Origin of the sequence: Macrococcus brunensis (genome assembly GCF_004359615.1) — a bacterium.
Classification (GTDB): domain Bacteria; phylum Bacillota; class Bacilli; order Staphylococcales; family Staphylococcaceae; genus Macrococcus; species Macrococcus brunensis.
The window spans coordinates 1-106,682 of the sequence record NZ_SCWA01000006.1 but is presented as its reverse complement, the minus strand read 5'-3'; the positions used below and the strand labels follow the sequence as shown (position 1 = coordinate 106,682).

Annotated in this window: 118 protein-coding genes, 1 tRNA gene, 1 other RNA gene, 1 pseudogene and 1 other annotated feature; of the genes and pseudogenes, 106 read left to right on the top strand and 15 right to left on the bottom strand. The window is 42.3% G+C overall.

Annotated features, from left to right (window positions below; genetic code table 11):
• Nucleotides 1-120 (top strand): IS3 family transposase (locus tag ERX27_RS04825; protein ID WP_165983039.1); only part of this gene is annotated, 120 nt, incomplete at its 5' end.
• On the opposite strand, the gene ERX27_RS04820 is transcribed toward ERX27_RS04825, so the two are convergent.
• Together ERX27_RS04820 and ERX27_RS04815 are read right to left on the bottom strand one after the other, a co-directional pair.
• Nucleotides 112-372 carry a DCC1-like thiol-disulfide oxidoreductase family protein gene (locus tag ERX27_RS04820; protein WP_133431700.1) on the bottom strand — a complete coding sequence of 87 codons (261 nt, stop codon included), beginning with the start codon at nucleotides 370-372 and terminating at the stop codon, nucleotides 112-114. The genes ERX27_RS04825 and ERX27_RS04820 overlap by 9 nt on opposite strands.
• Before the next feature lie 6 nt (nucleotides 373-378).
• Nucleotides 379-963 carry an SMI1/KNR4 family protein gene (locus tag ERX27_RS04815; RefSeq protein ID WP_133431699.1) on the bottom strand — a complete coding sequence of 195 codons (585 nt, stop codon included), beginning with the start codon at nucleotides 961-963 and terminating at the stop codon, nucleotides 379-381.
• 323 nt (nucleotides 964-1,286) lie between these two features.
• Between ERX27_RS04815 and ERX27_RS04810 the strand changes: the two genes are divergently transcribed.
• The 30 genes from ERX27_RS04810 to ERX27_RS04665 all read left to right on the top strand — a co-directional run bounded on the left by ERX27_RS04810 (nucleotide 1,287) and on the right by ERX27_RS04665 (nucleotide 31,562).
• Complete coding sequence (locus ERX27_RS04810) at nucleotides 1,287-1,985, top strand: prepilin peptidase (protein ID WP_133431698.1); 699 nt, start codon at nucleotides 1,287-1,289, stop codon at nucleotides 1,983-1,985.
• Nucleotides 1,982-2,653 carry a RadC family protein gene (gene radC / locus ERX27_RS04805; protein WP_239034477.1) on the top strand — a complete coding sequence of 224 codons (672 nt, stop codon included), beginning with the start codon at nucleotides 1,982-1,984 and terminating at the stop codon, nucleotides 2,651-2,653. The genes ERX27_RS04810 and radC overlap by 4 nt, the downstream gene beginning before the upstream one ends.
• Before the next feature lie 270 nt (nucleotides 2,654-2,923).
• Nucleotides 2,924-4,663 (top strand): ABC transporter ATP-binding protein, encoded by a 1,740-nt coding sequence (locus ERX27_RS04800; protein WP_133431697.1) that lies wholly within the window; start codon nucleotides 2,924-2,926, stop codon nucleotides 4,661-4,663.
• Nucleotides 4,663-6,402, top strand: a complete 1,740-nt coding sequence (locus ERX27_RS04795; protein WP_133431696.1) for an ABC transporter ATP-binding protein — start codon at nucleotides 4,663-4,665, stop codon at nucleotides 6,400-6,402. The genes ERX27_RS04800 and ERX27_RS04795 overlap by 1 nt, the downstream gene beginning before the upstream one ends.
• Nucleotides 6,403-6,460: 58 nt before the next feature.
• Nucleotides 6,461-7,573: a glycoside hydrolase family 3 N-terminal domain-containing protein gene (locus ERX27_RS04790; protein ID WP_133431695.1), complete on the top strand. Its 1,113-nt coding sequence runs from the start codon at nucleotides 6,461-6,463 to the stop codon at nucleotides 7,571-7,573.
• 29 nt (nucleotides 7,574-7,602) lie between these two features.
• On the top strand, nucleotides 7,603-8,448 hold the full coding sequence (gene mreC / locus ERX27_RS04785; protein WP_133431694.1) for a rod shape-determining protein MreC: 846 nt from the start codon (nucleotides 7,603-7,605) through the stop codon (nucleotides 8,446-8,448).
• Nucleotides 8,448-8,939, top strand: coding sequence for a rod shape-determining protein MreD (gene mreD / locus ERX27_RS04780; RefSeq protein WP_133431693.1), 492 nt, complete (start codon nucleotides 8,448-8,450; stop codon nucleotides 8,937-8,939). Before mreC ends, mreD begins: the two co-directional genes overlap by 1 nt.
• Nucleotides 8,940-8,990: 51 nt before the next feature.
• Nucleotides 8,991-9,062 (top strand) — a sequence feature (ribosomal protein L21 leader region).
• Between the two features lie 14 nt (nucleotides 9,063-9,076).
• Complete coding sequence (gene rplU / locus ERX27_RS04775; protein WP_133431692.1) at nucleotides 9,077-9,385, top strand: 50S ribosomal protein L21; 309 nt, start codon at nucleotides 9,077-9,079, stop codon at nucleotides 9,383-9,385.
• Nucleotides 9,385-9,705, top strand: coding sequence for a ribosomal-processing cysteine protease Prp (locus ERX27_RS04770; protein ID WP_133431691.1), 321 nt, complete (start codon nucleotides 9,385-9,387; stop codon nucleotides 9,703-9,705). Before rplU ends, ERX27_RS04770 begins: the two co-directional genes overlap by 1 nt.
• A 10-nt stretch (nucleotides 9,706-9,715) precedes the next feature.
• A complete protein-coding gene (gene rpmA / locus ERX27_RS04765) occupies nucleotides 9,716-10,000 on the top strand; it encodes a 50S ribosomal protein L27 (protein ID WP_133431690.1) in 285 nt (94 codons plus the stop codon).
• Between the two features lie 99 nt (nucleotides 10,001-10,099).
• Nucleotides 10,100-10,501 carry a Spo0B domain-containing protein gene (locus tag ERX27_RS04760; RefSeq protein WP_133431689.1) on the top strand — a complete coding sequence of 134 codons (402 nt, stop codon included), beginning with the start codon at nucleotides 10,100-10,102 and terminating at the stop codon, nucleotides 10,499-10,501.
• A 13-nt stretch (nucleotides 10,502-10,514) separates the two neighbouring features.
• Complete coding sequence (obgE, locus tag ERX27_RS04755; RefSeq protein WP_133431688.1) at nucleotides 10,515-11,804, top strand: GTPase ObgE; 1,290 nt, start codon at nucleotides 10,515-10,517, stop codon at nucleotides 11,802-11,804.
• Between the two features lie 8 nt (nucleotides 11,805-11,812).
• Nucleotides 11,813-12,259: an ACT domain-containing protein gene (locus ERX27_RS04750; protein WP_133431687.1), complete on the top strand. Its 447-nt coding sequence runs from the start codon at nucleotides 11,813-11,815 to the stop codon at nucleotides 12,257-12,259.
• 8 nt (nucleotides 12,260-12,267) lie between these two features.
• Complete coding sequence (gene ruvA, locus ERX27_RS04745) at nucleotides 12,268-12,852, top strand: Holliday junction branch migration protein RuvA (RefSeq protein WP_133431686.1); 585 nt, start codon at nucleotides 12,268-12,270, stop codon at nucleotides 12,850-12,852.
• A 12-nt stretch (nucleotides 12,853-12,864) separates the two neighbouring features.
• The gene (gene ruvB, locus ERX27_RS04740) at nucleotides 12,865-13,878 is read left to right on the top strand and encodes a Holliday junction branch migration DNA helicase RuvB (RefSeq protein ID WP_133431685.1); all 1,014 of its coding nucleotides are present in this window, start codon (nucleotides 12,865-12,867) and stop codon (nucleotides 13,876-13,878) included.
• Nucleotide 13,879: 1 nt separating this feature from the next.
• Nucleotides 13,880-14,905 (top strand): tRNA preQ1(34) S-adenosylmethionine ribosyltransferase-isomerase QueA, encoded by a 1,026-nt coding sequence (gene queA, locus ERX27_RS04735; RefSeq protein WP_133431684.1) that lies wholly within the window; start codon nucleotides 13,880-13,882, stop codon nucleotides 14,903-14,905.
• An 11-nt stretch (nucleotides 14,906-14,916) separates the two neighbouring features.
• Nucleotides 14,917-16,056, top strand: coding sequence for a tRNA guanosine(34) transglycosylase Tgt (gene tgt / locus ERX27_RS04730; protein WP_133431683.1), 1,140 nt, complete (start codon nucleotides 14,917-14,919; stop codon nucleotides 16,054-16,056).
• A 10-nt stretch (nucleotides 16,057-16,066) separates the two neighbouring features.
• On the top strand, nucleotides 16,067-16,342 hold the full coding sequence (yajC, locus tag ERX27_RS04725) for a preprotein translocase subunit YajC (protein WP_239034468.1): 276 nt from the start codon (nucleotides 16,067-16,069) through the stop codon (nucleotides 16,340-16,342).
• A gap of 49 nt (nucleotides 16,343-16,391) precedes the next feature.
• Nucleotides 16,392-18,683, top strand: coding sequence for a protein translocase subunit SecDF (gene secDF / locus ERX27_RS04720; RefSeq protein WP_133431681.1), 2,292 nt, complete (start codon nucleotides 16,392-16,394; stop codon nucleotides 18,681-18,683).
• 96 nt (nucleotides 18,684-18,779) lie between these two features.
• The gene (recJ, locus tag ERX27_RS04715; RefSeq protein WP_133431680.1) at nucleotides 18,780-21,017 is read left to right on the top strand and encodes a single-stranded-DNA-specific exonuclease RecJ; all 2,238 of its coding nucleotides are present in this window, start codon (nucleotides 18,780-18,782) and stop codon (nucleotides 21,015-21,017) included.
• A 15-nt stretch (nucleotides 21,018-21,032) separates the two neighbouring features.
• Nucleotides 21,033-21,554, top strand: a complete 522-nt coding sequence (locus tag ERX27_RS04710; RefSeq protein ID WP_133431679.1) for an adenine phosphoribosyltransferase — start codon at nucleotides 21,033-21,035, stop codon at nucleotides 21,552-21,554.
• Between the two features lie 93 nt (nucleotides 21,555-21,647).
• Nucleotides 21,648-23,840, top strand: coding sequence for a RelA/SpoT family protein (locus tag ERX27_RS04705; RefSeq protein ID WP_133431678.1), 2,193 nt, complete (start codon nucleotides 21,648-21,650; stop codon nucleotides 23,838-23,840).
• 9 nt (nucleotides 23,841-23,849) lie between these two features.
• Nucleotides 23,850-24,302: a D-aminoacyl-tRNA deacylase gene (gene dtd / locus ERX27_RS04700; protein WP_133431677.1), complete on the top strand. Its 453-nt coding sequence runs from the start codon at nucleotides 23,850-23,852 to the stop codon at nucleotides 24,300-24,302.
• Nucleotides 24,299-25,132 carry an N-acetylmuramoyl-L-alanine amidase family protein gene (locus tag ERX27_RS04695; protein WP_133431676.1) on the top strand — a complete coding sequence of 278 codons (834 nt, stop codon included), beginning with the start codon at nucleotides 24,299-24,301 and terminating at the stop codon, nucleotides 25,130-25,132. Before dtd ends, ERX27_RS04695 begins: the two co-directional genes overlap by 4 nt.
• Nucleotides 25,133-25,423: 291 nt before the next feature.
• Complete coding sequence (gene hisS / locus ERX27_RS04690) at nucleotides 25,424-26,686, top strand: histidine--tRNA ligase (protein WP_133431675.1); 1,263 nt, start codon at nucleotides 25,424-25,426, stop codon at nucleotides 26,684-26,686.
• Entirely contained in the window at nucleotides 26,686-28,461 is a 1,776-nt protein-coding gene (gene aspS, locus ERX27_RS04685) for an aspartate--tRNA ligase (RefSeq protein ID WP_133431674.1), read from the top strand. Before hisS ends, aspS begins: the two co-directional genes overlap by 1 nt.
• A gap of 42 nt (nucleotides 28,462-28,503) precedes the next feature.
• Nucleotides 28,504-28,691: non-coding RNA, 6S RNA (gene ssrS, locus ERX27_RS04680), on the top strand.
• A 96-nt stretch (nucleotides 28,692-28,787) separates the two neighbouring features.
• Entirely contained in the window at nucleotides 28,788-29,561 is a 774-nt protein-coding gene (locus ERX27_RS04675) for a tRNA threonylcarbamoyladenosine dehydratase (protein WP_133431673.1), read from the top strand.
• A 107-nt stretch (nucleotides 29,562-29,668) separates the two neighbouring features.
• A complete protein-coding gene (locus tag ERX27_RS04670) occupies nucleotides 29,669-30,586 on the top strand; it encodes an ABC transporter ATP-binding protein (protein ID WP_133431672.1) in 918 nt (305 codons plus the stop codon).
• Nucleotides 30,579-31,562 carry an ABC transporter permease gene (locus ERX27_RS04665; protein WP_133431671.1) on the top strand — a complete coding sequence of 328 codons (984 nt, stop codon included), beginning with the start codon at nucleotides 30,579-30,581 and terminating at the stop codon, nucleotides 31,560-31,562. The genes ERX27_RS04670 and ERX27_RS04665 overlap by 8 nt, the downstream gene beginning before the upstream one ends.
• A 15-nt stretch (nucleotides 31,563-31,577) precedes the next feature.
• Here the strand turns inward: ERX27_RS04665 and ERX27_RS04660 are convergent, their stop codons facing one another.
• The gene (locus tag ERX27_RS04660; protein WP_133431670.1) at nucleotides 31,578-32,837 is read right to left on the bottom strand and encodes a replication-associated recombination protein A; all 1,260 of its coding nucleotides are present in this window, start codon (nucleotides 32,835-32,837) and stop codon (nucleotides 31,578-31,580) included.
• Nucleotides 32,838-32,922: 85 nt separating this feature from the next.
• On the opposite strand from ERX27_RS04660, the gene cymR reads away from it, so the two are divergent.
• Complete coding sequence (cymR, locus tag ERX27_RS04655; protein ID WP_133431669.1) at nucleotides 32,923-33,342, top strand: cysteine metabolism transcriptional regulator CymR; 420 nt, start codon at nucleotides 32,923-32,925, stop codon at nucleotides 33,340-33,342.
• 28 nt (nucleotides 33,343-33,370) lie between these two features.
• On the opposite strand, the gene ERX27_RS04650 is transcribed toward cymR, so the two are convergent.
• The gene (locus tag ERX27_RS04650) at nucleotides 33,371-34,366 is read right to left on the bottom strand and encodes an LLM class flavin-dependent oxidoreductase (protein WP_133431668.1); all 996 of its coding nucleotides are present in this window, start codon (nucleotides 34,364-34,366) and stop codon (nucleotides 33,371-33,373) included.
• Between the two features lie 217 nt (nucleotides 34,367-34,583).
• Nucleotides 34,584-35,471: a nuclease-related domain-containing protein gene (locus ERX27_RS04645; protein WP_133431667.1), complete on the bottom strand. Its 888-nt coding sequence runs from the start codon at nucleotides 35,469-35,471 to the stop codon at nucleotides 34,584-34,586.
• Between the two features lie 131 nt (nucleotides 35,472-35,602).
• Between ERX27_RS04645 and ERX27_RS04640 the strand changes: the two genes are divergently transcribed.
• The 19 genes from ERX27_RS04640 (at nucleotide 35,603) to ERX27_RS04550 (ending at nucleotide 53,280) form a co-directional block, all read left to right on the top strand.
• The gene (locus ERX27_RS04640; protein ID WP_133431666.1) at nucleotides 35,603-36,751 is read left to right on the top strand and encodes a cysteine desulfurase family protein; all 1,149 of its coding nucleotides are present in this window, start codon (nucleotides 35,603-35,605) and stop codon (nucleotides 36,749-36,751) included.
• Nucleotides 36,751-37,863, top strand: a complete 1,113-nt coding sequence (gene mnmA / locus ERX27_RS04635) for a tRNA 2-thiouridine(34) synthase MnmA (protein ID WP_133431665.1) — start codon at nucleotides 36,751-36,753, stop codon at nucleotides 37,861-37,863. The genes ERX27_RS04640 and mnmA overlap by 1 nt, the downstream gene beginning before the upstream one ends.
• A gap of 50 nt (nucleotides 37,864-37,913) precedes the next feature.
• Nucleotides 37,914-38,576 (top strand): tetratricopeptide repeat protein, encoded by a 663-nt coding sequence (locus ERX27_RS04630; protein ID WP_133431706.1) that lies wholly within the window; start codon nucleotides 37,914-37,916, stop codon nucleotides 38,574-38,576.
• 2 nt (nucleotides 38,577-38,578) lie between these two features.
• Nucleotides 38,579-40,948, top strand: coding sequence for an SF1B family DNA helicase RecD2 (recD2, locus tag ERX27_RS04625; protein WP_133431664.1), 2,370 nt, complete (start codon nucleotides 38,579-38,581; stop codon nucleotides 40,946-40,948).
• A 231-nt stretch (nucleotides 40,949-41,179) separates the two neighbouring features.
• The gene (alaS, locus tag ERX27_RS04620; RefSeq protein WP_133431663.1) at nucleotides 41,180-43,798 is read left to right on the top strand and encodes an alanine--tRNA ligase; all 2,619 of its coding nucleotides are present in this window, start codon (nucleotides 41,180-41,182) and stop codon (nucleotides 43,796-43,798) included.
• Nucleotides 43,799-43,860: 62 nt separating this feature from the next.
• Complete coding sequence (locus ERX27_RS04615; protein ID WP_133431662.1) at nucleotides 43,861-44,130, top strand: IreB family regulatory phosphoprotein; 270 nt, start codon at nucleotides 43,861-43,863, stop codon at nucleotides 44,128-44,130.
• Nucleotides 44,123-44,545: a Holliday junction resolvase RuvX gene (gene ruvX / locus ERX27_RS04610; RefSeq protein ID WP_133431661.1), complete on the top strand. Its 423-nt coding sequence runs from the start codon at nucleotides 44,123-44,125 to the stop codon at nucleotides 44,543-44,545. The genes ERX27_RS04615 and ruvX overlap by 8 nt, the downstream gene beginning before the upstream one ends.
• A gap of 12 nt (nucleotides 44,546-44,557) precedes the next feature.
• The gene (locus tag ERX27_RS04605) at nucleotides 44,558-44,887 is read left to right on the top strand and encodes a DUF1292 domain-containing protein (protein WP_133431660.1); all 330 of its coding nucleotides are present in this window, start codon (nucleotides 44,558-44,560) and stop codon (nucleotides 44,885-44,887) included.
• Nucleotides 44,888-44,902: 15 nt separating this feature from the next.
• Nucleotides 44,903-46,030 carry an endolytic transglycosylase MltG gene (gene mltG / locus ERX27_RS04600; RefSeq protein WP_133431659.1) on the top strand — a complete coding sequence of 376 codons (1,128 nt, stop codon included), beginning with the start codon at nucleotides 44,903-44,905 and terminating at the stop codon, nucleotides 46,028-46,030.
• A 105-nt stretch (nucleotides 46,031-46,135) separates the two neighbouring features.
• Entirely contained in the window at nucleotides 46,136-46,762 is a 627-nt protein-coding gene (locus ERX27_RS04595) for an O-methyltransferase (RefSeq protein WP_424960609.1), read from the top strand.
• Nucleotide 46,763: 1 nt separating this feature from the next.
• Nucleotides 46,764-47,687, top strand: coding sequence for a peptidase U32 family protein (locus ERX27_RS04590; RefSeq protein ID WP_133431658.1), 924 nt, complete (start codon nucleotides 46,764-46,766; stop codon nucleotides 47,685-47,687).
• An 11-nt stretch (nucleotides 47,688-47,698) separates the two neighbouring features.
• Nucleotides 47,699-48,937: a peptidase U32 family protein gene (locus ERX27_RS04585; RefSeq protein WP_133431657.1), complete on the top strand. Its 1,239-nt coding sequence runs from the start codon at nucleotides 47,699-47,701 to the stop codon at nucleotides 48,935-48,937.
• Entirely contained in the window at nucleotides 48,937-49,551 is a 615-nt protein-coding gene (udk, locus tag ERX27_RS04580; RefSeq protein WP_133431656.1) for a uridine kinase, read from the top strand. Before ERX27_RS04585 ends, udk begins: the two co-directional genes overlap by 1 nt.
• Before the next feature lie 23 nt (nucleotides 49,552-49,574).
• Complete coding sequence (greA, locus tag ERX27_RS04575) at nucleotides 49,575-50,051, top strand: transcription elongation factor GreA (protein WP_133431655.1); 477 nt, start codon at nucleotides 49,575-49,577, stop codon at nucleotides 50,049-50,051.
• Nucleotides 50,052-50,101: 50 nt separating this feature from the next.
• Nucleotides 50,102-50,800, top strand: a complete 699-nt coding sequence (gene mtnN / locus ERX27_RS04570) for a 5'-methylthioadenosine/S-adenosylhomocysteine nucleosidase (RefSeq protein ID WP_133431654.1) — start codon at nucleotides 50,102-50,104, stop codon at nucleotides 50,798-50,800.
• Between the two features lie 196 nt (nucleotides 50,801-50,996).
• Nucleotides 50,997-51,521, top strand: a complete 525-nt coding sequence (locus ERX27_RS04565; RefSeq protein WP_133431653.1) for a YqeG family HAD IIIA-type phosphatase — start codon at nucleotides 50,997-50,999, stop codon at nucleotides 51,519-51,521.
• 84 nt (nucleotides 51,522-51,605) lie between these two features.
• On the top strand, nucleotides 51,606-51,914 hold the full coding sequence (locus ERX27_RS04560; RefSeq protein WP_133431652.1) for a hypothetical protein: 309 nt from the start codon (nucleotides 51,606-51,608) through the stop codon (nucleotides 51,912-51,914).
• Nucleotides 51,877-52,725, top strand: a complete 849-nt coding sequence (locus ERX27_RS04555; RefSeq protein ID WP_133431651.1) for a prohibitin family protein — start codon at nucleotides 51,877-51,879, stop codon at nucleotides 52,723-52,725. Before ERX27_RS04560 ends, ERX27_RS04555 begins: the two co-directional genes overlap by 38 nt.
• 57 nt (nucleotides 52,726-52,782) lie before the next feature.
• Nucleotides 52,783-53,280 (top strand): GNAT family N-acetyltransferase, encoded by a 498-nt coding sequence (locus tag ERX27_RS04550; protein WP_133431650.1) that lies wholly within the window; start codon nucleotides 52,783-52,785, stop codon nucleotides 53,278-53,280.
• Here ERX27_RS04550 and ERX27_RS04545 read toward each other — a convergent pair.
• Nucleotides 53,271-53,690 (bottom strand): hypothetical protein, encoded by a 420-nt coding sequence (locus tag ERX27_RS04545; protein ID WP_133431649.1) that lies wholly within the window; start codon nucleotides 53,688-53,690, stop codon nucleotides 53,271-53,273. The genes ERX27_RS04550 and ERX27_RS04545 overlap by 10 nt on opposite strands.
• Nucleotides 53,691-53,847: 157 nt before the next feature.
• Between ERX27_RS04545 and ERX27_RS04540 the strand changes: the two genes are divergently transcribed.
• From ERX27_RS04540 to ERX27_RS04480, 13 genes are all read left to right on the top strand, one after another.
• Nucleotides 53,848-54,270: a cupin domain-containing protein gene (locus ERX27_RS04540; protein ID WP_133431648.1), complete on the top strand. Its 423-nt coding sequence runs from the start codon at nucleotides 53,848-53,850 to the stop codon at nucleotides 54,268-54,270.
• 99 nt (nucleotides 54,271-54,369) lie between these two features.
• Nucleotides 54,370-54,612 carry a hypothetical protein gene (locus ERX27_RS04535; protein WP_133431647.1) on the top strand — a complete coding sequence of 81 codons (243 nt, stop codon included), beginning with the start codon at nucleotides 54,370-54,372 and terminating at the stop codon, nucleotides 54,610-54,612.
• A 91-nt stretch (nucleotides 54,613-54,703) separates the two neighbouring features.
• Nucleotides 54,704-54,774, top strand: a tRNA-Gly gene (locus tag ERX27_RS04530).
• 103 nt (nucleotides 54,775-54,877) lie between these two features.
• Complete coding sequence (gene yqeH, locus ERX27_RS04525; protein WP_133431646.1) at nucleotides 54,878-55,975, top strand: ribosome biogenesis GTPase YqeH; 1,098 nt, start codon at nucleotides 54,878-54,880, stop codon at nucleotides 55,973-55,975.
• Nucleotides 55,976-55,983: 8 nt separating this feature from the next.
• Nucleotides 55,984-56,769, top strand: a complete 786-nt coding sequence (gene aroE, locus ERX27_RS04520) for a shikimate dehydrogenase (RefSeq protein WP_133431704.1) — start codon at nucleotides 55,984-55,986, stop codon at nucleotides 56,767-56,769.
• Between the two features lie 10 nt (nucleotides 56,770-56,779).
• Nucleotides 56,780-57,073: a ribosome assembly RNA-binding protein YhbY gene (gene yhbY, locus ERX27_RS04515; RefSeq protein ID WP_133431645.1), complete on the top strand. Its 294-nt coding sequence runs from the start codon at nucleotides 56,780-56,782 to the stop codon at nucleotides 57,071-57,073.
• Complete coding sequence (nadD, locus tag ERX27_RS04510; protein WP_133431644.1) at nucleotides 57,070-57,636, top strand: nicotinate-nucleotide adenylyltransferase; 567 nt, start codon at nucleotides 57,070-57,072, stop codon at nucleotides 57,634-57,636. Before yhbY ends, nadD begins: the two co-directional genes overlap by 4 nt.
• Nucleotides 57,614-58,180, top strand: coding sequence for a bis(5'-nucleosyl)-tetraphosphatase (symmetrical) YqeK (gene yqeK, locus ERX27_RS04505; protein WP_133431643.1), 567 nt, complete (start codon nucleotides 57,614-57,616; stop codon nucleotides 58,178-58,180). The genes nadD and yqeK overlap by 23 nt, the downstream gene beginning before the upstream one ends.
• Before the next feature lie 18 nt (nucleotides 58,181-58,198).
• Nucleotides 58,199-58,540, top strand: coding sequence for a ribosome silencing factor (gene rsfS, locus ERX27_RS04500; protein ID WP_133431642.1), 342 nt, complete (start codon nucleotides 58,199-58,201; stop codon nucleotides 58,538-58,540).
• On the top strand, nucleotides 58,540-59,268 hold the full coding sequence (locus ERX27_RS04495) for a class I SAM-dependent DNA methyltransferase (protein ID WP_243715865.1): 729 nt from the start codon (nucleotides 58,540-58,542) through the stop codon (nucleotides 59,266-59,268). The genes rsfS and ERX27_RS04495 overlap by 1 nt, the downstream gene beginning before the upstream one ends.
• A gap of 66 nt (nucleotides 59,269-59,334) precedes the next feature.
• Nucleotides 59,335-59,955, top strand: coding sequence for a helix-hairpin-helix domain-containing protein (locus tag ERX27_RS04490; protein ID WP_133431640.1), 621 nt, complete (start codon nucleotides 59,335-59,337; stop codon nucleotides 59,953-59,955).
• 50 nt (nucleotides 59,956-60,005) lie between these two features.
• Complete coding sequence (locus ERX27_RS04485) at nucleotides 60,006-60,470, top strand: ComE operon protein 2 (RefSeq protein ID WP_133431639.1); 465 nt, start codon at nucleotides 60,006-60,008, stop codon at nucleotides 60,468-60,470.
• 12 nt (nucleotides 60,471-60,482) lie between these two features.
• A complete protein-coding gene (locus ERX27_RS04480; protein ID WP_133431638.1) occupies nucleotides 60,483-62,735 on the top strand; it encodes a DNA internalization-related competence protein ComEC/Rec2 in 2,253 nt (750 codons plus the stop codon).
• 22 nt (nucleotides 62,736-62,757) lie between these two features.
• Here the strand turns inward: ERX27_RS04480 and ERX27_RS04475 are convergent, their stop codons facing one another.
• Nucleotides 62,758-62,892, bottom strand: coding sequence for a YqzM family protein (locus tag ERX27_RS04475; RefSeq protein WP_133431637.1), 135 nt, complete (start codon nucleotides 62,890-62,892; stop codon nucleotides 62,758-62,760).
• Nucleotides 62,893-62,979: 87 nt separating this feature from the next.
• Here ERX27_RS04475 and holA point away from each other — a divergent pair, with 87 nt between their 5' ends.
• Nucleotides 62,980-63,948: a DNA polymerase III subunit delta gene (gene holA / locus ERX27_RS04470; RefSeq protein ID WP_424960608.1), complete on the top strand. Its 969-nt coding sequence runs from the start codon at nucleotides 62,980-62,982 to the stop codon at nucleotides 63,946-63,948.
• A gap of 28 nt (nucleotides 63,949-63,976) precedes the next feature.
• On the opposite strand, the gene rpsT is transcribed toward holA, so the two are convergent.
• Entirely contained in the window at nucleotides 63,977-64,225 is a 249-nt protein-coding gene (gene rpsT / locus ERX27_RS04465) for a 30S ribosomal protein S20 (protein WP_133431635.1), read from the bottom strand.
• A gap of 166 nt (nucleotides 64,226-64,391) precedes the next feature.
• On the opposite strand from rpsT, the gene lepA reads away from it, so the two are divergent.
• The 20 genes from lepA (at nucleotide 64,392) to recO (ending at nucleotide 81,945) form a co-directional block, all read left to right on the top strand.
• Nucleotides 64,392-66,215: a translation elongation factor 4 gene (gene lepA / locus ERX27_RS04460; protein ID WP_133431634.1), complete on the top strand. Its 1,824-nt coding sequence runs from the start codon at nucleotides 64,392-64,394 to the stop codon at nucleotides 66,213-66,215.
• A 36-nt stretch (nucleotides 66,216-66,251) separates the two neighbouring features.
• A complete protein-coding gene (gene hemW, locus ERX27_RS04455) occupies nucleotides 66,252-67,367 on the top strand; it encodes a radical SAM family heme chaperone HemW (RefSeq protein WP_243715864.1) in 1,116 nt (371 codons plus the stop codon).
• Between the two features lie 111 nt (nucleotides 67,368-67,478).
• Nucleotides 67,479-68,366, top strand: a complete 888-nt coding sequence (locus ERX27_RS04450) for a hypothetical protein (RefSeq protein WP_133431632.1) — start codon at nucleotides 67,479-67,481, stop codon at nucleotides 68,364-68,366.
• Between the two features lie 13 nt (nucleotides 68,367-68,379).
• Nucleotides 68,380-68,925, top strand: coding sequence for a nucleotide exchange factor GrpE (grpE, locus tag ERX27_RS04445; protein WP_133431631.1), 546 nt, complete (start codon nucleotides 68,380-68,382; stop codon nucleotides 68,923-68,925).
• Between the two features lie 21 nt (nucleotides 68,926-68,946).
• Nucleotides 68,947-70,767 carry a molecular chaperone DnaK gene (dnaK, locus tag ERX27_RS04440; protein ID WP_133431630.1) on the top strand — a complete coding sequence of 607 codons (1,821 nt, stop codon included), beginning with the start codon at nucleotides 68,947-68,949 and terminating at the stop codon, nucleotides 70,765-70,767.
• Between the two features lie 75 nt (nucleotides 70,768-70,842).
• On the top strand, nucleotides 70,843-71,964 hold the full coding sequence (gene dnaJ / locus ERX27_RS04435) for a molecular chaperone DnaJ (RefSeq protein WP_133431629.1): 1,122 nt from the start codon (nucleotides 70,843-70,845) through the stop codon (nucleotides 71,962-71,964).
• 2 nt (nucleotides 71,965-71,966) lie between these two features.
• The gene (prmA, locus tag ERX27_RS04430; protein WP_133431628.1) at nucleotides 71,967-72,896 is read left to right on the top strand and encodes a 50S ribosomal protein L11 methyltransferase; all 930 of its coding nucleotides are present in this window, start codon (nucleotides 71,967-71,969) and stop codon (nucleotides 72,894-72,896) included.
• Between the two features lie 2 nt (nucleotides 72,897-72,898).
• Nucleotides 72,899-73,630: a 16S rRNA (uracil(1498)-N(3))-methyltransferase gene (locus tag ERX27_RS04425; protein ID WP_133431627.1), complete on the top strand. Its 732-nt coding sequence runs from the start codon at nucleotides 72,899-72,901 to the stop codon at nucleotides 73,628-73,630.
• A gap of 132 nt (nucleotides 73,631-73,762) precedes the next feature.
• Nucleotides 73,763-75,103 carry a tRNA (N(6)-L-threonylcarbamoyladenosine(37)-C(2))-methylthiotransferase MtaB gene (gene mtaB / locus ERX27_RS04420; protein WP_133431626.1) on the top strand — a complete coding sequence of 447 codons (1,341 nt, stop codon included), beginning with the start codon at nucleotides 73,763-73,765 and terminating at the stop codon, nucleotides 75,101-75,103.
• Between the two features lie 100 nt (nucleotides 75,104-75,203).
• Nucleotides 75,204-75,380, top strand: coding sequence for a 30S ribosomal protein S21 (gene rpsU, locus ERX27_RS04415; protein ID WP_133417242.1), 177 nt, complete (start codon nucleotides 75,204-75,206; stop codon nucleotides 75,378-75,380).
• Nucleotides 75,381-75,527: 147 nt separating this feature from the next.
• Nucleotides 75,528-76,157 (top strand): NfeD family protein, encoded by a 630-nt coding sequence (locus tag ERX27_RS04410; protein WP_243715863.1) that lies wholly within the window; start codon nucleotides 75,528-75,530, stop codon nucleotides 76,155-76,157.
• Nucleotides 76,158-76,174: 17 nt separating this feature from the next.
• Nucleotides 76,175-77,164: a flotillin-like protein FloA gene (floA, locus tag ERX27_RS04405; RefSeq protein ID WP_133431625.1), complete on the top strand. Its 990-nt coding sequence runs from the start codon at nucleotides 76,175-76,177 to the stop codon at nucleotides 77,162-77,164.
• 9 nt (nucleotides 77,165-77,173) lie between these two features.
• On the top strand, nucleotides 77,174-77,632 hold the full coding sequence (locus tag ERX27_RS04400) for a hypothetical protein (RefSeq protein ID WP_133431624.1): 459 nt from the start codon (nucleotides 77,174-77,176) through the stop codon (nucleotides 77,630-77,632).
• 52 nt (nucleotides 77,633-77,684) lie between these two features.
• Complete coding sequence (locus tag ERX27_RS04395) at nucleotides 77,685-78,092, top strand: PH domain-containing protein (RefSeq protein WP_165983087.1); 408 nt, start codon at nucleotides 77,685-77,687, stop codon at nucleotides 78,090-78,092.
• 47 nt (nucleotides 78,093-78,139) lie between these two features.
• Nucleotides 78,140-79,084, top strand: a complete 945-nt coding sequence (locus tag ERX27_RS04390; RefSeq protein WP_133431622.1) for a PhoH family protein — start codon at nucleotides 78,140-78,142, stop codon at nucleotides 79,082-79,084.
• Nucleotides 79,084-79,548, top strand: a complete 465-nt coding sequence (gene ybeY / locus ERX27_RS04385) for an rRNA maturation RNase YbeY (RefSeq protein WP_133431621.1) — start codon at nucleotides 79,084-79,086, stop codon at nucleotides 79,546-79,548. Before ERX27_RS04390 ends, ybeY begins: the two co-directional genes overlap by 1 nt.
• Nucleotides 79,548-79,895, top strand: a complete 348-nt coding sequence (locus tag ERX27_RS04380) for a diacylglycerol kinase family protein (RefSeq protein WP_133431620.1) — start codon at nucleotides 79,548-79,550, stop codon at nucleotides 79,893-79,895. The genes ybeY and ERX27_RS04380 overlap by 1 nt, the downstream gene beginning before the upstream one ends.
• A 12-nt stretch (nucleotides 79,896-79,907) precedes the next feature.
• The gene (gene cdd, locus ERX27_RS04375) at nucleotides 79,908-80,312 is read left to right on the top strand and encodes a cytidine deaminase (protein ID WP_133431619.1); all 405 of its coding nucleotides are present in this window, start codon (nucleotides 79,908-79,910) and stop codon (nucleotides 80,310-80,312) included.
• Nucleotides 80,312-81,211 (top strand): GTPase Era, encoded by a 900-nt coding sequence (gene era, locus ERX27_RS04370; RefSeq protein ID WP_133431618.1) that lies wholly within the window; start codon nucleotides 80,312-80,314, stop codon nucleotides 81,209-81,211. The genes cdd and era overlap by 1 nt, the downstream gene beginning before the upstream one ends.
• Nucleotides 81,211-81,945 carry a DNA repair protein RecO gene (gene recO, locus ERX27_RS04365; RefSeq protein ID WP_133431617.1) on the top strand — a complete coding sequence of 245 codons (735 nt, stop codon included), beginning with the start codon at nucleotides 81,211-81,213 and terminating at the stop codon, nucleotides 81,943-81,945. Before era ends, recO begins: the two co-directional genes overlap by 1 nt.
• 38 nt (nucleotides 81,946-81,983) lie before the next feature.
• Here the strand turns inward: recO and ERX27_RS04360 are convergent, their stop codons facing one another.
• Entirely contained in the window at nucleotides 81,984-83,372 is a 1,389-nt protein-coding gene (locus tag ERX27_RS04360; RefSeq protein ID WP_133431702.1) for a glycine--tRNA ligase, read from the bottom strand.
• Nucleotides 83,373-83,647: 275 nt separating this feature from the next.
• On the opposite strand from ERX27_RS04360, the gene ccpN reads away from it, so the two are divergent.
• The 7 genes from ccpN to ERX27_RS04325 all read left to right on the top strand — a co-directional run bounded on the left by ccpN (nucleotide 83,648) and on the right by ERX27_RS04325 (nucleotide 90,248).
• Nucleotides 83,648-84,280 carry a transcriptional regulator CcpN gene (gene ccpN / locus ERX27_RS04355; protein ID WP_165983086.1) on the top strand — a complete coding sequence of 211 codons (633 nt, stop codon included), beginning with the start codon at nucleotides 83,648-83,650 and terminating at the stop codon, nucleotides 84,278-84,280.
• Nucleotides 84,281-84,290: 10 nt separating this feature from the next.
• On the top strand, nucleotides 84,291-85,115 hold the full coding sequence (locus ERX27_RS04350) for a pyruvate, water dikinase regulatory protein (protein WP_133431615.1): 825 nt from the start codon (nucleotides 84,291-84,293) through the stop codon (nucleotides 85,113-85,115).
• A 12-nt stretch (nucleotides 85,116-85,127) separates the two neighbouring features.
• The gene (gene dnaG / locus ERX27_RS04345; RefSeq protein ID WP_133431614.1) at nucleotides 85,128-86,885 is read left to right on the top strand and encodes a DNA primase; all 1,758 of its coding nucleotides are present in this window, start codon (nucleotides 85,128-85,130) and stop codon (nucleotides 86,883-86,885) included.
• 18 nt (nucleotides 86,886-86,903) lie between these two features.
• Nucleotides 86,904-87,995 carry an RNA polymerase sigma factor RpoD gene (rpoD, locus tag ERX27_RS04340; protein ID WP_239034416.1) on the top strand — a complete coding sequence of 364 codons (1,092 nt, stop codon included), beginning with the start codon at nucleotides 86,904-86,906 and terminating at the stop codon, nucleotides 87,993-87,995.
• Between the two features lie 82 nt (nucleotides 87,996-88,077).
• Nucleotides 88,078-88,437 carry a c-type cytochrome gene (locus ERX27_RS04335; protein WP_133431612.1) on the top strand — a complete coding sequence of 120 codons (360 nt, stop codon included), beginning with the start codon at nucleotides 88,078-88,080 and terminating at the stop codon, nucleotides 88,435-88,437.
• A 55-nt stretch (nucleotides 88,438-88,492) separates the two neighbouring features.
• A complete protein-coding gene (locus ERX27_RS04330; protein WP_133431611.1) occupies nucleotides 88,493-89,170 on the top strand; it encodes a tRNA (adenine(22)-N(1))-methyltransferase in 678 nt (225 codons plus the stop codon).
• A complete protein-coding gene (locus ERX27_RS04325) occupies nucleotides 89,160-90,248 on the top strand; it encodes a Nif3-like dinuclear metal center hexameric protein (protein ID WP_165983085.1) in 1,089 nt (362 codons plus the stop codon). The genes ERX27_RS04330 and ERX27_RS04325 overlap by 11 nt, the downstream gene beginning before the upstream one ends.
• A gap of 33 nt (nucleotides 90,249-90,281) precedes the next feature.
• On the opposite strand, the gene ERX27_RS04320 is transcribed toward ERX27_RS04325, so the two are convergent.
• Nucleotides 90,282-91,247 carry a 4-hydroxy-3-methylbut-2-enyl diphosphate reductase gene (locus tag ERX27_RS04320; protein ID WP_133431609.1) on the bottom strand — a complete coding sequence of 322 codons (966 nt, stop codon included), beginning with the start codon at nucleotides 91,245-91,247 and terminating at the stop codon, nucleotides 90,282-90,284.
• A gap of 113 nt (nucleotides 91,248-91,360) precedes the next feature.
• On the opposite strand from ERX27_RS04320, the gene ERX27_RS04315 reads away from it, so the two are divergent.
• The 5 genes from ERX27_RS04315 to ERX27_RS04295 all read left to right on the top strand — a co-directional run bounded on the left by ERX27_RS04315 (nucleotide 91,361) and on the right by ERX27_RS04295 (nucleotide 95,687).
• On the top strand, nucleotides 91,361-92,689 hold the full coding sequence (locus ERX27_RS04315; protein WP_133431608.1) for a DEAD/DEAH box helicase: 1,329 nt from the start codon (nucleotides 91,361-91,363) through the stop codon (nucleotides 92,687-92,689).
• A gap of 11 nt (nucleotides 92,690-92,700) precedes the next feature.
• On the top strand, nucleotides 92,701-93,591 hold the full coding sequence (locus tag ERX27_RS04310; protein WP_133431607.1) for a deoxyribonuclease IV: 891 nt from the start codon (nucleotides 92,701-92,703) through the stop codon (nucleotides 93,589-93,591).
• Between the two features lie 89 nt (nucleotides 93,592-93,680).
• On the top strand, nucleotides 93,681-94,445 hold the full coding sequence (locus ERX27_RS04305) for a metal ABC transporter ATP-binding protein (RefSeq protein ID WP_133431606.1): 765 nt from the start codon (nucleotides 93,681-93,683) through the stop codon (nucleotides 94,443-94,445).
• Nucleotides 94,442-95,290 (top strand): metal ABC transporter permease, encoded by an 849-nt coding sequence (locus ERX27_RS04300; RefSeq protein ID WP_133431605.1) that lies wholly within the window; start codon nucleotides 94,442-94,444, stop codon nucleotides 95,288-95,290. Before ERX27_RS04305 ends, ERX27_RS04300 begins: the two co-directional genes overlap by 4 nt.
• The gene (locus ERX27_RS04295) at nucleotides 95,280-95,687 is read left to right on the top strand and encodes a Fur family transcriptional regulator (protein WP_133431604.1); all 408 of its coding nucleotides are present in this window, start codon (nucleotides 95,280-95,282) and stop codon (nucleotides 95,685-95,687) included. The genes ERX27_RS04300 and ERX27_RS04295 overlap by 11 nt, the downstream gene beginning before the upstream one ends.
• A 32-nt stretch (nucleotides 95,688-95,719) precedes the next feature.
• Here ERX27_RS04295 and ERX27_RS04290 read toward each other — a convergent pair whose 3' ends face one another.
• Genes ERX27_RS04290 through ERX27_RS04280 form a run of 3 tightly spaced genes read right to left on the bottom strand, consistent with a single transcriptional unit; the run spans nucleotide 95,720 to nucleotide 98,131 of the window.
• On the bottom strand, nucleotides 95,720-96,283 hold the full coding sequence (locus tag ERX27_RS04290) for an LNS2 domain-containing protein (protein WP_133431603.1): 564 nt from the start codon (nucleotides 96,281-96,283) through the stop codon (nucleotides 95,720-95,722).
• Entirely contained in the window at nucleotides 96,270-97,367 is a 1,098-nt protein-coding gene (ispG, locus tag ERX27_RS04285; protein WP_208001754.1) for a flavodoxin-dependent (E)-4-hydroxy-3-methylbut-2-enyl-diphosphate synthase, read from the bottom strand. The genes ERX27_RS04290 and ispG overlap by 14 nt, the downstream gene beginning before the upstream one ends.
• A gap of 23 nt (nucleotides 97,368-97,390) precedes the next feature.
• Complete coding sequence (locus tag ERX27_RS04280) at nucleotides 97,391-98,131, bottom strand: DUF1189 family protein (protein ID WP_165983084.1); 741 nt, start codon at nucleotides 98,129-98,131, stop codon at nucleotides 97,391-97,393.
• A gap of 133 nt (nucleotides 98,132-98,264) precedes the next feature.
• Here ERX27_RS04280 and ERX27_RS04275 point away from each other — a divergent pair, with 133 nt between their 5' ends.
• The 8 genes and pseudogenes from ERX27_RS04275 to rpmG all read left to right on the top strand — a co-directional run bounded on the left by ERX27_RS04275 (nucleotide 98,265) and on the right by rpmG (nucleotide 105,792).
• Nucleotides 98,265-98,867, top strand: coding sequence for a superoxide dismutase (locus tag ERX27_RS04275; protein WP_133431600.1), 603 nt, complete (start codon nucleotides 98,265-98,267; stop codon nucleotides 98,865-98,867).
• Nucleotides 98,868-98,962: 95 nt separating this feature from the next.
• On the top strand, nucleotides 98,963-101,002 hold the full coding sequence (locus ERX27_RS04270; RefSeq protein WP_133431599.1) for a peptidoglycan D,D-transpeptidase FtsI family protein: 2,040 nt from the start codon (nucleotides 98,963-98,965) through the stop codon (nucleotides 101,000-101,002).
• Nucleotides 101,003-101,168: 166 nt separating this feature from the next.
• Nucleotides 101,169-102,152, top strand: a pseudogene (locus ERX27_RS04265) (phosphate ABC transporter substrate-binding protein PstS family protein); the annotation flags it as partial.
• Between the two features lie 69 nt (nucleotides 102,153-102,221).
• Nucleotides 102,222-103,151 (top strand): phosphate ABC transporter permease subunit PstC, encoded by a 930-nt coding sequence (gene pstC / locus ERX27_RS04260; protein WP_133431598.1) that lies wholly within the window; start codon nucleotides 102,222-102,224, stop codon nucleotides 103,149-103,151.
• 1 nt (nucleotide 103,152) lies between these two features.
• Nucleotides 103,153-104,046: a phosphate ABC transporter permease PstA gene (gene pstA / locus ERX27_RS04255; protein WP_133431597.1), complete on the top strand. Its 894-nt coding sequence runs from the start codon at nucleotides 103,153-103,155 to the stop codon at nucleotides 104,044-104,046.
• A 21-nt stretch (nucleotides 104,047-104,067) separates the two neighbouring features.
• The gene (gene pstB, locus ERX27_RS04250; protein WP_279434100.1) at nucleotides 104,068-104,928 is read left to right on the top strand and encodes a phosphate ABC transporter ATP-binding protein PstB; all 861 of its coding nucleotides are present in this window, start codon (nucleotides 104,068-104,070) and stop codon (nucleotides 104,926-104,928) included.
• Entirely contained in the window at nucleotides 104,921-105,571 is a 651-nt protein-coding gene (phoU, locus tag ERX27_RS04245; RefSeq protein WP_165983083.1) for a phosphate signaling complex protein PhoU, read from the top strand. Before pstB ends, phoU begins: the two co-directional genes overlap by 8 nt.
• Nucleotides 105,572-105,642: 71 nt before the next feature.
• Nucleotides 105,643-105,792 (top strand): 50S ribosomal protein L33, encoded by a 150-nt coding sequence (gene rpmG / locus ERX27_RS04240; protein ID WP_133428994.1) that lies wholly within the window; start codon nucleotides 105,643-105,645, stop codon nucleotides 105,790-105,792.
• Nucleotides 105,793-105,814: 22 nt separating this feature from the next.
• Here rpmG and ERX27_RS11635 read toward each other — a convergent pair whose 3' ends face one another.
• The gene (locus ERX27_RS11635; RefSeq protein WP_424960611.1) at nucleotides 105,815-106,063 is read right to left on the bottom strand and encodes a transposase; all 249 of its coding nucleotides are present in this window, start codon (nucleotides 106,061-106,063) and stop codon (nucleotides 105,815-105,817) included.
• 29 nt (nucleotides 106,064-106,092) lie between these two features.
• Nucleotides 106,093-106,377, bottom strand: a complete 285-nt coding sequence (locus ERX27_RS11685; protein WP_133431595.1) for a transposase — start codon at nucleotides 106,375-106,377, stop codon at nucleotides 106,093-106,095.
• A 173-nt stretch (nucleotides 106,378-106,550) separates the two neighbouring features.
• On the opposite strand from ERX27_RS11685, the gene ERX27_RS04225 reads away from it, so the two are divergent.
• Nucleotides 106,551-106,682: transposase (locus ERX27_RS04225; protein ID WP_165983082.1), on the top strand; the 132-nt coding region annotated here is incomplete at its 3' end.

The window sequence follows — 106,682 nt, the reverse complement described above, 5'->3', positions numbered from 1 at the left end:
ATTGAACTTTTTGATTATGTGAACTGGTATAACAATGTCAGGCCGCACGGCGCATTAAATTATCTAACACCAAGGGAATATAAAGAAATATTCTATAAAAACTGTCCAATATTATGTTGACAGACCAAGAAGCGTGACATTTATATGAAGGTCTTTCAGGATTGCTATGACGGCATCGCTGTAGATGTAGACCTCTCTGTCTCTTAAATAAATAACACTGTCAACTGCATAAAATCTGTGAGCCAGTTTCTGGTCGGCTATTTTAGAATGAAGAGCAGCAAAGTGAAGTTTGTCTTCAACGTCTAGAGTTGATATGATTTTAACAAAGCGATTGCAGATGAGACATTGGTCATCAAAATATATAATGTTCATCGTCTGCTATTTAACTGGCCGATTTAAGTCGCCAATCTGACCAAGGAACAGTTTGCCTTCGTGACCGTAAGTGAATCTGTCTTCTGTGGATTCATAGTTGCCTTCTTCTATTGTCCTGGCGATGAAAGATAACAAGTCACTCAGCGACTCTGCTACGACATAAAATGTGTCTTCGTCACTGCCATAGCTGATGATCTGTCCTTTTTTGCCGTTCTCACCTGGGTCCATATCGACTGCAAGGAAATTACCGAAACCATCTGCCGCAAATGGCAGCCATTTCGCGTGGTAATAAATCGGTTTAATGGCGCCTGCAGGTTCAATCTCGTAAGGGAACTCATCAAACTCTTCTTCTTCGTCCTGATTGAATTCAACTTCGTTCATCACTTCATCAAGTGACAGCCATTCCAGTCCGAAGAAAAGACCCGGACTATCAAATGATTCACCATTATGGGCTTGATAGAGCGTTTTGAAATCAGGGTCAAGCGGTTCACCGAATACTTCTTCTAATTCCTGCAGTTCTTCGTCAGTGGCACCTGGGTTTACATGATCTTTGAAGGGGACATGAGACTGATTGAGTACATGTTCAAGCATAGAATAACCTCCTTTTGTCAGATAGTATTCTATTGCCTGTTTTATTGAATAAAAACGTAGTTATATCATCTTAGATGAATAATCACCTGTACAGTCTTATACATGATTAGCTAGCTATGATGATTACTCATTGTTACGAAGGTCATAAAATGTAGACTGATTTCTGCTGTTTTTCTTTAAAATCAATGACTTTACTGCAGAATGTCATCAAATTAGAAATTTTGATGAAAAACTGCGTCTGTATAAGCCCCTTTTTATCTTTTTCTGCTTTTTTACAAGTGGATGGCTATCCATTAAAGTGAAATTAAGAAAAGGGGTGACATATGTTTGTAGCAGTGATAGGTAGTTTTATCGGCTCTTTTATGCTCTGCCTCACCTATCAGGAAGGCTCATTTTTCAGGCGTTCGCAGTGTGACAGCTGTCATTCTGATTTAGCATGGTATGAACTGATTCCGATTGTCAGCTTTATCGTTCAAAAGGGAAGATGTCGTAAATGTGGCGACCCGATTCCAGTCCATGTTTTCATAACGGAGTTGCTTTTTTTCGTGCTCTTTCTCCTGTTTGTTTCAGAGAACAGCACAACACTTTATGCCGCCTGTATTTCGTTTCTAGTCCCATTGGCGATTTATGATCTTTACCATTTTAAAGTGCCTAATCATATGCTGATGCTCTTCGCATGCATTCTTCTATTGATTCGTTTTCCTCTCTTGTTTGATATTCAGCATCTAATCTATTCTTTTATGCTGATTATACTGCTGCATTTATTTTACTTGCTGACAGGCAGCATCGGCTACGGTGATATCAAGCTGCTGTCCTTGTTCGCACTTTTTTTTCCGCTTACTTATTTTCTGCTCATCTTCATGCTGACTTATTTTATCGGCGGCATCGCTGTCATCTGTTTCTTGTTTTACAAACATAATCTGAAGAAAATACCGCTTATTCCTTTTATCACAGCTAGCACACTGCTCGTGTTTAAATTTTACGATGAACTTTATACTATTTATTTTGGAGGATTTTTATGATGCTAGCGATGTTAAAACAAGATCAGCCTCGTGAACGGCTCATGACTTATGGACCTGAGCAGCTGACCAATCAGGAGCTTCTGGCCATCATCATTAACACAGGCAGTAAGGATGAATCCGTTTTAGAGGTCGCTAATAAACTGCTGATGTCTATGGGTAATATTCGTGACATGCGTTACCTGACATTGCAGGAGTTACGGGAAATCAAGGGTATCGGCGAGAAGAAAGCTGTGACAATGCTCGCTATGATAGAGCTCGCTGTCAGGATGCACACCCATTCTCTCGAAGACCGCGTGAAGATTAAGTCGCCGCAGTGCGTAGCTGATCTTTTGATGGAGCGTATGCGCTATTTTACACAGGAACACTTCATCGCTCTTTATTTAAATACGAAGAATGTCGTGATTCATGAACAGGTCATCTTTAAAGGTTCTTTAAATGCTTCCATCGTTCATCCGCGCGAAGTATTCAGAGAAGCGGTGAGACGATCTGCTGCCAATATTATTGTCTGTCACAATCATCCATCTGGAGATCCGACACCTTCTGTAGAAGATATTGAGGCCACGAAACGTCTGATCAACTGTGGTACGTTATTTGGGATAGAACTCCTGGACCATATCATTATCGGGGACGGCGTCTTCGTCAGTATTAAAGAGAAGGGACTCTTGTAAATTTTTTGTAAAGTATTTCGGAAATCGAAAAAAAGTGTTGTCAGTTCAAATTATTTGAATTATGATAATATTGAAAATAAGAAAAGGAGGAGATTAATATGCGCAACGAATATCTGCGTCTTTCATTACAAATTAATTTATCCTCCTCATATTTGTCACACTAATTAAGACATAGGAGGAGTCTCTCTTCCGGTCGTAAAGCACATGCTTTCCATTAGGGGAGGTATGTGCTTTTTGTGTTTCTATGAGGAGTTAATAAGGAGGATTTACATGTTTAATGTTTTGTTTAAACTAAGCTGGTTTTTTAAGCAGGAAAAGAAGCGGTATTTAATCGCTGTCCTTTTGTTATTGATAGCGAATGTCGTGGAAATTCTCCCACCATGGCTGATCGGTAAGACGATTGATGCCATTACTCTGGGCACTCTCACCACGAGACGTTTTTACGAGATTATCGCCGCATTTGTTGCACTGATTATCATCGGCTATCTGATTAATTATGCCTGGAGATTCCTGCTTTTCAACGGTTCTCAGATTCTGGAGAGCTTAATGAGAAGAAAACTGATGGCGAAATTTCTGTCCATGAGTCCCGGTTATTATGAAAAGAACCGGACCGGCGACCTGATGGCCCGTGCAACAAATGATCTGAGTGCCATCCGTCAAACTGTCGGTTTTGGTATCCTGACGCTGATTGACAGTACGACTTATCTGGTTACCATTATTTTGATGATGGGTTTTGCCATCTCGTGGAAGCTGACTCTTTTTGCAATGCTGCCTTTACCGCTGCTCGCGATTATTGAACAGCGACTGGGTAAGATGATTCATAAACGTTATACCATCAGCCAGGATGCATTCGGTGATATGAATGATGATGTTCTGGAATCAATTGAAGGGATACGTGTGACGCGTGCTTTCGCACAGGAAGATAACCTGAATAGACGGTTTAACAGAATGACGACAGACGTCGTCGATAAATTTATGGCAGTTGAAAAACTGGATGCCTTGTTTAAACCGTTGACAATCATCGTGACGATGGTCAGTTTTATCATTGCCCTTGGTTACGGCAGTGTACTTGTCAATCGTGGCGAAATCTCAATCGGAGACTTAATTGCTTTTAATGTCTACCTCAATATGATGGTGTGGCCGATGTTTGCCATTGGACTGCTCTTCAATATCATGCAGCGTGGCAATGCCTCACTCGACCGTGTGATGGAAGTACTGGATACAGACGATATCATGGCGGACTCAGTAGACTCACTTGTCGCACCGGATCATCATGTATCATTTGATACTGTTAACTTTAAATATCCATCAAGTGAAAAGACCAATCTAAAGGCGGTCAATATCGAACTCGGTGTCGGTGAAACGCTGGGGATTGTCGGCCCGACAGGCAGCGGTAAGACGACACTCATCCGTCAGATCTTGAAAGAATACCCAGTGGGTGAAGGGCATATCACACTCGGTGGCATCAATATCGGACAACTGACTAAACGTCAGGTCCGTGAAAAAATCGGTTACGTCTCCCAGGAAAATATTTTGTTTTCACGTTCTGTCAGAGAAAATATCTTGTTCGGAAAGCCAGATGCCAGTGAAGTGGAAATTGCACGTGCTATAGAGCTCGCGAGTTTCACTGAAGACGTTAAACGTCTGCCGCAGGGACTGGATACACTGGTCGGTGAAAAAGGTATCGCTATATCCGGTGGTCAGAAACAGCGTATCTCTATCGCACGTGCCATGATCAAAAATCCGGATATACTGATTCTTGATGATTCACTATCAGCAGTCGATGCTAAAACAGAGACAGCGATCATCGGACATATCCAGCAGTCACGTCAAGGTAAGACTACTATTATCTCCACTCACCGACTGTCTGCTGTCCAGCATGCTGACCTTATCGTAGTGCTTGCTAACGGAGAAATTATTCAGCAGGGGACACACGCATCACTTATTAGTCAGCAAGGCTGGTACCTGGAGCAGTTTAATCGTCAGCAGTTAAGAGAGGAGGAGAGATAATGTCTAATTCAAAACGATTGTTACGGGAAGCACTTAAGTTCAAAAAACTCTTTTTAATCGGTTTTCTCTTCCTGGCAGGTGCTGTTGTCGCTGAACTCATCGGTCCTGTGATCGCGATGAAGATAATTGATGATCATGTAAGGGAAGCAGCGGATACGATTAATCTTACGCCCATTATGCAGCTTCTTGGTATCTATGCAGTCATCGCTGTCTTTAATGCGGTCTTCAGCTACTATCAGACGCTCTATTTCCAGAATGCAGGCTCAAATGTCATTATGAACTTGAGAAACGAACTCTTTAAGCATATGCAGAAGCTGCCGATCAAATACTTTGATACTTTGCCGGCCGGTAAGGTAGTGGCAAGAATCACGAATGATACGCAGACAATCCTGGAGTTGTTTACTGTCCTGCTGCCGACTTATCTGTCAGGTTTCGTTAATATCATAGCCATTATTATTGCGATTTTCTTCTTCAACTGGAAAGTTGGACTTGCCGCTTTTCTTGTCGTACCGTTACTGATAGGCTGGCTGGTGGTCTACCGCAAGCTGTCTGATGAATACAATCAGGTGACACGCGAAAAAAACAGTGATATGAATGCGATGCTCAATGAATCGATCAACGGCATGACGATTATTCAGGCCTTTAACCAGGAAGAGAAGATTCAGCAGGAATTCAATGAATTAAATGACGACTACTTACGGAATTACTCGCGTATTATTCAGCTGGATTCCCTCACCAGCCATAACTTGATGGGAACCATCCGTTCAGTGATTTTTGCGGTGATGATTTATATTTTCGGTTCTACGTTTCTGAGCGGTGAGACTGCTCTGACTGCGGGTATGATGTATGTCATTGTGGAATATCTGACGAGACTATTTAATCCGATGTATAATCTGGTCAATAATCTAAGCGTCCTTGAACAGGCCCGTGTTTCGGCGGATCGTGTTTACGAGATGCTGGATGAACCTGCAGAAATCACGGAAAATAAATCAATCGCTCGTTTAGAGGGTGACGTCCTGTTTGAGGATGTGTCATTTGCCTACAAGGAAGAAGAGTATGTCTTAAAAGACATCAATATTCATGCAAGACGCGGTGAAACCGTTGCACTGGTCGGTCATACGGGATCTGGTAAAAGCTCCATTATGAATCTGCTCTTCAGATTCTATGATCCGACAATGGGTCGTATTCTGATGGACGGTGTTGATTCCAAGTCAGTGACGAAAACCTCACTTCGCGAGCATATGGGTATTGTTCTGCAGGATCCTTATTTGTACAGCGGAACGATCCTCAGCAACATCACGCTGGGTGATGAACGCATTTCACGCGCACGAGCAGTAGCAGCGCTTGAAGCAGTCGGTGGATCACGGGTTCTCGATACGCTAGACAATGGCATCGATTCACCTGTAGTTGAAAAAGGAAATACGTTATCCAGTGGTCAGCGTCAGCTGATTTCATTTGCCCGTGCTCTCGCTTTTGATCCGGCTATCCTGATTCTGGACGAAGCGACTGCAAGTATTGACTCTGAAACGGAATCGGTTATCCAGCAGGCGATGGATGTCCTAAAAGAAGGCAGAACAACATTTATTATTGCGCATAGACTGTCTACCATCAAAAATGCTGATCAGATCATTGTTCTTGATAAAGGAAGAATTATTGAACGAGGTAACCACCGGACCCTTATTCAGTCAGATGGTCAATATTCCAAGATGTATCAGCTTCAATCTGCCAATAGCCAGTAAATCATGTTATATTAGAAGTAATTGCCGAACGGCAATTACTTTTTTTTGAGGAGACTATATGAAAAAACTTCTGTTACTGACTATTCTGCTGCTCGCAGGGTGTCAGCAGACATATAAAAATACAGTGAAATATGAGCCGTTTGATTATCAGAAATTAGGTGCGCTTGACCTGACAGGTTTAACAGTCAGTCAGATGTCGCTTGAAGAGAAAATTTATCAGTCGCTCATCCTCGGTTTCGACGGGACAGCAATGACGCCTGAATTAAATGACCGTCTTCAGAAGAAACTAGGCGGCGTGATTCTATTCAGTCGTAATATTGAATCTGTTACTCAGACACAAGGCTTGAACCATTCGATTGCGGGCGCTCAGACAGAAATTCCGCCTTTTATAGGAGTGGACCAGGAAGGTGGGAGAGTGAACAGATTACCTCGTGAACTGGGAAATACCGCAGATGCTTATACGCTCGCTCAGTCAGGTGCTGAAGCTGTTCATTCTGCAGGTAAGTGGAACGGTCAGATGCTGAAACTGCTTGGATTTAATCTTGATTTTTCTACAGTACTTGATATTTGGACAAACCCGGCTAACACGGTCATCGGTAACCGCAGCTTCGGCACAACTGCAGAGGCAGTCACTAAGAATGCGAGTGCTTTCAATAAAGGCCTGCACTCTGAAGGGATTGTGACGGTCGGTAAACATTTTCCGGGACATGGAGATACATTCCTTGATTCACATCTTGCGCTGCCGGTGAGCGAGGCAGATATGAACCGTTTGAAAAAGGTAGAATTAGTACCCTTTAACAACCTGCAGGATGAAATCGATATGATGATGGTTTCTCACATCGTGGTATCGAAGCTTGATGCACTGCCAAGTTCATTATCAGCTGTTGTCACAAAAGATGTGCTGCAGAAAGAGTTAGGTTTTGATGGTGTGGTCATAACAGATGATCTTGCGATGGGCGCTATAGCTGACCGTTACACAAAAGGTGAAGCAGCAGCTATGGCCATTCAGGCAGGTAATACAATGGTGCTGATCGGTTCTGATGTCGGCGATGTAGATGTACTCGTTCAAACTATTGCAGATAAAGTGAGGAACGGTGAAATCAGTGAGACAGTGATCGATGAAAATGTCCAAAAAATTCTTCGGTTAAAAACAAAATATGATATTCTGTAACTATTAGCTAAAGTAGTGAGGTGTTCAGGTTGCCCGATTTTTATAAACGCAACAAGCTTGTATTCATTTTATTCGGTATTATTGTCTTCATCATGCTGGTCGGTTTATCTCTCAGAGAGCGTGAAACGGCTGTACCGGAACAGATTGTAGGAGATTCAACCGCAGTTGGACAGCGTATTGTCAGCTATCCGATGCTCTTTATCGGACAGAATCTCAGCAATGTAGTGCATATGTGGGATGCTGCTGAAGAAAACAAGGAGCTGCGAGCGAAGATACGAGGATTTAACCAGCTGGAAGCGGATAACTACCGTCTTGAAAAAGAGAATGCAGAACTGAGAAGTATGATGAAAACAGAAAGTATTGCGAGCTATGATCCTGAAATTGCCACTATTATTTCTCGCAATATCGATGACTGGATGAATACGTTCGTGATTAATAAAGGGCAGACGTCCGGCGTTAAAGAGAACATGGCAGTCATCACCAATGAAGGACTGATCGGTCGCATTAAGAAAGCCAATGCTTATTCCAGTCAGGTAGAGCTGATTTCTTCCAGCGCGAAAGCAAGTAAAATTAGTGTAACGCTGCAGAACAGCGGCAGTGAAGTCTTCGGAATGATCGATCAATATGATGACAGCAAGAATCTGCTCGTCATCGATGATATCGAGAATAATATCAAGCTGAAGGTTGGTACTAATGTCGTGACAAGTGGACTCGGCGGACAGTTTCCAAAGGGAATCGTTATCGGGAAAGTCAAAAAAATTGAAAATGATGAATTTGGTCTTAGCCAGATTGCATATGTAGAGACAGCAGCCAGTCTAAAAGATCTTACGCATGTTTATATAGCGATGAAAAGTCAGGCAGCAGGTGGCGAGTAATGCAGTATCTAATTATTTCAGGTATTGCAGTGGTTCTGTTTTATCTGGATACACTGATCAATAGTCTCATGCCCGTGGGCTCGTTTTTCTTCACCAGTCATTTATTGTTTATTTACTTGCTGATACTCTCTGTCTATAAACATTCTTCTGTTGCTATGACGATGGGGATTGTTTTCGGAATTATCTCCGATGTCTATTTATCTACTATTTATGGTATCTACACGTTCGGTTATATTGCCTGTATTATGCTGATGAGCAGGCTGTTCAATGTCTTCTATAAAGATACTGCCGTGATGATCAGCCTGCTGATTGGTTTTGTGCTGTTTTTTGAAGTGGTGTTCTATGCCATCTATCGCATACTTTATTCTACTTCACATGGCTTGATCTATTTTATTTTCCATCATGGTCTGCCATCAGCACTGATTAATTTTGTCCTGATTTTTGTGCTGTTTCCGACCGTGCTGAAAATATTGAACCGCAGTGATTATTAGTATTGACTTCAAATGTGTAAGGTGTTACTATAATCAAGTTGAGTAGTTTATAGCTACATACAACCGCTCGGATAGAGGTTGAAGTGCTTCGGCCACCTGTATACGGCGTGACTTAAAATTTATTAGGAGGTGCAAGTATGTTTGCTATTATCGAAACTGGTGGAAAACAATTAAAAGTAGAACAAGGTCAAGAAATCTGGGTTGAAAAATTAAACGCAGAAGAAGGCGCTACATTTACTTTTGATAAAGTTCTTATGGTTGGTGGCGAATCTGTTAAAGTTGGTTCACCTGTAGTTGAAGGCGCTACTGTTACTGCTAAAGTTGAAAAACACGGCCGCGGTAAAAAAGTAACTGTATTCAAATACAAACCTAAAAAGAACTACAAACGTAAACAAGGTCATCGTCAGCCTTACACTAAATTAACAATCGAAGCGATCAACGCTTAATGATTAATGTCACGATTGCTGTAAATGATGATGGTAGAGTCACTGACTTTGAAATGACAGGTCATGCAGACTCAGCCCCACATGGACAGGATTTAGTTTGCGCAGGTGCTTCAGCTGTCGTTTTCGGCAGTATGAATGCAGTGCTTGGACTGACAGATGAAAGACCCGATATTGATTACGCACACGATGGTGGCTTTTTCAAAGCCCGTGTGGTAGATTTGAATAACAATGAAGCGCAACTGATCCTGCAGGCGATGATTGTCTCACTTGAAACAATTGAAGCTGAATACGGTCAGTTCATCAAACTAAATTATAAGTGAGGTGTAACTCATGTTAAAATTAAACTTACAGTTCTTCGCATCGAAAAAAGGGGTAGGTTCTACACGTAACGGTCGTGACTCTGAATCAAAACGTTTAGGTGCTAAACGTGCTGATGGTCAATACGTAACAGGTGGTTCAATTTTATACCGTCAACGCGGTACTAAAATCTTCCCTGGTGAAAACGTAGGTCGTGGTGGCGATGATACTTTATTCGCTAAAATCGACGGCGTTGTTAAGTTCGAACGTTTCGGACGTGACAAAAAGAAAGTTTCAGTATACGCTGAAGCAAAATAATCAAGATTCAAGCACTAGACACTGTTCTAGTGCTTTTCTTTTTTGTGATACTGTTCGTCCCATATAGACAGACGTGTTATAATGGGATGAGGTGGTTAGATGAAAGAACTCGATTTATATTTAAGAGCTAAACATGATATCAGTAACCAATTGCAGCTTCTCAGTATTTACTGTGAACTCGAAGATTACAGCAAAGTGCAGTCACTCATTGAAAACTGGAGTGATAAGTTACAGCGTGAGCAGCAGTTCATTCAGCTTGCCTGGCCACAGTTTGTCGAAACGGTGATTCACTATAAACTGACCACTGATTTCAAGTTTGATTTTCAGATTGAGACAAAAGGTAGTGGTGTAAATGATGCAGAGCTGTCGGGTCATTTTATAGACTGGTTAGAAAAAGCTGCGGGTCAGCAGATCATCATAACGATTAAAGAAGAAACAGAGCGGTATCATTTTATATTTAGTATGGATGGTACGGCGACTGACTATTATATAGGGAAATAAAAGAGGTGTTTAAATGTTTGTCGATCAGGTCAAAATTAATTTAAAAGCGGGGGACGGCGGTAATGGTATCGTCGCTTATCGTCGCGAGAAATATGTACCCCTCGGAGGACCGTCAGGTGGAGACGGCGGTAAAGGGGCATCTGTCGTATTTGAAGTGGATGAGGGCTTAAGAACGTTACTTGACTTCCGTTTTCAACGTATGTTCAAAGCGGAAAAAGGGGAAAACGGTCAATCCAGCAATATGCATGGCCGTGGTGCGAAGGATTTAATCCTGAAAGTTCCACCAGGCACAATTATCAAAAATGCCGAAAACGGAGAAGTCATTGCTGACCTCGTCATGCATGAACAGCAGGCCGTAGTCGCTAAAGGTGGCCGTGGTGGACGTGGTAACTCGCGTTTCGCCAGTGCATCAAACCCGGCGCCTGAGTTTAGTGAGAATGGAGAGCCGGGCGAAGAGCTTGATGTTATTCTCGAACTGAAATTGATGGCAGATGTCGGTTTGGTCGGTTTCCCGAGCGTGGGTAAATCAACTTTACTATCCATCGTCTCAAAAGCGAAACCCAAAATCGGTGCTTATCATTTCACGACGATTAAACCGAACCTCGGTGTCGTTCAGACGAAAGATAACCGCAGTTTTGTCATGGCAGATTTACCAGGACTGATTGAAGGCGCTTCTGAAGGCGTGGGTCTTGGTCATCAGTTCCTGCGCCACGTTGAACGGACACGCGTCATTATTCATATGATTGATATGGGTCGAACAGACGGCCGTGATCCTTACGAAGACTATGTGACGATCAACAAAGAGCTGAAGAACTATAATGAGAAGCTGGCGAAGCGACCACAGATTGTTGTAGCGAATAAAATGGATATGCTCGGAGCTGAGGACAATCTTGAACTCTTCAAAGAAGAAGTCGGTGAGGAGCTTGAAATCATCGAACTGAGTGCTGCTACTTATCAGAATATCGATCAACTGCTCTACCGAGTAGCAGATATATTAGATGAGACAGCCGATATGGACTTTGACGCAGATGAAGAAGAGACAGGTGTTCACCGTGTTCTTTACAAACATGAGAAGTCAGTGGACCACTTTGAGATTACGCGTGATGATGATGGTGCGTATGTAGTCAGCGGTAACTCTATCGAGCGTACCTTCAAGATGACGGACTTTAACCGTGATGCAGCTGTCAGACGTTTTGCACGTCAGATGCGTTCGATGGGTATTGATGATGCACTGCGTGAACGTGGCGCTAAAAATGGAGACATCGTCCGCATTCTCGGCGGCGAATTCGAATTCGTTGAGTAGGTGAAGAGATGAGCGATGGACAGAAGTATTATTTGATCAGAGAAGATGTCCTGCCAGAATCAGTCAAAAAAACGCTTAAAGTCAAAAAGTTACTGGAACGTGAACCGCAGATTTCTATATTCGAGGCCGTTAAGCGTTATGATCTCTCACGGAGTGCATACTATAAGTTCAAAGATACGATATTTCCTGTAGAAGATCAGACGAGAGAACGCAATATTACGCTCCTTGTCCATGTAGATGATAATGTAGGTCTGCTTTACCGCATACTGGAAAGTATTGCAGCAGAGAAAGGTTCTGTGCTGACGATTCACCAGAGTCTGCCGATTATGGAGAAAGCAACGATCACGATTTCACTGAATGCGAGAGAGATGAGACTGACGATCAACGAACTGCTTGATAAGCTGAAACAGATTGATGGTGTAAATCAGGTTCAGCTTCTCGGCATGAATATGTAGGAGGCACTATGTACGCTTATTTACAAGGTCAACTGACACAGATTTCACCTACGCATGTCGTTATGGATATCGGGGGGATCGGCTACGAGTGTCACACCCCAAATCCATATCGTCTGCAGAAATTCCTGAATAAAGAAACAAAGCTTTTTACACAGCTGATTGTACGTGAAGATGCACATACGTTATACGGCTTTATCAGTGCTGAAGAGAAAAGTCTTTTCCTATCACTCAACAAAGTGACGGGTATCGGACCAAAGTCAGCACTCGCCATTCTTGCGACGAGCACACCTGACGAAATCAGACGAGCGATTGAAGAAGAAAACGAGGCCTATCTTATTAAGTTTCCAGGCATCGGTAAAAAAACAGCACGTCAGATTATTCTTGACCTGAAAGGGAAGCTCGTCATTACAGATGAGTCTGCACTCTTTGAGGAATTCACTGATTCTGGTGCAGTGGCAGAAGCCTTACTTGCACTGGAGGCTCTTGGATACTCTAAACGGGAACTGACGAAAGTCGAGAAAATACTGAAAGCTGAAAAAATAGAGCAAGTAGATGACAACATCAAACGAGGATTACAGATTTTAGTTTCTTAAGGAAGTGGCTATATGGATGAACGTATGATGGATGACCACTTGATGAATGATTTTGAAGCGGAGACCGAACTGAGTCTAAGACCGCTTTATCTAAATCAATATATTGGTCAGCCGAAGCTGAAGAACAATCTGGAGATTTTTATACAGGCGGCGAAATTACGCGAGGAAGCGTTAGATCACGTCCTATTATATGGACCACCTGGTCTCGGTAAGACAACACTCGCTAATATTATCGCCAATGAGATGGATGTCAATATCCGAACGACTTCCGGTCCTTCTATTGAACGCCCCGGCGACCTTGCTGCCATCCTTTCTTCACTGAACGCGGGTGACGTGCTGTTTATTGATGAGATTCATAGATTGTCACGCGTCGTTGAAGAAATCCTTTATCCGGCGATGGAAGACTTCTGTCTGGATATCGTTGTTGGTAAAGGAGAGGAGGCGCGCAGTATCCGTATTGACCTGCCACCTTTTACGCTTGTGGGAGCCACGACTCGTGCCGGTAGTCTCTCTGCGCCGCTTCGAGACCGTTTCGGTGTTCATCTGAGACTGGACTACTATGATGAAGAAAACCTGAAGGAGATCATCACGCGTACGGCCGCTGTCTTTGATACAGAGATAGATGATGAATCAGCTGGAGAAATCGCCAGTCGCAGCCGTGGTACGCCGCGGATAGCCAATCGTCTGCTTAGACGTGTGCGGGACTTTGCACAGGTAAAAGGCTCAGAAATGATTCATATTGAGACGACGAAACAGTCACTTGATATGCTGCAGGTTGATAAACATGGTCTTGATCATATCGACCATAAAATTATGACGGCTATTATCGAACGCTATAACGGCGGGCCGGTCGGACTTGATACAATCGCTGTCAGTATCGGTGAAGAACGCGTGACAGTAGAAGATGTCTATGAACCTTTCCTTATTCAAAAGGGATTTCTGGAACGGACAACGCGTGGTCGTGCGGCGACACCATTCGCCTATGAACATTTTAACTACCCGTATCGCAACGAAAAGAGGAAATAAAGTGAATGTAAATGATTTTGATTTTGAATTACCGGAAGAATTAATCGCTCAGACACCGCTTCTTGACCGCACGTCCAGTCGACTGATGACGTTAAATAAGGACACGGGAGCAGTCAGCCATGAACATTTTTCTGATATCGTCAGTCACCTGAATGCGGGTGACACGTTAGTACTGAACGACACTAAAGTCATGCCTGCCAGACTCTACGGCATTAAAGAAGAAACAGGCGCTAAAGTTGAAATGCTGCTGTTAAAACAGATGGCAGACAATGACTGGGAAGTACTGATTAAACCAGCTAAACGAGTGACAGTCGGCACAGTTGTGAGTTTTGGTGAAGGAAAACTGAAGGCAGTGTGTAAAGAACTGCTGCCACAAGGGGGTCGTATCATGACCTTACAATTTTCAGGAATTCTGCAGGAACGGCTAGAAGAACTGGGTGAAATGCCTCTGCCGCCATACATCAAAGAACAGCTGGAAGATCAGTCCCGTTATCAGACGGTCTATGCGAAAGCTGTGGGCTCCGCTGCTGCACCGACAGCAGGACTGCATTTTACAGAAGCCCTGCTCGAAGAAATCGCTGCAAAAGGTGTCAATATCGCCTATATCACTTTACACGTCGGACTAGGTACATTCAGACCTGTCAGTGTTGAAGAGATAGAAGAACATGATATGCACAGTGAGTATTACGAGATGTCACAGGCGACAGCAGACATCCTGAACAGAACAAGACAACAGGGCGGCCGCATTATTACAGTCGGCACGACTTCTACGCGTACGCTTGAAACGATTGCATCAATGCATCCTGAATTCACTGAGACTTCAGGGTGGACTGATATCTTTATTTATCCAGGCTATGAATTCAAAGGAATCGATGCCATGATTACGAACTTCCATCTGCCGAAGTCGACTCTCATGATGCTGATTTCCAGTCTTACCACTCGTGAGCACGTGCTGAACGCCTATGCACAAGCTGTCAAAGAAAAGTATCGCTTCTTCAGTTTTGGCGATGCGATGTTTATTTATTAAAGGAGAATACTATGCCAGCAGTAACTTATGAACACATTAAAACTTGTAAACAATCAGGTGCACGTCTAGGCATCGTCCATACCCCTCACGGTTCTTTTGAGACACCAATGTTTATGCCGGTCGGTACACAGGCGACTGTCAAAACAGTAAGCCCTGAAGAACTGCATGCGATGAACGCGAAAATCATTTTAAGTAACACTTACCATCTCTGGCTGCGTCCAGGTAATGATGTGATTCGCGAAGCAGGTGGACTGCACAAATTTATGAACTGGGACGGTCCGATATTAACGGATTCCGGTGGCTTCCAGGTCTTCAGTTTAAGCGATATGCGTAAGATTGAAGAAGAGGGTGTCCATTTCAGGCATCACTTGAATGGCTCTAAACTCTTCCTGAGCCCTGAGAAAGCGATGCATATCCAGAACGATCTCGGTTCTGATATCATGATGGCTTTTGACGAATGTCCACCGATGCCTGCTGAATATAAATACGTCAAAGATTCAATTGAAAGAACTTCTCGCTGGGCAGAACGCTGTCTTAAGGCTCATAACCGCCCTGAAGATCAGGCACTGTTCGGCATCATCCAGGGCGGCGAATACGAAGACTTACGTACGCAAAGTGCGAAAGACCTCGTATCACTTGACTTCCCGGGCTATGCGATTGGCGGACTCTCAGTTGGCGAGCCGAAACCGATTATGTACCGCATGCTAGAACACACGACACCGCTTATGCCTTTTAATAAACCTCGTTATCTGATGGGCGTCGGTTCACCTGACGCGTTGATAGAAGGAGCGATACGCGGTATTGACATGTTTGACTGTGTACTGCCGACCCGTATTGCGCGTAACGGAACTTGTATGACGTCAAAAGGTCGTGTCGTCGTCAAAAATGCGAAATACGAACGTGATTTCACACCGCTTGACGAGAACTGCGACTGCTACACTTGTAAGAATTATACGAAAGCGTATATCAGACATTTAATCAAAGCTGATGAAACGTTCGGTATCCGTCTGACTTCTATTCATAACCTGCACTTCCTCTTAAATATGATGGAGCAGGTACGTGAAGCGATTCGTAACGACAGATTACTGGATTTCAAAGAAGAGTTTTTTGAAAGCTATGGTCTGAACGTCGAAAACCCAAAAAATTTCTAGGAGAGTAATGATGAACGAAAATTTACAGATGATTTTAGTTAACATTCTGCCGCTGCTTGCGATTATCGTCATCGGTTATTTTGCGATGGTGCGCCCGCAACAAAAACGTAATCAAAAGCAGACTATGCTGATCAACGGACTCACAAAAGGAGACCGGGTGGTGACGATCGGCGGCATCCACGGTACTGTCAAGTCAACAGATGCGCAGACAGTGACATTACTTGTCGGTCGTAACCAGGAACTGACTTTTGACAAGCAGGCAATCAAAGATAAACGTCCTTCTTAAACTATGATATGATGATGTCAGTATTGATTCATTTTAATGAGGTGAAATTGTGAAAAAGAGAAGTAGAATTGTTGCTTTTCTGCTGATTGCTATTCTTTTATTCAGTTTAATTGGTGGCACAGTACAGAAAGTGATGAAAGACGTCAATCTTGGGCTTGATCTTCAGGGTGGATTTGAAGTCCTGTATCAGGTCAAGCCGCTTGAAAAAGGTGACAAGATTGATGAAGAAGCTGTTAAAGCAACCAGTAAGACTTTAGAATCCCGTGTCAATGTGCTCGGAGTGTCGGAGCCGAAGATTCAGATTGAGGAAGGCAACCGTATCCGTGTTCAACTGGCGGGTGTCAAAAATCAGAATGAAGCCCGAAAAATCTTATCGACAAGTGCGAACTTAACGATTCGTGATGCGAATGATAAGCTTCTCCTGTCGGGTAAAGATTTAGTGCAGGGCGGTGCAAAGCAAGGCTTTAAGCAGGATACAAATGAAGCTGCTGTTTCACTTAAGCTGAAGTCTGCCAGCAAGTTTAAGGAAGTCACTGAAAAAGTCTCTAAAATGACGCCGAATGTCATGGTTATATGGATGGACTTTGAAGAAGGTAAAGACAGCTACGAAAAAGAAGTGAAACGAGAGCAGGAAGGCAAGCAGCCGAAATATGTCAGCGCTGCCTCAGTCGACCAGCCGATTAACTCTGAAAATGTTGAAATTTCAGGTGGTTTCGCAGGTCAGGACGGCTTACTTCGTGCCAAACAGATCGCGGACTTATTAAACTCAGGTTCACTTCCTGTGAAACTTGATGAAGTCTATTCTACTTCTGTCGGTGCGCAGTTCGGTCAGGATGCTTTGCAGAAGACGTTATTTGCGTCAGCTGTCGGTGTCGGTCTGATATTCTTGTTCATGCTTTTCTACTACAGACTGCCAGGCTTGATCGCTGTCATCACTTTGTCAGCTTATATTTACTTGACGATGCTGGCGTTTAATATGATTAATGGTGTTCTGACGCTGCCTGGTATTGCGGCACTCGTTCTCGGTGTCGGGATGGCGGTTGATGCCAACATCATCATGTACGAACGGATTAAAGATGAGCTGAGGATTGGTCGCAGTCTGAAACAGGCGTACCATAAAGGTTCACAGTCATCATTCCTGACTATTTTTGATGCTAATATTACTACAGTTCTTGCGGCACTTGTGCTCTTCTTCTTTGGTGTCAGCAGTGTCAAAGGTTTCGCGACGATGCTTCTGCTCGCTATCTTGATGAGTTTCATCACATCAGTATTCTTTACTCGACTGCTGATGTCTCTCATTGTGAATTCTAATTTCTTTAACAAGAACTTCAATCTATTCGGTGTAAATGCTAAACATCGTCACGACTTATCTGAAGGTTATGATATTCACGATTTAAGAACAGTGTGGGACCGCATTGATTTCGTAAAGCTTGCAAAACCGCTTATTATGTTATCGCTAGCTTCTATTATTCTGGGAGTCATCGCGTTATCAGTCTTCAAGCTTAATCTGGGTATCGACTTCACTCAAGGCTCTCGTGTCGATGTGAAGAGTGCACAGACTATCAATGTAGATACACTTGAAAAAGATTTAAAAACTGTTGATTTAGAAGAGGGTACGATTACATTGTCCGGATCTGATAAAAAATCAGCAGTTGTACAGTACAAAGAACCTTTAACGAAAACACAGATTGATGATCTTAAAAATATGATTGATGACAAGTATGGTTTTGAACCGAACGTCAACACAGTTTCACCGGTTATCGGCAAGGAACTTGCTAAAAATGCGATGCTTGCAACTCTTATTGCATCGATTGGTATCATTATTTATGTCACGTTACGTTTCGAATGGCGTATGGGTCTGACTTCAGTCCTCGCACTGCTGCATGATGCGTTTCTGATTATTGCTGTATTCAGTTTGATCAGACTGGAAGTAGATATGACCTTCATCGCGGCTGTCCTGACCATAATCGGTTATTCAATCAACGATACCATCGTTACATTTGACCGTGTTCGTGAGAACCTGCATAAGATTAAAGTCATCACTGCACCAGAACAGATCGATAACATCGTCAACAGTTCTATCAGACAGACGATGACACGTTCCATCAATACGGTACTGACAGTTATCATCGTTGTAGTTGCACTGATTTTCCTCGGCGCGCCGAGCATCTTTAACTTCTCAGTTGCACTATTGATCGGCTTAGTGTCAGGGGTATTCAGTTCTATCTTTATCGCTGTTCCGTTATGGGGCATCCTGAAGAAACGTCAGCTTAAAGCAAACGGTGGACGTCTGACTGTTTACACAGAAAAGCCTAAAAATGATGAAAAGATTTATGTTTAATCTTTGGAAGCAGACCTTCATGAGGTCTGCTTTTTCTATTGAATTTCATTTTTAAAATGAAAAAGGTATAATAAAACGGTTGGGAGGATGACGTGGATGGCAAAACAATGGCTCTTAAAAGAAAAAAGCGCAGAACTGGATTCTGCACTCGCTAAAGAATTCAAAATACCTCCTCTTGTTAAGGAGATACTCGAGGCTCGTAATATTACTACGCGAGATGAACTGACTGCATGGTTTAATGAGGAAGCCTTGGAAGACCCTTTTCAGATGTATGATATGGAGAAGGCGGTTTCAAGAATTCAGCAGGCCGTAGAAGAAATGGAACCGATTATCGTCTACGGTGATTATGATGCAGATGGTGTAACGAGTGTAACGATTCTCATGGCAGCACTTGAGGAAATCGGTGCCATGGCTGCCTTTTACATTCCGAACCGCTTTACAGAAGGATATGGACCGAACGAAGAGGCATTTCGCTCTTTTGCAGATGACGGCGTTGGTCTCATCATCACTGTTGATAATGGCGTGAAAGGCCATCATGAAGTGGAAGTGGCGAAATCTCTAGGTATAGATGTTATTATTACAGACCACCATGAAATAGGAGAGACTCTACCTGATGCCTATGCAGTTATTCACCCTGCTCATCCAGATGGTCATTATCCTTGTCCGCATCTAGCCGGTGCGGGCGTGAGTCTGAAACTTGCCACTGCTCTGATGGGCAGAGTTGAGCCTAGCCTGATCGGTTTTGCGGCAATCGGCACGGTGAGTGACCTTGTGCCGCTGACAGGAGAGAATCGCTGGCTTGTTAAAAAAGGGCTGGATGCACTCAATCAGTCATTGCCTGCAGGTGTTCGTGCGCTTCTTACGCAGGCATCTCACCAGGGGGAAGTGACAGAAGAGACGATCGGCTTTATCATTGGTCCCAGGCTGAATGCAGTCGGCCGGCTGGAAGACGCCCGACCTGCTGCAGAACTCTTAATGGAACAGGACCCGGAATACGCAGCGGAGCTCGCAAAAAGTGTTGATGCCTATAATATTAAGCGTAAGGCTGTTGTCCAGGATATGACAGAAGCGGCACTTGCACAGGCAGCAGATAAAGTCGCACAAGGACTTAATTTCCTGATTATTACTGGCGAGAACTGGAATGAAGGTGTACTGGGTATCGTTGCGTCCCGTATTGTGGAGCAGTATTACAGACCGACTATCGTACTGAACCTCGGCTTTGATTATGCCAAGGGCTCTGCTAGAAGTATCGTCCAGGTGTCGATGTTTGATTATCTGACGGCAAATGAAGCCTTACTATCTAAGTTCGGGGGACATCATATGGCAGCTGGTCTGACGATGCCACTCGAGAATGTTGAGAAATTAGAACAGGCGTTGAATGACCTGATCGAAGAAGAAGGTGAACTGCAGCCAGTACTTGAAGTTGATGCTGAAGTAGATATGAGCCACGTGACAGTTGATGCAATCAGACAGCTCGATAAATTAAGACCGTTTGGTACGGGTAATCCGCAGCCTGTCTTTAAGCTGAATGACCTGACCATCACACAGAACAAAGCGATCGGTCAGCAGGGTGCTCATATGAAGATGATGCTCAATGACTCGCTGACGGCCTTAAAATGGTCAGGCGGTCAGCTTGTTCACGATTACCCAGCTGAAACCGTAGTAGATGTCTGCGGAAAATTTCAGCTGAACGAGTGGAATGGCCATGTGACGCCTCAGATGATTCTTGAAGATGTCAGAACAGACAGTGTGCGGTATATTGATTATCGTAATCAGCATGCCAGCCGTTTCGCTTTTCTGAAGGATGAAGATGTCATCTATCTCATCAATCCGGACCGTCCTAGACAGAATGAACATTATTTTTATTATGGCGATAATCTGTCTGGCCATGATAAAATTGTTCTGAGAGATCTGCCTGAAGATTTAACGGCTTTTAGTGAATCGATGAAATCGTCGACAGCTAAGCAGATTTATGTGATCTTTCATTCAGCAGTACAAGTTTATTTCGACGGCATGCCAAGTCTGGATAAGTTCAGACAACTTTATAAAATCTTGTTCAAAGAGCCGGTCAATCTTGTTCAGCAGGGCCTCTCTATCTGCCAGACGCTCGGCGTATCGCCTGATGCGCTGAAGTTTATGATTGAAGTCCTGAAGGAACGAGGCCTGGTCCATGACGAAGGTAGTCTGCTTGTCGTTAATAAGGAAGCAGGAAAAGTAGATATGCAGGCTTCACCCGTCTATGCTGCACGTCATGCACAGCTTGAACGTGAACAACAGCTGCTCTATTCTTCGTTTGACAGTATTAAAAATCTCATCAATGACAAAATGTTCTAGTCACAGGAGGCTACTATGGATTTAAAACAGTATATTTCAGAAGTACAGGATTGGCCGATTCCAGGCGTCAGTTTTAAAGATATCACGACTATCATGGACAACGGAGAAGCTTATCGCTATGCGACAGATCAGATTGTTGCCTATGCAAAAGACAAGCAGGTTGACCTCGTGGTAGGACCTGAAGCGCGTGGTTTCATCATCGGCTGTCCCGTCAGCTACGCAATGGGGATTGGTTTTGCACCGGTCAGAAAAGAAGGCAAACTGCCACGTGAAGTGATTCGCTATGAATATGACCTGGAGTACGGCTCAAATGTTCTGACGATGCACCGTGATGCCATCAAACCAGGACAGCGCGTCTTAATCACAGATGATCTGCTGGCGACAGGCGGCACGATTGAAGCCACAATCAAGCTCGTTGAAGAGCTCGGCGGTATTGTGGCGGGTATTGCTTTTATCATAGACCTGAAGTATTTGAACGGGATGGAGAAATTAAAAGGATATGATGTCCTTTCTCTAGTCTCTTATGACGAAGAATAATGCGGCGTCAGCTGCTTTATTCTTTTTTGTTTATATTTATTTCTAATATATTTTATAGTATGATAAAAACATTATAAAAAGTGAGGTGATAGCATGAATAACGAATATCCGTATACAGCTGATAATGTGCTTGCGATGACGCGCAGCTATCTGTCTGAAGAAGATTATCAGTTTGTTGTCAAAAGCTATCAACTTGCAGAAAAAGCGCATGAAGGCCAGTTCCGTAAAAATGGACTGCCGTATATCATGCATCCCATTCAAGTCGCAGGTATTCTCGCTGAAATGAAGCTTGATGCTCCTACTATCGTGGCAGGTTTTCTGCATGATGTTGTAGAGGATACGCCTTATACATATGAAGATCTGCAGTCGATGTTTAACATGGAAGTCGCAACAATAGTGGATGGTGTGACAAAGCTTGAGAAAGTTAAATACCGTTCAAAAGCTGAGCAGCAGGCTGAAAATCACCGGAAATTATTCATTGCCATCGCTAAAGATGTCCGCGTCATTTTAGTCAAGCTTGCAGACCGACTGCATAATATGCGGACACTGAAGGCAATGCCACATGAGAAGCAGGTCAGAATTGCTAAAGAAACGCTCGAGATTTATGCCCCGCTTGCACACCGTCTCGGGATCAGCACGATTAAATGGGAACTGGAAGATATCTCACTTCGCTATATCGACAGTATCCAGTATTTCCGCATCGTTCATCTGATGAAGAAAAAACGCAGCGAACGTGAGGAATATATACATAATGCAATCGAGAATATTCAGCATGAGATGGAGATCACAGATATCCATGGTGAAATCACGGGTCGTCCAAAACATATTTACAGTATCTATCGCAAAATGGTCAAGCAGAAGAAGCAGTTTGATCAGATTTTTGATTTACTCGCTATTCGTGTCATTGTGGACTCCATCAAAGACTGTTATGCCGTGTTAGGACTCGTTCATACGCTCTGGAAACCGATGCCTGGTCGCTTTAAGGACTACATCGCAATGCCAAAACCGAACATGTATCAATCGCTGCATACGACGGTTGTCGGGCCCAACGGGGATCCGCTTGAAATACAGATCCGCACGAAAGAGATGCATGAGATTGCAGAGCACGGTGTCGCTGCACACTGGGCCTACAAAGAAGGGAAACAGCTGGTCAATCCTGATGAAGCGAAGTCACTCAGCAAGATGGGCTGGATAGAAGAGATTGAAGAAGCGGATTCGACGTCACTTGATGCCGAAGCCTTTATGGAATCACTGAAGTATGATCTTCAAAGCGATAAAGTATACGTCTTCACCCCGGAAAGCGATGTCGTTGAATTACCGATTGGGGCTGTTCCCATTGATTTTGCCTATGCTGTCCATAGTGAAGTGGGTAACAAGATGATCGGTGCCAAAGTGAACGGTAAAATTGTACCGATTGATTATGAGCTCCATACAGGTGATATCATCGAAATACGGACATCCAAGCATTCTTATGGCCCGAGCCGGGACTGGCTGAAGATCGTTAAATCATCGAGTGCTAAAAGTAAGATTCGCAGTTTCTTCAAGAAGCAGGACCGATCAAGCAATATTGAAAAAGGGAAGTTCATAATTGAAGCAGAAATCAAGGAACAGAATTTCCGACTGGATGAAGTCCTGACTGAAGAGAATTTAAATATGCTGAAAAACAAATATAATTTCAGCCACACAGATGATATGTATGCTGCAGTTGGTTTTGGCGGTCTCACTGCTTCAAATGTGGTTGCTAAGTTAACTGAAAAGATTCGTATTAAACGAAAAGAACTCGCACTTAATCAGGTACAGGAAGTCAGTAAGTCCTTATCGACAAAACCGCCTATTCAGACTGAATCCGGTGTGTACGTGGAAGGCATGGACAATATGCTCATCAAACTATCAAAATGCTGTAACCCAATTCCAGGCGATGAAATTGTGGGGTATATCACGAAAGGACATGGTGTCAAAGTGCACCGCACAGAGTGTCCGAATATTAAGGATGAGACAGAACGCCTGATTGACGTAAACTGGGTCGCGGCTCTCAACCAGAACCAGACTTATCAGGTCGATCTGGAAGTGACGGCCTACGACCATAACGGCTTACTGAATGAAGTGCTGCATGCTGTGAATTCGACAAATGTCTCTCTTGTCCATGTCCATGGTCGTGCAGACATCGATAAGAATGTAAGAATCAATATTGGTATTATGGTTAAAAATGTAGCGGAACTTCAGAAAGTAGTGGACCGCATTAAACAGTTGAGCGATATTTATACGGTCAGCCGAATCTGGAATTAGAGGTGGCTTATGAAAGTAGTATTACAACGAGTGAGTCGTGCGTCTGTCAAGACTGACGAACATTTTGAGGCAATAGAACAAGGTTTTCTTCTCCTGATTGGAATAGGGGAGGAAACAGTTGAAGCTGATTTGACAGCAATGGCAAAAAAAATCAGTTCAGCCCGTCTTTTTGAAGATGAGGACGGTAAGATGAACCGTTCAATACAGGACGTCGAAGGCAGTATCCTGTCTATCTCGCAGTTCACGCTATATGCAGATGTCCGTAAAGGAAACCGGCCGAGTTTTACCAAGGCAAGAAAGCCGGCCGAAGCTAGCAAGATGTATGACCGGTTCAATGAACTGCTTCGCCACGAGAACTTGACAGTTAAAACTGGCATGTTTGGCGCGGATATGGCGATAGAGCTCATTAATGATGGTCCTGTTACGATTATCTACGAGAGCCAGGATGGCAAGATTCAATGAAACGCAACCGTTTAATTCTTTTGGCTGCGCTATTAGCAGGCATACTTATCGCCCTTCTGATTTTTTTGATGTTAACAGGCGGTTCAAGTAATCGCACATCGCTCAAAATGATTGAGGACGGCGAGCTGCGTACAGGTCCCCAGGCCTCATATCCCGTCGTGTTTGATGTAGAAAAAGGTGACAGACTTAAAATCATCAAGCATGAAGGCAAATGGTATTATGTGTCTGATAAGAAGAAGAAGGGCTGGATTGCCGGCTGGCATACAGATCTTAATATCTCGCCCGATAAAGTGGCGGCAGACGATCCATTTAAAAATAAAACGATTATTCTGGATCCTGGGCATGGGGGTTCTGACCAAGGTGCGAGCAGTAAAACAGGTACGCTTGAGAAAGAGGTAACACTTAAAACGGCACTGATGCTAAGAGATAAGCTGAAAAAAGAAGGTGCCAAAGTCATCATGACGAGGTCAACCGATGAATTCGTCAGTCTGGATGACCGCAAAGGGACAGGCGATATTTTTGTCAGCCTGCATAGCGACGCACTGGATGACAAAGCCCCGCACGGGCTGACGGTCTATTACAGTCATGAATCACAGAAGGTGCTTGCAGATACGCTGCATTTTTCCATCAAGAAAAAAGCTCTGCTGTCAGACCGCGGTGTCCGACAGGAGAACTTCCAGGTCATCGAACAGACGAAGATGCCGGCAGTACTCCTCGAACTGGGCTATATCAGCAATCCGACAGATGAAAAGATGATGAATGATCAAGTCTATCGTCAAATTGTCACGACATCGATTGTCGATGGGCTGCGCAATTACTTTATCTATTAACTTGACTTTAGTGCGGTGACGAAGTACTATGAATTTAACTGAAGATAAGACCGTATGAATCTATCAAGGTTTTTCCGTTTATTTCTAGAGACATCTATGCTGCTGAAATTAGATGATTAAACGACTGACTATGAACAATAGATGAGGTCGTTCTACGAAAGTAGAGCCGTCAGACAAACGATACTTGTCCTGAGAGTGGATACTTCGGTATCAATTAGGGTGGCAACACGGTCGATTCGTCCCTTATGCATAATGCATAAGGGGCTTTTTTATATTTTAAGGAGGATTATGATGATAAACATTCCTAGAGGCACACAGGATATTCTGCCTGAAGAAACACCGAAGTGGCAGTATATTGAACGTCAATTAATTGAAATTGCTAAAAGCTATAATTATAAAGAAATTCGTACGCCAATATTTGAATCTACTGATCTTTTTGCACGTGGAGTAGGTGATTCGACAGATATCGTTCAGAAAGAAATGTATACGTTCATGGATAAAGGTGACCGCAGTATGACACTTCGTCCAGAAGGCACAGCGGCAGTGGTCAGAAGCTATATAGAGAACAAGATGCACGGCAATGCTAATCAGCCGCTCAAACTTTTCTATAACGGGCCGATGTTCCGCTATGAACGCAAACAGAAAGGACGCTACCGTCAGTTCGTCCAGTTTGGTGTCGAAGTCATCGGTGCAGAGAATCCAGCTGTTGATGCAGAAGTGCTGCACATGCTCTACCATATTTATTCCTCATTCGGACTGAAGTCACTGAAGCTTGTCATCAATTCAATCGGTGATATGGAATCCCGTCAGGAATACAAGGAAGCGCTCGTTGAACATTTCACACCGCACATTGGTGACTTCTGTCAGGACTGTCAGAACCGTCTACATACGAATCCGATGCGCATACTGGACTGTAAAGTAGACTGCGAGCAGCCTGCTGTAAAGTCAGCGCCGAAGATCACGGATTACCTCAATGACTATTCAAAAGAGTATTACGAAGCTGTAAAAGGCCATCTGGACCGCCTCGGCATCCCTTATGTCGAAGATGCGAATTTAGTCCGCGGGCTTGACTACTATACGCATACCGCTTTTGAAATGATGAGTGAAGCTGAAGGCTTTGGTGCAATCACAACACTGTCTGGCGGCGGCCGCTACAACGGACTGCTCGAGATGCTGGACGGACCGAGCGAAACAGGTATCGGTTTTGCTTTAAGTATTGAGCGTCTGCTACTGGCCCTTGAAGCAGAAGGAATAGAGCTCGAGGTCGATGAGCAGCTGGATCTGTTTATCGTGACGATGCCGGAGACATTAAACGAAGCGGTCAAGCTGATTGCTGATTTACGCATGAGTGGTATCCGTGCAGATATGGATTATCTTGAGCGCAAGATGAAGGCCCAGATGAAGCAGGCTGACCGTCTGAACGCGAAATATACATTCGTGCTGGGTGGCAACGAGCTGGAATCAGGTATTGTTAAACTGAAAGAGATGTCATCTGGCGAAGTAACAGATGTTAAAATTGAGGAAATGGCCTCTTACTTGAAGGAGAGAAAATAATGGAGAAACGTACAACATACTGTGGACTTGTAACAGAGGAATATATTGGACAGGAAATTGTTTTAAAAGGATGGGTACAAAAACGCCGAGACCTCGGTGGACTTATTTTCATCGATTTACGGGATCGTGAAGGTATCGTACAGATTGTGTTCAATCCGGATTTCTCAAAAGAAGCCCTTGAAGTCGCTGAAACACTACGTTCAGAATATGTTGTAGAAGTACGTGGACAAGTGACGGCGCGCGATGCGGCGGTTATCAATCCGAAGATCAAGACCGGTAAAATTGAAGTACAGGTGGCTGAGATCAATATCATTAATAAAGCGGTGACACCACCGTTCCAGATTGAATCAGAAGTAGATGTTGCTGAAGACGTTCGTCTGAAGTATCGTTATCTTGACTTACGACGTGCACCACTTGCTGAAACATTCCGTATGCGTCATCAGATTACACGTGCGGTCAGAAATTATCTGGATGAATCAGGTTTCTATGAAGTTGAAACACCGGTCCTGACTAAATCGACGCCGGAAGGTGCTCGTGACTATCTGGTCCCTTCTCGTGTCCATGATGGTGAGTTCTATGCATTACCGCAGTCACCGCAGATTTTTAAGCAGCTCCTGATGATTGGTGGATTTGACAAATACTACCAAATCGTTAAGTGTTTCCGTGATGAAGATTTACGTGCTGACCGTCAGCCTGAGTTCACACAGATAGACGTGGAGATGAGTTTCGTCGATCAGGAAGATGTGATTGCGATGAACGAAGGCATGATGGCTCGTATCATGAAAGATGTGAAAGGAATCGACGTTCAGCTGCCTTTCCCGCGTATGACATACGAGGAAGCGATGCGTGATTATGGTATTGATAAACCAGATACACGTTTTGACATGAAGCTGAAGACATTGAATGACTTAGCGGGTCATATAGACTTTAAAGTCTTTAAAGAAGCTGTAGAGAATGGCGGAGCTGTTAAAGCGCTTGTCGTGAAAGAAGAAGCAGACAAGTACTCACGTAAAGATATCGATGCATTGCAGGACTTTGCTAAGATCTACGGTGCAAAAGGTCTTGCCTGGGTTAAAGTGACGGCTGAAGGACTGAACGGTCCAATCGCTAAATTCTTTGACGACAGCACAACTGCTGAACTGCTGGAAGCAACAGAGGCTGCGGCCGGTGATTTAGTGTTATTCGTCGCTGACAAACTGGATGTTGTCAATGCCGCGCTTGCGAACTTACGTAATAAGCTCGGTAAAGAGCTGGGTCTGATTGATGACAATCAGTTCAACTTCCTCTGGGTAACAGACTGGCCGCTGTTTGAATATGACGAAGAAGCAGGCCGCTATTTCGCAGCGCACCATCCGTTTACTGCACCGAAAAAAGAACATGTCGATATGCTGATGACAGATAAAGACAAAGTTCAGGCGAATGCCTATGACATCGTCTTAAACGGTTATGAGTTGGGTGGCGGTTCTATCCGTATCCATGACCAGGAAATGCAGGCAAAAATGTTCGAAGCACTCGGGTTCACAAAAGAAGAAGCAGAAGAACAGTTCGGCTTCCTGATGAATGCATTTAAATACGGTGCACCCCCACACGGCGGTATTGCACTTGGTCTTGACAGAATGGTCATGCTGCTTGCTGGTCGTACAAATCTGCGTGATGTCATCGCATTCCCGAAAACGGCTTCAGCGACATGCTTACTGACAGATGCACCGAGTCCTGTTGACAATGCACAGCTCGAAGAACTCAGTCTGAAATTAAATATTCAGGAAGATAAATAAGTTGCAATCCTGAATAAAAGTGCTATTATATAGTCATAAGATGAATATCTGAAGAGTTCGACATTAGTTTTTCTATTTTGACCTAACACTTTTGATTAGGGAGCCGGATAGGTTTTCATGCTGAGCACACGCCTCTACTGGAGGACGTGCAAGGTAAGAAACGAGGCACCCACCTGTTTATAGCAGGCCAAAATAATCAACTTAATAATGACGGCTCAGTTGGATATTATCGATTTACAGGACTTCGGTCCTGTATTTTTTTATGTATAAATATGAGTGATATGGTAGGATATAGAGACGAAAAACTATTGAAAGAGTGGGATAGCATGAAACATCAGTTTTCCAGAAATGAACTGGCCTATGGCACAGAAGGCCTTGATCTCTTAAAAAGTAAGACTGTTGCAATACTAGGTGTAGGCGGTGTCGGTTCTTTTGCCGCTGAAGCTCTCGCAAGAACCAACATCGGTCATATCATCCTGATTGATAAAGATGATGTGGATATTACGAACGTCAATCGACAGTTGCATGCCTTAACGACAACTGTCGGTCAGTCGAAAGTGACCTTAATGGAAGAACGAATCAAATTGATCAATCCGGACTGTCAAGTGACACCGATGCATATGTTCTATACTGAAGAGACATATGAAGAACTTTTCAGCTATGATATTGATTACATCGTTGACGCCTCTGATACGATTGTCTATAAGATTCATCTGATGAAAGAGTGTCTGAAACGCGGCATTAAAATCATCTCAAGTATGGGTGCCGCGAATAAAACCGATCCGACACGATTTAAGATTGCAGATATTTCTAAAACTCATACAGACCCAATGGCGAAAGTCATCCGTACACGTCTGAAGAAAGAACGCATCACTAAAGGCATTCCGGTTGTTTTTTCTGATGAAAGTCCGATTGTTATCCGTGAAGATGTGAAAAGTTATGTGGGTAATCCGGATGCAGCAAATCGTAAGGCGCAGATGCCACCTTCATCCAATGCATTTGTACCAAGTGTCGTCGGTCTGATCTGTGCAAGCTACGTGGTCAATGATATTTTGAAAGACATTCCAGTGACACGTGTTAAAGATAAAGGACAAAAATAAGCCTGAGGGCTTATTTTTTTTTACCTTAAAGTTTCCTTAAAGATGAATGAGAAAGGTTACCTCAGGCGAGTCATTCATGTAAAGTGGTAAAAAAAGGAGGTTATATTGTGGAAGAGCAGATAAGTCTTGAAGTATCGGGACTGAAGAAAACAATAGGTAATAAAACGCTGATAGAAGATGTCAGCTTCAAGGTCAGAACAGGGGAAGTATTTGGTTTCCTGGGACCGAACGGTGCAGGGAAGACGACGACCATCAGAATGATTGTTGGTTTAACAACACCAACTGCCGGCAGTATCAGGATTCTTGGCCATGATGTCCGGACAGCTCGCAGCGAGGCGATGCAGCATGTTGGGGCCATCGTAGAAAATCCTGAGCTTTATCCATTTTTGTCCGGCCTGGAAAACTTGAAGCAGTATGCCCGCATGCAGAAGCATATTGATCCGTCAGATATTGACCGTGTCATTAGACTGGTAGGACTGGAAGAGCGTATTACAGAAAAAGTGAAGAAGTACTCGCTTGGTATGCGTCAGCGTCTGGGGTTAGCTCAAGCGCTATTGCACCGCCCGTCCGTTCTTATCCTGGATGAACCGACAAATGGACTGGATCCGCAAGGGATACGTGAAATCAGAGATTATATCAGACAGCTGGCACGAGAAGAAAACCTTTCTGTTATTGTCTCAAGTCACCTTCTCGGCGAGATGGAAATGATGTGTGACCGTATCGGTATTATCCAGCATGGCAGAATGCTTAGTATAGAAGATGTGAATCAGGTGAAGACAGAGGAGGATATTCTGACTTACCGTCTGGATGTTCATCCGGCGCGTTTAGCTCATGAAATACTGAATGCGAAAGGTATCACCACTGAAGCTGGGGAAACACTGGTTATCCATGCTCGCAGAAAAGAGATGCCGATGATCATACAGGCACTCGTCACAAAACAGGTGGATATTTTTAGTGTGACAGCAGATAAGGAATCACTGGAAGAACGGTTCCTGAAACTGACAGGAGGACAGGACCATGTTTAATCTTGTAAAAAATGAATGGATCAAAAATATACTTCGCCCTGGCACTTATATCATGCTGGCGCTTATAATTCTCCTTTTTATTGCAAGTGCCGTCCTCTCTCACTTTACGACAACAGATTCGATGACGAAAAGCTACGGCAGTGACTGGAAGTCAGAGGTGCAGACTGATATCAAAGATTATAGTGTGAAGCTTGAAAAACTAGGTAAAAAGGATCCTGAGAAACTGAGCTTTGAAGAAATAATGGAGCAGGCGAATATGCAGCAGGAACTTGCACGCCTGCAGTTTTATTTAGATAAAAATGTCCAGCCACCTGCAGCTGCCAGCGTCTATAGTTCTTTGCTTGAAATATCACCTATCATTACTTTTATAGCATTAATGGTTGTTGTCATCACGGGTAGTCTGATGAGCCGTGAACATCAGCTCGGCACAATCAAGCTGTTAATGATCCGTCCAGCATCCAGATTGAAGATTTTCTTCTCCAAATATATCCTGGCCTTAATAACAGCTGTCCTTTTTACGGGCTTTACGTATATTGTGGCAGCAATATTTGCCTTTGCCACAAAAGTTCATAATCCAACTGGCAAACTGGCTCTTTTAAATAGCGCTGGTGAATATCGCATGATAGATTTCTGGCCGTTCTTCTGGAAAATAGTCGGCAATGATCTGATATTCGTTGTTATTTTTGCGACAATTGCATACGCGATGTCTGTCATCTGCCGTAATACGGCTGCTGCTCAAGGCATTACGCTTGGCCTTCTCTTCTTAAGCGGACTGGTGATTTCACTGCTTTCCAGTCGTACTGAGCTCGTTAAATATCTCTGGCCGGCTAACTGGTCATTGAACCAGTATTTGACGGGCACGTCTCCGGTAAAAGGCATGACTTACGCTTTTTCTTTCGGCTATAATGTGGTCGCAGTGGTGCTGTTAATCGGTCTTGCAGCCTACATCTTTAAAAAGCGGGATATTGCAAATTAAAAAAAGTGACGTTCGTCACTTTTTTTTCTGTCTTAAAATATTGTCGTAAATCTGTTTGAACTGCTGTTCAGATTTACTCGTATTTTTAGGCTGATAGTAAGTTTTATTTTTCAGATTATCAGGCAAGTACTGCTGTTGAACATAGCCGCCATCGTAGTTATGAGGATACAGATAGCCAATCGCATTGCCGAGGTCTTTTGCACCTTTATAATGGCCGTCTTTCAGATGCTTCGGAATATCGCCTGACTGTCCTTTTCGAACGTCTGAAAGTGCACTATCGATGGCCGTGATAGAAGAATTGGACTTCGGACTCAGACAGAGTTCGATAACGGCCTGAGAGAGGGGAATACGCGCTTCCGGAAAACCGAGCCGTTCTGCTGCTTCTATCGCTGTTAATGTTCTGGAGGCGGCCTGCGGAGAGGCGAGTCCGATATCTTCAAAACTGATGACGAGCAGTCGTCTCGCAATAGTCGGCAGGTCACCGCCTTCAATAAGCCGCGCGAGATAGTGAAGGGCTGCATCGACGTCGCTGCCTCGAATAGATTTCTGAAAAGCACTCATGACGTCATAATGGAAATCGCCGTCTTTATCGAAGTTGAAAGAAGACTTCTGCAGGCAGTCTTCAGCATCCTGACGCGTAATATGAATCGGTTTATCAGCAGAGAGAACAGCCAGCTCAAGCGCATTGAGACTGGACCTGACGTCACCGCCTGATGCCTGAACAAAATGGTCAACAGCTGCATCGTCTATCTTGATGTCTTTATTGCCGAAGCCATTTTCTTTATCGGTCAGTGCACGATTGATGGCCATCCTGATATCGTCTGGTGTTAATGGTTCCAGTTCAAATATCTGCGTCCGTGAGCGAATCGCCGGATTAATAGCATGATAAGGGTTGGAAGTCGTTGCACCGATTAAGATGATACGGCCGTTTTCCAGGTGAGGGAGGAGGAAATCCTGCTTGGCTTTATCAAGTCTGTGAATCTCATCCAGCAGTAAGATGACCTGCCCTGACATCTTCGCTTCTTCTGCAACTATCTGCATATCTTTCTTTGTGTCTGTGACCGCATTCAACTGACGGAATTTGACATCAGTTGAACCAGCTATTGCACGCGCGATACTGGTCTTACCGATACCAGGTGGTCCGTAAAGAATCATAGAAGAAAGTCTTCTGGCGTCAACCATTCTTCTGATGATACCTTTATCGCCGACCAGATGTTTCTGACCGATGACGTCATCGATGTTGTGCGGTCTCATTCTATAGGCTAATGGTTCCATATCGAGCCTCCTTTATATAAATATTACCTTATTTTCAGGTAAGATGTGTTAAAATTGATTGTGATGAGAAAAGGAGCAAAAATGCATGAAAATTTCTACAAAAGGTCGATACGGCCTGACATTGATAATCAGCCTGGCCAAGCGATATGGCGAAGGCGCAGTTTCATTAAAGACAATCGCAGAAGAAAATGATTTGAGTGATCTTTATCTGGAGCAGCTGGTCGGCCCGCTTAGAAATGCGGGGCTTATCCGCAGTATTCGGGGCGCAAAAGGAGGCTACCAGCTGATGAAAGCACCTTCTGAAATCACAGCAGGAGATGTCATCAGACTTTTAGAAGGTCCGATTACCCTTGTTGAGGCGCTGGAAGATGAACCACCTGCACAGCAGCAGTTGTGGATTAAGATTCGTGATGCGGTAAAAGACGTACTGGATAGTACGACACTTGAAGATTTAATGAATCATCGCGCTGATGAAGTGATTGATGGCTATATGTATTATATTTAAAAAAACGGCTCAAACTGAGCCGTTTTTATTATGAAGTAATTTCCTTGAGAATCTGGAAGCTGCGTTTCAGTTTGTCTGTGTCATAGATGTATGACACTGCGATGATTTCATCAACATGAAATTCATTCTGGAAGTCCTCGAGTTGCTGCTTTACTGTTTCTTTTGAACCAATGAGGCTTGTTGATGTGCGTGACAGCGCCATCAGTTTTTCCTGTGGACTCCAGATAGCATCGAGATTATCAGTCGGCGGCTGTAACGGCTGTTGAGAATTTCTGGTGATACCGAGGAACATCATATGCAGGCTTGAAGAAAGAAATTCTGCTTCCTCGTCTGTTTCAGCTGCAATAACATTCATGCCGACCATTACATAAGGCTCAGCCAGATATTCTGACGGTGTGAAGAGGTTGCGGTAAATGGCGATAGCTTCACGCATCTGCTGCGGGGCAAAATGTGAAGCAAATACGTAAGGAAGTCCCATACGTGCAGCAAGATGGGCAGAGTCTGTTGATGAACCGAGAATGAAAATCGGGACATTTGTATCAACGCCAGGATAAGCTTTCACATATCCTTGTGTCTGTTCAGGACCGAAATACTGAAGTAGAGCAGCAACATCATCCGGGAAAGTATGGACAGAATCATGCTGGCTGCGACGAAGTGCGCTTGCTGTCAGCATATCAGTACCAGGCGCACGACCGAGGCTGAGGTTTAAGCGGTTCGGGAACATCGTCTCCATTGTGCCGAACTGTTCAGCGACTACAAGAGGTGCGTGATTGGGCAGCATGATACCGCCTGCACCTACTTGAATAGATTTTGTATGATTGAGTACCTGATTGATTAAAATTGCAGTCGCAGAGCTTGCGAGGTATTGTGAGTTATGATGCTCAGCAATCCATAAACGGTTATAACCGATATCTTCGACATACTGCGCCAGGTCAACAACATTTTCAATCGCTTGCTTAGCATCTTCACCTGCTCTAATAGGTGCGAGGTTAAGAACTGAAACGGGGATATTGATAGAAGTCATAATTTATACCTTCTTTCTGGGAAATGGTAAGACAAGTTTAGCACTTAGAGGGTTGTAGACGTTATAGATATGCTTATGGGTTACTGTGGGCGAGCTGTCGCGCTTAATGAACGTGCGGTTTGGCGCGAGAACAGAATCTCGCGCATATTGAAATCAGATTTAGCGCGAGAACAGCCTCACACGCCTGATGAATTTTCATTCAGCGCGAGACCCGCCTTCAATCCTTCATTTCCCTGATCAGTTCATTAATGTGCAGCAATTGAAACTCTGTACGATGGATTCTACGTAAAATCTCAGCTTCGACCATCTGACTGATACATGTCTGCATTGTGCGCAAGCTGATCAAGCCACCGGTAAATATCATTATGTCTTTTATCTGAAAAGACTCTCTATCATATAACAGGCAGTAAAAAACTAAATGCGCCTTGACCGCTTCTAGCGTACAGACGGAACACTGACACTTCGTACACAAAACAGTTTTCCTTGTCCTTTTCACATCTAGGGAAAAACACTTCAGACAATGAAGACCAGGCGCTAGTCCTGCAGCGTCCAGTTCTATTTTGTCAAAAGGAGACACCAAAATCCTGTCTCTCTCAATCATCTCTCTTAATTCTAAATTTGCTCTAAACGGATTCTCACGCATATAGCGCACCAGTTTACCGGGCGTCATAAACGGGTCATCCTGCTTAAGTCCAAATACATGACTTTCTGAATTTGTCCAGACGATAAATCCCCAGACAGGCACTCTGAACCCGCGTTGCCTCAAGTACTTTTCCATCAGCCCGCGAGCACGCTCGAGCTGATAAAATGGATTTGAAGCTTTCTGACCATCATTAAAATACCAGCTATTCTCGCGAATCACATAATCCTTTGAATGATGTTTCACCTCCAGAACAGTCACTCTCCCTTCAGCAATAACCACGAAATCCAGCTGAATAATCGATCCGTCAATCTCTAAAGTCACGTCCTCTAGCACCATCTTTTCATCGACCAGCTCTCTCACCATCTTTTCGCCTGACACACCTTTACGTTCTCTTTCAAGTGATTTTACATCTATCCCAGCACGTCTATGCAAAAGCTCCATGATTAAATGTTTTCTTTTCAAAAAAACACCTCCATTAAATAATCGTTATCAATCCACGAAATTATTTATTAATTTTTGTAAAGTTTCATAATGTGGTAATTTCGTTCAATCGGTGCTAATATAGAGTATTGAAAAAAAGGAGGTCTTCTGAGATGGAAGTTTATGCGGATTATTCAGCGACAACGCCTGTAGCACCTGAAGTGAGTGCAGCGATGATGGAGGTGTACGAGAACACGTACGGCAATCCGTCATCCATTCATAAGACAGGTCGGGCAGCGCGTCACATCGTTGACAGTGCACGACGCGACATTGCAGGATTTCTGAACGCGAACCCGAAGGAAATCATGTTCACAAGCGGCGCAACAGAATCGAATAACACTGCGATTAAAGGCGCTGCCTATAAACGTCAGCATCTCGGCAGACACCTGATTACGACACAGATTGAACACCATTCTGTTCTCCATGTCTTCGAATATCTCGAAAAAAAGGGATTCGAAGTAACTTATCTGCCTGTGAACGAATACGGTGAAATAAGTCTCGAGACATTCAAACAGTCACTGAGACCTGATACGATTCTTGTCTCCGTCATGTTCGGCAATAACGAAGTAGGTGCTATCCAGCAGATTGATGACATCGCTATACTTTTAAAAGACCATCAGGCACTCTTCCATACTGATGCAGTTCAGACAGCGGGGCACCTGCCACTTGATGTCAAAGAACTAGGCGTCGACCTTCTCAGTCTGACCGCTCATAAATTCTACGGCCCTAAAGGCATCGGCCTTCTGTATGTTAAGCAAGGTACGGAACTTGAATACCAGCAGCTCGGCGGCTCACAGGAGACGAAGCGCCGTGCAGGGACGGAGAATGTACCGATGATTAAAGGGATGGCGACAGCACTCGCACTCGCAACTGAAGAAATGGATGCACGGAACATCAGACTCATGCAGCTGAAGGAATATTTCCTGAACGCGCTGCAGGAACGCAGTATTCCATTTGAAATGAACGGTAACAAAAACATGCAGCTGCCGCATATCACTAATCTGTACTTTCCATTCAGTGACGTTGAAATCATGCTGACACTCCTTGATATGGCAGGCGTCTATGTATCCAGCGGTTCTGCTTGTACAGCAGGCTCGATTGAACCCTCACATGTACTGACCGCTATGTTTAGTGAAGATAAACGGACGAAACAGTCCATCCGTTTCAGTTTCAGCTATACGATGAATGAAGAAGAAATCGATTATATCGCTGACCAGCTCCTGAAAATATACGAAATGAATAAAGAAAGAAGCGAATATTAATGTCAAATGAAAACACAAAAGTCGTCGTCGGTATGTCCGGCGGGGTCGACAGCTCCGTAACTGCGTTGCTATTGAAACAGCAGGGCTACGACGTTATCGGTATTTTTATGAAGAACTGGGATGACACGGACGAAAATGGTGTCTGCACCGCAACAGAGGACTATGAAGATGTTATCGCAGTGTGCAACCAGATCGGAATCCCGTACTACGCCGTCAACTTCGAAAAAGAATACTGGGATAAAGTCTTCACTTATTTCCTGGATGAATATAAGAAAGGCCGTACACCTAATCCGGACGTCATGTGCAACAAGGAAATTAAGTTCAAAGCTTTCCTGGATCATGCATTGAAGCTCGGTGCAGATTATGTGGCGACAGGTCATTATGCTCAAATTCGACGTCATGATGACGGCCATGTGGAAATGCTGCGTGGCAATGACACGAACAAAGATCAGACTTATTTCCTGAATCAGTTATCACAGGATCAGCTGAAACACGTTATGTTCCCGCTCGGTCATCTGGAGAAGCCGGAAGTACGCCGTATTGCTGAAGAAAACAATCTGGCGACAGCGAAGAAAAAAGATTCAACAGGCATCTGTTTTATCGGTGAACGTAATTTTAAGAATTTCCTCAGTCAGTATCTGCCTGCACAAAGCGGCCGTATGTTGACGTTAAGCGGTGAACCAATGGGTGAACACGCGGGACTGATGTACTATACAATCGGTCAGAGACACGGTCTTGGTATCGGTGGCGACGGGGACCCGTGGTTTGTAGCAGGTAAAAATCTGGAAGAAAATGTGCTTTATGTTGAACAGGGATTTCATCACGATTCTCTGTACAGCGACTATCTGATCGCTTCTGATTTCAGCTTCGTCAATGAAGTGAATTTTAATACACCACTTGAATGTACTGCGAAATTCAGATACCGTCAGAAAGACACAAAAGTCACCGTTGAAAAAATTTCTGAGACACAGCTGAAAGTTACGTTTGCAGAACCCGTACGTGCGATTACGCCTGGCCAGGCAGTTGTCTTCTATCAAAATGAAGTCTGCCTCGGTGGCGCAACAATCGATGAGGTCTATAAAACTTCAGGACAGCTCACATATGTCGTATAAAGAAGACGCAAGTCTTCTTTTTTTGGTATAATGGCAGGAAAATGGAGGGTATTATGAACGACGAATTATTAGTAGAATTTATAAAAAATAAACAGTACGATAAAGCGCTGGAACTGCTCTTTAAGGCGATAGAAGAAGAACCGGCAGAAGCGAATCATTATATCAATGCAGGTACGATTCTAGCAGATGCAAACAAACTGGAAGAAGCGGAGCGCTTTTTCCAGAAGGCGCTGACGGTGGACGAGACGCATGGCGGTGCATACTATGGTCTCGCTAATATCTACTTTAACCATGAACGTTATCAGGAAGCGGCGACACTGTACCAGAAAGCAGTGACTAATGGTCTGGAAGATGCCGATACGTTCTATATGCTCGGCATGTCATTTGTCAATCTGGGTGACTTTAAGACAGCGATGCCTTATTTGATGCGCAGCTATGAGATGAATGCGGGTGATACTGAAGTCGGATTTCAGTACGGTCTCGTCCTTTGTCAGCTCGAAATGTTCAGTGAGGCGGTGACTGTTCTGAATGAAGTTCTGGTTAAGGAACCTCATCACACAGATGCACGTTACAACTTGGCACTCGCCCAGTATATGCAGAATGAAGATGTCGACCAGGCACTGGAAAGTTTCCGTCAGATAATTGAACTGCAGCCAGATCATCTTTTAGCGGGTCATGCCATTAAGATGTTTGAGCAATTGAAGGAGGAATAAGGTTGGAGAACATGTCTTTATTCGAACAGTCCTATATTAAAGGCACAGTCACTCGTCTTCTTTTTCAGAATGCTGACAACTACTATACCGTGCTGAAAGTAGAAGTGCTGGAATCGAATGAAGACTTTGATGACGAAGCCACGGTAATCGGCTATTTACCACAGATAGCTGAAGGAGATACCTATACTTTCACAGGCAAGATCGTCACGCACGCCAAATATGGCAAGCAGTTATCTGCTGAAAAGTTTGAGAAAGATATGCCGCAGACAAGAGACGGGATCATCCATTATTTATCGAGCGATCTGTTTAAAGGCATCGGAAAGAAACTCGCACAGCAGATTGTTGATACGCTCGGGGAAGATGCGCTGACTAAGATCATGCATGATAAAGAAGTGCTGAAGCAGGTGCCGAAACTATCAACAGATAAGCAGGAAATGATTTATCAGACGGTCAGTGAAAACCAGGCGATTGAGAAGACGATGATTCAATTGAACGAGTGGGGCTTCGGTCCGCAGCTTGCGATGAAAATCTTTCAGTTCTATAAAGAAGAAACGCTGAAAGTCATTGAAAAATCTCCTTATCAGCTTGTAATGGATATACAGGGTATCGGTTTCACGAAGGCAGATGAACTGGCGAAGAAACTGGGCATTGCAGGCAGTCACCCTGAACGGCTGCGTGCCGCACTTGTCTATACGCTTGAGCAGGCATGTCTGCAGAATGGACACACTTACGTAGAGGATCAGGCACTCTTAGAAGCAGCGTACAATATACTGACTGCATCAGGAGAAGACGTTGATTCCGGCTTACTCGTCAATAAGTTAACAGAGCTCAGTGAAGAGAAAATAGTCGTGAGTGACGACAATCGCATCTATATGCCGAGTCTTTTCTTTGCGGAAGTGAAGACCGTACAGGTGCTGCATCGTCTGCAGCAGACTGAAGATAAGATCAAACAGTTTGAAAAATCAGAAGTGCTGCTCGCGATCGGTGAATTAGAAGAGCAGTTCGATGTGACTTATGCAGAAAAGCAGCGCGAGGCACTGGAGACGGCGATGAGTCACAAGATGATGATACTTTCTGGCGGCCCTGGTACAGGAAAAACGACTGTCATACGCGGTATCGTCAATTTATATGCCGAATTGCACGGCCTTAGTCTCGATTATAAGGACTATGAGGGGACAGACTTCCCTGTCGCTGTTGCAGCGCCGACAGGACGTGCATCTAAACGACTGTCAGAATCCACCGGACTTGAAGCAACGACTATTCACCGGCTGATCGGCTGGACGCGTGAAAATAAACCGGATGATATCCTGGAAAATGACATCTCAGCGAAGCTGGTCATTATTGATGAGATGTCTATGGTTGATACGTGGCTGATGTTTCAGCTGATGCGCGCTGTACCGAATGACTGTCAGATCATCTTTGTCGGCGACCAGGACCAGCTGCCGTCAGTAGGACCGGGCCAGGTTTTTCGTGACTTGATTGATTCTAAAATCATGCCGCAGGTTGAACTTGCAGAAGTCTATCGTCAGCAGGAAGGCTCATCTATTATAGAACTGGCGCATCAGATCAAAAAGAATCAGACTTTTGATATTTCAGCGCGTTATAATGACCGTTCTTTTATACCTTGTACTACAGACCAGATTCCCTCTGTCATCAACCAGGTAGTATCAAGAGCGGTGGATAAAGGCTATGACATGCGGGATATACAAGTGCTGGCACCGATTTACAAAGGAAAAGCTGGTATCAAATTTTTAAATAAAGAACTGCAGCAGATTTTAAACCCGAAAGAAGGTGACAAACGGGAACTGGAGTTCGGCGATGTTATCTACCGTGACGGTGATAAAGTACTGCAGCTGGTCAACCGGCCGGAAGACAATGTCTTTAATGGTGATATCGGCGAAGTAGTGGGGATTTTTATGGCGGCAGAAAATGCGCTGAACAAAGATGTGATCATTGTAGACTATGACGGCAACGAAGTGACCTACACGAAGCAGGACCTGACTGAGCTGACACACGCATACTGCTGTTCCATCCACAAGGCGCAGGGTTCAGAATTTCCGATTGTGATCATGCCGGTCGTCAAAGCCTATTACCGCATGCTGCAGAAAAATATCCTTTATACAGGACTGACGCGTGCGAAACAATCCCTTATTCTTTGCGGGGAACGGCAGGCTTTTGATGACGGGATAAAGCGCATGGGTCTCGAACGCATGACCTCCTTCGCTCAGCATTTGCGTGATTACTTCGGCGATGAGGAGGAGACCGCCGATATACCGGTCGGTGAACTGACAGAAGAGAATATGCATCTGATTTCACCGATGATCAATATGGACGGGATTTCTCCTTATGACTATGAAACAGTTGACGCGTGACGCTGAAATTCATATAATTTAATTATTCAGTATAGGATGAGTAGGAGTGACGCTGAACAAGAGAGACATGCCGGCTGGTGAGAGGCATGCAGCTAGCTCTGAACGCTGCTTATACAGTGCAAACGAATAGAACTATGAGTGATGACTTGGTCATAACTAGGGTGGTACCGCGAACACGTTCGTCCCTTTTTGAGGGATGGGCGTGTATTTTTATTTTAAGGGAGAGATTGGATGAAACGTTTAACAGCAGCAGAAATCAGACAGATGTATTTAGACTTTTTTGTAGAAAAAGGACATATGATAGAACCTTCAGCACCACTAGTACCGATTGATGACGATACACTTCTCTGGATCAACTCGGGCGTAGCGACACTGAAGAAATATTTTGACGGCAGGGTGATTCCGGCAAACCCTAGAATCACGAATGCACAGAAATCAATCCGTACTAACGATATTGAAAACGTCGGCTTCACAGCCCGTCATCATACTTTCTTTGAAATGCTCGGTAACTTCTCTATCGGCGACTATTTCAAAAAAGAAGCAGTGGCATTCGCATGGGAATTTCTGACGAGTGAAAAATGGATGGCGATCGAACCGGAAAAACTGTATGTGACGATTCATCCGGAAGATACAGAAGCTTATGATATCTGGGTCAACGATATCGGACTGACAGACGACCGTATCACACGTATAGAGGGTAACTTCTGGGACATCGGTGAAGGGCCATCTGGACCGAACACAGAGATTTTCTATGACCGCGGCGAAGCCTACGGTCAGGATGATCCTGCTGAAGAGATGTATCCAGGCGGTGAGAATGAACGATACTTGGAAATCTGGAACTTAGTATTCTCAGAATTCAATCATAATCCAGACCATACTTATTCACCGCTGCCTAAGCAGAATATTGATACAGGTATGGGACTTGAACGTATGGCCAGTGTATCGCAGAACGTTCGTACTAACTTTGATACAGATTTATTCCTGCCGATCATTCAGGAAACAGAGCGCATGTCAGGGCAGACATATGGTGCAGATAAAGATCAGGACGTTGCTTTCAAAGTAATCGCTGACCATATCCGTACAGTCGCTTTTGCAATTGGTGACGGGGCGCTGCCATCGAATGAAGGACGCGGCTATGTCCTTCGTCGTCTCCTTCGCCGTGCCGTTCGTTTTGCTCAGAAACTGAACATCAATGAGCCGTTTATGTACAAACTTGTGGATATTGTAGCTGCAATTATGAAAGCTTACTATCCATCAGTTGAAGAACAGAAAGACTTTATCAAACGTGTCATTAAATCTGAAGAAGACCGTTTCCATGAAACATTAGAAGAAGGTTTAGTCCATTTCAACCGCCTGAAAGAGACAGCGGATGGTGAACTGAAAGGGGAAGATGTCTTCAAATTGTACGATACATTCGGTTTCCCGGTCGAACTGACAGAAGAACTTGCTGAAGAGAATGGTCTGAAAGTAGACCATGCAGGTTTTGAAAAATCAATGGAAGAACAGCGTACACGTGCACGTGAATCCCGTCAGAAAACACAGAGTATGCAGGTGCAGAATGAAACACTTTCTAACATCAAGACGCCAAGCACATTTGTTGGCTACGATACACTGGAAACGACGACTGAGATAGAAGATATGCTTGTTGACGGTGTGCTTGTCGATACAGCAGAGAGCGGTGACGTTGTTCAGTTTGTCTTACGTGAGACACCTTTTTATGCAGTGAGTGGTGGACAGATTGCAGATACTGGACTTGTCAGCCATGACGACTTTGAAATCGCAGTGACAGAAGTCATCAAAGCGCCGAATGGTCAGAATCTGCATACAGGAACAGTGAAATTTGGACGTGTCCACCGCGGCGCGACAGTCCTGGCGAATGTGAATCCTGAATTCCGTAACCATATCATTAAAAACCATAGTGCGACCCACTTAATGCATGCAGCTCTGAAACAGGTACTCGGTACACATGTCAACCAGGCAGGTTCTTTAGTAACACCAGAACGATTGCGTTTTGACTTCTCGCACTTCGGCCCTGTGACACAGGACGAACTGAAGCAGGTAGAGGCAATCGTCAACCAGAAAATCTGGGCGAATATCCAAGTTGTCATTGAACAGATGCCGATTGCACAGGCAAAAGAAAAAGGGGCGATGGCCCTGTTCGGTGAGAAATACGGTGACGTTGTACGTGTCGTCGAAATGAGTGAATTCTCTATCGAGCTGTGCGGGGGTGTTCACGTCCGTAACACTTCTGAAATCGGCTTATTCAAGATTGTTTCTGAGTCAGGAACGGGTGCAGGTGTCAGACGTATAGAAGCGGTGACAGGTCAGGCGGCATTTGAATTCTTGTCTAACTTTGAAGAAATGGCTGATCAGCTCGTCGCGACATTGAAAGTGAAGAATGCTGGACAGCTTGAAGCGAAAGTAGAAGAACTCGTTCAGACAGAGAAACAGCTGACGAAGGAACTTGCAGATACGAAACGTGAACTGTCTAACTTAAAAGTCGGTGATATCACAGCGCTTACTGAAGACTTAAATGGCATTCAGGCTTTAGCGATGGAAGTTGATGCAGCAGATGCGAAAGAATTACGTGATATGATGGATGACTATAAATCTAAGTTACCGGATACAGTGATCTTCCTGATTGCGAAGTCTGATAAACTCAGCTATATGGCGACTGTGTCCAAGTCTTTAACTGACCGCGTCAAAGCAGGTGACCTGATTAAAGGCGTTGCAGGTGTAACAGGCGGTAAAGGCGGCGGACGCCCTGATTCTGCTCAAGGTGGGTCAAATGATCTATCTAAAGTGACAGAAGCATTACAGTTTGTTAAAGAACACATTAAATCGCTATAATTTATCAAGCGTTTGATATATGATACAATGTGTACAAATGTAATGTTAAGGGGTGTAACTCAGTGGAAAACTTTGATAAGACGATGAAATTCGACATTGAAGAACTACCGAAAGAAGAAGTACGTACCGTCCTTCTGAATGTCTATCATACATTGGAAGAAAGAGGATACAGCCCGATCAATCAAATTGTCGGCTACCTCTTATCAGGTGATCCAGCCTATATTCCAAGACATAATGAGGCGCGTAACCAAATCAGAAGACTAGATAGAGATGACATCATGGAGCAGTTAGTGAAGCATTATATCGAGTCAGAAACAGAGTCACATGAATAAGGCGATAGGTCTCGATGTAGGTTCCAAAACGGTCGGTATTGCATTAAGTGATGCTATGGGATGGACAGCACAGGGACTGGAAACATTACGTATCAATGAAGATGAAGGTATTTTTGGTATCGATAGACTGAAAGAAATTATTGAAGAGCATCAAGTATCAGTGGCAGTCGTCGGTTTACCGAAGAATATGAATAATTCAATTGGACCCCGTGGTGAAGCTTCTATTCAGTATAGTGAGTTGCTGAAAGAAGCTTGTCCACATCTTGAAATAGTGATGTGGGACGAACGATTGTCGACAGTTGGCGCTGAACGTACTTTACTTGAAGCAGATGTGTCCCGTAAGAAGCGAAAAGCTGTTATTGACAAGATGGCAGCAGTCTTTATCCTGCAAGGCTATCTTAATTCTAAATCATAAAGGAGAATGACCATGACTGAATTTAATAAAGAAAACGAAGAAGTACAAGAAACATTAGATATCAACAACGAGGAAGAGCTTTTAACTTTATACGATGAAGACAACAATGAAGTTCTTTACCGTAAAGTTTTAGAATTCTACAATCCTCAGTTTGATAAGAACTATGTCATTTTAGCTGAAGAAGGCGCTTCAGACGATGATGAAGAAATCGAACTGATTCCAATGATTAACGTGCCGAATGAAGATGGAGATGGCGGCCGTTTCTTACCAGTGGAGACAGATGAAGAGTGGGACATGATTGAAGAAATCGTCAACACTGAAATCGATGAGGAAAATTTCTAAGGATAAGGTGACCCTATGAGTAAGCGAAATAAAGAGATACGTGATACGGCATCCGTATCCAGATTCGCTTCAGCGATCATCATTGGACTTTTCCTTTTAGGAATTATTATTGCTGGTATTGCTGGACTGTTTTATTTTACATCCAGCCAGAAACCGTTAGATCCAGATAACAAAGCAGTGACTAAAGTAGAAATACTGCCTGGCGAATCCGCAACAGCAATTGGTGAGAAACTAGAAGCAAATCATATTATCAAGAACAGCACAATGTTTAAATATTATCTGAAATTCAATAACATCTCTGACTTTAAAGCAGGGAAATATGAACTCTCTCCTTCTATGACGTTTGAACAGATTTCTAAAAGTCTGCAAAAAGGTGAGGTCTATCTGCCTGTCTTATTCAAGATCAGTTTTCCAGAAGGTATTACATTAGATGAAATCGGTAAAATTGTTGAGAAAAATACTTCAATTAAAGCAGCTGATTTCACTAAACAGATTGACGATCCTGCATTCGTCAAAAAAATGCAGAAGAAACACCCTAAATTGATTACAAAAGACGTCTTTAATAAAGAGATTAAGCATCCACTTGAAGGCTACCTTTTCCCGGCGACATATGATTTCACTGAAAAGAATCCGACAGTAGAGCAGATTGTAGACAAAATGCTGACTGCAACGCAAGATAATGCACTTCCGTTATGGGATAAATACGGTGGTGTCTTAATCAATGAAGCAGGTCAGGAAAAGCGCATGAGTTTCCATGAGTTCCTGACATTCAGTTCATTGATTGAACGTGAAGCTTCGGGGCTGACAGACCGTGCGAAAATTGCGTCAGTATTCATCAACCGTATGGAAGAGAATCCTGAAATGCCACTTCAGACTGATCCGACTGTTCTATATGCTCTCGGTCGTCATAAAGATGTGACATATGAGCAGGATACAAAAGTAGATGACCCTTATAACACTTATCAGAATGTCGGTCTGCCGCCAGGACCTATCGCGGCAAGCGGAACTGAGTCAATGGAAAGTGCGTTGAATCCAGCTAAAACGGATTACTTGTATTTCCTTGCTGATAAGAACGGTAAAAACTACTTTGCTAAGACACTTGAAGAACATAATGCGAATAAAGCGAAATACATTGGTTTTTAATTTTTAACTTAATAAAACCACTGAAATGTGCTACAATAATTTGAATGACTTATGAACTCTACCAGCCTTCGGGTTGGTAGTTTTTCTGTTAAAGGATTGAATATAATGAACAATAGAGAATACATCACAGAGCTGAACACGTTGAGCCCATTAGATACACTTCGCGAATATGCTGAAGAGAACGCTGTGCCAATTATGGATAAGGTCGCGCTTGAAATGGTCAAGCAGCTGATCAGAATTCATCAGTCAGAAAGTATACTGGAAATCGGTACGGCCATCGGATACAGCGGAATGCATTTCGCTTCGATCCATGACCATATGCATGTGACGACAATAGAACGTAATCCTGAGATGTATGACTTAGCTGTCCAGAACGTTAGACGCTTTAACTATGAGGAGCAAATCAGACTGATCTTTGCAGACGCTGCTGAAGCATTTGAAAAAGTAAACGACCGGGAATATGATATATTGTTTATCGATGCAGCGAAAGCCCAGTCGAAGAAGTTCTTTGAGCTCTATAGCCCGCTCGTTAAAAAAGGCGGACTGATTATTACAGACAATATTCTTTATCACGATTTTGTCGGTAACATTGAAATTGTCCGCAGCCGTAATGTCAAACAGATGGTCAGAAAAATAGAGAAATACAATGACTGGCTAAAAGAACAATCAGACTATACGACGAATTTTATAGATTTAGGAGATGGCATGAGCATCTCTATAAAGGAGAGGTAATATGACTGAATTATTAGTAACACCGACGTCGCTTGATCATATAGAAGAACTGATCGAAGCAGGAGCCGATGCTTTTGTGATTGGTGAGGCACAGTTTGGGCTCCGTTTAGCAGGAGAATTTAATCGCGATGCCCTCGTACAGGCCATCGATATGCTTCATGCGGCAGATAAAAAAGCTTATGTTGCAGTAAACGGACTTTTTCATAATGAGCATCTAGATGCTGTAGAAGACTATATCAACTGGCTGCATGAAGTAAGACCGGATCGCATCATCTTTGGTGATCCTGCTGTTGTCATGTATGTGAAAGAACAGGAAAATCCGATTCCCCTGCACTGGAACCAAGAAACACTTGTAACGAATCAGTTTCAATGTAATTACTGGGGAGAGCGCGGCGCAGCACGTGCCGTCCTTGCCCGTGAGCTCAGTATGGAGGAAGTCATCGAAATCAAGGAAAATACAGATGTTGAGATAGAGGTACAGGTTCATGGTATGACATGTATGTTCCAGTCGAAACGTCAGCTGCTCGGCAATTATTTCCTTTACATGGATAAAGCGATGAAAATTGAGAATCGTCAGGATGCCAAAAATATGCTGCTCTATGACGAAGAACGTAACAATAAATATCCAATTTATGAAGATTACAATGGGACACATATTATGAGTCCAAATGATATCTGTGTGATCGAGGAGATGGAGGAACTGTTTGAAGCAGAGATTGACAGCTTTAAAATAGATGGTGTCCTGCATTCAGCTGATTACATCACAGAAGTGACAAGACAATACCGTAAAGCCATTGACCTATTTCTTGAAGACCCGGATCTGTATGACGACGAAAAATTCGATATGATGGAAGCGATTGAAGATATCCAGCCGGAACACCGACCACTTGATCAAGGCTTCCTCTATAAACAAACTGTATATTAAGGGATGATAGTATGACTAAAACAATATTAAAAAAACCGGAACTTTTAGCGCCTGCCGGCAATCTTGAAAAACTGAAGATTGCTGTTCATTACGGTGCTGATGCTGTTTTTCTGGGTGGTCAGGAATACGGTCTCCGTTCAAATGCTGACAATTTTACTATGGAAGAGATTAAAGAAGGTGTCGAATTTGCAAATAAATACGGCGCTAAAATCTATGTGACAACAAACATCATTGCGCATGATGAAAATATAGACGGACTGGATGACTATCTGCGTCAGCTTGAAGCAACAGGTGCAACGGGTATCATAGTAGCAGATCCGCTTATCATTGAAACGTGTAAACGAGTAGCACCGAAGCTTGAAATTCATTTAAGTACACAGCAGTCACTTTCAAACTGGAAGGCCGTCGAGTACTGGAAGAATGAAGGATTAGAACGTGTCGTTCTCGCACGTGAGACGGGCGCAGAAGAAATGCGTCTGATGAAAGAGAAAGTCGATATTGAAATTGAGGCATTCGTACACGGTGCAATGTGTATCGCTTATTCAGGACGTTGTACATTAAGTAACCATATGACTGCGCGTGACTCTAACCGCGGAGGCTGCTGTCAGAGCTGCCGCTGGGATTATGACTTACTTTCTGTAGACAACGATGAACTGGATGTGGTCTATGAAGGCGAAGACGTGACACCATTTGCGATGAGTCCGAAAGACTTGAAACTGATTGAATCAATTCCAAGCATGATTGATATCGGCATTGACTCACTGAAGATTGAAGGACGTATGAAATCAATCCATTATATTGCGACTGTTGTTTCTGTCTATCGTAAAGTCATCGATGCTTACTGTGCAGATCCAGAAAACTTCAAAATCGACCCTGAGTGGATTGTTGAACTTGGTAAGTGTGCCAACCGTGATACAGCACCTGCGTTCTTCGAAGGCGTACCTGGGTACGAGGAGCAGATGTTCGGCCATGAGCAATCCAAGAAAACACCTTTTGATTTCTGTGGATTAGTGTTAGACTATGATGAAAAGACCCAGATGGCAACGATTCAGCAGCGTAATAATTTCAAACCGGGAATGGAAATCGAATTCTTTGGTCCTGAAATCGGCACCTTTAAGCAGGAGATTTCAGCTATCTACGATGAAGAAGGGACTTCTCTTGATGCTGCGCGTCATCCACTGCAACTCGTACAGATTAAAGTGGACCATCCGGTATACAAAAACAATATGATGCGGAAGGAAATGGCTTGATGACTACTATCATTGGAATTGCAGGTGGTTCGGGGTCGGGTAAGACCTCTGTAACCTCTAAAATATTAAAGAACCTGGAAGGCTTCAGCGTTGCTTTAATAGAACAGGATTACTATTATAAAGATCAGTCTCACCTCAGTTTTGACGAGAGACTGACAACCAATTATGATCATCCATTTGCTTTTGATAATGATTTACTCATTCAGAACTTGACTGATCTTCGAGACGGTAAGATTGTCAAAGTGCCGACATATGATTATACAATTCATACAAGAAGCGAGAAAACGATTACATTTGAACCAAAAGATGTTATTATAGTAGAAGGAATTTTCGCACTGGAAAATGAACAGCTGCGTGATTTGATGGACGTTAAAATATTTGTAGATACCGATGCAGATCTTCGCATTCTGCGAAGAATGATGAGAGATATAGAAGAGCGTGGCCGGACGATGGAATCTGTTATCGAACAGTATTTGACAGTCGTACGTCCGATGCACAATCAGTTTATAGAACCTACAAAGAAATATGCCGATATCATTATTCCGGAAGGTGGCAGCAATCATGTTGCCATTGATATCATGACGACAAAAATTCAATCATTGATTAGAAACTAAGAACGTAGAAAGAAGGAACAGCAATGGAAATCCAAAAAGAATATCCAATGACTCAAGAAGGTTATAACAAGCTTGAAGAAGAACTCGAACACTTAAAGACGGTTAAACGTCCTGAAGTCGTAGAAAAAATTAAAGTCGCACGCAGCTTCGGTGACTTATCAGAGAACTCTGAGTACGATGCAGCGAAAGACGAGCAGGGCTTTGTAGAGCAGGAAATCGTTAAAATTGAAATGATGCTGCGTCATGCTAAAATCATTTCAGGTGACGGTTCTAAATCAGAAGTACAGATCGGCCGTACAGTGAAATTCGTTGAAGTACCAGACGGCGACGAAGAATCTTATATGATTGTCGGTTCTGCTGAAGCAGACCCGTTCGAAGGTAAGATTTCAAATGAATCACCGATCGCTAAGTCACTGATCGGTAAAAAAGTGAATGACGAAGTAAACGTACCTTTACCAAACGGTAATGAAATGCGTGTTAAAATCGTCGAAATCAGCTAAAATTCAAGTAGATTCTTTAGGAATCTACTTTTTATTTGAGGAGGAAAAACATGCTTGGAATTATAGGTGCAATGCAGGAAGAAGTCGAAATCCTGAAAAATGATATAGAGAATCTCGAAGTGAAAAAACATGCGCATGTCGAAGTCTATACAGGCAACCTGTATGGCTATGACGTTGTACTCATGCAGAGTGGCATCGGTAAAGTGAATGCCGCTTTAACGACAGTACTTCTGATTGAACATTACCAGCCGGAAGCGATTATCAATACAGGTTCTGCAGGAGGACTCGGTCAAGGTCTCAGCGTCGGTGACATCGTTATCAGCCGTGAAGTTCTGCATCACGATGTAGATGCAACAGAATTTGGTTACGTACTCGGTCAGGTCCCAGGCATGCCGAAGACTTATCAGGCAGACGACAAGCTGATGGCATTAACAGAAGAAGCGATACAAAAGAATGACCTGCAGGCTCACATCGGTCTGATTGTTTCAGGGGATAGCTTCATCGGTTCATTAGAAAAGAAAGAGAAAATCATTGAGAACTTCCCTCAAGTACTCGCAGTTGAAATGGAAGCAGCTGCAGTAGCACAGGTCGCATATCAGTACCAGACACCATTTATCATCACGCGTGCCGTCTCGGATTTAGCGAACGGAGAAGCGGGAATGACATTTGAGGAGTTCCTGAAAGTCGCTTGCGTATCGTCCAGTAAAATTGTAAAATCATTAATAGAGACATTTGCTGCTACAAAGTAGTTAGGAGGCGTTGACATGATCTTCATCATGGCATTATCAGTGATTGCAACTGCAATCATCGGCTTCATCATTTACAGTGAAACAGAAGTCGAGTACGGCGACAAAGAAATCATCGAATAGCATAGACCCCAGTTCCAAGTGAATTGGGGTTTTATTATGGTAAAAACAAGGTATGAACTATAATGAGGTGAAAACAGTGAGTATACTGAAAAAATATTTAATGCCAAGTCAATATGTCAAAAGTGTATTTGAAATCAAGGCGGAAGATTTAAAAGCCCGGGGCGTTAAAGCGATTATCACAGACCTGGATAATACATTAGTCGGCTGGGATGTGGAACTCGCGACAGAAGAAGTGAGCGCATGGTTCAATCAGATGGCAGAAGCCGGTGTTAAAATCACGATTGTCTCCAATAATAATGAAACACGTGTTGCTGCTTTTGCGACACCCTTAAAAGTAGACTATATTTTCAATGCCAGAAAACCGATGGGGCAGGCGTTCAAGAAAGCGACAAAAGCGATGGCAGTGACGCCTGATGAAACAGTGGTGATCGGCGACCAGATGATGACAGATGTGCTGGCAGCGAATTCAAATGGATTTTATTCTATTATGGTGGTGCCGGTCAAATCGAATGATGAATGGAAGACGAGAGTCAATCGTATGATGGAGAGACGTTTCCTCGCTTATTTTAAACGAAAAGGATATATCAACTGGCAAGAATAGACCATGACAAAGTCATGGTCTTTTTGCATTTATTTACATATTGTTCATGCTATAATAGAAGTAAGCATGGAATGGAGGGATTTTATGCGTTATTTCTTAATCGGGCTTATCATCCTGATTATACTTGCAGTGATTCTCTACATTGTTTTATCTCGTTTCTATGATTATTTCTCATTCAAAAGTGAAGTGAACGATGAAAAGCGTATGACGAGGCGCCGGCAGTATGAAGAAGAACTGGAGCTCATCAGACTCGAAGAAGAGCGTGATCGTCTTATTCATGCCATTCACATTAGAAGCAGACATTTTCAGTCACAGCAGGAAATCAGGCAGCTGACCGAAGAATTGGAGGAAGTTAATGAACTCATCAAGCACATCGAAAGTGAAGACCGTTAGACCAGCAAAAAAGCCCGTCAACCGTAAATCATTACTTTTGACGACTATTATTGGTATGTTAGTGCTTTTAGGTGCCATCATTCTATTTATGTGTATCGAAAAAGTGCCCCAAGGTTATCAGGCCGTCATCTACTCTGTAACGGGTGTTAAAGATCAGACTAAACCAGCCGGCTGGCATATTATTTCGCCGCTGGACAAGGCTGTACATTATCCAATTCGTACACAGACGAAGGAATATCAAAATCTGAACGTGGCAACGTCAGATGGTAAGAATCTGGATATGGATATCAGCATTAACTATCATGTTGATCCGACTAAAGTTGTTAAGATTTTCAATAAGTTTGGTAATGCAGATATAGAAGGGCTGGAAAACGGCTTCCTGCGTACCCGTGTTCTCGATGGTCTTCGCCAATCTGTCGCAAAATACTCTGTTATAGAGACATTTGGTGTTAAAACGAGTGAGATCAAGAAGTCGACTTTAGAAGAACTGCAGAATAAACTGACCGATCAAGGCTTTATCATTGAGGATATCGCTATCTCAAGTCCGAAAGCAGATGCGGCGACCCAGGCTGCGATTGATGAACGTGTGAAAGCGAACCAGGAACTGGAACGTGCGAAGACTGACCGCGCGATTGCAGAGCAGAATGCGGCGAAGAAGAAGATTGAAGCAAAAGGTCAGGCAGAAGCCAATGAAATCCTGGATAAATCGCTGACAGATAAAATTATTAAAAAACAGATGATTGATAAATGGGATGGTAAGCAGCCAATTACAGTTGGCGGCGAAGGTGTCATTGTAGATGTCAACAAATAGGACTGCATGTGCAGTCCTATTTTTATGTTAATATAAGAAAAAAAGGAGAGGAGCTTTATGAAAGCAAGGCAGGCAGAACTGAAAGATCTGGATAAAATAGTTGAAATATATAACTCAACAATAGCAAGCCGCATGGTGACAGCGGATATCGAGCCTGTGACAGTAAACAGCCGGCTGGACTGGTTTCATGCCCATCATGACGGCAAACCATTGCTCGTCATTGAACATGAGAACAATCTAGTTGGCTGGATGAGCTTCAGTACATTTTACGCGCGGCCAGCTTATAATCAGACTGTAGAAATAAGCATCTATATAGATGAGAATTACCGTGGTCAGGGAATCGGCCGGTACGCGTTGGATGAATTGAAAAGACAAGCAGCAGAGCTGGATTATAAAACACTGCTCGCATTTATCTTCAGTCATAATACGCCGTCTATAAGACTATTCGAGAAAAATGGTTTCACGACATACGGTCAGCTGCCGGATGTCGCATGGATGGATGATAAAGCTTACTCTCTGACCATACTCGGTTATCAAATAAACCTTTATTCATAAATGCGCGTTTTAACGTATTGTCTTCTCTTATATTCGCGCCAAATCGTGAGAATGGATAGAATGATAGCTAATAAGATAGTAAGAGGCCAAAAAATTGAAAAGTTGAAATAAAGGATAAATACCGCAGTCATAACATATATAACGATGGCACCGATATGATAGTAAGTACTTATCCATGTCCATTTAATGATTGTTTCAGCCGGATAAGTTCGATAAGGATTTTCTTCATTTTGTGAATTGGTGTAGAGCTGTGTTATAGAATCCACTAAAATAGTCAAAGCCATAATCGATAACGGGATAAAGAAAAAGTTATCAGCGCTTAAACCGTCAGTCAATGATTTAACAGCAACTGACATCATAAACAAAGTGTAAATAACTAAAATAATTAATCTGATAAAATGTCTTGTCATCTCATCACCTCTATAGCTTTTATTTCTATTATAATCTCTTGTCAATAAGAAGCAATCTGTAATATTTTAGAAGTCACTATTTTGTCATTTAGTCAAGTTATCATCTTTTATTTAAGGGTACTGATAACTGTATGTTATTTTATAGGAGGTTTTAAATATGGTATATGATTTTAAAGACCACGGCAAACAACCTGTAGTTGAAAATATTGAGGGTATGACACTTGAAAATGAAAATTTCCGTACGACTATCTGGACAGGAGATAAACTCCAGGTCACATTAATGACGATTCAACCTGGCGATGATATCGGTCTTGAAGTTCATCATGGTATTGAACAGTTTTTAAGAGTTGAGCAGGGTCAAGGTTTATGTCAGATGGGTCCTAGCGAAGACAACCTGAACTTTGAGCGTGAAGTGAAGGCAGATGATGTCATTATCGTTCCAGCTGATACTTGGCATAATGTAACGAATAAAGGTGACGAACCGATTAAACTTTATTCTATTTATGCAGGACCTGACCATGAACCGGGCACTGTCCACAAAACACATGAAGATGCTGAAAACGATCCAAATGAACAGTAATTTCTAGACAGACTTAAAAGTCTGTCTTTTTATTTTATATTTGAGGTTATATTGCCAAAGTCTGGGTATTGATTAAGAAAACAAAAAGGAGCTGTGGATATGACTATTGATAATAATGTACTCTACAAATATTTAGACAGTATTTCCAAAGAAGGACGCTTTGATTCTGTAAATAACGATTATGATGAAGCAGAACTGGATTATTTATTCGACGAAGGTTTAGTGGAAGGTAATAAAGCCGACTTCCAGTTAAATGGGGCTTATAGTATTGAAGAGATGAAAGATCTTAAACTGACGCAGCAAGGCCAGGCGATGCTTGAAAAACTTGAGAACAGATGGTAATTTTTCGGACTTTAAAAAAAGTCCGTTTTTTGTTGCATTTATTTTTTGATTGTGCTATTATAGATAAAGTGTTCTTCAGAATTATATATATGCGGATGTAGTTAAATGTTATAATACCAGCCTTCCTGGTTGGAGTCATTGGTTCAATTCCAGTCATCCGCTTACCGTCCCGGGTTCCTGGGACTTTTTTTATGTCATTTTTTTGATTCAAATAGAAATGTGCTAAAATAGGGATGGATAAACATAACTTTAGGAGGAAACATATTTGTCTAATGAATTAAGATGTATCGGCTGTGGGGCTGTTCTTCAGAGTGAAGATCCGAATCAGGCTGGTTATGTTCCGAAATCTAGTTTAAATAAAGAAGATGTCATCTGTAAGCGTTGCTTCAGATTGAAACATTATAATGAAATACAAGATGTCAATATGTCGAGTGACGACTTTCTGACGATGCTGAATGCGTTAAGTGATCGCGAAGGTATTATTGTCAATGTCATTGATGTGTTTGACTTTCAGGGATCGTGGATCAGTGGTTTAAAACGAATTGTCGGGCAAAAGAAAGTCATTCTGGCAGCGAACAAGATTGACTTACTGCCTAAGCTGATCAATAAAAACCGTGTAGAGAACTGGATTAAGCATCTGGCGAAAGAACTCGGGATGAAGCCGGAAGCGGTGGTTTTGATTTCTGCAGAGAAGAACCTGGGCATTGATGAACTGCTTGAAGTGATTGAAACAGAACGCAGTGGTCAGGACGTCTATATTGTTGGTACGACCAATGTCGGTAAATCAACGCTCATCAATAAGCTGATTGAACGCAGTATCGGTGAGAAAAATGTCATCACCACTTCGCATTTTCCGGGTACGACGCTTGATTTAATCGATATTCCTTTAGGTGATGGAACGTTTATGTACGACACACCAGGTATTATACAGTCTCATCAGATGACGCATTATGTCACTGAAGACGAACTGAAGGTTATCATGCCGAAAGAAGAAATCAAGCCACGTAACTTCCAGCTGAACGAAGGACAGACACTATTCCTCGGCGGATTAGTCCGAGTCGATTATATCTCGGGGGGAAGACGCAGCTTGAACTGTTTTGTTTCCAACCGTCTGAATATTCACCGTACGAAGACTATAAATGCTGTAGACTTGTGGCACCGTCAGATTGGTGAGCTACTGACACCGCCAGGAAATAAGGAATTTGATTTTAGTACGCTTAAAAGACATACATTATCAGTCAAAGGGCAGAAGCAGGATATCATTATATCAGGACTCGGTTTTATCACTGTAGAAGAAGGCGCAGTTATTGAAGTCTATGCCCCTAAACAAGTGGATGTTTATTTAAGACCGAGCATTCTTTAGACATGACGATGAATTTTGCCGTCATCGGTCACCCAATCAGCCATTCATTATCACCAGCCATGCATCATGCTAATTTCAAGTCTCTTGGACTTGATTATTCCTATATTGCACTGGATATCAATCCGAACCATTTTCATCATATCCGTGATATTATGGCAGAGCGAGAAATTGACGGCTTCAATGTGACGATTCCTTTTAAGACAGCTATTATCGACTATCTGGATGAAGTAGATGACCTTGCTTTGAAGATGGGGGCAGTCAACACTGTCAAGATAGTTGAAGGTAAGTGGACAGGCTACAATACAGACGCAACTGGGTTTATTGAAAGTCTGCCGCCTAAGGAATACAGCCATGTGCTGTTAATCGGCGCAGGAGGTGCCAGTAGGGCGATTGCACAAGGGTTCGCCGCTAAAGGTGCTGATGTGACAGTCGCTAATCGCAGCCCTGAACGTCTGGCTGACTGGCCATTTGAAGTTCATAAGATTACGCTCGATGACATTGAGCGTTTTGCGGATAGAGCGGATTTACTGATCAATACAACACCGGTCGGCATGACGGGATTTGAGGATGAGATGCTTTATGACTTCAAATCGGTTCATCCGGATGCGGTTGTTGCAGATATCATCTATACACCGAGCATGACCCCTTTTCTAAAGCTTGCTGACCGTCTGGGGCTGACCACTGTTAATGGTCTTGGTATGTTTATCAACCAGGGTGCGCAAAGTTTTGAAATCTGGACAGGTCTAAAAGCAGATAGAACTGCTATGACCGAATGTGTTAAAAATTATTTATAGGAGGAACGATATGTTAACAGGCAAACAAAAACGTTATTTACGCGGAGAAGCACATCATCTTGATCCGATCTTCCAGATCGGTAAAGGCGGCGTCAATGAAAATTTAATTGAACAACTGAATGAGGTACTTGAGAAGAGAGAATTGATTAAAGTCAGTATTCTTCAGAACAATGATGATGAAAAAGATGAACTGGCTGAAGAGGTTGCACGTCGCGTGCACGGTGACCTTGTGCAGTTAATCGGTTCGACGATTATTCTCTATAAGCCTTCTAAAAATCATAAGAAAATTGAACTGCCTCGATGATTATTCTGTATGGCGGAACGTTTGATCCTCTGCATGTCGGTCATTTAGTTGTAGCGAATGAAGTATACGATGCCTTCAGACCAGACCGTTTTATTTTCATGCCGGCAGCGCAGAGCCCGCTAAAATCACGCCATGCTGTAGCAACAGATAAAGAGAGAGTGAAGATGCTGGAACTAGGTATCGCTGAACTGGGGTTTGGCGAAGTGTCAACATTTGAGCTGGAGCGTAAAGGCCAGAGCTACACTTATGATACCGTTAAATATCTGTTTGAAACCGACCTTGATATCTATGTCGTTATCGGTAGTGACCAGTATGAACAGTTGAACAACTGGTACCGCATAGATGAACTGCATCAAATGTGCAGGTTTTTAATCGTCAATCGCTCAGTCGAGTATCAGCAGGTTGAACAGGCCATGAGCTTCCATATTCCGCGGATTGATGTCAGCTCTACAGAGATCAGAACACGTCTTGCTGCGGGTAAGACAGTGAAATTCTGGCTCACTGAAGACATTGAAACGTATGTGCGAAAGGAACGTATTTATGAAGAAGAAAAAAGCGATTAAAATTGTTGAAGAGAAACTGCCTAAAAAACGTTTCGAACATTCACTACGAGTGGCAGAGACGGCAGTTAAAATGGCTGAAATTTTTGGCGGTGATGCTGAACGTGTTGAAATTGCAGGCATTCTACATGACTATGCTAAATACGATGGACTTTCAAAGCTTTATCAGAAAGTGACAAAGTATGAGCTTGATAATGCACTTTTAGCTTATAACTCTGAGATTTTGCATGGACCGGTCGGTGCAGCGATTATGAAACATGAATTCGGTGTGGATGATGAAGAGATTTATCTGGCTATCTATCATCACACGACTGGTCGCAACCAGATGACACTCAGTGAAAAAATTATTTTTGTTGCGGATTATATAGAACCGGGACGAACACAACCAGGCGTTGAGGAGATCAGAACGATCGTTTTTGAGGAACAGAAACTTGATAAAGCCATCTATGAAATCTCTAAACGGACGGTCTTATACTTAGTAGAGCAGGATCATGTGATCTATCCGCTGACGATAGACTGTCTGAATTACTATAACCTTGAAAAATAATATTAAAGGATGGATTGAATGAATTCAAAACAATTACTTGAACTCGCGTTTAAAGCGTGTGACGATAAAAAAGCTGAAGAAATTATCGGTATAGATGTCAAAGAAATCAGCGGGATTACTGATTACTATGTCATCTGCCATGCCAATTCTGACCGTCAGGTGCAGGCAATCGCTAGAGAAGTGAAGCAGCAGGCAGAAGAAGCAGGAATTGATGTGGGCAAACTTGAAGGGTTTAATGAAGCACAGTGGGTACTCGTTGACTTAGATGATGTTGTCGTCCACATTTTCCACCGCGATGAGCGGAGCTACTATAACTTAGAGCGTCTGTATCGTGATGCAGAGTTCATCACTTACGAATAATGACTTACGAGGCATTTGCAGTTCTTTATGATGAACTGATGTATGATCAGCCGTATGATAAGTGGCTCGAACTGACTGTACCTTATCTGAATGGTAAGCAGTCTATACTGGATCTTGCGTGTGGCACGGGTTCATTCACGGCACTTCTGCCAAAACAGCTGGATCGTGTCGGTGTAGATCTGAGTGAGGACATGCTGACAGTGGCACAGACAAAAGACCCCTCTATTCAGTGGCTGGTGCAGGATATGACGGCACTTGAATTGGACATGACCTTTGATGTCATCACTTGTTTCTGTGACAGCATGAACTACGTGACAACAGAAGAAGACCTGAACAAACTGTTCAGCCATGTCTATATGCACCTTGAAGAAGACGGTGTTTTTCTTTTTGATGTGCATTCTGTCTGGAAGATGACGAATCTCTTTGACGGACAGACATATAGTGACGAGACAGAACATGTGACTTACCTTTGGCAGACAGAGCCCGGAGAAGAAGAGAACAGTGTCTATCACGATATGAGTTTCTTTACGCTTGAAGAAGATGGCAGATATCGTCGTTTTGATGAATCGCATTATCAGCGCACTTTTCCATTGGAATTTTATATCGAGCTGTTAGAGACGAATCAGTTTACAGTTGAAAAAGTTTTTGCGGATTTTAATACTGATAGACCGATAGAAGAAGACGCTGAAAGAATCTTTTATGTTGCACGTAAAAAATGTAAAAGATAATTTTTATTGTGACAGAAAAAATAAAATCGCAACATCTCTCCGATTATTAAGGGGAGGTGTTTTTTTGTGGAAAAAATTCAGGAACTGATTCAGACGCATAAAATGAAAATTGGAATCTGCGTTGTTGTGCTGATGGCTGTCTTATTTATTTATCAGTCGTCCTTCAAAAAATCAGTAGAGCCGCTGGAAACTCTGGCAACTGAAAAGCAGACGGTCGAAAAAGTAGTGACAACTGAAGCCCCTCAAAAAGAACTGATGGTTGACATTAAAGGGGCTGTCAAGCATCCGGGTGTCTATCCTACGCAGGAAAGTCAGCGTGTCAATGATGTCATCATGCTTGCAGTGCCGAGAGAAAATGCTGATCTTGAAGCGGTCAATCTGTCTATGCAGTTGACTGATCAGATGGTGATTTATGTCCCGTTCAAAGGAGAGGTGAAAGAAGAGAAGTTTACCATGTATCAGAATAAATCATCAACGAAAACTGATCCAGAGACCAAAGTGGTCAATATCAATACTGCAACAGAATCAGAGCTGCAGGAAATACCGGGCATAGGTCCTAAGAAAGCGGCAGACATTTTGCATTACCGTGAACAGCATGGTGGTTTTAAATCAAAAGAAGAGATGAAAGAGATAAAAGGCATCGGCGATAAAACTTATACGTCTCTTGAGCCGTTTATTGAATTGTAATTGCCAGAGACGGATTCATTCCTTACAATGAGACTATTGGAGGGATCATTGTGGAAAGAATTAAATGGCAGGATTATTTTATGGCACAGAGCCAGCTACTCGCATTACGTTCAACATGTAACAGATTAAGTGTAGGTGCGACCATCGTTAAGGATAATAGAATTATTGCGGGCGGCTACAACGGTTCTGTAGCAGGTGAAGCACACTGTACAGACGTCGGCTGTTATTTGGAAGAGGGACATTGCATCAGAACCGTCCATGCAGAGATGAACGCACTCCTGCAATGTGCAAAACTAGGTGTTTCGACGACAGGCGCTGAAATCTACGTCACACATTTTCCTTGTATTCATTGTACGAAATCCCTGATTCAAGCAGGAATCAGCAAGGTCTCCTATGCAATAGATTATAAGAATCACTCGTATGCAGTTGAGTTACTGCAAAAAGCAGGTATTCAAGTAGAGAAGATACCTTTTGATGCGAGTAAAGTAGCGGAATATTTTAAAATGATTGAATAAAAAGGAGGATACATGTGGTTTAATCTGGCTGTCGCTGCATTCTGCGGAACATTGTTTCGGTTCGCCCCGTTAAGTGCATGTATCTTATTTCTCTTAATCATCATTCACTGTTATCAAAAGCAAAGGTTAATCTATATTTTAGGTTTCACTGCCATGGGACTCTTTTTCTATTTTTATTCATACAGTGAACCTGTAGCAGATTTTGACTGGACAGACACTAAAAGAGGGACTTTGACATCGTTCCTCGTATTTACTGATGAGCAGAATATTGATGGTGATTATTTTTCCGGTGTTGCGCTCATACAAAATCAGCCGGTAAGATTCAGTTATTATATTAAGACGGAGAATGAGCAGAAGAAGCTGGTCAGCAGTATGCCTTATTTCAGGACGTGTTCAGCTTCTGTTGAACTGAGGCAGCCGCTCCCGAACACAAATGGGCTGAAGTTCGACTACGCCGAGTATTTAAAGCGGCAGAATATCCATTACCAGGCGACTGTGAAAAATATCGACTGGTCGTCCTGCAGGAAAGTAGAACTTAATATAATTGATCAGCTGAAGCTGTATCGTGTCCAGCTTGCTGATCAGATGATGATAAGCGACCGTTTTAACATGCGTTATGTGGTTGCCCTGACGCTCGGTGATACAAGGTATCTGTCAACAGATGAACTCGATAAACTGAAGGTACTAGGTATTTATCATCTTTATGCCATCAGCGGTTCTCATGTTGCTTTAATCAGTGTGCAGCTCTTCTTTCTGCTGAAACGGTTCTATATACCTCTTTACTGGTGTACAGCTGCTATGTTTTTAATTATTCCAATATATACCATACTGACCGGACTATCACCATCTGTCATCAGGTCTTCACTTTTTATACTAATTTATATGGCATTAAAAAGATATGGTATCAACCTTCTCGATGCGCTTTCTTTATCTTTTCTGCTTTTTCTTCTGGTTGAACCGACGGCTATTTTTGATATCGGTTTTCAGCTGTCCTACTTCATCTCTTTTATTTTAATTTTTACGAGCAATCTTTATCAGGACAGACGGCCTATCTCTCTGCTCGTCATAACCTGTTTGGTTTCTCAGCTCGCAAGTATTCCCATTTTGCTTATCAACTTCAACAGTTTTCAAGTCATCGGACTTCTTACCAATCTTCTTTTTATTCCTTTTTTTACAGTTGTCATGTTTCCGCTTTGTACGATTATTTTGCTATGGGTGATTCTGCTGCATACGTTGCCTGGCTGGTTTGATTATTTATTAAAAGCTGCTTTTTTCCTGAATGACTTAATGATTGATATTTACAGTCTTGTCCATCTTCCGGATATTCATATGGCGAATACGGGAGCTGAACTCTATCTTATCCTGACATTGATTATTTTCTATATTTTATTAAGACTTAAGTTTTCAGTAATCCAGTTTGTCAGCTATACAATGGCCCTGTTTTTACTCCTGTATTGTTTAAGTGTCATACAGTCGCATGAAGAAGGTGTAACTTTTATAGATGTCGGCCAGGGAGATAGTTCAATAGTGGAAAGCGGCGGGCAGATACTTGTGACAGACACAGGTGGACAGATGGAACTGCCGAAAGAGGAGTGGCAGAAACGGCGGAAAGAGAATGACGCAGTCGCATTTCATTTACATGGTGTGCTAAAAGAGAAAGGGTATCAGAAAATTGATTATCTACTGATCACACATCCTGATGCTGATCATTTTGGTGAAGCAGTGCATTTACTCCGCTTGATACATGTGGACTATTTGATACTAAATAAAGAGGCACCGGGCCATGATAAATATGACGAGCTGCTTGCTCTGGCGAAAGCAGGAGATACTGAGATTATCGATTCGAAACAGATTGATAAGATGAGAGTTGGACATGCAGTAGTTGAATTCTTTAATACAAGGGGTTCGTTCAGTGAGGAGAATGACAGCAGTATTATTTCGAGGATAACACTTGGCCGCCGTTACTTGCTGATGGCAGACGCGCCGACGGACATAGAGACTTCGTTAATAGCACAGCTATGCAGCGCCGAGATTGATGTTCTTAAAGTGGGGCACCATGGCAGTAAGACGAGTACTTCAGATGAACTGCTGGACTGTGTTCAGCCTAAATATGCCGTGATTTCAGCTGGTAGAAATAATCGTTTTGGTCATCCTCATGAGGAAGTAGTGAATAAGTTAACGGCGAGAAAAATTCATATTTTAAATACGCAGTCAGACGGAAAAATAGAATTTCTAAATACGGTCAGGACAGCGAAAAGACCATAAAAAAAAGACCGCGAGCGGTCTTTTATTTTGCTAAAAGATTAAAGATTTGAGCGATGATATAGATAGCAGCAAACGCGCCGAAACCTGTACCCATTGCAAGGAGTGAATCTTTCACGTCATTGTTTTTAGATTGCACATCATGTTCAAAATGATTCATGTTATCAACCTCCATTTAGGTTAAGTATATGATATTTATGTGAAAAAAGCTATAATGAAATTAAGATTTATCAAGGGAGTTCTTAATTTGAATGCTATTATCATCAATCATGGTGTCGTTCCGGAACTAGTGGCAGAACGAACAACTAAAATCGTCAGTGATTTACTGCCTGAACAGGATGACTTTAATTTTTCAAGATACGATCTGCTGGAGACACCTATCCAGAATATTATAGAAGACGCGATGACAATCCCATTTCTCAGTGAGCAGAAGGTCATTGTCGTCAAAAACAGTTATCTTTTTACAGGGGAGAAACCACGTGTAGCAGTCGAACATCAGCTTGATGCGCTCGCGCAATTTGTAGAACAGTTCACGGGACCGAATGTCGTCATTTTTGAAGTGAACAGCGACAAGCTGGATGAACGTAAAAAAATAGTCAAAAACATGAAAAAGCTGCATCAAGTCAATAAAATAGATGCTTTGGACGAAATGGCACTGAAGAAATGGGTCAAGCAGGAGATGAATAATCAATTTAAAGACATCAAGCAAGATGCGCTTGATGAACTGATTCAGCTGACAGGTGCCGATTATAAACTGGTATCAAATGAGATGCATAAACTGCTTCTGTATTTAGGTGATGATTCCATCATTACAAAGTCGCATGTTGAAATGATTGTCTCCCGTAGTCTGGAGCAGAATGTCTTCCTGCTGACAGATTATATTACGACTCATCGTAAGAAAGAAGCAATCGTGCTGCTGAAAGACTTGATCAGTATGAAAGAAGAACCGATTAAACTATTAGCGCTCATCAGTGGTCAGTACCGCCTTTTCTATCAGACTAAGATACTGAGTCAGAAAGGTTTCAGTGAGGCTCAGATCGCTAAGCAGCTCAAGATTCATCCATATAGAGTGAAGCTCGCCCTACGAAAAGTATCACGTCTTAACTTGAGCGATATCCTTAAAGTGATCGATAGCTGTGCTAAAACAGATTATCAGCTTAAATCGTCTTATATGGATAAGGTCTTAATTTTAGAATTATTTATTTTAGGCATATAAAAAAGCCCGCTTTCGCGGGCTTTCATTATTAGTTAGAACGCATAACTTGTGATTTTAAACGGTCAGCTTTGTTAGAGTGGATTAAGTTGCTTTTCGCAGCTTTATCAATCTTTTTAACAGCTGTGTTTACTAAATCCTGTTTGTTATCAGCGTTGTTTTCGATAGCAGCTTTCGCAGTTTTGATAGCAGAACGCATCTCATTCTTTTGAGAGATATTAGCATCTTGAGCTTTTTGACTAGTCGTCACGCGTTTAATAGCAGATTTGATGTTTGGCATGATGTCACCTCCTAAAAATATTACACCTGTGTGTTTTCATTGCAACAAGAAATATTTTATCAAAATACAGGAGGCATTGCAATCGTTATTTTAAAACTGATTGAAGTAGCCTTCTATACTTGATATAATCATAATTATTGAATAGAAAAGAAAGTTGGTTCTCTGAATGAACAATGAAGAACGTTTAAATAGACAGAATAAAATCAGGAATTTCTCGATTATTGCGCATATCGACCATGGGAAGTCGACACTTGCTGACCGTATTCTTGAAAACACGAAGACAGTAGCCTCTCGTGAGATGAAGTCACAGCTGCTGGATTCAATGGATTTAGAACGTGAGCGCGGTATCACGATTAAGCTGAACGCGGTTCAACTGAACTATACCGCTAAAGACGGTGAAACTTACATCTTTCACCTTATTGATACGCCGGGTCACGTCGATTTCACATATGAAGTTTCAAGAAGTTTAGCTGCCTGTGAAGGTGCGATTCTTGTAGTGGATGCAGCGCAGGGGATTGAAGCACAGACGTTAGCCAATGTCTACCTTGCACTGGATAATGACCTTGAACTGATTCCGGTGATCAATAAAATCGATTTACCGGCAGCAGAACCTGAACGCGTCAAGCAGGAGATAGAAGATGTCATCGGTTTAGATGCGTCTGATGCGGTACTCGCTTCAGCTAAAGCCAATATCGGTATCGATGAGATTTTAGAGCAGATTGTAGAACTTGTACCGCCGCCGACAGGTGACCCTGAAGCACCGCTGAAAGCATTGATCTTTGACAGTGCATTTGATGCATACCGTGGTGTCATCTCATCTATCCGTATCATCGACGGCACAGTTAAAGCTGGCGATAAAATCCGTATGATGGCGACCGGCAAAGATTTTGAAGTAGTTGAAGTAGGCATCAACACACCGAAACAGATGCCAGTCAGTGAACTGACAGTCGGGGACGTAGGCTATATCACAGCATCTATTAAAAATGTCGGTGATTCACGTGTGGGTGATACGATTACCCTTGCGAACAACCCTGCTGCAGAACCCCTGCAAGGTTATAAAAAGATGAATCCGATGGTCTTCTGTGGTATCTATCCAATCGATACGAGTAAATACAACGATTTACGAGAAGCACTTGAAAAACTACAGCTTAACGATGCTTCCCTTGAATTTGAGGCAGAAACGTCACAGGCACTTGGTTTTGGTTTCCGTGTCGGCTTCCTTGGACTTCTTCACATGGAGATTATTCAGGAACGGATTGAACGTGAATTCGGTATTGAACTGATTGCAACAGCCCCTTCTGTTATTTATAAATGTATGATGACGGATGGCAGCGAAGTGATTGTTGACAATCCTTCTAAAATGCCTGACCCTCAGAAGATTGAGCACATTTATGAACCTTATGTAAAAGCGAGTATCATGGTGCCTAATGACTATGTCGGCGCAGTAATGGAGCTCTGTCAGAAGAAGCGGGGTAACTTTAAGACGATGGATTACCTCGATGACATTCGTGTCAATATCATCTATGAACTGCCGTTATCTGAAATTGTCTTTGATTTCTTCGATCAGCTGAAATCTAATACAAAAGGCTATGCCTCGTTTGACTATGAACTGATCGGCTATCAGGAAAGCCGCCTTGTTAAGATGGATATTTTATTGAATGGTGATACAGTCGATGCGCTGAGCTTTATTGTTCACCGTGATTTCGCTTATGACCGTGGTAAAGTCATCGTAGAGAAATTGAAGACCCTTATTCCACGTCAGCAGTTCGAAGTACCGGTACAGGCTGCAATCGGCCAGAAAATTATTGCACGTACGAACATTAAATCAATCGGTAAGAATGTCCTCGCTAAATGTTATGGTGGTGACATCAGCCGTAAGCGTAAATTGCTGGAAAAACAAAAAGCAGGTAAAGCGAAGATGAAATCTGTCGGTTCTGTTGAAATCCCGCAGGAAGCATTCCTTGCTGTACTGAAAATGGACGAAGAATAAAAGTGGCGATAGCCACTTTTTTTCGTGAAAGGAGCTATGATGACCAGTCTTTATATCCACATCCCGTTCTGTAACCGCATCTGTACATATTGTGACTTTAATAAGTTTCTGATTAAGAATCAGCCGGTGGACCAGTATATCGATTGTCTGATCAAAGAACTTAAAGAAATATCCAAAGATATCGATACTTTATTTATCGGAGGGGGTACGCCGACTGCACTGAATGAAGAACAGCTGGAACGACTGCTCGGCTTCATCTCTCGGCATTTTAAGATTAAGCGTGAGTTCTCGATGGAAGCAAATCCTGATGAACTTACAAGAGAGAAGATTCTGATCATGAAACGTTATCATGTTAATCGACTCAGTCTCGGTGTTCAGACATTTGATAATGAACTACTGAAGCTGCTCGGACGGACACACGTTGAGAGTGACATCAAAAAAGCAGTCGATACTGCTAAATCAGCCGGTATCGAGTCTGTCAGCATCGATCTGATGTATCATCTGCCGACACAGACACTTCAGCAGGTAAAGGATGATTTAGAGCATGCCCTTGCACTTGATATCGATCATATCTCGAGTTATTCACTGATACTTGAACCGAAGACCCAGTTTTATAACCAGTATCGTAAAGGCATGCTGCAGCTGCCGGACGAAACACTTGCTGCTGAAATGTACGATTATACGATTGAACGGCTAGCCCAGTCTGACTTTAAACAATATGAGATTTCAAACTTTGCAAAAGAAGGTCATGAGTCTGAACACAATAAAGTTTACTGGCAGAACAAAGAGTATTATGGTGCCGGTGCTGGCAGTCATGGTTATGTCAACGGCAGTCGTTACTATAACGTTGCGCCTGTCCCGCATTACATTAAAGCGATGCAAAAAGGAGATGCGGTTAAAGAGACGCATCAAGTGACACAGGAAGAATCCATGGAAGAATTCATGTTCCTCGGGCTCCGGATGAACGAAGGGGTATCAAGAGCTGACTTCTTTAAGCGTTACGGTATCCAGATTGATGATATATTTGGTGATGCGCTGGCGCAGCTGGAAAGAAGCGGTCACCTTAAGCTGCAGGATGACAAAATCATGATGACACCTGAAGGACGCATGGTCGGCAATGATGTATTTGAACAGTTTCTACTTTCTATTTAGAAAGTAGATTTTTTTCATATCTTAGCTGAAGGGTTTTACATTGACATACTTTGACCAATTTGATAAATTATTATTAGCACTTCAGATACAAGAGTGCTAAAGAGGTGAAACATGCTCACGAATAGACAAAAGACTTTATTGAACACATTAGTTGAAGATTTTGTTGAAAGTGGTGTGCCTGTAGGTTCACATACACTGATGAATAAGCACCAGCTCGCTATCAGTTCAGCGACTATCCGTGCTGAAATGAAGAAGCTGGAAGAGCAGGGATTCATTGAGAAGACCCATATCTCTTCTGGTCGTATCCCTTCAATAGAAGGATATAAACATTACATCAGCACATTACAGACTGAACATGATGCAAGTGCAGTCAGTCATGAAAATTTTGATGAACTCGCAGATAAACTGGCTGCTGATACGCATTATTTTTCTGTTGTGACCGGCTACTATAAAGCCAGGAAAATAGAAGCCATACACCTGGCTACTGTCGCGCATTCTTTACTTATCATATTCATTTACAGTGATGGTGAAGTTGAGCATGAACAGCTTGGATGGCAGAGCCCTTTATCAATGGAAGAACTGCTTGAACTCAATCAGTATTTTAATGCCATGATTCATCATGAGAATACTACTTATACACCACTTAACAAGCAGCTTGTATCGATGATTAATCATTATGTCAACAGAAGACTTAAAAAGCCTGACCCGGTTATATATAAGGCAGGACAGGAGTTTCTGTTTGATGCGGTTCCACAGGACTTGGACGGCGTACGGGACTTACTGTCTTACATTGAATCGGATACGTTCATCTACAAGCTTATTAGTATGAATGACGATTTGATTAATGTTAAGATAGGACAGGAAATCGATGATAGTCTCAATCATGTCTCACTTGTCACTAAACCTGTTCAGACAGAAGACATAGATGGACGGGTTGCTGTAGTCGGACCTATTATGATGAGCTATCGCAAAGTTTTTGAGGGACTTAGCGCACTCTAAGGAGGATATTTGAATGACGGAAGAGAAAAACGTCCAGGAAGAAACAGTTCCTGAAGAAGAAGTAACTGCTGAAGCGCCTGTCGACACGACGCCCATCGATGTTGACGGTGATGGTCTGGAGCAAAAGGTAGCAGATCTGGAAGAAGCACTCGCAGCCAGTGAAGAAAAATATTTAAGATTATACGCTGAGTTTGAAAATTATAAAAAACGCACGCGTACTGAATTAGAAACAGAAAAAACGTATCGTTCTCAGGCCGTGCTGCGTGATGTCATTCCGACGCTCGATAATATTGAGCGTGCACTCGGTCAGAAGAGTGAAGATGAAACACTGATCAAAGGTGTGCAGATGGTTTATGACAACTTAGTCAGTGCGTTGAAAGAGCACGGACTTGAATTAATTGAAGCTCAGGATCAGCCATTTGACCCGAACTTCCATCAGGCAGTCATGCAGGAGAAAGATGATACTAAAGAATCAGGCATCGTGCTTGATGAATTACAAAAAGGCTATAAATTAAAAGAACGTGTCTTAAGACCCTCAATGGTTAAAGTCAACGAATAATATAAACTGGAGGAATTCTAAATGAGTAAAGTAATTGGTATTGACTTAGGAACAACAAATTCATGTGTAGCTGTACTTGAAGGCGGAGAACCAAAAGTAATCGCTAACCCAGAAGGTAACCGTACAACACCATCTGTTGTCGCATTCAAAAACGGTGAAACTCAGATCGGTGAAGTAGCGAAACGTCAGGCGATCACTAATCCTAATACAATCATCTCTATTAAACGTGAGATGGGTACAGATCATAAAGTTGAAGTAGAAGGTAAACAGTATTCACCACAGGAAATTTCAGCTATGATTCTTCAGAACTTAAAAGCAACAGCTGAAGCATACCTCGGTGAAACAGTTTCTAAAGCGGTTATTACAGTACCTGCATACTTCAACGACGCTGAGCGTCAAGCAACTAAAGACGCTGGTAAAATTGCTGGTTTAGAAGTAGAACGTATTATCAATGAACCTACAGCAGCAGCACTTGCCTACGGTTTAGATAAAACAGATAAAGACCAGAAAATCCTTGTCTTTGACTTAGGTGGCGGTACTTTTGACGTTTCTATTCTTGAACTCGGTGATGGCGTATTCGAAGTACTTTCTACAGCGGGTGATAACAGACTCGGGGGGGATGACTTTGACCAGGTGATCATTGACTTCTTAGTAGAAGAGTTCAAAAAAGAGAACGGCTTAGATTTATCAAAAGATAAAATGGCTATGCAACGTCTGAAAGACGCAGCTGAAAAAGCGAAAAAAGACTTATCAGGTGTATCTTCTACACAGATTTCATTACCGTTCATCTCAGCAGGAGAAGCAGGTCCACTTCACTTAGAAGTGACATTATCTCGTGCTAAATTTGAAGACTTATCTCGTAACTTAGTAGAAAAAACAATGGGACCTACTCGTCAGGCATTAAAAGATGCTTCATTATCAGCGTCTGATATCGACGAAGTCATCCTTGTCGGTGGTTCTACACGTATTCCAGCTGTTCAGGAAGCAATTAAAAAAGAATTAAATAAAGAACCTAATAAAGGTGTTAACCCGGATGAAGTAGTAGCAATGGGTGCTGCTATTCAAGGCGGCGTCATCACTGGTGACGTTAAAGATATCGTGCTTCTTGACGTAACACCGTTATCACTCGGTATCGAAACAATGGGCGGTGTGTCTACTGTTCTGATTGAACGTAACACAACAATCCCGACTTCAAAATCACAAGTATTCTCTACAGCTGCTGACAACCAGCCGGCAGTAGATGTACACGTTCTGCAAGGTGAACGTCAGATGGCTGCGGACAATAAAACTTTAGGACGCTTCCAGTTAACAGACATTCCACCAGCACCACGCGGCGTACCTCAAATCCAAGTTACATTTGATATCGACAAAAACGGTATCGTTAATGTTACAGCTAAAGATTTAGGTACTCAAAAAGAACAAAAAATCACGATTCAGTCTTCTTCAGCATTATCAGATGAAGAAATCGATCGTATGGTGAAAGATGCAGAAGCTAATGCAGAAGCAGATAAAAAACGCCGTGAAGAAATTGATACTCGTAACGAAGCAGACCAATTAGTCTTCACTGTAGAAAAAACATTAAAAGACCTTGAAGGAAAAGTAGACGATGCTGAGAAAGAAAAAGCAGAAGCTGCGAAAGAAGAACTCAAAAAAGCCCTTGAAGGTAATGATATCGAAGACATCAAAACGAAAAAAGATGTACTGAATGAAATCGTTCAAGCTTTATCTATGAAGCTTTACGAACAAATGGCACAGGAACAGCAGGCAGAGGGCGGAGCAGCACCTCAGGATGATGTTGTAGATGCTGATTTCACAGAAGTTAAAGACGACGATAAAAAATAATAGCTGTTTCTAAAAAGTCAAAGTCAATTTATTGGCTTTGACTTTTTCTTTGACGGCAGAAAAGGAGAATGGCGAGTGGCAAAAAGAGATTATTACGAAGTGCTGGGATTATCAAAAGGCGCTTCAAAAGACGAAATTAAAAAAGCATACCGAAAACTTTCTAAAAAATATCATCCGGATATCAATAAAGAAGAAGGCGCAGATGAAAAGTTCAAGGAACTATCAGAAGCTTATGAAGTATTAAGTGATGATCAGAAAAAAGCGCAGTATGACCAGTTCGGTCATGCAGGCATGGGTCAAGGCGCCGGTTTCGGTGGCGCGGACTTCGGTGGCGGCTTTGGCGGATTTGAAGATATTTTCAGTTCATTTTTCGGCGGCGGCGCAAGACGTGATCCAAACGCTCCAAGAAAAGGGAATGACCTGCAGTATCAGATGGATATTGATTTTGAGGATGCTGTTTTCGGTGCAAACAAAGAAATTAAGGTTCGTAAAGAAGTTGAATGTGATACGTGTGACGGTACCGGTGCGAAACCAGGCACTGAAGTTAAACGCTGTTCGACTTGTCACGGACGTGGACAGGTCGGCGTAGAACAGGAGACACCATTTGGCCGTATTCGTACAGAACGCCCTTGTCCGGACTGTAACGGTACAGGTAAAGAGTTTGAAGAAAAATGTTCGGACTGCCGCGGTACAGGTGTAAAAGTAAAAGACGTCACTATAGATGTCACTGTTCCGGCAGGTGTTGATAATGGTCAGCAGATTCGTATAGCTGGACATGGTGAACCGGGTGTCAACGGTGGACCAGCGGGTGATCTCTATATGGTCTTCCGCGTATCTGACCATCCTGATTTTGAACGTGACGGCGATGATATCTTCTATAATCTTAAACTGTCATTCGCACAGGCGGCACTCGGTGATGAAATAGAAGTACCGACATTAGATAGCCGTGTCAAGCTGACAATTCCTTCTGGCACACAGACAGGTAAACGATTCCGTCTGAAAGATAAAGGCGTTCAAAATGTTCACGGATATGGTAAAGGTGATCTTTACGTCACAGTGACCGTTGTCACACCAACTAAAATGACAGACCATCAGATTGAATTACTGCGTGAATTCGCTGAAATTGATGGTGAAGAACTGAATGAACAAAATGATAATTTCTTCGAAAAAACACGACGCTTCTTTAGAGGAGAGTAAAAATGGATTACAAAGAAATCACATTGATGATCAATCATGAAGTAGAACCTTTTATAGCAGAAATTCTAAATGAATTAGGTGCAAATGGTGTCGTCATTGAGGATAGCCTTGAATTGCAAAAGGGACGTATCGAAACGTTTGGTGAAATCTATGAGCTGAATCCAGCAGACTATCCGGAAAAAGATGTCCGCGTCAAGTGCTATTACAGTGAATATGATTACAAAGATGAACTACTGAGTGATATTGAAGAAGCTGTGAAGTCCTTACAGGATGTTGAAGTGACACGTTTTGAAATAGAGACTGCCGATATTAAGGACGAGGACTGGGAAAATGAATGGAAGAACCATTTTCACGCGTTCAAGGCGTCTGAACGTTTTACTGTGGTGCCAAGCTGGGAAGACTACCAGCCGGAAAGTGATGAAGAAGTCATTCATTTAGATCCGGGTATGGCATTTGGTACAGGTGATCATGCAACGACTTCCATGTGTCTGCGTCTGGTTGAAGAATATGTGAAACCGGGTATGTCTGTCATCGATGTCGGTACAGGTTCAGGAATTTTAAGTATTGCGGCACATCGTATGGGTGCTGCGCCTATCCGTGCAGTCGATCTCGATAAAGTTGCAGTGAGAGTCGCTGAGGAGAACTTTGCAATCAATCATTGTGCCGAAGCGATTGAGACAGATACAGGCAATCTTCTGGTCGGTGAAACAGAAAAACGTGATGTGGTTATCGCCAACATCCTCGCGCATATCGTGGATTTAATGGTTGATGACGCCTTTTATCTTTTAAATGATAAAGGACTGTTTATCGCTTCAGGCATCATCGATGAAAAAGAACAGATGATTACAGATCACATGCTTGAAGCAGGGTTTACAATTAAAACGATTACGCGCGAAAAAGGCTGGGTAGCCATCCTGGCTGAGAAGGTCTAGTCATGCAGCGTTATTTTCTTAATGAATCAGCTGAAATAGGTAGCACGGCCGTAATTGACACAAAAGAAGATGTTCACCATATTAAAAATGTCATGAGACAGCAGCCGGGTGACGCACTGATTATTAATTTCACCAATGGAACTTATCAGGTGACGATTGATGAGATGTCCGACAAAGTGCTTGTCCGTGTAACAGAAGCGCTTGAACTGAATACAGAGCTCCCTGTTCATATCACGATAGCGAGTGGTCTGCTGAAGAATGATAAATATGAATGGATGCTGCAAAAAGCGACAGAACTAGGCGCTAGTCAGTTTATGCCGTTTCAAGGCGAATTTTCTGTCGTTAAATGGGATAACAAAAAAGCGGATAAAAAGCTTGAACGTTTCCGTAAAATCATCAAAGAAGCGGCAGAGCAGAGCTATCGGCAGCAGCTGCCCGTTATTAAATTCACTAATCATCTAAGAGAGTTAAACGGTCAGTTTGATCACGTCATCATCGCATACGAGGAAAGTGCGAAGAATCAAGAACAGCGGGCGTTTCAGCAGGCTATCAAAAATTTTAATAAAGGCGATCGTGTGCTTCTGGTCTTTGGTCCTGAGGGTGGACTCAGCACAAAAGAAATTGAGATGGTTGACGGAATTACCGCAGGACTCGGACCGCGTATTCTGCGGGCTGAAACAGCACCGCTTTACGCATTATCCGCAATCAGTTATCATATGGAATTGCTGGGCTAAAGACAGGATTCAGTTGAATCCTGTCTTTTATCGTATCAGCCACTTGATTTTAAGATAAGAAAAATAGTAAAATGTTAAGGTTATCGAAAAGCCGAGTGATAGATAGAAATAAGAAATAAAGAGGTGGACGCTATGTCAACAGTTGCATTCCATACATTGGGCTGTAAAGTTAATCATTACGAAACAGAAGCCATCTGGCAGCTCTTCAAAGACGACGGTTATGACCGTGTCGAGTTTGAAACAAATGCCGATGTCTATGTCATCAACACTTGTACTGTAACTAATACAGGTGATAAAAAAAGTCGTCAGGTCATCCGTCGTGCGATACGACGTAACCCGGACGCAGTGATCTGTGTGACAGGTTGCTATGCGCAGACTTCATCTGCAGAAATTATGGATATCCCTGGTGTCGATATAGTAGTAGGAACACAGGACCGTCATAAAATGCTCCCTTATATCGAAGAGTTTAAGTCAGCACGCCAGCCAATCAATGGTGTGACCAATATTATGAAGAATCGGACATATGAAGAACTGGATGTTCCTTATTTCACAGACAGAACGCGTGCATCGCTCAAGATTCAGGAAGGCTGCAATAACTTCTGTACATTCTGTATTATCCCGTGGGCTCGTGGGCTTATGCGTTCTCGTAATCCGAAGGAAGTCGTTAAACAGGCAAGTCAGTTAGTAAGTGCCGGCTACCAGGAGATTGTTTTAACAGGTATTCATACTGGTGGCTACGGGGAAGACCTGAAGAATTACAATCTTGCACAGCTCCTGCGTGACCTGGAAGAGATTGATGGACTGAAACGAATTCGTATTTCTTCTATTGAAGCAAGTCAGCTGACAGATGAAGTCATTGATGTCATCGACCAAAGTGAAAAAGTGGTGCGTCACCTGCATATTCCGCTTCAGTCAGGCAGCGATACAGTTCTGAAACGGATGCGTCGTAAATATACGATGGCACACTTCTCTGAACGTCTGCAGAAGCTTCATGCGATTATGCCGGGGCTTGCTGTTACAAGTGATGTCATTGTCGGTTTCCCAGGTGAAACAGAAGAAGAGTTTATGGAAACTTATCACTTCATTGAATCTCATAAGTTTTCTGAACTGCATGTCTTCCCTTATTCCATGCGTACAGGAACACCTGCAGCCCGCATGACAGATCAGATTGATGAAGAAGTTAAAAATGAACGTGTTCATAAACTGATCAGTTTATCCGATCAGCTTGCAAAAGAATATGCGAGCAAGTTTGAGGGAAAAGTGCTGGAAGTGATTCCTGAGGAAAAAGGATCAGTTGACGGTCAGCTCGTCGGCTACACAGATAATTATCTTAAAGTTCAGTTCGAAGGCAGTGAATCACTGATCGGGGAACTGGTAAAAGTGAAGATCACTGAAGCAGGTTATCCTATGAACCATGGTCAGTTTGTCAAGGTGATGCCTAAGCATCAGACTGTCGCAATAGCCGGTAAATAAATTCACTATTGACCAGATAAATCGAGTATATTATAATATTTGAGTACATAGTTTACTATGTTTAATTAGTTCCGTTGATATTTGGAGGGAGGGAAATTTAATGTCTAAAACAGTTGTTCGTAAAAACGAATCTATTGAAGATGCTTTACGTCGTTTCAAACGTACAGTTTCTAAAAGTGGTACGATTCAAGATGCTCGTAAACACGAATTCTACGAAAAACCAAGTGTTAAACGTAAAAAGAAATCAGAAGCTGCACGTAAACGTAAATTCAAATAATATTTGATCTCCCTCAAATATTATCTATAGATAAGCACAGGCGCATGCCCGTGCTTTTTTTTGTTACCTTAAAGTTTTCTTAATTTTTTGTGTAATTGATATAAGATATTTCCACTTCATGTATAATAAGGATAAGGAGGTGGCTTTTTGACGTTGACATCATATGAAATGATTTTATTGGTATTAATGATTATCATCTTTTTATCAGCTGTTGCTCAGCTATTTTCATCCAGACTATCTGCAGCAGGTATTATTCTGATTCTGGCCTGTGCTGGTTTTGTCATTATGACAGGAATGACCGGCGAACTGGAAATGATTTCAGTGATTCTTTTTGTAGCAGGTGTCATTTTAATGATACTGGAATTATTTGTTGTAGGTGCTGTTCTGGGTATTATAGGTGCGTTAATGGTCTTCAGCAGTTTCCTCCTCATCGGTGAAGATATTTCAAAGATGGCAGTTTTCCTGGCAATAAGTCTGGCATTAGCATTAATGGAGTGGATAGTGATGGTCAAATTTTTTGGAAAATCTATTCCGCTTTTCAAAAATGTAATACTGACGGATTCTACGTCAAAGGAAGCGGGCTATTCCTCGCATGATGACAGAAGTCATCTTGTCGGGAAAATTGCGCTGACAATGACTCCTCTTAGACCGTCTGGCATTATAACTTTTGAAGGTAAGCGGATAGATGCGGTCAGTGAAGGGGCCTTCATCGACAAAGACCGCGAAGTCAGTATTATTTTAGTTGAAGGAACCCGAGTCGTCGTCAGAGCATTATAACAAAAGGAGTGGATAGAATGGAATGGATAGCATTGCTTATTATTTTAGGGATCATCTTAGTATTCCTGATGGTCTTATTTACGTTTGTGCCGGTAGGTCTGTGGATTTCAGCCCTCGCTGCAGGCGTTAAAGTGGGTATCGGCACTCTGGTCGGTATGCGATTACGTCGTGTATCACCGCGCCGTGTCATTGACCCGCTGATTAAAGCCCATAAAGCCGGTCTGCATTTAACGACCAATCAGCTTGAATCACATTATTTAGCGGGTGGTAACGTTGACCGCGTAGTTGATGCGATTATCGCAGCACAGCGTGCAGATATCAACCTGCCATTTGAAAGAGGAGCGGCAATTGACCTTGCTGGACGTGACGTACTGGAAGCGGTCCAGATGTCAGTTAACCCGAAAGTGATTGAGACACCGTTTATCGCTGGTGTAGCAATGAATGGTATCGAAGTGAAAGCAAAAGCAAGAATCACTGTACGTGCGAACATTGAACGACTCGTCGGTGGTGCAGGTGAAGAAACCATTGTCGCCCGTGTCGGCGAAGGGATTGTCTCTACAATCGGTTCAAGCCAGTCACATACTTCAGTACTTGAGAATCCGGATATGATCTCTCAGACTGTACTCGGTAAAGGTCTGGATTCTGGTACAGCATTTGAAATTCTGTCGATTGATATCGCGGATGTAGATATCGGTAAGAATATCGGTGCCGACCTGCAGACAGAACAGGCGATGGCAGATAAGAACATCGCTCAGGCGAAAGCGGAAGAACGCCGTGCAATGGCCGTTGCTCAGGAGCAGGAGATGAAAGCCCGCGTTCAGGAAATGAGAGCGAAAGTAGTTGAATCTGAAGCAGAAGTACCGCTTGCAATGGCTAGAGCTCTGCAAGAAGGTAATATCGGTGTGATGGATTACCATAACCTGAAGAACATTGAGTCAGATACAGGGATGCGTAATGCCATCAACAAGCTGACAGATCAAGGTGAGCAGACGCCGCCTAGAAAGTAGGTGGAATCCATGTCAATAGGAACGATTATATTCATTATCGGGATTATTATTACAATCGGTCAGTCGGTTGTTGAGAAGATGGGTAAGAAAGAGGACGCAAAACCTATTGTTCGTAAACTGCAGAACTTTGAAAAACGAGTTCAGCAGAATATCGATAAAATAGAGCAGACATCAGAGTCGTATAAGCCTGCTCAGCGGAAAGCACGAGAGGTTGTAAAAGAAGCTTCTCCAAGGCTTGTTCAGGAACAGAAAAAAGCTCGTCCTGAACGGATGAAAGCCATTGACCCAGTCGAAAAAGTGCTGACCGATAAGCATCTGACGCAGCAACAGAAAGCCCACCGTTTAGAAGCCATTAAAAGTCAGGACCTGACAGAGACAGACGGATTCAAGTTCGAAATTACAAATGAAAATCTGGTTCACAGTCTGATTATGGCAGAATTATTGGGACCACCTAAATCTAAAAGATAAGAGAGCATTGGCTCTCTTTTTTTGTGCTAAAATGGAGAAAAGAGGTGAGCATATGAAATTTCAGAGCCAGGGCAATCCGTTGTTTTATGGTATCACTGTGATACTGATCTCTATGCTTGTATTCTACTACTTTATCAGTTCTTTTCTCATGTTCATTTTTACATTTCTTTTGACGACCTTGTTAATTGTGATGCTTCTAAGGGAATACTATATTATCAGTCGTTTACTGACCGTTCATAGGGGGATCAGCCGTATTCAGATCGATATCATGCAGATCGAGGTGTTGAATATTGCCGTCTACGGCAGCCGGATAGGCGTTGAAATCTGCTCGAAAGAAACAGATCAGATAGTGGTTTTTCCGGTTGAAACAGAACGATTTGTTAAATTGCTGCTCAAGCGGAATCCTAAAATCTATTTACAGAATCAGCAGAACATGGATGCGGTAAGATGCAACTTGTAGTCTGCTGTGGTAAATTTAAATTAATTAATCATAAAAGGAGTTTTTGAATGCCACAGACAATCGGTATAGAAGATGTTAATGAAGCACAGGCACTTTTAGGTAACCACGATGAACATATCAATTACCTGGAAGAAGCGTTCAATGTTGAGATTCATACACGAGGTGGACAGGTGACTGTCAACGGTGATGAAGAGAATGTTGAAAAAGCAGAGGCTGTTATCATTAACTTATTGAAGGTGATTCAAAAAGGGATGAACATCTCCTTAAAAGATGTCCAGGCAGCTGCCCAGATGGCTGATAAGGGGACTGTGCACTACTTGACAGACCTCTACGATGAAGAAATAACGAAAGATGCTTTTGGTAAATCCATCCGAGCGAAAACAATGGGTCAGCGTCTTTATGTGCATCAGATCAAGAAAAATGACCTGGTCTTTGGAATTGGACCAGCTGGGACAGGTAAGACATTTCTTGCGGTTGTAATGGCGGCTAAAAGTCTCCGTGCCGGTAAAGTCAAACGCATCGTACTGACACGACCAGCTGTAGAAGCAGGTGAATCGCTCGGCTTTCTGCCTGGTGATTTAAAGGAGAAAGTCGACCCTTACCTCCGTCCGCTTTATGATGGCCTTCATCACGTCCTTGGTGCTGAACATACAGCACGCCTTATTGAGCGCGGTGTCATTGAAGTAGCACCACTCGCTTATATGCGTGGCCGTACACTTGATGATGCCTTCATTATTCTTGATGAAGCACAGAATACGACGCATGCACAGATGAAGATGTTCCTGACTCGTCTTGGATTCGGCTCTAAAATGGTCATTACAGGAGACAAGACACAGATTGACTTACCGAAAAATACGAAAAGTGGACTGGTTGAAGCGGAAGCGCGGCTCAGCAGTGTACCAGGCATCGCTATCCAGGAATTTGAATCAGCGGATGTTGTCCGCCATCCGCTTGTCGGAAAAATAATTAAAGCATATGAGGGTGATGAATAATGCTGACAGTTGAATTTATAGATGAACATCAGACAATAGACCCGGCCTTTCTGCCGGAAGTAGAGGCATTACTGCAGTTCGCGGCAGAAGAAGAAGGGATTACCGACGAGGCAGAAGTTGCTGTGTCATTTGTGACGAGTGAAGAGATCCAGGAGATTAACCGTCAGTACCGCGATAAAGACAGTGTCACAGATGTGATCAGCTTCGCGCTTGAAGAGGGTGAGGATGATTTTGAAGATCCTTCAGAAATAAGAGTGCTGGGTGATATTATCATCTGTATTGAGCGTGCTAAAGAACAGGCACAGGATTATGGACATTCTTTTGAACGTGAACTCGGTTTTCTTTCGCTTCATGGCTTACTCCACTTGCTGGGCTATGATCATATGACCGAAGAAGAAGAGAAAGTCATGTTCGACCGCCAGGACAATATTTTATCTGCATACGGACTGACACGAGATCAATGATGAAACGATTTATCTATCCGCTGCAGGGTTTTTTTACTCTGCTGAAAAAAGATCGTAATTTTATTCTGCATTTAATTGCTGGATTTCTCGTTGTGCTGGCAGGTCTGTTTTTTAGACTGACGACTTTGGAATGGCTTTTTGTCATCATTGCCATATTCACGGTGCTCGTCGCTGAAGTCCTGAATACATCTGTTGAGTATGTAGTGGATCTGGTCACAGAGGACTACCACGAGCTTGCGAAGCATGCGAAAGATACTGCGGCATTTGCTGTCGTTTTAGCCAGCTTGATGAGTGCAGTGATAGGTCTTATCATTTTTATCCCTTATATTTTAATGCTGGTAGATTAAGGAGGAAACAACATGGAATTCAAACAGGAATGGTACGAAGAAGTCAGAAATGCGCAGAAAAATGCCTATACACCTTATTCAAAGTTTAACGTCGGTGCCTATCTCGTCGCTAAAGACGGAACTACTTTTCATGGCTGTAATGTAGAAAATGCGGCATACGGCGAAGCAATCTGTGCAGAACGGACAGCGCTTGTATCAGCGATTGCCAAAGGCTACCGTCCCGGTGATTTTGCAGCGATAGTGGTGACAACAGATACAGAAAAACCTTCTTCTCCTTGCGGTGCATGCCGCCAGGTGATTAATGAATTGTGTGACGATGACATGCCAGTCTTTATGACTAATCATACAGGTGATGTCATTGAGAGAACAGTAGCAGATTTACTGCCTCTTGGTTTCTCAGGAAAGGATTTGAATTAATGACAGCTTTTAAATCAGGGTTTGTTGCGATTATCGGACGCCCGAATGTAGGAAAATCGACTTTTATGAACCGAGTGCTGGGTCAGAAAGTCGCTATCATGTCAGACAAGGCACAGACGACTCGTAACAAAGTCCAGGGTGTTCTGACGACAGATGACGCACAGATCATTTTTATTGATACGCCGGGTATTCATAAACCGAAGCACGTCCTCGGTGATTATATGATGAAAGTCGCGAAGAACACACTCCGTGAAGTCGATGCGATTCTGTTTATGGTCAATGTCGAAGAAAGTATCGGCCGTGGCGATGAATTTATTATTGAGATGCTCAAAAACAGTAAGACACCCGTATTCCTGGTACTGAATAAAATAGACCTTATCCATCCGGACGAGCTGATTTCAGAGATTGAGAAGTACAAGGATTTACTGCCTTTCGCTGAAATTGTACCGATTTCTGCCTTACAGGGCAATAATGTGGAGACATTAGTGAACGTGATCAGCGGTTATCTGCCAGAAGGACCAATGTACTATCCAAAAGATCAGATTTCTGATCACCCGGAACACTTCATCGTTGCAGAGCTGATTCGTGAAAAAGCACTGCACTTAACGAGCCAGGAAATTCCGCACGCTATCGGTGTCAATGTTGAGAAGATGCTGCGCGAAGACGATGACAAAGTAAAAGTTGAAGCGACTATCTACGTTGAACGTGATTCTCAAAAAGGGATTGTCATCGGTAAGCAGGGTAAAATGCTTAAGGAAATCGGTATCCGGGCACGTCAGGATATCGAGCGTCTATTAGGTTCTAAAGTCTATCTTGAGTTGTGGGTGAAAGTACAGAAAGACTGGCGAAACAAGCCGAATTTCATTAGACAGATCGGCTATCGTGAAGACGAGTATTAATGCTGAATAAAGTGAATGGCATCGTCTTAAGACGTGTCCCTTATGGTGATTCACATTTAATCATCACTTTTCTTGCCGAACATGGTCGCAAAATCGCAGTCATGGCCAGAAATGCTCGTAAATCAAAGAAATTTGGTTCATCACTTGATCTGTTTTATGAGAATTTATTCATATTCTCACAGTTCAAAGGAATGGGCACACTGACTTCTGTAGATACATTTAATAGTCACTATGCACTCAGAAGTGATCTTTATCAATTGACCTATGCTCAGTATATGGCAGAGCTGATTGATCGGTCGCTTGAAGAAGACGAAGAGAATAAGTTCTGCTATACGCTCCTCAAGTTTGGTCTTGATAAGATTTCTGAAGGGCATGACCCTGCTGTTATCGCACTGATTGTCGGCCTGAAAATGATGCAGCTGTACGGGTATCAGCCTAACTTCTACATGAGTGAAGTTGATCAATCGACAGACGCACGAGAATTCACTGCTTATTCTTTTAAGTATAACAGCGTGTTGACAGCGAGACAGCTTGAGCAGGATCCGCATGCGATACGGATCTCAAACCGTGCGCTTTATCTACTCAACTTGCTTACTAATCTCCCGCTAGAACAGTTCAGTCAGATCAATATCAGCGGGGATACGATTAAAGAGATGGAACAGTTGGTCTTCAAGATGTATGATGAGTATACAGGGGTCTATCTTAAATCTCGTAAAATACTTGAACAACTATAAAAAACCGTCAGACTTTTAAAGTCTGACGGTTTTTCAGCTTAAAACTTAATTTTTTCATTCAGGAAGTTTTTCACTTCTGAGATTGGCATACGAATCTGTTCCATTGTATCGCGGTCACGAACAGTAACTTGATTGTCTTCAAGAGAATCGAAGTCGAATGTGATACAGAACGGTGTACCGATTTCATCTTGTCGACGGTAACGTTTACCGATTGACTGGCTTTCATCAAAATCAATATTGAAATCTGCACTCAGTTCTTCAAACACTTTTAATGCATCCTGCGATAACTTTTTGCTGAGTGGTAAAATCGCTGCTTTATAAGGTGCAAGCGCAGGGTGGAAACGCATAACAGTACGTGTATCGTCACCTTCAAGCTGTTCTTCAGTGTAGGCATCACATAAAAATGCAAGTGTCACACGGTCAGCACCAAGAGAAGGTTCGATGACGTACGGTAAATATTTTTCGTTTGTTTCAGGATCGTGGTAAGTGAAATCATCGCCTGAGTGTTCCATATGTTTTCTCAGGTCGAAGTCTGTACGGCTGGCAATACCCCATAGTTCACCCCAGCCGAACGGGAATTTATATTCGATGTCTGTTGTCGCATTTGAGTAGTGAGACAGTTCATCTTCATCATGATCACGAAGTTTCGTGTTTTCTTCTTTGATGCCGAGAGTTTTCAGCCAGTTGGCAGCGAAATCTTTCCAGTAATTCTGCCATTCGATTTCAGTACCTGGCTTACAGAAGAACTCAAGTTCCATCTGTTCAAATTCTCGTGTACGGAATGTGAAGTTACCTGGTGTAATTTCATTACGGAATGATTTACCGATCTGACCGATACCGAAAGGCAATTTTTTACGCATTGAACGTTGTACGTTTTTATAGTTGACGAAGATACCTTGTGCCGTCTCAGGACGTAAAAAGATTTCATTCGTTGAATTCTCAGTCACGCCCTGGAACGTCTTGAACATTAAGTTGAACTGACGGATATCTGTCCAGTTAGCTGTACCTGATTCGGCACAGACGATACCTTTATCATCGATGAACTGTTTCATTTCGTCAAAGCTCATACCATCAGCGATGAAATGTTCATCACCTTCAACGTCATGCATATAGTCTTCGATCAGTTTATCAGCACGATAACGGATTTTTGAATCCTTGTTGTCGATCATCGGATCATTAAAGTTCGATAAATGACCACTTGCCTCCCAAGTCTTAGGGTTCATCAGAATAGCGGCATCCAGACCGACATTATAAGGGGACTGCTGGATAAATTTCTGCCACCATGCTTTTTTCACATTGTTCTTCAGTTCGATACCAAGCGGGCCATAGTCCCAAGTGTTTGCAAGACCGCCGTAGATTTCACTACCCGGAAATACAAAGCCGCGATGTTTGGCTAAAGCTACGATTGTTTCCATGTTTGTCATAATCAAAACCTCCTATAATTTTAGCGAATAAAAAAAGTCCCAAGGCATATATGCCTTGGGACGAGTATATTTTACCCGCGGTTCCACCCAAATTAGTGTTTCCACTCATCTTTAATATTCAACTCATCAGGCCAATTCATTGTTAAGCTTGCACCATCCTTAACTCGCTTACAAAGAATATATCATGTTTTTGTATGGAGGACAATATTTATGTCGATTCATTGTTTTTAGCCCATTTAAGTCGTATAATATATTTATCTAATTATGTCTTAATAGGGGTGCTGACTATCGAACTGAACAAAAGGCAGAATAAAATACTGCAAATCGTGAAAAACAATGGCCCCATTACCGGTGAAAAGATAGCTGAACAGCTCAATTTAACTCGCGCGACTTTAAGACCGGATCTTGCGATTCTGACGATGGCAGGATATCTGGATGCGAGACCTCGTGTAGGCTATTTCTATACGGGCAAATCCAGTACACAGTTGTTATCTGAATCGATCAAGAAATTTTATGTCAAGGACTTCCAATCACTGCCTTCCTTAATTAAGGAAGACGTTTCTGTTTATGAGGCCATCACTAAGATGTTCCTCGATGATGTCGGGACTTTATTTATTATGAACCAGGCAAATGAACTGGTCGGAGTCTGCTCAAGAAAAGACTTACTTAGAGCAACCATGGGCGGTCAGGATGTGCATGCGACCCCTGTCAATATCATCATGACACGGATGCCGAATATTGCAGTGGTCTTTCCGGACGATTTGCTCTTATATGCAGCCAATCTGCTTATCGACCGGGAAATAGACTCGCTGCCTGTCGTCACTCAGAAAGGTTCTGCTTTTGAAGTCACTGGCCGTATTACAAAAACAACCATCACACGTGCTTTTGTAGCACTGATAGAAGATGAATAGGAGACTCATTATGGATGAAATCAGATTGATTATTGCATCAGACTCTGTCGGTGAAACAGCTGAACTTGTCACGAAAGCCTGTACTTCACAGTTTAACCAGTTTGGCAAAGCGCTTGATACTGTCAGATTGCCTTACATTGAAACACATGAAAATGTGGATGAAGTGATATCTATAGCGAAAGAACAGCAGTCAATTGTAATCTATACACTTGTTAAGCCTGCAATCCGTAAGTATATGAAAGAACAGTTAGAAGAAAATCAATTGAAACACGTGGACATCATGGGTCCGCTCATGACGATTCTGACAGAAGAGTTGAATGAACAGCCGCTTAATGAACCGGGCATGGTACATAAACTGGATGAAGACTACTTTAAGAAGATCGAAGCGATAGAATTTGCTGTTAAATATGATGACGGACGTGATCCGAGGGGACTGACGAAGGCGGATATCGTTTTAATTGGTGTATCCAGAACATCTAAGACACCTCTTAGCCAGTATCTTGCGCATAAACGTTATAAAGTGATGAATGTACCGCTCGTGCCGGAAGTCGATCCACCAGAACTGTTATTTAATATCGATCCAGCGAAATGTATCGCACTTAAAATAGATCCAGAAAAGCTCAATGCCATTCGTAAAGAGAGACTGGTGCAGTTAGGATTAAATGATGATGCCAGCTACGCACAGGATCAGCGCATTCATGAAGAACTTGCTTATTTCGAAAAAGTCGTTTCAAGAATCGACTGTCCAGTCATCGACGTTTCCAATAAAGCAATAGAAGAAACGGCAAATGAAATTATTAAAATCGTCACATCAAGAAGAAGTTCTAAATCGTAAGTAGGTGACACATTGCAAATCAATCAAGAAACAATCAATGAAATCAGAGAGAAAAATGATATTCTCAGTCTGGTCAGCCAATATGTAAAACTTGAAAAAAGGGGACGAAACTATGTCGGTTTATGTCCCTTTCATGATGAAAAAACCCCGTCATTCTCAGTCTCACCTGAAAAACAGATCTGTCATTGCTTCGGTTGTAAAAAAGGAGGCAATGTTTTTCAATTTTTAGAGCAGATTGAGAATATCTCTTTTGTTGAAGCGGTCAGACGGCTCGGTGAAAATGTTGGTATAGAAGTAGCAGGGGAACAGAAGGTCGTTGTCGCAAATGACAATATGAAGATGATTGAGATGCACGAACTGCTGCGCGATTATTATCATTACGTGCTTAAAGCGATTAAAGAAGCGGAGCCGGCACTACAATATCTTTATGACCGTGGCTTTACTGATGAACTCATCAATCAGGAGAAAATAGGGTACAGTCCGGATATCAGCCACTTTGCTAATGACTTTTTAGAGAAAAGAGGATTTGACAAAGCACTCGCATATGAAGCGGGTCTCTTGTCCCGGAATGAGGAAAACTTCACTTACTATGACCGATTCCGCGACCGGATTATGTTTCCTATCAATAACGCTCAGGGCCATACAGTAGGCTTTTCAGGTAGAACCTATAAAGACCAGCAACCGAAATACCTCAACAGTCCTGAGACACCGATATTCCAGAAAAGGCAGCTTCTCTATCATCTGGATGTTGCGCGAAAATCTATCCGTAAACAGGATGAAGTACTGCTGTTAGAAGGCTTCATGGATGTCATTAAAGTGAATCATGCGGGTCTTTCGAATGCTATTGCGACGATGGGTACGGCACTCAGCCGTGAGCACCAGCTTCAGCTGAAGAAGCTGGCTGATAATATTACGCTGATGTTTGACGGTGACAATGCGGGAGTCGAAGCGACTCTAGGCGTGGGTGAGACACTCTTAAATGCAGGCAACAATGTCTACGTCGTCCCTCTCCGTAAAGGGATGGATCCTGATGAGATGATCAAGGAGATGGGCCAGGAGCGATTTGTCAGTTATGTGGAACATAATAAGATTGCTTTTGTCAGCTTTAAAATGAGGCAGATGACCCATGAAGTTGCTTCAAATGATTTAGTTTACGAACAGAAACTAAATGAAATCGTTCAAAACATCGGACTTGTTAAATCACCGGTCATCCGTAAAAAAATATTGCATGAAGCAAGCGAATTGTTTAAAGTGGACTTTGACAGTCTTAATTTTGAGGTTTCCAAATATATACCAAAACGTGAACAAGTGGTAACGAGTCCTGTCCAGCAGGTGTCGTATTCTAAGCAGGAACGCGCTGAACGTACGGTGCTCAAGCATTTCTTTATGGATAAGACACTGTTTATGAAGATGCAGGACGCACTGACTCTCAATCACTTCAAAAAGCCTGCACATCAGACGATATATGAGGCGCTAACAGGGTATTATACTACGGAGGATGAATTTCAAATCAGTCAGTTTCTTTCAGGGGTAAGTTCCGAATCACATAGTGACGTTATCTCGATAGACAACATGATGATTAATGAACATCCTTCGATTGAAGAAATAAATGATTATATCTATGTGATTCACGCACAGCAGGAAGAAAAACGAACGCTTCAGGAACTGAAAAAAGAACTGAAACAAGCTGTGGCAGAAGGCGATATTGAGAATAGAAATCGTCTCATGCAGCAGATTATTATATTGAACCGACAAAAAAAGCAGTCATGATATTAGGAGGCAATGTGTATGGCAGTTAAGAAAACCGTAGCAGATGTTGCTCTTTCATTAGAGCAGATAAAAGCACAGTTAATAGAAACAGGTAAAAAGAACGGGCAGCTCAGCCATGAGGAGATTGCAGATAAACTGCAGAACTTTGACATGGATGCAGATATGATGGATGAATTCTTTGAGACCATCACGGAGAATGACATTACATTAATCAATGAAAAAGATGCTCAGGATACAGATGAAAAACTCAATCTGAATGATTTATCAGCGCCTCCAGGTGTTAAAATTAATGATCCGGTTCGTATGTACTTAAAAGAGATTGGACGCGTTAACCTTTTAAGTGCTGCAGAAGAAGTGGAACTGGCTAAAAGAATTGAACAAGGCGATGAAGAAGCGAAAGCACGTCTCGCTGAAGCAAACTTACGTCTTGTAGTCAGTATCGCTAAACGTTATGTAGGCCGAGGCATGCTTTTCCTTGATTTAATCCAGGAAGGGAACATGGGTCTGATTAAAGCAGTAGAGAAATTTGATTTCACTAAAGGGTTTAAATTCTCTACTTATGCAACTTGGTGGATTCGTCAGGCGATCACTCGTGCCATCGCTGACCAGGCGCGTACGATTCGTATCCCTGTTCATATGGTTGAAACAATCAATAAACTGATTCGTGTACAGCGTCAGTTATTGCAGGATTTAGGCCGTGACCCTTCTCCTGAAGAAATCGGAGAAGAGATGGACCTGCCGCCTGAAAAAGTCAGAGAGATTCTGAAAATTGCACAGGAACCTGTGTCACTTGAAACGCCAATTGGTGAGGAAGATGATTCTCATTTAGGAGACTTTATTGAAGACCAAGATGCACAGAGTCCTGCTGATCACGCCGCTTATGAGCTCTTAAAGGAACAGCTCGAGGATGTCCTTGATACACTGACAGACCGTGAGGAAAATGTACTCCGTCTACGTTTCGGTCTTGATGACGGCCGAACTCGTACACTTGAAGAAGTAGGTAAAGTATTTGGTGTGACACGTGAACGTATCCGCCAGATTGAAGCGAAGGCACTTCGTAAACTCCGTCACCCTTCAAGAAGTAAACGACTCAAAGACTTTATGGATTAAAATTGTGAAAAGACTTTGACAATGCGCATTTTTAATATAAAATAGATATGTATATGGTCACTATAAAGGGAGGTAAAATTTAATGAATCGTAATCCAGTTGTTCCATTCATTTTAATCCTACTTATGGGCGTAGGTTTAATTTTCTTCATGTCAGCTCAAGCAGCTAACCATGAAAAAGAAGATGCTGAAGGTGGAGAAGGCGGCGCTAAAACTGAACAGAAGTTTGATGCAGCGGCTTTCGCTAAAGATAACTGTACTTCTTGTCACGGTCAAAACCTTGAAGGTGCGATGGGTCCTAAATTAGCAGGTAATACAAAAAAACCTGAAGAAGTGAAAAAGATCATCCGTGAAGGTAAAGGCGCAATGCCAGCTCACGATGAATCAGTCATCGCTGACAAAGACTTAGATACACTTGTTAAGTACTTAAAAGAAGCAAAATAATAAAACTAAAAAAATCTTTTGCCGCGGCAAAAGATTTTTTTGTTAGGAGTATTATATGATTGGTACTAGACTTAAGAAAGTAGCAGATTACGTAAAAGGCACAACACTTGCTGATATCGGCTCAGATCATGCATATCTGCCTATTTATCTGATGCAGCAGCATCAAATAGAGCAGGCAGTAGCAGGAGAAATAGTAGAAGGGCCGTTCCAGGCAGCTGTCCGCAATGTCCGTAGTGAAGGGCTGTCGCATAAGATTCAGGTACGGATGGGGTCAGGACTTGAAGTCATCGAAAATGGTGAAGTCGACTGCATCACTATCTGTGGTATGGGGGGGCCGTTGATCAGTGATATTCTGCTCGCTGGCCGTTCAAAGCTTGAATCTAAACCCCGTCTGATTCTGCAGAGTAATATCCATTCAGAGGCGGTCAGACATGCCCTGCAGTCACTCGGCTATCAAATCGTAGCTGAGGAAATCATTAAAGAGAAGAAACATATCTATGAGATTATAGTCGCTGAAGAAGGTGTAATGGCGCTGACTGAAGCAGAAATGAAGTTTGGTCCACTGCTGCTTAGAGAACAGTCAGAGACTTTCAATGAAAAGTGGCAGAAGGATTATCAGCACCTGACAGCAATCTTTGAGACGATTAAAGACAAACCATTGCAGCAGGAGAAGAAAGAAGAAATCGAAAGACAGCTTAAACTTTACCGGGAGGCGATTCATTTTGCTGATTAAAGAGCTTCTGAAACTGATTGATGCTGAAATTCCGTTTAAGAAAGCAGAAAGCTGGGATAATGTCGGTCTTCTGATCGGCGATATGTCTAGTGAAGTGACAGGCATTTTGACAACACTTGACTGTACGCTTGAAGTCGTACAGGAAGCGGTGGATAAAAACTGTAATACCATCATTGCACATCACCCGCTTATTTTCTCCGGTATTAAAAGAATTGAGAATCAAGGCTACGGTGCTGTTATCCATGCACTGATTAAAAATGATATACAGTTGATTGCTATGCATACAAATCTGGATGCTTATGATCAAGGTGTCAGTGCCATGATTGCTGATAAAATTGGTCTGACAAAGCAGCAGATTCTATTGCCGGCGGAACGTGAAATGGCCAAACTGCAGATTTTTGTGCCGCGTGAAGATGTGGAATCACTCAAACAGGCACTCGCGCAAGTCGGTGTCGGTCAGATAGGAGACTATAGTGACTGCTTCTTCCAGCTCGAAGGACAGGGGCAGTTCCGGCCTAACGCATCAGCTTCACCTTATATCGGCACGAGCAATCAGCTTGAAGTTGTTGAGGAGATGAAGCTTGAATGTGTCTTCGATCCTCATTTGCAGAAGAAAGTAGAAGAAACAATCCATTCTGCTCATCCGTACGAGGAACCAGCCTATGATATATATCGCTTTCATGCAACGGATCAATTCGGTACTGGTATACGCGGGGAACTGGCATCCAGTGTAAGTGTTAAAGAATGGCTGACATCTGTTAAAGAGCAGCTTAATATTGAGACGCTTAGACTGATAGGAGATAGCAGTAAAATGATTCGCACTGTCGGCATCATCAGCGGGGCAGGCGTAAGTTATATGAAAGAAGTCGCTGCAACGGGTGTGGACTTATTTCTGACAGGTGATATCAAATATCATGAAGCTCACGATTTACTGATGGCGGGACTTCTGACTGCTGATATTGAGCATTATTCTGAACAGGTCATGATTGAAGGATTAAAGGAATTACTTCAGTCATTTGACAGTAAACTGAATGTACATGCTTCTGAACAATCCACTAATCCATTTAAAGCCATCTAAAAAAGACATTCGTCCGATGTGACGAATGTCTTTTTATAATGTCTGTACAGGCTTTGGATTCTTGATTTTCGGCAGAATTTTCTCTGTCGGAACCGCTGATGCTGCAGGCAGATTGTCGGGTTCAGCTGGATTATATTTCGAGATGAAATCAATGACTTCCTTAACAATAGGTGTCGGCGTAGAAGCGCCGGCTGTCACAGCGACTGTTTTTTTCCCGTCAAGCCATTCCAGCTTCAGTTCGCTGATGTCAGAGATGCGGTAGGCTTCTGTATGTGCGATTTCCTGAGAGACCTGAGCCAGACGGTTGGAGTTATTGCTCTTTGGGTCGCCGACTACAATCAGAATATCAGCCTGATCAGCTTGATTGGCTACTGCTTCCTGACGGACTTGAGTCGCGAGGCAGATTTCCTTATGCACTTCGATATGTGGAAATTTTTTCTGCAGTTCCACCATCAGATGAGAAACATCCCACTGTGACATCGTTGTCTGATTGGTCACAATCAGCTTATGGTCTTTCAGTGCAACGTCAAGGGCAGTGATATCATCTGTATTCTCAACGAGATGCACGATGTCCGGTGCGACGCCGACCGCACCTTCTGGTTCAGGATGTCCTTTTTTGCCGATATAGATGACATGGTAACCTTCCGCTTTTTTGCTGCGGATAAGCGCATGTGTATTCTCAACATCCGGACAGGTAGCATCGATACAGACCAGTCCTTTTTCTTTAGCACGTTTCTTGACTTCAGGTGATACACCGTGAGCGGTGAAGATGACAGTACCTGAATCAATCTTCTCCAGAATTTCTAGTCTGTTAGGACCGTCCAGCGTGATGATGCCATCACTTTCAAAAGCATCAGTCACGTGTTTGTTATGCACGATCATACCGAGAATATATATAGGGCGTGGCAGATTTTTATCAAGCGACGCATTGCGGGCGATAACCATCGCATCGACAACGCCGTAACAGTAGCCACGAGGTGTTATTTTAACGATATCCATATGGATGACCTCCTTATGTCTTCAGTATAGCAATTTCATGCCGGCAATTAAACTATCTTTAACCGCTACTTTCCGCTATAATACTTAAGATGAAGAAATAAAGGAGGATAACAATGGCTAAACATCCATTTGAAAATTTTGAACTTTCATCTGAATTGATAGAAGCGGTGAAAGATCTTAATTTTGATCAGCCCACTGAAATCCAGAGACGTGTCATTCCAAAACTGACACGAGGCATTAACTTAATCGGACAATCCCAGACAGGAACAGGGAAATCACATTCGTTCCTGCTGCCCTTAATCGACCGTATTGATCCGTCTGTGCATGAGCCGCAGGTTATTATACTTGCTCCAACACGAGAACTGGCGAAACAGCTTTACGATGCAGCACAGCATCTGCTCGGTTTTAAAGAAGAAATCAAAGCAGGTCTTTACATCGGCGGTACGGATAAACAGAAAGATATCCAGAAATCGAAAATAGAACCACAGCTCATCATCGGTACGCCGAACCGTATCAATGATATGGCAGAAGAACATGCACTGAAACTGCACCTAGCAAAATCAATTGTTATTGATGAAGCAGACTTAATGATTGACCTCGGTTTTATGCCGATGGTGGACTCTATTGCAGCACGTCTTAGAGAAGAAGCTCAGATTGCTGTCTTCTCTGCCACTATTCCAAAAGCGCTGCATCCTTTCCTGAACAAATATTTGACGCAGCCTGAATTCGTAGAGATCGACCCGATGGAGAAAACGAATAAGAATATCGAGTTTTTCCTTATTCCGACTAAATCTAATGATAAAAAAGAGAAACTGGTTGAAGTCATGTCAACAATCAATCCATATCTCTGTATTATTTTTGCGAACAGTCGTGAACGTGCAGATGAAGTACTGAATCATCTGGCAGATCAAGGAATTAAGGCAGGTATTATTCACGGCGGACTCACACCTCGTGAACGTGTTCAGCAGATGAAACGGATTAAACAGCTGGACTTCCAGTTCGTTGTAGCATCAGACCTTGCATCACGCGGTATTGATATTGAAGGGGTCAGTCATGTCATCAACTATGATATTTCGCAGGACGTCGACTTCTTTACACACCGCGTCGGACGAACAGGACGTGGTAATTATAAAGGGACGGCGATTACCCTTTATACACCAGAAGAAGAAGATCTGATCAATCAGATTGAGAAAAAAGGATTTACTTTTATTCACGTTGATACAAAATCAGGTGAACTAAAAGAAATCAAAGACCGTACTCAGCGTTCCGGACGTAAAAAGCAGGAAGATAATATCGAACAGAAGCTGAAACATAAAGTAAAGAGTAAAAAGAAAGTTAAACCAGGCTATAAGCGTAAATTCCGTTATGAGTTAGACCAGCTGAAACGCAATGAAAAGAAATCATTTGCGAAACGTCGCAATAAAGAAGCCCGTAAGAAATAGGAGGTCTATAGATGCTAATAGGTTCACACGTGTCGATGAGCGGTAAAAAAATGCTGCTTGCTGCATCTGAAGAAGCAGCATCATACGGCGCATCAACCTTTATGATATATACAGGTGCACCGCAGAACACGAGAAGAAAACCGATTGAGGACTTAAATATCGAGGCAGGACTTGCGCATATGCAGGCAAATGGACTGTCAAACATCGTGGTCCATGCACCTTATATCATCAATATTGCCAACACCGTTAAGCCTGAAGTTTTCGACCTGGGTGTCGAATTCCTGCAGAAAGAGATTGAACGAACAGAAGCGCTCGGTGCAAAAAATATTGTGCTGCATCCTGGTGCGCATGTCGGTGCAGGTGAAGATGCCGGAATTCATAAGATTATTGAAGGACTGAATGAAGTGCTGACCAATCAGAATGATGTGCGTATCGCACTTGAGACGATGGCTGGTAAAGGTTCTGAATGCGGGAAGACTTTTGAAGAACTCGCACAGATTATAGAGGGTGTTCACAACAATGAACGTCTATCAGTCTGTTTCGATACGTGCCATGTACATGATGCAGGGTACGATATCATCAATGACTTTGACGGTGTATTGGAAGAGTTTGACCGCATCGTAGGTCTTGACCGCATCAAAGTCGTCCATGTCAATGATAGTAAAAATGTGCAGGGCGCACGTAAAGACCGTCATGAAAACTTCGGTTTCGGGGAAATCGGATTTGAAGCATTAGAACGTGTTGTTAAACATGAAGCTTTTAGTGAAATTCCAAAGATTCTCGAGACACCCTATGTCGGAGAAGATAAAAAAAATAAGAAGCCACCTTATCGCTTTGAAATAGAGATGATTAAAAACGGCGAGTTCGACCCGGCGTTACTCGAAAAGATTATGGCTCAATAAGTTTTTTGCGCAAGGATGAGATTTCATCCTTGCGTTTTCATTACGATTTACATTAAGATAGATGGTATTGGAAAATAGAGAGGTGACAAATGGAACCTGTATTTGAAGTCAAACACATAGATTATCGCTATCCAGATAAAAAAGCACTTCAGGATATCAATCTTAAAATATACCCGGGGGATTTTCTGGCAATAGTCGGGCCAAATGGTTCCGGCAAGTCTACACTACTTAAGCTGATACTAGGTATTCTTCAGCTGCAGTCAGGAGAAATTCTTGTTAACGGGGAACCTTTGAATCAGCAGAAGTCTGAACGAATTGGCTATGTCTCACAGAAAGCGAATTCGGGTAACACAGGTTTCCCTGCTTCTGTCCGAGAAGTGATTTTGAGTGGACTGATTCAGGAAAAAAAGTTGTTCCAGCGTTTTAAAAAGCAGGACCGGGAACGGGTCAATCAGATGATGGAACGTTTAAATATTGAACATCTGGCAGACAAAAATATTTCGCAGTTATCAGGGGGTCAGCAGCAGCGCGTCTTTATCGCTAGAGCGCTGATTTCAAATCCAAGTATATTGATATTAGATGAACCAACAGTTGGAATAGATGCAAAACATGTCGCAGATTTCTATCAGCTACTGTCTCGACTGAAGTCTGAAGGCATCACTATTCTGATGGTCACGCATGATATCGGTGTCGTTGCCGATACGGCGACCAATGTGGCCTGCTTAAATCAGCACCTGCATTTCCACGGTACTATTCAGCAGTTTAAATCGCTGGACGAAGTGGAAATTTCTAAAATATATGGTCATCCGGTTCAGTTTGTTGACCATAGTCACGAAAGGGAGTGTTGTTTATGATTGATGCACTCCTGAATTTCGATTTCATGCGCTATTCATTTCTCTGTGGCATGCTGATCGGTGTTCTTGCACCTTTAATCGGAACATTTATAGTGGTCAGAAGATTGTCGCTGATTGCGGATGCGCTCAGTCATGTCACGCTCGGCGGTATTTCGTTTGGTATGCTGGCCGCAAAATGGCTTGCGCCTGTCGCCATCAGTCCAATCTGGTTTGGCATCCTGTTTTCAGTGACAGGTGCACTGCTCATCGAAAGACTGAGGAGTGTCTATAAGCACTACCAGGAACTGTCGATTCCGATTATTATGTCGCTGGGTATCGGTCTCAGCGTTGTCTTTATTTCACTTGCTGATGGCTTTAACCAGGACTTGTTCGGCTACTTATTCGGCAGTATCAGTGCAGTGACACTAGCTGATCTGTTAACAATCGTAGCTATATTCATCATCGTCGTGTTGTTTATATTCTTACTCTATAAAGAGTTGTTTATGCTCTCGTTTGACGAGGAATATGCACAGATTATCGGCGTCCCTAAATATCTGCATGTTCTTTTCATGCTGATGGTCGCACTAGTTATTTCGGCATCGATGCGTATCGTCGGCATTCTGCTGGTCAGCAGTCTGATCACATTGCCGGTTGCAAGCGCGATGAGATTTGCGAGAGGGTACAAGGAACTGATGTTATGGAGTGTTATCTTCGGAGAAGGATCAGTGATTTTAGGTTTGATCTTTGCTTTTTATCTTAATATTTCACCAGGAGGCGTCATTGTTTTACTGCTTATCGTCATCCTGCTTTGTGCCATACTTTATCAGAAAAAACGAGAACAAGGAGGAATGCTGGATGAAAACTGAAGAAGCGATCAATATTTTAAAAGAAAATGGTTACAAATACACAGATAAAAGACGTGATATGATCACTATTTTTGCGGATGCAGATAAATACATTACAGCAAAGCAGGTGCAGCTTGAAATGCATCAGACGTATCCAGGTATTTCATTCGATACTGTTTACCGTAACCTTCATCTATTCGCAGAACTCGGTATAGTAGAAGCGACAGAGTGGAATAATGAAAAACAGTTTAGACTTTCCTGTACGAAACATCATCATCATCATTTCATATGTGAATCATGCGGCCAGACAAAAGTCATTGACTACTGCCCGATCAATACGTTTAAATCAGAGCTGCCGGGTGTCGAGATTAAACGTCACAAAATTGAAGTATATGGTTTATGTGAAAAATGTCATTAAAAAAGGAAGCTATCCTCTGATAGCTTCCTTTTTTATAATGTGCTGAGAATTTTTTTAGCTTCATTCCAGGTAAAAACGCGGTGGACATTCTCCGGAAGTGCGCTTTGATTGTAAGGGGTATCGAATAAAATAACAGGAATGTCTAGTTCACGATTGATATCGATGGCATTATCCAACTTGTCCTCAAAAAAGACATCGACATGGTGCTGTCTAGCAGCTTCAATCTTATCGTGACTGCCTGTCAGCTCGATATGATGAAAAGGAACGTCGTGTTTTTCAAACCAGTCAGTTGTCACTCGGTCCAGATAATCATAGCGAGCACTGATGTAATAAAGCTCATACTGCTCTGACCATTCCTTCAGAACAGGGATTGCACCTTCTGCGACAGGGGAGTGTGTATAGATCTCTTCCTGATTGGCCATAAACCAGTCGTACATCTCTTCGTCAGACTTATTCAGAACGACGCCTAAATCATAAGCCGTAATATCTTCATATTTGATGTCTGATCCGAATGAACGCTGCAAGTAAGGAACTAAAGCGGTCGGACAGGTCACTGTCCCGTCTATATCAATACCGAGTCGTTTAATTTTTTGCAAGTTCTTCTTCCTGTTTCTTAAAATATTCTTCAGCAAGTTTATCGATTTCTTTCTTCAGTTCTTCCACCATCGTTTCTTCTGGTACTTTACGTACGGTTTTCCCTTTCATAAAGAGAAGACCTTCTCCACGTGCACCGGCAATACCGATATCTGCCTCACGTGCTTCACCAGGACCATTTACAGCACAACCCAGAACAGCTACTTTCAGCGGTGCTTTGATAGTTGAAATATAATCCTCTACTTCATTTGCGATAGAAATCAGATCGATTTCGATACGGCCACAAGTCGGGCATGAGATCAATGTTGCTGCATTGCTGGCAAGACCAAATGATTTAAGTAGTTCTCTTGCTACTTTCACTTCTTCAACAGGATCTGCTGATAATGACACGCGAAGCGTATTACCAATACCGAGACTCATGATAGCACCAAGACCCGCTGCAGATTTTACAGTGCCGGCGAATAGTGTACCACTTTCTGTGATACCGAGGTGAAGGGGATAATCAAAAGCTTGAGCAGCTTTCGTATAGGCTTCAATTGCGAGACTGACATCACTTGCTTTCATTGAGACGATAATGTCATGGAAATCAAGGTCTTCCAGAATTTTAATATGATGCAGCGCACTCTCAACCATACCGTCTGCTGTTGGATAGCCATATTTCTTCAGGATGTGCTTTTCAAGAGAGCCGGCATTAACCCCGATACGGATTGGAATTCCTTTTGCTTTACAGGCTTTAACGACTTCTTCCACTTTTTCACGGCGACCGATATTCCCTGGATTAATACGGATTTTATCAGCTCCGCCTTCAATCGCAAGAAGAGCAAGCTTATAATCAAAGTGAATATCAACAACTAACGGAATATCAATTCTTTTTTTGATTTCAGCGATAGCGAGCGCATCTTCTTCTTTTGGGCAGGCGACACGTACAATCTGACAGCCTGCTTCTTCTAGACGCTTGATTTCAGCGACAGTTGCTTCAACATCATGTGTCTTAGTCGTCGTCATACTTTGGATAACCAGTTCGTTGGAGCCTCCAATAGTAAGATTACCTACTTTGACTGGACGGGTTTTGCTTCTATGTGTAATTTCAGACATAATGATGTCTCCTTTTAATTGGTTTGACGTGCTTTTTTAATCACGGGCAGGTGATAGATAGCTAGACACGTAAGTAAAATTATTATACACCATGATAGAGGATAGGTTAAAGTATTCGGTACTAGTATACCGGTATATTGTATAAGAACGGCTGGCGTTAACAGGAAAGTCGTTATTTTCAGCCAGTTCATATAGCGTGATTTTTTGCGTAAGACAAGGGCGGCTAAATGAGCGACAAGACTGATGGATGCCAATTTAATAAGGATGATAAAGAGCTGTATCAAGATAAGTGCAACCGTAATAAGACCGAAATAAAAATAAATAGATGAAGAAAATGTCGTCAGTGTTTCCAGCATAGATTCTCTATCTGTTATCGTACTAAAGTTATGGTAGGATATAGGGTCAATCCCTTTGATCATGATATGTTCTTTACTGAACGTAAATTGATCGCTTGAAAGGCCCGAGCTCTGCTCTGTAAAAGTGACAGTGCCGTTGTTTAAATGAATCACTGTATCCTGATGCTGAGGCAGACTAAGTTTTGCGTTTTTTATAGTGAAATCAGGTATGGCTTCTGACTTGTCTGCAATAAGCTGTGACAGTGAAGTCATCGACTGAAAAAACTGACTCGCTGCAGGTGCTGCAAGTAATGCACTGAGTATAAACAAGTGCAGAAAAATATATCTGAGCGGTGTAGTGCGATATAAAGCATATTTTTTTGGCTTAAATAGCCGTGTGAGTGCAAGCTGATACTTCAATAGAATCTCCTCCATCTGAAACTTACCATACAACGTGCAAATGTGCTATTGATTATTACAAGCAAAGTAGTTGAGCCGAAAATAAAAGCTTGCTATGATAAATATGTACTTAATACAGAGGAGGATGAATAATATGGCTTTTGAATTACCACAATTACCATATGCATATGATGCATTAGAACCACACATCGATAAAGAAACAATGGAGATTCATCATACGAAACATCACAACACATACGTAACAAATTTAAACGCAGCAGTAGAAGGTACAGAATATGCTGATCAATCAATCGAAGAATTAAACAAAAACATCGATTCATTACCAGCTGATCTGAAAACAGCTGTACAAAACAATGGTGGCGGACACTATAACCACTCATTATTCTGGCAACTGTTATCAGCTGAAGGTGGCGAACCTAAAGGTGAAGTTTTAGAAGCAATCAATGCTAAATTCGGTTCTTTCGAGAAATTCCAGGAAGAATTTGCGACAGCAGCAACGAAACGTTTCGGTTCTGGCTGGGCTTGGCTTGTTGTCAATAACGGTGAACTTGAAATCACTTCTACACCAAATCAGGACAACCCATTAAAAGAAGGTAAAACGCCTATCTTAGGTTTAGATGTATGGGAACATGCATACTACTTAAACTATCAGAACAAACGTCCTGACTACATCAAAGCATTCTGGAATGTAGTCAACTGGGATAAAGTTAACGAATTATATAACGCTGCAAAATAATAAATGAAGAGGCTTCGGCCTCTTTTTTTGTCTAAAGATAGAAATCGCGTCTTATTTGTTTTAATATTAAAAGATAAAGTGAGAAGCGGGGATTTATTTTGAGAAGATTGAAAAAGGAATCAAATGAGCTCAGACAGAAGCGGACAACACAGCGTCGTCTGAATGTGCTTTTTATTGCAGTGATGACACTCATGACACTGCTGATCCTCAGACTGGGATATTTACAGATAGTCAAAAGTGAGGATTATAAGAAAGCAGTAGCGAGTAATGAGAATATCGTTATCAATGAATCGGTACCAAGAGGACGTATTTATGACCGGAACGGTAAACTTTTAGTTGATAATACGGCGAAAAAATCTATCACCTATACACGCGGCAGAATGACGACAACATATGAACTTCTAGATACAGCAAAGAAATTGTCTAAGATTATCAATATGCCGACTGATAAACTGACTGATATGGATAAAGAAACTTATTTTATTCAGACACATCCGGAAGTCGTTGAAAAATTAATGACTAAAGAATCAGAACAGTTTCAAAATGACATGATCACACAGCAGCAGTATGATGATATTTTATATAAAAAGATTGCACCGCGCGTAAAGCTCTCTAAGAAAGAACTTGAAATCGCAGCCATTTACCGGGAGATGTCTGCCGGTAGTCAGTTAACCCCTCAGACGATCAAAAATGAGCATGTAACTGAAAAGGAATATGCACTCGTTTCACAAAATCTTGCCAAGTTACCAGGCATTAATACAACGATGGACTGGGATCGTAAATATTTATATGGTAATACTCTGAAAACATTGTTTGGTAAAGTGACATCAAAAGAAGAAGGTCTGCCAAAAGATAACATCGATTATTATTTAGCGCGAGGCTATGCCCGAAATGATCGTGTGGGACAAAGTTATCTGGAATATGAATATGAAGATGTGCTTCGCGGTCAAAAGAAAAAAATGCGCTATGTGACTGATAAGTCGGGGCAGATCACAAGTTCAGAGATAATTGATCCGGGATCCAGAGGAAACGACTTAGTTCTCTCAATTGATATAGAGCTTCAGCAGAAAATTGAAAAAATGATTGATAAGCATATTGCTATTTTGCGCTCTGAAGGTGCTAAAACAATGGATAAAGTACTGGTAGTCGTACAGGATCCGAATAATGGGGATGTGCTTGCGCTAGCAGGACGGCAAATAGAGCTGAACGGCAGAATCTCAGATTATCATTATGGCACATTTACTTCTCAATATGCAGTAGGCTCTTCCGTAAAAGGGGCTACTTTGCTGACAGGTTATCATCAGAATGCCATTAAGCCAGGCGAAGAAATGGTGGATGAACCAATGTCTTTTGCAGGTGGAATGACGAAGCGTTCATACTTCAACCAGGATGGTAAGATAACAATCAATGATAAAGAAGCATTGATGCATTCATCAAACGTCTATATGTTTAAAACAGCACTTAAAATTGCTGGTATGAATTATTCACAAGGCATGTCGTTACCTAAAGATATCTCAGAAGCAGGACGTATTCTAAGAACAGGTATGAATCAATTTGGTCTGGGAGTAAAAACAGGCATTGATCTGCCGAATGAAGTAGTCGGTCAATCTGGTAAACTGACAGACAATGCCGGTAATTATCTGGATTTAGCGATCGGACAGTATGATACCTATACACCACTTCAGCTATCCCAATATATTTCGACGATTGCAAATGATGGCAGCCGGATTTCGCCACACGTCGTAAAAGAAATCCGAACACCTTCTAAAACAGAGACCCTTGGGCCTGTCAAAGAAGTGGTGAACGGTAAAGTACTCAATAAAATCAATAGTACACCTACTGAAATGAGACAGGTGAAATCTGGCTTTGATATGGTTTTCAACCAAATAGAAGGAACAGGGTATAATAGCTTTCACAATACAACTGTTAAATCAGCCGGTAAAACAGGAACTGCTGAGGTATTCCAGAACGGAGAACCTAGAGTAAATGCAACTTATATCGGCTATGCACCAGAAGACAAACCAGAAATCTCATTTTCAATCATCTATTCCAACCAGCCGGTGCCACCGCCATGGTTACCAGGCGGAGATTTGGGTAGAGATATAATAAATAGCTATTTCTCAACGAAAAAGTAAACAATTATAGTAAAGGTAATCCAGAATCATATTTGGGTTACCTTTTTTATTTACATAATCTTTACAATAGATTCATCTTTAATTAATAAAGCTATTGTAGAGTTAAGTTGTAATAAAAAAACAAAAAATATTTTCTGTCTACATTTGGGAGGAAACTTAGAAATGAAAAAAATGGCAATTAGTAGGTTCTACTACTGTATTAGGTACTGCATTATTCTTAGGAGCTTGTGGCGGCGCAGCTGAAAAGTCTGAAGACACTGGCAGCAAAGATGCTAAATCAACTGAGTCAACTGAATCAGCTGATACAGCAACTAAAGATCTTAAAGGCGAAGTAAAAGGTGACGGTTCTACAACAGTTGCTCCAATCGTTGAAAAAATTAATGAAGAATTTAATACACAATATCCAGATGTAACAGTTTCTGTTGGTACTTCAGGTACTGGTGGCGGATTCGAGAAATTCATCGCTGGCGAAACTGATTTCTCTAACGCTTCTCGTGATATCAAAGACGAAGAGAAAAAAGCATTAAAAGACAAAAAAATCGATTACACTGAGTTCAAAATCGCTAACGACGGTTTAACAGTAGCAGTTAACAAAGACAACGATTTCGTTGACTACTTAACTTTTGACGAACTGAAAAAAATCTATTCGGGTGAAGCTAAAACTTGGAAAGATGTTCGTGCAGATTTCCCAGCTGAAGAAATCAAAGCATTCTCTCCAGACCAATCACACGGTACTTATGACTTCTTCAGTGAAGAAGTATTAGACAAAGCTGATATCAAAGCTGAGAAAAACGCTGACACAAACGTTATCGTATCTTCAGTTAAAGATAACAAAAATGGTATCGGATTCTTTGGTTACAACTTCTACCAAGAAAACAAAGACAGCTTAAAAGCTGTTAAAATTCAAGGTAAAGATGAAAAAGAACCAGTTGAAGCAACTGAAGAAACAGTTAAAGACGGTTCATACGCTCTTAGCCGTCCATTATTCATCTATGCTAAAAACGAATCACTTAAAAACAACGAAGCATTCAAAGAATTCATGAAGTTCACTCTTGAAAAAGCGGGTCAAGCATCTACTGATTCAGGTTACGTAGCACTTGAAGACAAAGACTACGAAGCAGACCTTAAAAAATTAGACGAAGTAAAATAATTTTAACAAAAAATTTTTTAGGGGCGAACCTCGTTCGCTCCTTTTTTTAAAATTAAGGAGTAAAAAACTATGAGAGAAAAACTTTCAGTTCAACAGATGATTGAACAGAATAAGGGAAAGGGATCAAAAGCATTCATTGAAAAAATGGTTCCGTTTATTCTGTTACTGATCGCATCTGTTTCAGTTTTAACAACAATCGGTATATTGGTTACTCTGCTTACTGAAACTATCACATTCTTCTCCCGAATTCCTCTAATGGAATTCTTGACAGAAAAAGACTGGAATGCTTTCAGTAGTGATCCGAAATATGGAATCTGGGCATTGATTTTAGGGACGCTTAAAGTTACTTTTATCGCTACTCTTTTTGCAGTACCGGTCGGACTTGGCGCTGCACTTTACTTAAGTGAGTATGCTAGTGATACAGCAAGAAGAATCATCAAACCAATTCTTGAGATTTTAGCGGGTATTCCTACAATCGTATATGGTTTCTTTGCATTAACATTCGTTACACCTATTCTACGTTCTATCTGGCCTGACTTAGGCAGTTTCAACTCAATCAGTCCTGGACTTGTCATCGGTGTTATGATTATCCCGATGATCGCTAGTTTAAGTGAGGATGCGATGAGTGCTGTACCACAGGCAATTCGTGAAGGTGCGCTTGGTTTAGGTTCAACTAAACTGGAAGTCGCGCTTAAAGTAGTATTCCCAGCAGCATTATCAGGTATCCTGGCTTCAATCGTATTATCTATTTCACGTGCAATTGGTGAGACGATGATTGTTTCGCTGGCAGCAGGTAGCTCACCTGACTCGTCATGGAGCTTAACAGGATCTATTCAGACAATGACAGGGTTCATTGTGCAGGTTGCAACAGGTGATGCAACATTCGGAACAGATATCTACTATAGTATTTATGCAGTCGGTTTTACTTTATTCTTATTTACTCTTGTGATGAACTTTATTTCTCAATGGGTAACGAACCGATTCAGAGAGGAGTATTAAGATGCAATTAATAGATCAGCAGAAAGTAGATGGCAAACTCTCTGGAAGACTTACTAAAAATAATATCGTTAAGTTTATCTTTCTAATATGTACATTAATTGGTTTAGTTGTACTCGCCATTCTGTTATTTGATATACTGCGTAAGGGAGCAGGATATTTAACGCCTGCATTTTTCCAGAACTTCTCTTCTTCTACACCAGCTAAAGCGGGTATTAAAGGTGCCTTAATCGGGACTTTATGGTTAATGATGACGATTGCGCCCATCTCAGTTATTTTAGGTGTTGGGACAGCTATCTATATGGAGGAATATTCAAAAGATAACTGGTTTACTCGTTTTATCCGCATCAATATTTCAAACCTTGCCGGTGTTCCATCAGTTGTCTTTGGTTTATTAGGATTAACTTTATTCGTACGTGGCGCAGGTATTGAAAGCTTATCATTAGGTAAATCAGTATTAGCAGCTGCTTTAACGATGTCATTAATGATTCTGCCTGTTATTATCGTATCAAGTCAGGAAGCTATCAGAGCAGTACCCGGAGCGATTCGTGAAGCAAGTCTTGGTTTAGGCGGAACAAAATGGCAGACTATCACTAATGTTGTCCTTCCTGCATCTATTCCGGGTATCCTGACAGGAACGATTCTTGCGCTATCTCGTGCACTAGGCGAAACAGCACCCCTTGTAGTAATCGGTATCCCAACTATTTTCCTTAAGACACCTGACGGTATAATGGACCGTTTCCAGGCTTTGCCGATGCAGATATATACTTGGGCTAAATTACCTAAAGCAGAATTCCAGAACTTATCTTCTGCAGGCATTATTGTTTTATTAATTATCTTAATCGCGATGAACTCAATCGCTATCTATATTCGTAATAAATATCAGAAAAAATACTAATCCTTTGAGAGGAGCGTTAATATGACGCCAGAAACATTGAAGACTAATGAAAAAATCGTCGTCACTGCACCAGCTGCTTCAACAGCAGTTACTACATATGATCAGTCAGGCAATCAACCTGCACAAAAGAATATCGTTTATCAAACGAACAATTTAGATTTATGGTACGGAGATCATCATGCCCTTCAGAATATTAACCTGGATATTATGGAAAATGAAGTAACAGCTATTATCGGGCCGTCAGGTTGCGGTAAATCAACTTACATTAAGACGCTTAATCGTATGATTGAACTGATTCCTAGTGTTAAAACTTCAGGTGAAATTCTTTACCGTGGTGACAATATCTTTGATAAGAACTATAAAGTAGAAAAGCTGAGAACACGTGTAGGGATGGTCTTTCAAAAACCTAACCCATTCCCAAAATCGATTTATGATAACATTACTTATGGACCGAGAATTCATGGTATTACAGATAAAAAGATTCTTGATGAAATCGTTGAGAAATCATTGCGTGGCGCAGCGATCTGGGATGAAACCAAAGATCGTCTGACTCAGAATGCTTACGGTTTATCAGGGGGACAGCAACAACGTATCTGTATCGCACGTTGTTTAGCGATTGAACCAGATGTAATCCTGATGGATGAGCCTACTTCAGCTCTTGACCCAATCTCAACGCTCAAGGTTGAAGAACTGGTTCAAGAAATCAAACATCAGTATTCAATCATCATTGTTACGCATAATATGCAGCAAGCGGCTCGTATTTCTGATAAAACTGCCTTCTTCTTAAATGGTTATGTCAATGAGTTTGATACAACGGATAAAATCTTCTCAAACCCTGCTGATGAACAGACAGAACGATATATTTCTGGGAGATTTGGTTGATATGCGCGAGTTATACGAAGAAGCTCTGAATCATTTGACAGAAACAGTGCATATGCTTGCAAAGGAAGCTTATCATTCTATCAGTAATTCAATGGATGTTTTAGGTAATGATAACCTTGAAGCTGCAAGAATGATTATCGCACATGATCAGGAAATCAATGCGATTGAGCACGATGTCAATGATCAGGTGATAAGCTTGATTACAAAACAGCAACCTATTGCCACTGATTTAAGAGTAATTATGGCGAGTATAAAAATTGCTTCTGAATTAGAGCGGATTGCAGACAATGCCAGTAGTATCGCTAAAATCAGAACACGTGTTAAGTTTGAAGATGAATACATTCTTGCGCGTTTGAAAACGATGGGTAAACTGAGCATGCTGATGCTGGTTGACCTTGAAAATGCCTATAGAAGTAAAGATGTCAGTTTAACAAAAGAAATCATTGAGAGGGATTCAGATATTAATGATCTTTATAAAGAAATTGTGAATACCACCTACTTAATTGACAATGATCCATTTGTGGCAGGTCAAGCTCAATTAGCCGGTCGTCATCTTGAACGTATAGGAGATCATATTACTAACATAGCCGAAAATGTTTATTACTTCATTACTGGTGAACAATTCGATCAATACGAAAAATAACACTGGAAAATTGAATTAATAGGTGTTATTATAAAAAGGTCGTATGTAACAAAGAGTAAGGAGGGAATAATATGCGCGTTAATGTAACTTTAGCATGTACAGAATGTGGTGAAAGAAACTACATCACTAAGAAAAATAAACGAAATAACCCAGAGCGTATCGAAATGAACAAATTCTGTTCACGTGATAACAAAAAAACTTTACACAGAGAAACAAAATAAGAGCAGACACTTTTGTGTCTGTTCAGACTGTAGACAAACTCATTTTCAAAATGGGTTTGTCTTTTCTTTTTCTTCGAAAAATAATAAATAATGATTTATCGGTGTATTTATAGCGGGTTCCTTCATGGTCAGGCACCAAGAAGTTCGCCATTTTCTTTAAATTCATACAGGCAAAAATAAGCGTGGTCTCCATCGTGACTTTTTTGATTCCTCTGAATCGAGTCCAACGGAGTCCAAGCTGTTCTTTCGCGTCTGCGAACCTTCTTTCTATCGTCTGACTTCTGAGACGATATTTATCTTTTATCGTATCAACAAAACGAGGTCTTCGACAATATCAAGTTCATCCTGCCAGATATGTCTTGTTACCATTTTTGTTTGGGTCTGACTCTTTGTACATACACTAAGCAACGGACAGTTTTTGCACACGCTGGAATCAGACATATATAATCGGTAGCCGTCACTATCAGTCCTTTTATATTCCAACAGCTGGTTATTTGGACATAGATATGCATCATAAGCTTCATCATATATAAACTCGGTTTTATTTATTAAGTCCTTCGGACCTAAAGGACGTTTGTATGGCATGGCTGGAAAATAAATCTTTCCAGCAGGTATTTAGCGTTATGCGGAGTCTTATATCCAGCATCAACTGCTAGATATCTGGGTAATATATCTTTTACTTCTGAATCGTCTACACTTAGTTGGACAATTTCTATGTGAATAGATATTGTTAATCTAAGAAAGTAGGCGATTTATTTATGTTACGTGAAAGAAGAAGTTTCAGTCCAGAATTCAAATTACAGATGGTCAAACTTTATGAGAATGGTAAACCTAGAAATGAAATTGTACGTGAGTATGACCTGACGCCTTCGGCATTAGGGAAATGGATC

What these genes read in the sequence shown, in the direction of transcription:
- yqeK (WP_133431643.1), top strand. Translation starts at nt 57,614, where the DNA reads ATGAAGAAGAAAAAAGCGATTAAAATTGTTGAAGAGAAACTGCCTAAA.
- ERX27_RS04275 (WP_133431600.1), top strand. Translation starts at nt 98,265, where the DNA reads ATGGCTTTTGAATTACCACAATTACCATATGCATATGATGCATTAGAA.
- ERX27_RS04400 (WP_133431624.1), top strand. Translation starts at nt 77,174, where the DNA reads ATGTCAATAGGAACGATTATATTCATTATCGGGATTATTATTACAATC.
- ERX27_RS04330 (WP_133431611.1), top strand. Translation starts at nt 88,493, where the DNA reads ATGATTGGTACTAGACTTAAGAAAGTAGCAGATTACGTAAAAGGCACA.
- ERX27_RS04335 (WP_133431612.1), top strand. Translation starts at nt 88,078, where the DNA reads ATGAATCGTAATCCAGTTGTTCCATTCATTTTAATCCTACTTATGGGC.
- aroE (WP_133431704.1), top strand. Translation starts at nt 55,984, where the DNA reads ATGAATTTTGCCGTCATCGGTCACCCAATCAGCCATTCATTATCACCA.
- ERX27_RS04380 (WP_133431620.1), top strand. Translation starts at nt 79,548, where the DNA reads ATGAAACGATTTATCTATCCGCTGCAGGGTTTTTTTACTCTGCTGAAA.
- lepA (WP_133431634.1), top strand. Translation starts at nt 64,392, where the DNA reads ATGAACAATGAAGAACGTTTAAATAGACAGAATAAAATCAGGAATTTC.
- cdd (WP_133431619.1), top strand. Translation starts at nt 79,908, where the DNA reads ATGGAATTCAAACAGGAATGGTACGAAGAAGTCAGAAATGCGCAGAAA.
- cymR (WP_133431669.1), top strand. Translation starts at nt 32,923, where the DNA reads ATGAAAATTTCTACAAAAGGTCGATACGGCCTGACATTGATAATCAGC.
- ybeY (WP_133431621.1), top strand. Translation starts at nt 79,084, where the DNA reads ATGCTGACAGTTGAATTTATAGATGAACATCAGACAATAGACCCGGCC.
- dtd (WP_133431677.1), top strand. Translation starts at nt 23,850, where the DNA reads ATGAAAGTAGTATTACAACGAGTGAGTCGTGCGTCTGTCAAGACTGAC.
- ERX27_RS04660 (WP_133431670.1), bottom strand. Translation starts at nt 32,837, where the DNA reads ATGGAACCATTAGCCTATAGAATGAGACCGCACAACATCGATGACGTC.
- pstB (WP_279434100.1), top strand. Translation starts at nt 104,068, where the DNA reads ATGACGCCAGAAACATTGAAGACTAATGAAAAAATCGTCGTCACTGCA.
- ERX27_RS04820 (WP_133431700.1), bottom strand. Translation starts at nt 372, where the DNA reads ATGAACATTATATATTTTGATGACCAATGTCTCATCTGCAATCGCTTT.
- mreD (WP_133431693.1), top strand. Translation starts at nt 8,448, where the DNA reads ATGCAGTATCTAATTATTTCAGGTATTGCAGTGGTTCTGTTTTATCTG.
- ERX27_RS04650 (WP_133431668.1), bottom strand. Translation starts at nt 34,366, where the DNA reads ATGACTTCTATCAATATCCCCGTTTCAGTTCTTAACCTCGCACCTATT.
- recO (WP_133431617.1), top strand. Translation starts at nt 81,211, where the DNA reads ATGCTGAATAAAGTGAATGGCATCGTCTTAAGACGTGTCCCTTATGGT.
- ERX27_RS04450 (WP_133431632.1), top strand. Translation starts at nt 67,479, where the DNA reads ATGCTCACGAATAGACAAAAGACTTTATTGAACACATTAGTTGAAGAT.
- ERX27_RS04475 (WP_133431637.1), bottom strand. Translation starts at nt 62,892, where the DNA reads ATGAATCATTTTGAACATGATGTGCAATCTAAAAACAATGACGTGAAA.
- mtaB (WP_133431626.1), top strand. Translation starts at nt 73,763, where the DNA reads ATGTCAACAGTTGCATTCCATACATTGGGCTGTAAAGTTAATCATTAC.
- ERX27_RS04395 (WP_165983087.1), top strand. Translation starts at nt 77,685, where the DNA reads ATGAAATTTCAGAGCCAGGGCAATCCGTTGTTTTATGGTATCACTGTG.
- ERX27_RS04535 (WP_133431647.1), top strand. Translation starts at nt 54,370, where the DNA reads ATGACTATTGATAATAATGTACTCTACAAATATTTAGACAGTATTTCC.
- rpsT (WP_133431635.1), bottom strand. Translation starts at nt 64,225, where the DNA reads ATGCCAAACATCAAATCTGCTATTAAACGCGTGACGACTAGTCAAAAA.
- mtnN (WP_133431654.1), top strand. Translation starts at nt 50,102, where the DNA reads ATGCTTGGAATTATAGGTGCAATGCAGGAAGAAGTCGAAATCCTGAAA.
- aspS (WP_133431674.1), top strand. Translation starts at nt 26,686, where the DNA reads ATGGAGAAACGTACAACATACTGTGGACTTGTAACAGAGGAATATATT.
- ERX27_RS04315 (WP_133431608.1), top strand. Translation starts at nt 91,361, where the DNA reads ATGGCTAAACATCCATTTGAAAATTTTGAACTTTCATCTGAATTGATA.
- ERX27_RS04595 (WP_424960609.1), top strand. Translation starts at nt 46,136, where the DNA reads ATGAACAATAGAGAATACATCACAGAGCTGAACACGTTGAGCCCATTA.
- ERX27_RS04305 (WP_133431606.1), top strand. Translation starts at nt 93,681, where the DNA reads ATGGAACCTGTATTTGAAGTCAAACACATAGATTATCGCTATCCAGAT.
- ERX27_RS04750 (WP_133431687.1), top strand. Translation starts at nt 11,813, where the DNA reads ATGAGCGATGGACAGAAGTATTATTTGATCAGAGAAGATGTCCTGCCA.
- rsfS (WP_133431642.1), top strand. Translation starts at nt 58,199, where the DNA reads ATGAATTCAAAACAATTACTTGAACTCGCGTTTAAAGCGTGTGACGAT.
- ERX27_RS04790 (WP_133431695.1), top strand. Translation starts at nt 6,461, where the DNA reads ATGAAAAAACTTCTGTTACTGACTATTCTGCTGCTCGCAGGGTGTCAG.
- ERX27_RS04300 (WP_133431605.1), top strand. Translation starts at nt 94,442, where the DNA reads ATGATTGATGCACTCCTGAATTTCGATTTCATGCGCTATTCATTTCTC.
- greA (WP_133431655.1), top strand. Translation starts at nt 49,575, where the DNA reads ATGGAAATCCAAAAAGAATATCCAATGACTCAAGAAGGTTATAACAAG.
- ERX27_RS04425 (WP_133431627.1), top strand. Translation starts at nt 72,899, where the DNA reads ATGCAGCGTTATTTTCTTAATGAATCAGCTGAAATAGGTAGCACGGCC.
- ERX27_RS04320 (WP_133431609.1), bottom strand. Translation starts at nt 91,247, where the DNA reads ATGGATATCGTTAAAATAACACCTCGTGGCTACTGTTACGGCGTTGTC.
- udk (WP_133431656.1), top strand. Translation starts at nt 48,937, where the DNA reads ATGACTACTATCATTGGAATTGCAGGTGGTTCGGGGTCGGGTAAGACC.
- ERX27_RS04710 (WP_133431679.1), top strand. Translation starts at nt 21,033, where the DNA reads ATGGATTTAAAACAGTATATTTCAGAAGTACAGGATTGGCCGATTCCA.
- yajC (WP_239034468.1), top strand. Translation starts at nt 16,067, where the DNA reads ATGAACGAAAATTTACAGATGATTTTAGTTAACATTCTGCCGCTGCTT.
- dnaK (WP_133431630.1), top strand. Translation starts at nt 68,947, where the DNA reads ATGAGTAAAGTAATTGGTATTGACTTAGGAACAACAAATTCATGTGTA.
- ERX27_RS04390 (WP_133431622.1), top strand. Translation starts at nt 78,140, where the DNA reads ATGCCACAGACAATCGGTATAGAAGATGTTAATGAAGCACAGGCACTT.
- ERX27_RS04665 (WP_133431671.1), top strand. Translation starts at nt 30,579, where the DNA reads ATGTTTAATCTTGTAAAAAATGAATGGATCAAAAATATACTTCGCCCT.
- ERX27_RS04550 (WP_133431650.1), top strand. Translation starts at nt 52,783, where the DNA reads ATGAAAGCAAGGCAGGCAGAACTGAAAGATCTGGATAAAATAGTTGAA.
- obgE (WP_133431688.1), top strand. Translation starts at nt 10,515, where the DNA reads ATGTTTGTCGATCAGGTCAAAATTAATTTAAAAGCGGGGGACGGCGGT.
- pstA (WP_133431597.1), top strand. Translation starts at nt 103,153, where the DNA reads ATGCAATTAATAGATCAGCAGAAAGTAGATGGCAAACTCTCTGGAAGA.
- ERX27_RS04560 (WP_133431652.1), top strand. Translation starts at nt 51,606, where the DNA reads ATGCGTTATTTCTTAATCGGGCTTATCATCCTGATTATACTTGCAGTG.
- ERX27_RS04555 (WP_133431651.1), top strand. Translation starts at nt 51,877, where the DNA reads ATGAACTCATCAAGCACATCGAAAGTGAAGACCGTTAGACCAGCAAAA.
- mltG (WP_133431659.1), top strand. Translation starts at nt 44,903, where the DNA reads ATGAGTAAGCGAAATAAAGAGATACGTGATACGGCATCCGTATCCAGA.
- ERX27_RS04495 (WP_243715865.1), top strand. Translation starts at nt 58,540, where the DNA reads ATGACTTACGAGGCATTTGCAGTTCTTTATGATGAACTGATGTATGAT.
- ERX27_RS04770 (WP_133431691.1), top strand. Translation starts at nt 9,385, where the DNA reads ATGATTAATGTCACGATTGCTGTAAATGATGATGGTAGAGTCACTGAC.
- ERX27_RS04760 (WP_133431689.1), top strand. Translation starts at nt 10,100, where the DNA reads ATGAAAGAACTCGATTTATATTTAAGAGCTAAACATGATATCAGTAAC.
- ruvB (WP_133431685.1), top strand. Translation starts at nt 12,865, where the DNA reads ATGGATGAACGTATGATGGATGACCACTTGATGAATGATTTTGAAGCG.
- tgt (WP_133431683.1), top strand. Translation starts at nt 14,917, where the DNA reads ATGCCAGCAGTAACTTATGAACACATTAAAACTTGTAAACAATCAGGT.
- grpE (WP_133431631.1), top strand. Translation starts at nt 68,380, where the DNA reads ATGACGGAAGAGAAAAACGTCCAGGAAGAAACAGTTCCTGAAGAAGAA.
- ERX27_RS04295 (WP_133431604.1), top strand. Translation starts at nt 95,280, where the DNA reads ATGAAAACTGAAGAAGCGATCAATATTTTAAAAGAAAATGGTTACAAA.
- ERX27_RS04605 (WP_133431660.1), top strand. Translation starts at nt 44,558, where the DNA reads ATGACTGAATTTAATAAAGAAAACGAAGAAGTACAAGAAACATTAGAT.
- ERX27_RS04585 (WP_133431657.1), top strand. Translation starts at nt 47,699, where the DNA reads ATGACTAAAACAATATTAAAAAAACCGGAACTTTTAGCGCCTGCCGGC.
- ruvA (WP_133431686.1), top strand. Translation starts at nt 12,268, where the DNA reads ATGTACGCTTATTTACAAGGTCAACTGACACAGATTTCACCTACGCAT.
- ERX27_RS04795 (WP_133431696.1), top strand. Translation starts at nt 4,663, where the DNA reads ATGTCTAATTCAAAACGATTGTTACGGGAAGCACTTAAGTTCAAAAAA.
- ERX27_RS04310 (WP_133431607.1), top strand. Translation starts at nt 92,701, where the DNA reads ATGCTAATAGGTTCACACGTGTCGATGAGCGGTAAAAAAATGCTGCTT.
- ERX27_RS04815 (WP_133431699.1), bottom strand. Translation starts at nt 963, where the DNA reads ATGCTTGAACATGTACTCAATCAGTCTCATGTCCCCTTCAAAGATCAT.
- ERX27_RS04545 (WP_133431649.1), bottom strand. Translation starts at nt 53,690, where the DNA reads ATGACAAGACATTTTATCAGATTAATTATTTTAGTTATTTACACTTTG.
- ERX27_RS04540 (WP_133431648.1), top strand. Translation starts at nt 53,848, where the DNA reads ATGGTATATGATTTTAAAGACCACGGCAAACAACCTGTAGTTGAAAAT.
- mnmA (WP_133431665.1), top strand. Translation starts at nt 36,751, where the DNA reads ATGTCAAATGAAAACACAAAAGTCGTCGTCGGTATGTCCGGCGGGGTC.
- ERX27_RS04675 (WP_133431673.1), top strand. Translation starts at nt 28,788, where the DNA reads ATGAAACATCAGTTTTCCAGAAATGAACTGGCCTATGGCACAGAAGGC.
- hemW (WP_243715864.1), top strand. Translation starts at nt 66,252, where the DNA reads ATGATGACCAGTCTTTATATCCACATCCCGTTCTGTAACCGCATCTGT.
- hisS (WP_133431675.1), top strand. Translation starts at nt 25,424, where the DNA reads ATGATAAACATTCCTAGAGGCACACAGGATATTCTGCCTGAAGAAACA.
- ERX27_RS04695 (WP_133431676.1), top strand. Translation starts at nt 24,299, where the DNA reads ATGAAACGCAACCGTTTAATTCTTTTGGCTGCGCTATTAGCAGGCATA.
- era (WP_133431618.1), top strand. Translation starts at nt 80,312, where the DNA reads ATGACAGCTTTTAAATCAGGGTTTGTTGCGATTATCGGACGCCCGAAT.
- pstC (WP_133431598.1), top strand. Translation starts at nt 102,222, where the DNA reads ATGAGAGAAAAACTTTCAGTTCAACAGATGATTGAACAGAATAAGGGA.
- prmA (WP_133431628.1), top strand. Translation starts at nt 71,967, where the DNA reads ATGGATTACAAAGAAATCACATTGATGATCAATCATGAAGTAGAACCT.
- alaS (WP_133431663.1), top strand. Translation starts at nt 41,180, where the DNA reads ATGAAACGTTTAACAGCAGCAGAAATCAGACAGATGTATTTAGACTTT.
- ERX27_RS04800 (WP_133431697.1), top strand. Translation starts at nt 2,924, where the DNA reads ATGTTTAATGTTTTGTTTAAACTAAGCTGGTTTTTTAAGCAGGAAAAG.
- ERX27_RS04640 (WP_133431666.1), top strand. Translation starts at nt 35,603, where the DNA reads ATGGAAGTTTATGCGGATTATTCAGCGACAACGCCTGTAGCACCTGAA.
- yhbY (WP_133431645.1), top strand. Translation starts at nt 56,780, where the DNA reads ATGTTAACAGGCAAACAAAAACGTTATTTACGCGGAGAAGCACATCAT.
- rpsU (WP_133417242.1), top strand. Translation starts at nt 75,204, where the DNA reads ATGTCTAAAACAGTTGTTCGTAAAAACGAATCTATTGAAGATGCTTTA.
- ERX27_RS11685 (WP_133431595.1), bottom strand. Translation starts at nt 106,377, where the DNA reads ATGCCATACAAACGTCCTTTAGGTCCGAAGGACTTAATAAATAAAACC.
- radC (WP_239034477.1), top strand. Translation starts at nt 1,982, where the DNA reads ATGATGCTAGCGATGTTAAAACAAGATCAGCCTCGTGAACGGCTCATG.
- ERX27_RS04590 (WP_133431658.1), top strand. Translation starts at nt 46,764, where the DNA reads ATGACTGAATTATTAGTAACACCGACGTCGCTTGATCATATAGAAGAA.
- rplU (WP_133431692.1), top strand. Translation starts at nt 9,077, where the DNA reads ATGTTTGCTATTATCGAAACTGGTGGAAAACAATTAAAAGTAGAACAA.
- floA (WP_133431625.1), top strand. Translation starts at nt 76,175, where the DNA reads ATGGAATGGATAGCATTGCTTATTATTTTAGGGATCATCTTAGTATTC.
- ERX27_RS04480 (WP_133431638.1), top strand. Translation starts at nt 60,483, where the DNA reads ATGTGGTTTAATCTGGCTGTCGCTGCATTCTGCGGAACATTGTTTCGG.
- ruvX (WP_133431661.1), top strand. Translation starts at nt 44,123, where the DNA reads ATGAATAAGGCGATAGGTCTCGATGTAGGTTCCAAAACGGTCGGTATT.
- ERX27_RS04705 (WP_133431678.1), top strand. Translation starts at nt 21,648, where the DNA reads ATGAATAACGAATATCCGTATACAGCTGATAATGTGCTTGCGATGACG.
- nadD (WP_133431644.1), top strand. Translation starts at nt 57,070, where the DNA reads ATGATTATTCTGTATGGCGGAACGTTTGATCCTCTGCATGTCGGTCAT.
- rpoD (WP_239034416.1), top strand. Translation starts at nt 86,904, where the DNA reads ATGGCAGTTAAGAAAACCGTAGCAGATGTTGCTCTTTCATTAGAGCAG.
- rpmA (WP_133431690.1), top strand. Translation starts at nt 9,716, where the DNA reads ATGTTAAAATTAAACTTACAGTTCTTCGCATCGAAAAAAGGGGTAGGT.
- ERX27_RS04810 (WP_133431698.1), top strand. Translation starts at nt 1,287, where the DNA reads ATGTTTGTAGCAGTGATAGGTAGTTTTATCGGCTCTTTTATGCTCTGC.
- recJ (WP_133431680.1), top strand. Translation starts at nt 18,780, where the DNA reads ATGGCAAAACAATGGCTCTTAAAAGAAAAAAGCGCAGAACTGGATTCT.
- ERX27_RS04350 (WP_133431615.1), top strand. Translation starts at nt 84,291, where the DNA reads ATGGATGAAATCAGATTGATTATTGCATCAGACTCTGTCGGTGAAACA.
- rpmG (WP_133428994.1), top strand. Translation starts at nt 105,643, where the DNA reads ATGCGCGTTAATGTAACTTTAGCATGTACAGAATGTGGTGAAAGAAAC.